Here is a 109,386-nt window from a genome sequence, read left to right as displayed (position 1 = left end):
ACGCACTGTTGCGGTTTGGGGCGCCGTGGATGCTGAAACAAGTTCAGCATGACGGTATTGATGGTGGCACCCGAATCCTCACCTCATGGGTGTCGGGGCAGAACGAGACGGCGTCAGCCCTTGGCGGTGGCGTCCACCGCGTCGAGGATAACGGCGGCGACGTCCTCGGGCTTGGACAGCAGCGAGAGGTGGCCGGCCGCCAGTTCGGTCGTCTTCGCCGCCATCCGCGCGGCGAACATCCGCTCCAGCTCGACGCTGACGACGCGGTCCTCGGCGGAGACGATGTACCAGTTCGGCCGCGTCCGCCACGCCGCCTGCGTCACCTTCTCGCCGAACGTGCTGCCCGGCAGCGGCGGCTGGACCACGGCGAGCACGCGCGCCTCGTCCTCCGGCAGATCATTGGCGACATCCTCGACCCACCCTTGCGCGCTCAGCGTCAGATTGCCGGCGCCATCGTCGCTGATCTTGCCGAGTGCCGGCGGGGCGGGATGCGCGTTGACCAGTTCGCCCAGCGTCTCGCCGGCATCGGGGGCAAAGGCGGCGACGAACACCAGCGCCTTGACCTTGTCGTCATTGCCCGCCTGCGTAATCACGGCGCCGCCCCAGCTATGGCCGACCAGCACGACCGGGCCGTTGACGGTGTTCAGGATGCGCTGCGTCACCGCCACGTCGTCGGTCAGCGAGGTGGTCGGGTTCTGCACCGCGATCACGGGCACGCCGCGCTTGAGCAGGATCGCGATCACGCGGCTCCAGCTCGAACCGTCGGCCCAGGCGCCGTGGACCAGAACGACCGTCGGCGCGGTCGGCGAAGAAGTTTCCATGTCCATACTCCCAAGTCTTTGCCCGCGCTGGGAAATGCGGGTCCGGCCGGGAGCGTCGCGCGCGGTGGTCCGCGCCTCAATCATGCACTTGGGCCAGCCGATAACCTAAAGGCCTGGCTTGACATCCTGCGCGGCGAGCGTGTCGCGGACGCGATCGAACAGCCAGTCCTTGTCCGCCGCGCTGGCGAAGCTGTGGCTGGCGCTGTCGAGCCTGTGCACTGCGGCGCGGGCGCGGGGGGCTGCGAAGGCGGCGCCTTGCCACGCATCGGCAAAGGCGATGGCGGTATTGTCGCCGCTGGCGAGCAGGATCGTGACAGGGGCTTGGGTTGCCGCCAATGCGCCCGCCATCCGCGCGGCGAGGCTGTCGGGCACTTCGCGCGGCGCCTCCGAAGCCTTGCGCAACCCCTTGACAAATTTGGCAATATTCACGCCGCCGCGCAACAGCCGCAGCCATTCGCGCGGGTCGCGCAGCTTGGCGGCATAGCGCGCGCGGATCGCGGCGGCGGGGGGCAGCGCGTCGCTCGCCTCGACTACCCAGGGGTTGGCGAGCACCAGCGCGTCGATGCCGGCGGAGGGGTGGAAGAACGCGAGCGCCGTCGCCGCATCGCAATTGCCGAACGCGACGATCCGGGCGACGCCCGCTTGCGCGCGCAGCGTCGCGGCGGCAGCGGCGATGTCCTCCGCCGCGCTTGCATAGCCGCCGTTTTCGCCGGTGGAATCCCCGATCCCGCGCCGGTCGAAGCGCAGCACCGGATACCCCGCCGCCGCGACACGCTGAGCCAGCAACGCCATGCCCCGATGCGCGCCGATGCGGATCTCGTTGCCGCCCGACACGATCAGCAGCCCGGTAGTGCCCGGCGCTTCGTCGAGCGTGCCGAACAGCGTCTCGCCGGCGCAGGGAAAGGCGATCAGCCTTCGCACGCGCGCACCCATGCGGCGATGTCGTCCGCCAGTCGCTCGGCAAGCGCGGAGTCGTTGTCCGGCTCGGCCCGTCGCCACAGCGGCGCGCCGGGGAGCTTCAGGTCGGCGGGCTTGGGGTCGGTGTCGAGGCGGACGGTGCGGGCCGGCTGCGGCGCACAATCGCCCAGCTCCGCCAGCAACTCGGGCGCGACGGCATTGCCGCCATACCCCGTCCCATCGCCTGCGTGGCGCTGCCGCTCCAGTTCGCGCAGCAGCTCGGCACCGGTCTGCGGCGCCAGATGCCAGCGGCCTGCTACGACCGCCTCCGCATCGAGCAGCGCGCCGCTGCGCACGCCGATGGCAAAGGCACGGCGACCGGCGCACGCGGCGGCAAAGGCGCGGCGAAGATCGGCGACCCGCGCGTCTTCGGTCGCCACCAGGCTCTCGCCCTGTCCCGGCAGGTTGGGCAGCGCCCCCGCGATCCCGCGCGCGGCGAGCGCCCGCAGGATCGTCACCACGAACGCGCGCGTGCGGTTCGCTTCCTCGAACAGCGGCAGGGCGGCGACCATGACCGGGCCGGTGTCGGGGCCGAAGCGCACCATCGCCTCGCGCCCGCCGGCCCAGTCATAATGGTCGATCACCCGCCCGCCCTCACGCCAGCGCCTTGTCCGCCGCGAATGCCGTCAGCGCGCCAAAGCTTTCCAGCATCTCGCCATCGACTTCGTCGTCCTCGATCAGGATGCCCAGCCGGTCCTCCAGCTCGGTCAGCACGCCGGCGACTGCCAGCGAATCGAGTTCGGGAAGCGCGCCGAACAGCGGCGTTTCCTCGCGGAACGCGGCGACGCGCTCCTCGCTCAGACCCAGAATGTCGCGGAGAACGCCCCGGACGGTGTTTTCGACTTCGGCGAACCCTTCGCGCTGCAATGCCTGTCCCCTGCGAGCGATTTTTCGCTGCCCTAAGGGTTGGCGACGCCGCTGCCAAGGGTAAGGGTGTCGCGATGATCGCGCTCGATCCCACGCCATACCCGATCGACACGCTGCCGTTGCGCGGCGCGCGCCACGCCGTCGCGCTGGAGGACAAGGGCGGCACGCTCACCTACGCGGCGCTGGAGGCGGCGGTGGGCGGCATGGCGCATGCGCTGGCGCGGCTGGGCCTGCCCCCCGGCGCGCGCGTGGCGAGCTGGCTCCCCAAGACGCGCACCGCCTGCCTGATGCCGCTCGCCGCGCCGCGTGCGGGGCTGGTCCATGTCCCCGTCAATCCGGTCCTCAAGCGCGCGCAGGTCGCGCACATCCTGGCGGACAGCGGCGCGCAGGCGCTGGTGACGCAGGCCGCGCGGCTCGCCGCGCTGGCGCCGGGCGACGTTCCCGACGAGTGCCGCATCCTGACCGAGGAGGATCTGACCGTCACCGACACGCTGCCTCCATCCTCGGCGGCGCCCGATACGCTCGCGGCGATCCTCTATACCTCGGGCTCGACCGGGCGGCCCAAGGGCGTGATGCTGTCGCACGCGAATCTGTGGCTCGGCGCGATCAGCGTGGCGCATTACCTGAACATCGCCCCCGACGACCGCGTGCTCGCCGTGCTCCCGCTCAGCTTCGACTATGGCCAGAACCAGTTGCTTTCCACCTGGGCAGCGGGCGGACGGGTGGTGCCGCTCGATTACCTGACCGCGCGCGACGTGGTGAAGGCCGTGGCCCGATACGGCGCGACCACGCTCGCCGGCGTGCCGCCGCTCTGGGTGCAGCTGCTCGAGGCCGACTGGCCCGCCGAGACCGCTGCCACGCTGCGACGGCTGACCAATTCGGGCGGCGCGCTGACGCCCCGGCTGGTGCGCAGCCTGCGCGAACGCTTCCCCCAGGCCGCGCTCTATCCGATGTACGGGCTGACCGAGGCGTTCCGGTCGACCTATCTCGACCCCGCGCTGGTCGATGCCCACCCCGACGCGATCGGGCGCGCGATCCCGTTCGCCGAAATTATGGTGGTGCGCCCCGACGGCAGCCGCGCCGCCCCGGGGGAGCCGGGCGAGCTGGTCCATGCCGGGCCGCTGGTGGCGGCGGGCTACTGGCAGGATGCCGAGCGCACCGCCCAGCGTTTCCGCCCCGCGCCGGCCTTTGCCCAGAGCGGCGGCAGGGCGGTGTGGTCGGGCGACACGGTGGTCGAGGGGGCGGACGGGCTGCTCCGCTTCGTCGGGCGCGATGACGAGATGATAAAGTCCGCCGGCAACCGGATCAGCCCGACCGAGATCGAGGAAGCGGTGCTGGCCGGCGGCGAGACCGACGAGGCGGCGGCGTTCGGCATCCCCGACGCGCGGCTGGGGCAGGCGATCCTGGTGGTGGCGCGCGGCGACGGATCGCGCGAGGCCGAATTGCGCGAACGGCTGCGGCGCGAACTCCCCAGCTTCCAGCAGCCCGCCCGCTATGACTGGCGCGCCGCCTTGCCCCGCAACCCCAATGGCAAGCTGGACCGTAGCGCGCTGAAGGCAGGACTGACATGAACGCGAAGCCCGTTGGCCCCATTCCCCCCGAATTTGCCGGGCAGGCGGCGTTGCACCTTGGCGGACAGCCGGTGGCTGCGCTCGCGGCGGCGGGCACGCCCGCCTATCTGTATGACTTCACCGTCATCGCCGCCCGAGTGGCACGGCTGCGCGCGGCGATCCCAGCGCAGGTCGCGGTGCATTATGCGATCAAGGCCAATCCCTTCGCCCCGCTGCTCGCCGCCATCGGGCCTTTGGTCGACGGGCTCGACGTCGCTTCGGCGGGGGAACTGGACAAGGCGCTGGGGTACAAGCCCGCAGCGGCGATCAGCTTTGCCGGCCCCGGCAAGCGCGATTTCGAGCTGGAGGCGGCGATCCGCGCCGGCGCCACGATCAACCTCGAATCCGAAGGTGAAGCCGAGCGCGCACTGGCGATCGGCGCGCGACTGGGCAGCGCGCCCCGCCTCGCGGTGCGCGTGAACCCCGATTTCGAGCTGCGCGGCTCGGGAATGAAGATGGGCGGGCGCGCCTCGTCCTTCGGCGTCGATGCCGCGCGCGTGCCGGCGCTGGTGCGCCGGATCGTGGCGTCGGGGGCGGAGTGGCGTGGCTTCCACATCTTCGCCGGCTCGCAATCGCTCGATACCGCCGCTGTGATCGAGACGCAGGCGGCGACCATCGCGCTCGCCGCCCGGCTCGCGGACGAAGCGGGCGCGGTGCCGCCGCTGCTCAATCTGGGCGGGGGCTTCGGCATTCCCTATTTCCCCGGCGACACCCCGCTGGATGTCGAGGCGGTCGGCGCGGCGCTGGGCGAAGTGCTGGGCGGCTTGCCCGGCGCGGCGTTCGCGATCGAGCTGGGCCGCTGGCTGGTGGGCGAGGCGGGCGTCTATGTCACGCGCATCGTCGATCGCAAGCAGAGCCAGGGGGAGACGTTCCTCGTCGTCGATGGCGGGCTGAACCATCATCTCGCCGCCACCGGCAATTTCGGCACTGTCGTGCGCCGCAATTATCCGCTCGCGCTGGCAGAGCGGATGCAGTCCGCGCCAGAAGAAGTCGTGACGATCGTCGGCCCGCTATGCACACCGCTCGATCGGCTTGGCGATCGCGTGGCGCTGCCGACTGCCCGGATCGGCGATCTTGTCGCGATCTTCGCATCGGGTGCTTATGGCGCGACGGCGAGCCCTTCGGCTTTTCTGGGCCATGCCCCCGTACGCGAAGTCCTGATCGGTGCCCCGCACACCTAAGCCAATCTTTACCTTTTCCGCCGATAGCTGACCCGGACCCGAGCGGGGATGCGGCCGAGACGTCGGCTTGCGACCGCGCCGCTGGGGATGGGAGCTTTTGGATGCGTAGCAAGTCGTTTGGCAGGATTCTCACGGCGCCGATCGCGGCGGCGGTGCTGCTGTCGGGATGTGCGGGCGGGGGCGGGCGCCCCGAATTGCCGCCGGCGGGCGCCGCGGCGGGACGCGAGGCGCCGAGCGACGAATATATCATCGGCCCGCTCGATCAGCTCAACATCTTCGTCTGGCGGAACCCCGAGCTGTCGGCCAAGGTCCAGGTGCGCCCCGATGGCCGCATCACCACGCCGCTGATCAGCGACATGCCGGCGGTGGGCAAGACGCCCGCGATGCTGGCCGACGACCTGAAGCTCGCGCTGGGCGAGTATATCAAGGACCCGATCGTATCGGTGATCGTCGAGAATTTCTCCGGCACCTTCAGCCAGCAGATCCGCGTCGTCGGCGCGACCGAGAAACCGGCGTCGATCCCCTATCGCGCCAACATGACCGTGCTCGACGCGATGATCGCGGTGGGCGGGCTTTCCGAATTCGCAGCGGGCAACCGCGCGCGGCTGGTCCGCGTCGACAAGACCACCGGGCGCCAGCGCGAATACCGCATCCGGCTGGGGGATCTGCTGAAGAGCGGCGACATTTCCGCCAATGTCCGCCTCGAACCGGGCGATGTCATCATCATCCCGGAAAGCATGTTCTGAGCGGCTGATGGGCAGCCTGTATGAAGAGCTTCGCGCCGCCCTGCACGCGGTCTGGATGCGCCGGTGGATCGCCCTGGCGGTCGCCTGGGGCGTGTGCCTGGCCGGGTGGCTGGTCGTGTCGCAGATGCCGAACAAATATGAATCGCACGCGCGCATCTTCGTGCAACTGCGCCAGATCCTGCCCAGCGACGGCGGCTCGACGGCGGACCAGCAAAAGGATATCGACCGCGTCCGCCAGACGCTGACTTCGTCGGTCAATCTGGAAAAGGTGGTGCGCGGCACCGATCTGGCGCGCACCGTTGCCACCGATCGCGACGTGGCCGATCGCATCGCGTCGCTGCAACAGATGATCAAGCTGACGGCGCAGCAGGACAATCTGTTCGAAATCAGCGTCACGGCCTCCAGCGGCAAGCTCGCGAGCCAGGTGACGCAAAAGCTGATCGACATCTTCGTCGAAGGCAATCTGGCCGACAATCGCGACGAGACCAGCCAGTCGCTGCGCTTCCTCGACGAACAGCTCGCCACCCGGCAAAAGGCATTGCAGGATGCCGAGGCGAAGCGGGCCGATTTCCAGGCGCGCTTCCTCGGCGCGCTGCCGGGCACCGGGTCGCTCAACGACCGTATCGGCGCGGCGCGCACCCAGCTGGCGCAGGTCCAGTCGGACCTTGCCGCCGCCCAGAGCAGCCTGAGCGCGGTCAACGGCCAGATGGCCGGCACGCCCGCCAACGTCGCCGGCGGTGGCGGGGGCGGGGCCGTCGCCGGGCCCGCGCGCGCGCGCCTCCAGGCGATTCAGGGCCAGATCGCCGATGGTCGCGCCCGCGGCTGGACCGACAGCTATCCCGACATGGTCGCGCTGCGCAGCCAGCTTGCCGCAGCACAGGCGGCGGCGCGCGCCGAGCCCGTGGGTTCCGGGGGCGGGGGCTCTGCGTCCAACCCGCTCTACCTCAGCCTCAAGTCGATGCAGGCGGACAAGGCCGCCACCGTCGCCGCGCTGTCCGAGCGCAAGAACCAGATCGAGCGCGACCTCGCCCAGCTCCAGGCCAAGATCGCCGAGGAACCCGGCGTCGCCGCCGAACAGGGCCAGATCGACCGCGAATATCAGGTGCTGAAGGACCAGTATGACAAGCTGCTGGGTGACCGTGAGGCCGTGAAGCTGAAAGGGCAGGTCCAGACCCAGACCGACGCGATCAAGTTCAGCGTCATCGACCCGCCGACCCAGCCGCGCACGCCGACCGCGCCCAATCGCCCGTTGCTGCTCACCGCCGTGCTGATCGCCGGGCTGGGCGCGGGGGCGGCGGGGGCATTCGCGCTGTCGAAGCTGCGGACCACCTTCTCCACCGCCGGGCGGCTGGAACGCGCCAGCGGGATGCCCGTGATCGGGTCGATCGGCGAAGTGCTTACCTCGGCGCAGGTCGCGCTGCGCCGCAAGCAGCTGACCTTGTTTGCCGGCGGGCTGGGCGCGCTGGGGCTGGCCTATCTGGGGCTGGTCGGCGTGGAATTTGCGCAACGCGGCATGGGGGCATAGGGCGATGAACGACTACACGCCCCACCGGCGCCCCTCGCTGCTCGAACGTGCCGCCGCGCAGAACCAGTTCGGCCTCGCCAAACCGGCGCCTGCCTATCCGCCTGTCATCGAGCCGGAGCAGGCCGCCCCGCCACCCGCGCCCGAGCCGCTTCCCGCCACGCCGGTTGATGCCGCGCCGGTACAGCCTGCGCCGCAGCCCGAGGCGCTGCCCGAGCCCGCGCCGCTGCCGCACTGGGACCCCGTGCCCGATCCGGTCGTGGAACTGGCCCGCACGTCCGCCGACACGCGCCCTCTCGCGCCGATCGACCGCGCGACGCTGGCCGCCGGGGGCATGCTGGTGCCCGACGGCCCGATCACGCCGCTGGCCGAGGAATTTCGCATGGTGAAGCGGCAATTGCTCCTCACCGCCCGCGCCGTCGCGGCGGCGGACACGGTCAAGGCGGCGGACCGCGCGCGGATGATCCTCGTCTGCTCGGCCCAGCCGAACGAGGGCAAGACCTATTGCGCGATCAACCTCGCGCTCTCGATGTCGGCGGAGAAGGACGTCGAGATCCTGCTGGTCGACGCCGATTTCCCGAAACCCGACGTGCTCGACCGGCTGGGCCTGCCGCAGGGGCCGGGGCTGCTCGATGCGCTGGCCGGCGCCGTTGCGGTCGAGGACTGCATCATCCCCACCGACGTGCCGCAGCTTTCGGTGCTGCCGGCGGGGACCAAGACGACCAGCGATACCGAATTGCTGGCCAGCGACCGCGCCCGCGCCGTGCTCGACGGGCTGGCCCAGGCCAATCCGCGCCGCATCGTGATCTTCGATTCGCCGCCTGCGCTCGCCGCCTCGCCCGCATCGGTGCTCGCGCTGCATGTCGGCCAGGCGCTGCTGGTGGTGCGTGCCGACCAGACCAGCGAGAGCGATCTGCGCGAAGCCGTCGCCACGCTCGACGGGTGTGAGCATATCCAGCTTGTCCTGAACGCCGTCTCGTTCCAGCCGGGCGGCCGCCGCTTCGGCAGCTATTATGGGGAGGCCGCCCAATGAGGCGCCTGATCGTCGCCGCCGGTGCCGTCGCCACGCTTGCGGCGCTGCCCGCACAGGCCCAGCGCACCCGCATCTCGCCCTATATCGAGGCGAGCCAGGTGCTCAGCGCCGACCTGTCGGGCGGGGGGGATGTGCTCACCTATTCCACGGTCGCCGCCGGCGTCGATGCCACGGTGCACAGCCGCCGCGTCGAAGTGCAGGTCAGCTACAAATACGAACGCCGCTTCGCCTATGACGAGAAGCTGGCGAACGACCAGACGCACAGCGGGCTTGCGCGGGCAAAGGCAGTCGTCGCGCCCGGCCTGACGATCGAGGGCGGGGCGATCGCCACGCGCGTCCGCGCCGATATTCGCGGCGACGCGCCGGGCACGACCCAGGGGCGGATTCGCAACAGCAGCCAGATCTATTCGGGCTATGTCGGCCCGAACCTGCAAACCCATATCGGCCCGGCCTTTGCCAACGCCGCCTATCGCTTCGGCTATACCAAGGTGGAATCGACGGTCGACACCGGCGTCGCCGCCGGCCAGCCCCGGCTCGACCAGTATGACGATTCGAAGGTCCATGTCGCGACCGCCAGCGTCGGCGTGAAATCGGGCACGGTGCTGCCGGTCGGCGTCACGGTGAGCGGATCGTTCACCCGCGAGGATGCGGGCCAGCTCGACCAGCGGTTCGAGGGCAAGTTCGCGCGCGGCGACGTGGTGCTGCCGGTGGGGGCGGGCGTCGCGCTCGCCGCCGGGGCGGGCTATGAGAAAATCCAGATCAGCCAGCGCGACGCGCTGCGCACCCCCGCCGGCCAGCCGGTGGTGGACGGCAATGGCCGGTTCGTGACCGATCCTGCCTCGCCGCGCCGCATCGCCTATGATCTCGACGGGATGTTCTGGGACGCGGGGGTCATCTGGCGCCCGGGCCGCCGCACCTTTGTCGAGGCGCGGGTGGGGCGCCGTTACGGCTCGATGAGCTATACCGGATCGGCCAGCTACCAGATCGGGCCGGGCAGCGGGGTGCAGTTCGGCGTGTATGACAGCGTCCAGACCTTTGGCCAGCAGCTGGGCGGCGCGCTGTCCACGCTGCCCACGGCGTTCGTCAGCACAACCGATCCGTTCGGCAACCAGTTCAGCGGCTGCATCTATGGCACCGTCGGCGCGGCGGCGGGCGGGTGCCTCAACAATGTGTTCGCCTCTGCCGCGACCTCGGCCTATCGCGCGCGCGGGGTGACCGGCGTGGCGGTGCTCAATCGCGGCAGCACGCGGCTGGGGCTGGGCGGCGGCTATTCGCGGCGGACCTTCATCGCGCCGACCGCCGGCGCGGGCGTCGCGATCAACGGCACGTCGGACGAAAGCTATTATCTCCAGGGATTCGGGTCGACCGATATCGGTCGCAACGGATCGCTGAGCAGCAGCGTGTTCGCCAGCTATTACAACAGCGATCTCCCCGGCGCCGACGGCATCTTTGGCTGGGGCGCCAACACCGCCTATACGCACCGTTTCGGCCCGCTGGGCGCGACGGCATCGCTGGGCATTTTCGGGTTCGAGCGCGACGGCGATTCCAGTGCTGCGGCACAGGCGCTGGTCGGGCTTCGCTACGGTTTTTAAGGGTCAGGAAAAGACCATGTACGACGATCATTATGGACTGAGCGGGCGCCCGTTCCAGCTGACGCCAGACCCGCGCTTCTGGTTCGAGACCGCCACGCACCGCAAGGCGATGGCCTATCTCGGCTATGGGCTCAGCCAGGGCGAGGGCTTTGTCGTCATCACCGGCGATCCCGGCACCGGCAAGACCACGCTGGTCGGCCACCTGCTCGCGCAGATCGATGCCGAGCGGCTGAACGTCATCAAGCTGGTGTCGAGCCAGATCGCCCCCGACGACCTGTTGCGGCTGGTCTGCGCGGGGCTGGACCTCGACGCGACCGGCGCGACCAAGGCGACGATGCTCGCCGCGATCGAGCGCGGGCTGCACAATGTCGCGCGCGGCGGGCGCCGCACGCTGCTGATCGTCGACGAGGCGCAGGCGCTGCCGCTGGAAAGCCTGGAGGAGCTGCGCATGCTCTCCAATTTCCAGGCGGGCGGCTATCCGCTGCTCCAGATCTTCCTGCTCGGCCAGCCCGAGTTCCGCGAGATGCTGGCCACGCCCCGGCTGGAGCAGCTGCGCCAGCGCGTGATCGCGATGCACCATCTGGAGGCGATGCAGCCCGACGAAGTCGAGCCCTATCTGATCCACCGCCTGTCGTGCGTCGGCTGGCGGGGCAAGCCGCGCTTCACCAACGATGCGGTCGCGGCGATGTATCGCTGGTCGGGCGGCACCCCGCGCCGGCTGAACCAGCTCGCCAGCCGCGTGCTGCTGTTCGGCGCGATCGAGCGGCTGGAGACTTTTGGCCAGCACGAACTGGCAACGGTGATCGCCGACCTCAACGAAGACACCGGCCTGGCCGCCGATCCGGCGCCGGCGCCCGCCTTTGTGGCCGAGCCGCGCCGCGTGGCGGCGTCCAATCCGTTCGTCGATCTGCCCGAACTGGGCGAGATCGCGCCGCTGCGCATGGGCACGCCGGTGCCCCCGCCCACGCCGACGCCCGCCGCGGTCAACGACATCCGCCCCCCCGCCGCCTCGGGTGAGGAAGCGCGGCTGGAGGCGCGCATCGCGCAGGTCGAACGCCAGCTGCAACAGCAGGACGAGGCGTTGCGCCGCGTACTCGGACTGCTCGTCGACTGGGTCGAATCGGGCGACGGCGCGCAGCGCCCGGACCTGTCCGCCACGCCGGGCGCGGCCGCCTGAACCGTGCTGGTCAACGCCCTTTCCGTCGATGTCGAGGACTGGTTCCAGGTCGGCGCCTTTGAAACGGCGATCCGCCGCGCCGACTGGGACGGGCTCGAACACCGGGTCGAGGCGAATACCGATCGCGTGCTCGCGCTGTTCGACGCGCGCGGGGTAAAGGGGACGTTCTTCACGCTGGGCTGGGTGGCGCAGCGCTATCCCGCGCTGATCCGCCGCATCGCCGAGGGCGGGCACGAAGTTGCCAGCCATGGCTGGGGCCATCAGCGCGTGTTCACGCTCACGCCCGACCAGTTCCGCGCCGATCTGGCGGCGGCGCGCGCGGCGCTGGAGGATGCGGGCGGGACTGCGGTGACGGGCTATCGCGCGCCCAATTTCTCGTTCGATCGCCGCACCCCCTGGGCGCACACGATCCTGGCGGAAGAGGGCTATCGTTATTCCTCCAGCGTCGCGCCGCTGCGGCACGATCACTATGGCGTGCCCGATGCCCCGCGCACGGCCTATCGCCCGGTGGCGGGCGCCGATCTGGTCGAGCTGCCGATCACGCTGGCGCGCGTGCTGGGGCGCGAAGTCACGACCGGCGGCGGCTTTTTCCGGTTGCTGCCGGGGGCGGTGACGGCGCGTGCGGTGCGCGCGGCCAATGCCGGGCATGCGCCGGCGGTATTCTATTTCCACCCCTGGGAAATCGATCCCGGCCAGCCGCGCGTGCGCACCGCGCCGCTCAAGTCGCGGCTGCGCCATTATGCCCGGCTGGGCGCGATGGCGGGCAAGCTCGACCGGCTGATCGGCGCCCATGCCTGGGGCCGGATGGACCAGGTTGCCGCCCGCGCCGCCGAGCGGCTGGCGTGAACGCCCCCCATTTGCGCAAAGCCATGGCCCTGCGCGTCGCCGATCTGGGCGACGCGATCGAGCGCGCGCGCATCGGCGCCTATGTCCACGACCATGCCGGGGGCACGCCGTTCCACTTGCCCGCCTGGAGCATCGCCGTCGCGCGGGGATGCCGCCAGCGCAGCCATTATCTGGTGGTCGAGCGCGGCAATGGCGAGATTGCCGGGCTGCTCCCGCTCACCGAAACCCATTCGGCGCTGTTCGGGCGGGCGCTGGTATCCGCCGGGTTCGGCGTCGGCGGCGGCATCCTTGCCGATACGCCGGCGGTCGCAGCGCAACTGGGCACGGCGGCAATGGCGCTCGCCGAACGGCTGAGCTGTGCCACGGTCGAGCTGCGCGGCGGCGCGCGCCCCGACGATGCGTGGCACGCCAATACCACCAGCTATCTCGGCTTCGTCCGCGATCTCGCCGCCGATGACGAGGCCGAGCTGCTCGCCATCCCGCGCAAGCAGCGCGCCGAGGTCCGCCGCGCACTGGCCAACGATCTCGACGTGGCGATCGGCTGTAACGCGGACGACCTGCGCGCGCACTATGCCGTCTATGCGGAATCGGTCCGCAACCTCGGCACGCCGGTGTTCCCGCGCAGCCTGTTCGCGCAGGTGCTGCGCGAGTTCGGCGCGTCGGCGGACATATTGACGGTGCGCAGCGGCGGAGACGCGGTGGCGAGCGTGTTGAGCCTGTACTGGAAGGGCACGGTGTTTCCGTACTGGGGCGGCGGCACGGCGGCGGCGCGTGCGCTGCGCGCCAATGACCGGATGTATTTCGCGCTGATGGCCCATGCCCGCACGCGCGGCTGCGCCCGCTTCGATTTCGGGCGGTCCAAGACCGGGACCGGCGCCGCCGCGTTCAAGAAGAACTGGGGGTTCGACGGCCGGCCGCTCACCTATTTCACGCGCACCACCGACGGCACGCCCCCGCGCTCGATCAACCCGCTCGACCCCAAATACAGCCTCCAGGTGCGTGCGTGGAAGCGGATGCCGCTATGGCTCGCCAACCGGGTGGGGCCGTTCATTTCGCGCGGGCTGGGCTGATGGGCGACATATTGTTCCTCGCGCACCGCGTGCCCTATCCGCCCGATCGCGGCGACAAGATCCGCGGCTTCCACATCCTGCGGCATCTGGCGGCGAAAAAGCGGGTCCACCTGATCGCCTTTGCCGACGATCCCGCCGACCTGAAGCACAAGGGCGGGCTGGCCCGGCTCACCGGCAACCGCTCGATCATCTGGCGCTCCAAGTCGCAGGCGCGGGCAGGGGTGGAGGCGTTGCTGTCGCACCGTCCGGTGTCGCTGACCGCGTTCGACAATGACGCGCTGCGCCAGTCGGTCACCAGCATCCTCGCCCGGCACAATATCGACACGATCTTCGTCTTTTCCAGCCAGATGGCACAATATGTGCCGTCGCGCCCGCGCCAGCGCGTCGTGATGGACTTTGTCGACATGGATTCGGCCAAGTTCGCCGCCTATGCCCGCACCTCGCGCTGGCCGAAGAGCTGGCTGCTCGCCCGCGAAGGCCGGATGCTGATGCACTATGAGCGCGCCGTCGCTGCGCGTGCCGACGCCAGCCTGTTCGTCAGCGCGGCGGAGGCGGAGCTGTTCCGCACCAGCACCGGCGCCGACAACGTCCATGTCGTGGAAAACGGCATCGACACCGCCTTTTTCGATCCCGCCGCCACCTATCGCCGCGTCGATGCGCTGGGCGCGCTGATCGTCTTTACCGGCCAGATGGACTATCGCCCCAATATCGAGGGCGTCACTTGGTTTGCCGAGTCGATCCTGCCGCACATTCGCGTGGCACACCCCGATGCCCGGTTCATGATCGTCGGACGCAACCCGACCGAGGCCGTCCGCGCCCTGACGCGCCATCCCGGCGTGATGGTGACCGGCCAGGTGCCCGATGTGCGCGGCTGGCTGGCGGCGGCATCGGTCGTCGTCGCGCCGCTCAAGCTCGCGCGCGGCGTGCAGAACAAGGTGCTGGAGGGGATGGCAATGGCGCGCCCCGTCGTCGCCTCTGCCGAAGCGGCGGAGGGGATCGACCATGGCGGCACGATCCGCGTCGGCGCGAGCGTGGGGGAGATGGCCGACGCGATCAACGCGCTGCTGGCCGACCGCGCGAGCGCGGCGGCGCTGGGCGCGGCGGCGCGGCAACAGGTGATCGATCGCTATAGCTGGGACGCGCGGCTCGCGGCGCTCGACGCCGTGCTGGCCGCCCCCCTGCGCCCCGAAAAGGACGCCCGCGTCGCCCGCGCGCGCAAGACCGTCGCATGACGATCGCGGCCCCAGCCACGCCCGCGCCGGCTGCCGGCGCGCGCCTGTTCGACGCCCGCTGGCGGCGGCACGCGCTGCTGCTCGCCGCCACCTGGGCCGCGCTGCTGCTGCTGTTTCGCCGCGACACCGCCGATCTGGCGACGATCTATTGGACCAACACCACCTTCGGCCACTGCCTGTTCATCGCGCCGGTGATCGCATGGCTGGTGTGGCAGCGCCGCGCCGGGCTGGCGCAGGTGCCGCCACAGGGCTGGTGGCCGGGGCTGGCGCTGGTCGCAGGTGGCGGCTTTGGCTGGCTGCTGGGCGATGCCGCCAGCGTCGCGCTGTTCCGCCATGCCGGGCTGGTGCTGATGCTCCAGGGCGCGGTCGTCACCGTGCTGGGGCCCAATGTCGCGCGCGCGCTGCTGTTTCCGCTGGCCTATATGGCGTTCCTCGTGCCCTTCGGCGACTTTCTGGAGGGGCCGCTTCAGGACATCACGATCCGCATGGTGATGCCGCTGCTCCATCTGTTCGGCGTGCCGGCGCAGGTGGACGGCGTGCTCATCACCACGCCCAACGGCTATTTCGAGATTGCGGAGGCGTGTTCGGGGGCGAAATTCGTGATCGCCATGGTCGCCTTCGGCGTGCTGGTCGCCAATGTCTGCTACGTGTCGTGGGGGCGCCGCGCGGCGTTCCTGCTGGCCGCGCTGGTGGTGCCGGTGATCGCCAACGGATTGCGCGCGTTCGGGACGATCTATGCCGCGTGGTGGACTTCGGTCGAACGTGCCACCGGGCTCGACCATATCGTCTATGGCTGGTTCTTCTTCGCGCTGGTGATGGCGGCGGTGCTGGCGATCGGGTGGCGCTGGTTCGATCGCGATCCCGACGCGCCATGGTTCGATCCTGCCGCGCTGCAAACGCCGGCATGGGGCCGCACCGACCCGACGCTCGCGGCGCTGCTCGCGCTGACGCTCGCAAGCGCATTCCTCGGCTGGGGCAGCCTCGTCGCGGCCCGCGCCGCCCCGCTGCCGCCGCGCATCGAATTGCCCTCGGTGCCGGGGTGGCAGCGCGTGAACCTCAGCACCACGGCGCCGTGGACGCCCAACTTCCCCGGCGCCGATCATTTCCTGATCGGGCGCTATGCCGATGCACAGGGGCGCGCGGTCGACCTGGCGGTGGCGGTCTATGCCAACCAGCATGAGGGCAAGGAACTGGTCGGCTTCGGCATCGGCGCGATCCGCGAGAATGATCGCTGGGTCCGTATCGAGGATATGCCCCCGGTCGCGGGCGGGCACGCTTTGCGCATGGTTGGTCCCGCACGGGTGGAACGCGAGACCGTCAGCTGGTACCGGGTCGGCGACACGCTGACCGGGAGCGACAATCGAGTGAAGCTGGCGACGCTGAAGGCCAAGATGCTGGGCGGCAACCAGGCGGGAGTGGCCGTGCTGCTCTCCGCCGAGCGCGATGGGGAGGGGGATGCCGATGCGGCGATCCGCGCGTTCCTCGCGGGCGTAGGGCCGCTCGACGCGCTGGCCGATCGCATGGCGGGCGTGCGCTGAATGTGCGGTATCGCGGGGCTCTATTACCCCGCCCTTGCCAAGCCGGTCGATCCGAACCGCATCGTCCAGATGTGCGACGCGCTCGCGCATCGCGGGCCGGACGGGTCGGGCGTGTGGACCGCGCCGGGCGTGGGCCTCGGCCATCGGCGGCTGGCGATCATCGACCTGGAAGGCGGCGTCCAGCCGATGGCGCTGCCGGACGAGAGCGTCGTCACGATCTTCAACGGCGAAATCTATAATTTCCGCGAAGTGCGCGACGAGTTGGAGGGGCGGGGCGCGCGCTTCCTGACCGACAGCGATACCGAAGTGCTGCTCCACGGCTGGCGCGCCTGGGGGCCGGGGCTGCTGGAGCGGCTGAACGGCATGTTCGCCTTCGCGCTCTACGATGCCGAGGCAAAGAGCCTGTTCCTCGCGCGCGACCGCTTCGGGGTAAAGCCGCTGCATTATGCCGAATTGTCGGACGGTGCGGTCGCCTTCGCCTCCGAGCTGAAGGGGCTGCTCGCCCATCCGCTGTTCCGCCGCACCCCCGATTTCCGCGCGGTCGAGGATTATCTGGGGCTCGGCTATGTCCCCGACGACGCCTCGCTGCTCGCCGGCGTGCGCAAGCTGCCTGCCGGCCATTTCCTGCTGCTCCAGCGCGACCGCCCGGTGCCCCAGCCGGTGCAGTGGTGGGACATCGACTTCACCCGGCGCGCCACGGGCAAGACCCGCGACCTCGAGGCCGAGCTGGTCGATCGGATGCGCACGGCGGTGCGCTCGCGGATGATCGCCGATGTGCCGCTGGGCGCGTTCCTGTCGGGCGGCGTGGACAGCAGCGCCGTGGTCGCGCTGATGGCCGAGGCGAGCCGAACGGCGGTAAAGACCTGCACGATCGGCTTCGACGAATCGGGATATGACGAAAGCGCCTATGCCCGCCAGGTCGCCGGCCGCTTCGCCACCGCGCATCGCGAGCGCACCGTGGCGGCGGACGATTTCGCGCTGATCGACACGCTGGTCGCCGCCTTTGACGAACCCTTTGCCGATGCCTCCGCGCTGCCCACCTATCGCGTGTGCCAGCTCGCGCGCGAAAGCGTGACGGTGGCGCTGTCGGGCGATGGCGCGGACGAGGCGTTCGCCGGCTATCGCCGCTACAAATTCTTCGCGGCGGAGGAGCGGTTCCGTGCCGCGCTGCCCACCGCGTTCCGCCAATCGGTGTTCGGCACGCTGGGCCGCGCCTATCCCAAGGCCGACTGGGCACCGCGCCCGTTCCGCGCCAAGACGACGCTGCTCGCGCTCGCCGACGAAGGCGACGTGGCCTATGCCAAGGCGGTCGGCGTCACCGGCCCCGAGCTGCGCCACCGGCTGTACCGCGACGCCGCGCGGCAGGCGCTGGGCGGCCACACCGCCGAACAGCGCTATATCGACACGATGCGCGCCGCCCCAGCGCGCGATGCGCTCGACCGCGCCCAATATGCCGACATCAAGCACTGGCTGCCCGGCGACATCCTGACCAAGGTGGATCGCACCAGCATGGCCGTAAGCCTGGAGACGCGCGAGCCGCTGCTCGACCACCGGCTGGTCGAATTCGCCGCCACCTTGCCCCCGGCGCTCCGCATCCGCGCAGGCCAGGGCAAGTGGCTGCTCAAAAAGGCGATGGAGCCTTGGCTGCCCAGGGAAGTCCTGTATCGCCCGAAAATGGGCTTCGTCACCCCGGTCAGCGCGTGGTTCCGCAAGGCGCTGGCCGAGGAGGCGGCTGCGCTGGCCCGGTCGAAGCTGCTCGCCGGCACCGGCTGGTTCGACCTGTCGGTGGTGGAGACGCTGGCGGCGGACCACAAGGCGGGCCGCGCCGACCATGGCCGCACGCTCTGGCAGCTGCTGATGCTCGAACGCAGCCTCGCGCGGCTGTTCGGCTGAGCTACAGCCGTTCGGCGGCGACCGGCGCGGGCTGATGGATCACCGCGATCCCCGCGTGCAGCGTCAGCGCGACCAGCGCCAGCGACGAAAGCGCGAACAGCATGAAGCGCACCAGCACGCGGTTATAGGTCGCCTGCACGATGCTGTGGACGATGCGCAGCCCCACATAGATCCAGGCGATCGCCGCGTTGATCCCGTTGCCGTCGCCCAGCAACGCCAGCGTCAGCGCGATCGCGTAGAAGATCGTCGGCTGCTCCAGCAGATGCATGTAATTATGCGCCGGCCACTGCGCGCGTTCGGGTAACAGCTTGTCGAGGAAATGCGGTCGCCCGCCCACGACGGTACGGATGTCGATCCCCGCCTTGGGCAGCGCGGGAATCCGCACGACCAGCATCCAGAACATCATCACCTGCGTCCACGCGACCAGCGCGACGATCGGCGCGAGTATTTCACTGTACATGGACCATGCCCCTCCGCGATTTGCGCGAGGCTGCTTGATTCAGGCGCGCATTGCAAACATCATTGCGAAAAGGCGTGGCGTACGATGAAGTCGATTACGTCGCGGCCCTGCGGCGTCGTGGGGGTGATGATGTTGAAATGGTCCGCCCCGCCCGACGCCAGCACCGCCACCGGATCGCCGGATTCGCGCGCGGCGGCGACATAGGGTGCCATCCATTCGGTGAGCGCCCCCAGCACGAAATATTGCGGCACCCCCAGCGGCAAATGGTCCTGCGGCGAGGCAAAGCGATAGGCGTCGGGCAGCGCCGCCGGGGTCCCGCCCATGAAGGGCGCGATCACCGGCTGCCCCCGGCACACTTCGGCATCCGGGCCGACCAGCGGCGCCAGCGCGCCCGGCCCGTCGATCGCGACCACGGCGGCGATCGGCAGCGGGGCCGCACCTGCAATCTCGCCGCCCAGCCGTGCGCGCGATGCCGCCCACAGCGCCAGATGCGCGCCCGACGAATGCCCCACCACTGCGACTCTTGTCAGATCCAGCTTCTGGGTGCGCGCCAGCGTACGCAGATAATCCACGCCCGCCGCAATATCCGCGAACGTCCCCGGATAGCCCCCGCCCGGATTGCCCAGCCGGCGATATTCCAGGTTCCACGTCGCGATCCCGCGCGCGGTGAGCGCGTCCGCGAGCGGCGCGGTGCCGCTGGCATCCTCCATCGCCGCGCTCCAGCACCCGCCATGGAGCACCACCGCGACGGGGAAGGGGCCCTTGCCCGCCGGCAGGCGCAGCTCGCCATGCTGGATCGGGTCGGGGCCATAGCGCTCGACCAGCGCGGGCCGGGTCACGGTTTTCCGCGCCTCGCCCAGCACCTGGTACGACGATCCCTGCGCCAGCGCGGGCGACGCGGCGAGCAGGGGCAAGAGGCATAACAGTGCCTTCACCATCACGCCTCTCGACCTGCGGTCCACCGCGCAAAGATATCGATCCAGTCGCGATCGGGCGACTCCGCCGAAAGGTTGGCGCCGAACCCATGCCCGCCATGCTCGATCAGGTGCGCGGCCACCGGCACCTTGTGGGTCAGGCATGCGCCGAACATCGCCACGCTCTGCGTCACCGGCACGGTCCCGTCGTCGGTCGCATGGATCAGGAACACCGGCGGCGTCCGGGGCGATACGCGCGCCAGCGGCGTGTGGCGCGCGACGATCGCCGGATCGCGGTCCTTGCCCATCAGCCCGAAGGCGGAGCGGCTGTTCGGCCCGGCGCTCGCGAAATCGACCACCGGATAGGCCAGCCCCGCATAGGCCGGGCGCGCCGACTGGCGGTCGGCGGCATCGACGGGCGCATACACCGTGTCGCCATGCGCGACGGCAAGGTCCGCCGCCAGATGCCCGCCGGCGGAAAAGCCCATGATCCCCAGCCGCGCCGGATCGATGCCCCATGTCCCCGCCCGCGCGCGGATCAGCCGCATCGCCCGCTGCGCATCCTGCAACGGCACGTCCCAGCGCTGCCCCCATCCCTGGCCGGGAATGCGATAGGCGAGCACGAACACCGTGATGCCCTGCCGGTTCAGCGGCGTGGCGAAACTGGCCCCCTCATTGCCCAGCGACACGAACAGATACGCACCCCCCGGCATCACCAGCACCGCGCGTCCATCGGGCCGGGCAGGGCGATAGACGCCGACGATCGGCGCGCGCGCGTCCGCGCTGGCCGTGGCGGCGCCCGGCGGCGCATCGGGCCATAGCGCGAAATGCTCGGCGGGCGGCCACGCCTCCTCGACGCGCGCGCGTGCGGCGGGGGCGGCCATCGCGACGGCCATCGCCCCGCCCAGCATCGTCCGGCGGTCTATCGGCATCGGTCCACTCCAGCTATGCGATCGCATATTCCGAAGGTTAGCGATCCTCCCCCCTCTCCCGCAAGCGGGACGGGCCAGGGGAGTAGCCCATTCCTCCCCGGAACGGGGAGGGGGACCGCCGCCAAAGGCGGTGGTGGAGGGGGCTCGCGCCCAATCCCGGCGGTATCCCGACACGCCCTCTCCCGCGTGCGGGAGAGGGCGCGCCCGCCAACGAACATCATCGCCAGCGGAAGCCCCCTCACCCAACCCTCTCCCGCACGCGGGAGAGGGCTAAAGAAGCGCCGCCCCAATCCCGTCACCGCATGCGGCAGAGGGCCAAAACCCGCCGCTCCCCCATCCCCTCTCCCGCAAGCGGGAGAGGGAGGGGCCCGCCGCGCAGCGGTGGGAGGGTGAGGGCCCTTCACCAGCCCAATAAGAAAACGGCCGGGGATCGCTCCCCGGCCGCTTCGCTTTTCCGGATAGGCCGTCGCGGGCGTAAATCCCGCGCCGTCGGACGCGGCGTTGCCGCGCCGGCCGGCCTTCGCCGTCTCAGGGCGAGCACGGCTCGCCCCGTGCGGCTCAGGCGAACAGCTTCGCCCAGGCGCGCTTGGCGCGATCCTTCCAGTGGCCGCGGTGATAGGCGTCCGATGCCAGCAGCGGCATGACCGAGCCGGCCTCCGCGAACACCATCTGCTCGATGCCCGTGTTCACCTTGCCCCAGCTGGCGGCTTCCTGCAGCGTCGAGGACGAGCAGGCGCCGTCGCGCACGTCGGCGACGGTGATCTGCACGGCGTACTTGTGCACTTCCACATCGTCATGGCCCAGGATTTCGGCGCAGACGACCGTGTCCTGGATGAAGTTCTTGGGCACGCCGCCGCCGATCATCAGCAGGCCGGTGGTGCCCGCCTTGATCTTGATGTCGGTCAGTTCGCGGAAGTCCGCGACCGCGTCGATCATCAGGTACGGCTTGCCGGCCTTGGCCGCATCGACCTGGTGCTTGACGAGGCCGAAGCCCGCCGAGCTGTCGACGAATGCCGGGCAGAAGATCGGCACGTCATGCTCATAGGCCAGCTTGACGAGGCTGTTGTCCTTCTTGCCATGCTCGACCAGATACTTGCCCATCTCGCGGATGAACGCGCGGCTCGAATAGGCCTTGGGCTCCAGCGTCTCGGCGATCTCGAAGATCGTGTGGTCGACGTGCTGAAGCTCTTCCTCGTCGATGTACGTGTCATAGATGCGGTCGATGTAGAGCGAGCGCAGCGTGTCGTCGTCGGGGATTTCCAGCGCCTGATAGTGCTTGTGGCCCAGGCCCTCGAAGAAATCCATGTCGACGATGGTCGCGCCGGTGGCGACGATCACGTCGACCATGTTGTTGCGCACCAGCTCGGCATACAGGTCCATGCAGCCGCCGGCCGAGGTCGAACCGGCGATGACCAGCACGACCGTGCAGTCCTTGTCGGCCAGCATCTCGTTATAGATCTTGGTCGCGCGGCCCAGGTCGCGGCTGGTGAAGCTCATATCGGCCATCGCATCGACGATCGGACGCGCGTCGAAGCTGGTGATGTCGATGTGCTTGACCTGCTTGGACAGCAGTTCCGCCTTGCGGTTGTCGTTCACTACGGTGTCGGTCATCTTTTCTTCCTTATTCCCCTCCCGCTTGCGGGAGGGGTTAGGGGAGGGCCTGTGCGGCACGCCTCCCGTTACAGGCCCTCCCCCGACCCCTCCCGCAAGCGGGAGGGGGGAAAGAAGAGCAGCAATCGGCCTCTAGCGTTACAGCTTGACGACGTTCGACGGCAGCGCCTGTTCCTCGTCGCTCGCGACATACAGCGTGACCATCGGCTCGTCGTCGACGATCACCGTGCGGTCCGAGCCGAAGCCGTTGAACGCGGTACGCATCGCCGCGCCATAGGCGCCGAGCATCCCGATCTCGATATAGTCCCCCGCGCGGATGTCCGCCGGCAGCAGGAACGGGCCTGCCATATGGTCCATATCGTCGCAGGTCGGGCCATAGAAGCTGAACTCCATGTCCTTCGCGTTCGAATCGGGCTCGCGCAGCAGCGTGACGGGGAAGCGCCAGCCGAGATGCGCCGCATCGAACAACGCGCCATAGGCGCCGTCGTTGATGTACAGCTCGTTGCCGCGACGCCGTTCGACGCGCGCCACGATCGAGCTGTATTCGGCGCACAGCGCGCGGCCCGGCTCGCACCACAGTTCCGACGAATAGCTGACGGGCAGGCTTTCGAAGGCGCGGTGGATCGTCGCGAAATAGCGCTCCAGCGGCGGGGGCTCCATGCCGGGATAGCTCGACGGAAAGCCGCCGCCGACGTCGATCACGTCCACGGTGACGCCCGCATCGACGATCGCCGCGCGCACGCGCTCCATCGCGTTGGAATAGGCTTCGGGCGACATCGCCTGGCTGCCGACATGGAAGCAGATGCCCAGGGCATCCGCGACCTGGCGGGCGGCCATCAGCAGCGGCTTGGATTCGCCGGGGCCGACGCCGAACTTCGACGCGAGGCTCAGCTTCGAGTGATCGGACGACACGCGCAGCCGGACGCACAGCGTCAGATCGGTCGCGCTTTTGGTGGCGCTGACGATCTTTTCCAGCTCTTCCAGGCTGTCGAGGCTGAACACCCGCACGCCATGCTCGAAATAGGCTTCCGCGATGGCTTCCTCAGCCTTCACCGGATGCATGAAGCACAGCGTGGCTTCCGGCGCGACACCGGCGACCAGCCGCACCTCGGCGATCGAGGCGACGTCGAAATGGGTGATGCCGCTTTCCCACAGGACCCGGATCAGGTCCGGCGAGGGATTCGCCTTCACCGCATACATCGACCGACCCGGAAACTTCTCTGCGAAGAATCGGGCGGCACGCGATGCGGCGTGCGGACGAACGAGCGTTACCGGCTGAACCGGACGCTGCGTGGCGATGTCGATGCCGCGAACGGCGGTCGAACGGGGACCTGCTAACCCCAGCGCGCGATGATGCTTGTGCAACTCAAGGGACCTCCAAGTGCCTGACGGCGATCGTTGACAAAAGCTGCCTTGCGGTTGGAAGTCCCATGGGGCAGCGGAAGGCGGCACATAAGGGCGGTGGTCCCCCGTGTAAAGCGATTCGAGACCCGGAAAACTACGGCGAGGATGAATAGTGACGATTGTGCGACAGCCTACCCGTGCCGGGGTCCGCGATGCGGCGGCCAAGGTGGCGGCGATCCTCCCGCAAACTCCTCTTTTCATTGTGGAAATCCAGGGGGTGCCGGTCGCGTTCAAGGCGGAGGCTTTGCAGCCCATCGGCGCGTTCAAGATCCGCGGCGCGTGGCACCGGCTGACCGCGCTCGATGGCCGCGCGCGCGAAAAGGGCGTCGTGGCCTTCTCCTCGGGCAACCACGCGCAGGGAGTCGCCTGGGCGGCGCGGCGGCTGGGGATTCCGGCGGTGATCGTGATGCCCGCCGACGCCCCGCGCGTGAAGCTGGAAGCGACGCTGGCGCTCGGCGCCGAAGTCGTCCGCTACGACCGCGCGACCGAGAGCCGGGAAAAGATCGCCGCGCACCTTGCCCATGCGCGCGGCGCCGCGCTGGTGCCCAGCTTCGACGATCCGTGGATCATCGAGGGGCAGGGGACAGCGGGTATCGAATCGATGACCCAGCTGGTCGAGGCGCGGCTGCCCGACCCCAGCCGCGTCGTCGTGCCGTGCGGCGGCGGCGGTCTGGCGGCGGGGCTGGCGCTCGCGCTGCCCGAGGCGGAGATGACCGTGGTCGAGCCCGAGGGATGGGACGACATGCGCCGCAGCCTGGAGGCCGGGTGGATCGAGCCGGTGGGCGACAATCCGCCGCCGACCGCCTGCGACGCGCTCCAGACGACGCGCGTGTCGCCGCTCACCTTCGACGTGCTGTCGCGGCGCGGCGCCACCGGGGTCGCCGTGACCGAGTCCGAAATCCGTAACGCCCAGCGCTGGGCAGCGGTGAAACTCCGCATCGTGGTGGAGCCGGGCGGCGCCGTCGCGCTCGCGGCGCTGCTCGCGGGGAAGGTTGCGGTCCAGCCGGGGTTGCTCGTGATCCTCTCCGGCGGCAATGCCGACCCCGAAGACTATGCCCGCGTGCTGGCGTCGAAGGATTGAGAATGGAAAACCGCATGCAGGGAAGCCGCTTCGGCGCTGTCATCGCCAATATCCTCAGCGTGGCGACGCGAGGGCTGGGGCTGTTCCTGTGGTATTTCCTCCGCCTGATCTATCGCGGCGAGCCCAAGGTGATCGCCGGCTTCGTCGCGGTCGGCGCGGCGATCGGGCTGCTGGTCTGGGCCCTGCTGCGATGATGGACCCCAGCCTCGCGCCGTGGCTCGCCAGCCTGGTGGTGGTCGCGATCGGCCTGCTCGTCTGGGGCGGTGCCCGCACCTGGCGCGCCGGCGACCGGCAAAAGGGCGTGCTGATGCTGGCGTGCGCGGTGGTGATCCTGGGGAATCTGCTGATCTGGACGGTTTGACGGCGTCGTCCCGCCAACCCTCTGTCACCCCGGGGCCCCGCTTCTTCATTTCCGGCGGGCGCACCGAATACATCGTCACCCCGGGCTTGACCCGGGGCCTAGCTTCTTCTCGCGCGGGCGCTTGAAAGGTTCAGCTGGGCCCCGGGTCAAGCCCGGGGTGACGGCGCTGAGGACGTGGCCGCAAACACCAGACATTCCGTTTTCCCGCACAACCCCCTACATGGGCGCGATGCTAGATCCTTCGACGCCCGCCCAGCTTCTCTACCTCGCCTCGGATTTCGAGGTCGTCCGGCCCGGCCGCTATGTGCTGTGCGCGGTCACGGGCGCGCGGATTTCGATCGATGCGCTGGTCTATTGGAGCGCCGAGCATCAGGAGGCCTATGCCACCGCACAGGCCGCCACCGCCGCGATCCTCGCCGGCGGGGCAAAGAACATCGCAGAGTAACGGCCCGCCCCCAGCGGGAAGCGGGCCGCCAAGAACCTCAGCGGATCGGCGAGTTCGGGTCGAGCCGCATGTCCAGATAGCTGTCCACGCTGCCCATCAGCTGTTCCATCTCGTGCTCGAAGAAATGGTTCGCGCCCGGGATCGTATCGTGATGGATCGTGATGTGCTTCTGCGTGCGCAGCTTGTCTACCAGCTTCTGCACGGCGCCCGGCGTGACGACTTCGTCATTCTCGCCCTGGATGATGATGCCCGACGAAGGGCAGGGCGCCAGGAAGGTGAAGTCGAACATGTTCGCCGGCGGCGCGACCGAGATGAAGCCCCGGATTTCCGGGCGCCGCATCAGCAGCTGCATGCCGATCCACGCGCCGAAGCCAAAGCCCGCGACCCAGGTGGTCGAAGCCTCCGGGTGGAAGCTCTGCACCCAGTCGAGCGCGCTCGCCGCGTCGGACAGTTCGCCGATGCCGTTGTCGAACACGCCCTGGCTCTTGCCCACGCCGCGGAAATTGAAGCGCAGCGTGGCGAAACCGCGCCGCTGGAACGTCTTGTAGAGTTCCATGGTGATGCGGTTGTTCATCGTGCCGCCCGCATTGGGATGCGGGTGCAGGATCATCGCCACGGGTGCGCGCGGGCGGGGTGCCGGGTTGAAACGGCCTTCGAGACGCCCCTCGGGGCCGGGGAAAATGACTTCGGGCAATGCGGTCTGCCTTGATTTTTGGCGCGCCAGTGGAGCGCGCGGAGTTGGCCGCTATATAGGCGCGGCACGCCCTGACGCAATTGGAACCAGATTTGAGCGACAGACTCTATCTCGATCACGCCGCGACCACGCCGATTTTGCCGCAAGCGATGGCGGCGGTGGCGCAGGGGATGGCGGCGTGGGCCAACCCGTCCTCTCCCCATGCGGCGGGGCGCGCGGCGCGCGCGGCGCTGGAGGATGCGCGCACCCGCATCGCCGCCGCCTATGGCTGGGCGCATGAGGTGGTGCTGACCGGCGGAGCAAGCGAATCGATCCAGCTCGCGCTCACCCGTTCGATGGCGGAGCGGCGTATCATCACGGCGGTCGAGCATGATTCGGTCCTCCGCCATGCCGAGGGCGCGGCAGTGCTGCCGGTCGATGCGGGCGGCATTCTGGACCTCGACGCCCTGCGCGACACGCTGGCCCGGCCCGGCCGCGCGCTGCTCTGCGTCCAATGGGCGAACAGCGAGACCGGGGTGCGCCAGCCGATCGCCGCGATTGCCGAAATCGTCCACGCCGCCAACGGCATCCTGATGGTCGACGCGGCCCAGATGCCCGCCCGCGCCGACGATGCCGTGCTGCGCCACGCCGATCTCGTCGTCGTCTCGGGGCACAAGCGCGGCGGCCCGCCAGGTATCGGCGCGCTGCTGGTGCGGGATTTCGGCGTGCTGCTGCCGATGGGCGGGCAGGAAAAGGGCTATCGCGCAGGCACCGAGAACCTGCCCGGCGCACTCGGCTTCGCCGCCGCGCTGGCGGTGCCCGAGGACATGGCGCGCATGGCCGCCCTTCGCGCCACGCTGGAGGCCGCACTCGTCGCCGATGGCGGCGAAGTCGTCGGCGCGCACAGCCCGCGCTCGCCGCTGATCGGCGCCTATCGCATGCCCGGCGTCTCGTCCGCCGCGCAGCTCATCCGCTTCGACATGGGCGGGATCGCGGTGTCGGCGGGCAGCGCCTGTTCCTCGGGCAGCATGCGCCCCAGCCATGTCCTGTCGGCAATGGGCTGGACCGAACCCGCACTGCGCGAAGTCGTCCGCGTCAGTTTCGGACGCGACACGGGGGAGGACGATGTCGCCCGCTTCGTCGATGCGTGGCGTGCCATCGCCGCCGATGCGCGGGCGCGCGCGGCATGATCTATCTCGATTATCAGGCAACCACGCCGCTCGCCCCCGAAGCGTTGGAGGCGATGCTTCCCTGGCTCGACGGCGGCTTTGCCAACCCGCATTCGCCCCATGCCCCCGGTCGCGCGGCAAAGGCGGCGGTCGAAGTCGCGCGGGCTCAGGTGGCGGCGCTGCTCCCGCCCGGCGGACAGCTCAGCTTCACCAGCGGCGCGACCGAGGCGCTGAACTGGGCGATCCGGGGCAGCACCGGCCCCATCGTCACGCTCGCGACCGAACATGCCGCCGTGCTCGATACCGTCGCGGCAGAGGCGCGCCGGGGCCGCGCCGTCACGATCCTGCCGGTCGAAGCCGACGGGCTGGTCGATCTCGCCGCCGCCCGTGCGGCGATCCAGCCGGGCACCGGGCTGGTCGCGGCGATGCTGGTCAATAACGAGATCGGCGTGATCCAGCCGATCGAGCAGCTTGCCGCGCTCGCCCATGCCGCCGGCGCGCGCTTCCTGTGCGACGCGGTGCAGGGCTATGGCCGGGTGCGCATTCCCGATGGCTGCGATATGGTCGCGGTGTCCGCGCACAAGATCCACGGGCCCAAGGGCGTTGGCGCGCTGTGGATTCGCGACGGCGTGGCGGTCGAGCCGTTATTGTACGGCGGCGGGCAGGAGCCCGGCCGCTCGGGCACGCTCTCGCCCGCTTTGTGCGCCGGGTTCGGCGCGGCGGCGCGGCTCGCCAAGCAGCGCTTCGGCGCCGATCATGCCAATGCCGAGCAGTTGTTCCGCGCCGCGCTGGAACGGATCGGCTCCGAATGGACACTCAACGGGTCGCAGGGCGAGCGCTATCATGGCAATCTCAACCTGCGGTGCGATGGGGTCGATGTCGCGCGGCTGATGTCGGGCCTGCGCGACATTGCCTTTTCGGCGGGATCGGCCTGCGCCAGCGGATCGGGCCGGCCCAGCCATGTGTTGCGCGCGCTGGGCCTCACCGATGCTCTGGCGCGTTCGAGTATCCGTATCGGCTTCGGCCGCTCGACCAGCGAGGAAGAACTGATGGACGCGATCGACCGTATCACTGCCGCTGCCCGTGCCCAGCGGGTGGCCCCATGATCCGCAGGGCAATCGCATGTCAAAAAACCCGTCGTCATCCTGACGAAAGTCAGGATCCATTCGGTGCTGCGCCTGCGGCTTTTGCTGCAACGGAGCGGCAATGGATCCCGGCCTGCGCCGGGATGACGGAATTTGGGTTTGACCAACTATCCTGCGCGAGGGACCTCCCATGATCCGGGTCCGCTTTATCAGCGCCGACGGCCACACCACGCAGGATGTGGATGCGCCGGAGGGCGCGCGCCTTCTCGAAGTCGCCCAGAATGCCGGTCAGCCGCTGGAGGGTACGTGCGAGGGGCAGATGTCGTGCTCGACCTGCCACGTCATCGTCGCCGCCGACGATTTCGATCGCCTGCCGCGCGCGAGCGAGGAGGAAGAGGACATGCTTGACCTCGCCATGGGCGCGACGCGGACCAGCCGGCTCGCCTGCCAGATCCTGCTGACGCCCGCGCTGGACGGGCTGACCGTCACCATGCCCAGCGGCCACCGCGACATGCAGGGGCGGTGATCGCCGGCGGGGGCGCAAAGCGCATTTCTGGAAACAAAAAGTCACACGCTCACGGCGCGGTACGGAACCTAAGCCGCTGCCCGACTCTTTCGGCTCCCGCAGGGCAAGCCCCTGCAACTGGGAGAATTTCATGAAGAGCTTTATGATCCTCGCCGCGGCTGCTGCCGCAGTGTTTTCGGTTCCGGCCGCCTCCGCCAGCGCAGCACCCGCCGCCGCGCCGCTCGTGACCGCCGCCGCCATCGCCGAAGCGGGCCAGAGCCGCGTCATCGTCCGCGAGGAGCGCCGTACGGTGCGTCGTGGTCCGCGCCATCATCAGATGCGCCGTCACCATCGCCGCAGCTATGTCCGCACGGTCTGCACCAACCGCTATCGCGACCATCGCCGCGTCCGCGTGTGCCGCAAGGTCCGCACCTACCGGTAAACGATTGGCGGGGGCGCGCTTCGGTGCGCTCCCGCTCTTGCCAGCCGCGAAAGCTTCCCCCATATGCGCCGCGGGAGTCGGGCGGACGATGCCGTCGCCAACCCGGTCAGGTCCGGAAGGAAGCAGCCGTAACGATTTCGTGTCGGGTCGTCCCGGCTCCCACCCGCGCCCCGCTGCGGCGCGAGCACCCCTCACATAAAACCCTGTCCTACAGGCCCTTGTTTCTGGCAGGGTCGCGACATGATCGCTTCGCTGTCCCGATGCCCCCGCGCCCCCGAATCGCCCGCCCCGGCGATGCGCAACCTTCGGCGTCCACAATGTCGCGAAAACGGGCGGTTTCCGGCCGGCTTCACAGAGGGGAAGGCGCCCTTCGCCAGCCTCCCGCGCCCTCGCGATCCACTGCATTTTCGCAACCTTCCGCGACCGGATCGTCCAGATTCTTCGACTTGGGCCCCATGCGGCGCTAGGGTGCGCTGACATGTCCGATTCCTTCCTCAGCCTCGACGAACCGCCCCAGCCCAAGGCCGAGGCCTATCGCGTCCTCGCCCGCAAATACCGGCCCCAGACGTTCAGCGAACTGATCGGCCAGGACGCCATGGTGACGACGCTGGGCAACGCGATTCGTCGCGACCGGCTGGCCCATGCGTTCCTGCTCACCGGCGTGCGCGGGGTGGGCAAGACCTCGACCGCGCGCCTGATCGCCAAGGCGCTGAACTGCGTCGGTCCCGACGGCCATGGCGGCCCGACGATCGACCCCTGCGGCGTGTGCGAGCCCTGCCGTGCGATTGCCGAGGGGCGCCATATCGACGTGATCGAAATGGACGCCGCCAGCCATACCGGCATCGACGACATCCGCGAGATTATCGAGGCGTCACGCTATTCGGCGGTGTCGGCGCGCTACAAGATCTACATCATCGACGAAGTCCACATGCTGTCCAAGGCCGCGTTCAACGGCCTGCTCAAGACGCTGGAGGAACCCCCGGCGCATGTGAAATTCCTCTTCGCCACGACCGAAGTGAACAAGGTGCCGGTGACCGTGCTCTCCCGCTGCCAGCGCTTCGACCTGCGCCGCATCCCGGCGGAATTGCTTGCCGAGCATTTCGCCCGCGTCTCCGCCGCCGAGGGGGTGGAGGCCGAGCATGACGCGCTGGTGATGATCGCGCGCGCCGCCGAAGGGTCTGCGCGCGACGGACTGTCGATCCTGGATCAGGCCATCGCCCATGCCGGGATGGAGGGTGGCGGAGTGCGCGCCGATGCGGTGCGCACGATGCTGGGCCTGTCCGATCGCGGCGCGATCCGCAGCCTGTTCGGGCTGTTGCTGGAGGGCGACGCGCTGGGCGCGCTGGCGGCGCTGCGCGGGCAATATGACCTCGGCGTCGATCCGCAGGCGGTGCTGCGCACGCTGCTGGAGACGGTGCACGGAGTCACGCTGGTCAAGCTGGGTACGGTGGCGAGCGCCGGCCAGTCGATCGAGGAACTGCGCGCGCTGGAACGCTGGGCGGCGGCGCTGTCGTTCCCGGCGCTGCACCGGCTGTGGCAGCTGATCCTGCGCGGCCATGACGAAGTGGCCAGGGCGGCGCTGCCGATCGAGGCGTGCGAGATGGCGTTGCTGCGCGTGATCCACGCCTCGCAGCTGCCCGATCCGGGCGAGCTGGCGCGGCAGATCGCCAATGGCGGCGCGCCCGCCGGCATGGGTGCGGCTGCCGCGGCGCCCGCCAAGCCCGCCGAACCGGGCCTGCCCGCCTCGATGGCCGAGCTGGCGGAGCATCTGGAAACCAACCGCCGGCTCCAGCTGGCACAGCAGGTGCGCGATTACCTGCGCCCGGTGCAGTTCGACGGACCCGAAGTGCAGTTCGGCGAGGCGCGTCCGCTGCCGCATGATTTCGTGCGTGATCTTGCCGCCGCGATGCGCGATACCACGGGGGTGAACTGGCGGTTTCAGGCCGTCGAGGGCGCAACCGCGATGACGCTGCGCGAGGAACAGGCTGCCAATGAGGCTGCCGAGCGCGACGCGGTGCTGCGGTCGCCGATGGTGGCCGCCGCGATGGAAGCTTTCCCCGAAGCCGAACTGATCGGCTGGACGAACCTACGGAGTATGCAGGCATGAAGAGCCTCGAAGACATCATGGCCATGGCGCAGAATGTGCAGGCCGAACTGACCAAGGCGCAGGCCAATCTCGACACGATCGAAGTCGAAGGCGCTTCGGGCGGCGGGCTGGTCAAGGTCCGCGCCTCGGCCAAGGGCCGGATTATCGGCGTGACGATCGACGAGTCGCTGCTGTCCCCGTCGGAAAAGGGCATGGTCGAGGATCTGGTCGCCGCCGCGCTGAACGACGCCCGCGCCAAGGCCGACGCCGCCTCGAACGAAGCGATGAGCAAGATGACCAGCGGCATCCCGCTCCCGCCGGGGTTCAAGCTGCCGTTCTGAGAGGCGGAACTTCCTTCTGTGCCTGTCGGTTCTGCGGTCAGGAACAGGAGGAGAGTTCAAATGGTCGAACGTGTAGTCGAGCGTACCGATGGCGTGACCGCCGAGCGCGTCACCGAAACCGGCGGCACCACGACGGTGATCGAGCGGCGCGGCGGCGGCGGCGGCATCCTGATCGGGCTCGTGCTGCTGATCGCGGTCGTGATCGGTGCGGTCTATCTGATCAACCAGAATAACCGCGAGAACATCAAGACCAACGCCGTGACCAGCGCGGCCGAAAGCGTCGGCGATGCTGCCAAGGACGTGGGCGGCGCGGCCAAGGACGCCGCGAAGAAAGTCGACTGATCAGCGCAGGCAGGCGTCGAGGCCGCCCCCCGCCACGACGCCGATCCGCTTGCTGATGGTATTGCCATAGCGCCGCGTGAAGCCCCGAGGGTCGATCGCGGCGCGCTTCTTGGGGAGGGGGAGGACCGCCGCGATCTGCGCCGCTTCGCGCGGGCTCAGCCGCGAGGCATCATGCTTGAAATAGCGCATCGCCCCCGCGTTCACGCCATAGGTGCCGATGCCGGTCTCGGCGACGTTCAGATACACTTCCATGATCCGCCGCTTGCCCCAGATATTCTCGATCAGGACGGTGAAATAGGCCTCCAGCCCTTTGCGGAAATAGCCGCCGCCCTGCCACAGGAACACGTTCTTCGCGGTCTGCTGGCTGATGGTCGAGCCGCCCCGGATGCGGCCGCCCTTCTGGTTGCGGCGATACGCATCCTCCAGCGCCTGGATGTCGAAGCCGTGGTGCTGGCAGAAGCGCGAATCCTCCGCCGCGATCACTGCGCGGGCCATGCTCGGGTCGATCCGCGACAGTGGCATCCAGCGCTTGGTCACCCCGTGCCCGCTCACCACGTCGCCCACCATCGTCAGCGTGAAGGGCGGGGGGACGAAGCGGTAGAGCGTCACGAAGAAAAGCGACGCCAGAATAAACACCAGCACCGCCTTCAGCACCAGCATCAGCAGGCGGCGCCATAGCGGCTTGGGAGTGCCCGTGCGGCGTTTCTTGTTCTTCATCGCAGCCGGGGCGGGCGTGCCGGTATCGTCAGCCATGCCAGCACGAATGCCCTGCGCGGCAGGCGGCGGCAATGCCCTTTCGCATCGCCGCCGGGCCTATCAATAGGCGGCGATCAGCCGCTTTTCGCCGGCGAGGCGCATCATCGCCTTTTGCAGCTTTTCGAACGCGCGGACCTCGATCTGGCGGACTCGCTCGCGCGAGACGCCATAGACCTGGCTGAGTTCTTCCAGCGTCTTGGGATCGTCGGTCAGGCGGCGCTCGGTCAGGATGTGCTTTTCGCGCTCGTTCAGGTCTTCCATCGCCGACACGAGCATCTCGTGGCGGACATCGGCTTCCTGTGCGTCGGCGACGACCGTGTCCTGGAGCGGGCTGTCGTCCTGCAGCCAGTCCTGCCACTGGCTCTCGCCATCCTCGCGCATCGGCACGTTGAGCGACGTATCGCCGCCCATCGACATGCGGCGGTTCATCGAGGTGACTTCATCCTCGGTGACGCCCAGGTCGGTCGCGATCTTGGCGAGGTGCTCGGGGCTCAGGTCGCCGTCCTCGAACGCATCGAGCTTGGCCTTCATCCGGCGCAGGTTGAAGAACAGCTTCTTCTGCGCGGCAGTGGTGCCCATCTTCACGAGCGACCAGCTGCGCAGGATGAATTCCTGGATCGAGGCGCGAATCCACCACATCGCATAGGTCGCGAGGCGGAAGCCGCGTTCGGGCTCGAACTTCTTAACGCCTTGCATCAGGCCGATATTCCCTTCGGAAATCAGCTCGGACACGGGCAGGCCATAGCCGCGATAGCCCATGGCGATCTTGGCCACGAGCCGCAGGTGCGAGGTCACCAGCTGCGCCGCAGCGTCGGTGTCGCCATGCTCCTGAAAGCGCTTGGCGAGCATATATTCCTGCTCCGGGCTCAAGATCGGAAACTTCTTGATCTCGGCCAGATAGCGGTTGAGGCTGGCCTCTCCGCCCAATGCGGGGATCGTCGCCGGGACGTTGCTGCCGCTAGCCATGATCACATTCTCCCTTCAACTGGGCGCCACATTCCCACAGGACGGCGCCACGAAACATCATACGAGAAGATTATCGAACAGTTCCTGTATATCCGCAGGTATTTCGCTTTCGAACGCCAAAGCGCTACTTTCCACCGGGTGAATGAACCCCAGATGAGCCGCGTGCAACGCCTGGCGCCGGAAACCCAGCGTTGCCAGAAGTTCGCGGTGGCTCGGGCGGGTGCTGCCATAGACCGGGTCGCCCACCAGCGGGTGGCCGAGCGACGCCATGTGCACGCGCACCTGGTGCGTTCGCCCCGTTTCCAGCCGGCATTCGACCAATGTTGCATCCGAAAGTTGGCGCAGTTTGCGCCAATGCGTGATCGCATGCTTGCCCTGATCGGCGCGAACGACCGCTATCTTCTTGCGATTCACGGGGGAGCGCGCGAGATTCGCGTTCACTGTACCCTCGGAAGTTTGCAGACGACCCGACACAATTGCCTTATAGCGGCGATCGATCGAGTGCGCCTTGAACTGGCGTGCAAGTCCTTCATGCGCGCGATCGGTTTTTGCCGCGACCATCAGGCCGGAGGTGTCCTTGTCGATCCGGTGGACGATCCCCGGCCGCGCCACGCCGCCGATGCCCGACAATTGCCCGGCGCAGTGATGGAGCAGCGCGTTGACCAGCGTGCCGTCGAGATTGCCCGCCGCCGGGTGGACGACCAGCCCGGCCTGCTTGTCGATCACGATCAGATGCTCGTCCTCGAACACCACGTTGAGCGCGATGTCCTGTGCGATGTTGTGTGCAGGCTCAGGCTCCGGCACCGCCACGCTGAACAAGGTGCCGGCGGGCGCCTTGCGCGCGGGATCGCGGGCGAGACCGTCCGGCCCGGTGACCTGGCCCGACGATATCAGCACTTTCAGCCGTTCGCGGGACAGGGTGGGTACCGCATCGGCGAGCGCACGATCGAGCCGCCAGCCATCGGCTGCCTGCGCGATACGCGCTTCTATGATGGAAACCCCCCGGTTCATTGTCCTAGGGTAAATGGGCATGGCGGTTAGCATTTCAATATCTGTACTGATCGGTATTAAAGCCTTTTCGAGCGCAGCGCAACCCCGCGAGGCTTGCGGACTGCTGTTTGGAGACGCCGAAAAGCGTGCAATCTTCGGATTCCAAACCGTCGAGAATGTGGCAGCGATCCCCGAGACACATTTTGAAATCGATCCCGCCGCGCTGTTCGCGGCGCTGCGGGCGGAGCGGGCAGGGGGCCCGGCGCTTGCCGGATACTGGCATTCGCACCCCAGCGGCCTTGCCTTTCCGTCGGAAACGGATGCTGCGATGGCGGCACCGGACGGCAAGCTGTGGCTGATCGTTGCGGGCGAGGACGTGACCGCGTGGCGCGCGGTCGAGAATGGTAGCGTGCTGGGCCGGTTCCTCTCTGTGCCCATAGTCCCGCAATGATAATGCGCGGCCTTTCGGTTCATTCGAAGCGGAACATCATTTGAAAACTCGGCGAGTGCCGATTTTTCCATCAGACGTTGGGTCGAAGTTTATCGGAAATGGACCTTGTATTCGGACCATATCCCGGAATCTTTATATATAAACCGCGCTCTTGCATCGGTTTCAATAAAGAGGGGATGACGATGAGTTCGCCACTTTTGTCCGCAACATTCACCGTTGGCGATTATAACGTTGGAGGGGCGCAGTCGCTCACCGCCTCGGTAGCTCCGGGTTGGAATATCACCGGCAATCTTCTGTATTTTCCGAATGTGAGCGGCGGAGACGCAACGGTGACGATACAGTACTGGCAGAACGGTACTGCCGCCGGCCAGCCGGTGACCTGGACGATCACGAGCCAACTGCCAGCAAGCGACAGTTTGACGGTGCCCGCCGATGTTGACCAAATGGTGCTGACGTTTGGGAAAGTGGCGTTTCCCGCAGGGAATGTGACGATCGGGGTGTCTAAGTGACACATTATACCACGTCTCGGTGAGCGCGGCTCATACCATCCGACCGCCATCGCCTGGTGATACCTTGGCTGTCAGGTGGCGAGGCGGGGTACTCGATGCCGTTGCGCTGCTCGCGCAGCGTCCGATCATACCCCCTTTTACCCAGCGGTTTTGATCCGCCGGGTGAAAGGGGGCGACGTTTCGTTTGGTAAGGTCGGTACGAATATAATCGGCAACGTAGCCTTGTTCGGCAAGCACGCCGTCCGTCGTCCGCCCGGGCAACCCGATCAGGGCTTCACGACCCAAGCGTGGTTTCGTTCTGGTCGGCTGACCGGACAGTGCGCGGATGCATGGCTATGAAGGTCGCCGCTCAGCACCACCGCACGTCGCAGGCGAGGCTGTAGCCGCGCCCGCGGATCGTGCGGATCAGGTTGCGATGCTCGGGGCCGAGCGCGGCGCGCAGGCGGCTGACCAGCACGTCGGCGCCGCGTTCGTTGCGCGCCTGGTCCGAGGCCTCGGCATCGCCGACCAGTTCCTCGCGGGGAAAGGCGCGGCGAGGATTGTGCAGGAACAGTATGAGCAGATCCGCCTCGGCCGTACGCAATTTGCGCGGGGGCGTATCGACGTCGTGCAGCATCCGGCCGAGCGGTTCGAAGCGCAGAGACGCGAAGCACGCCGTGCGCCCCCGCGCCTGTACGTCGGCGCTTTCGCCCGCCATCGGGGCGCGGCGGGCGAGCAGCGCGCGCACCACCGCGAGCATTTCGTCGCCGCTGCAATTGCGATCGAGGCAATAATCCGCCCCCAGTTCGAGCGCGACGATGCGATCGATCTCGGTCATCGCCGCGCCGATCACGACGATCGCCGGTGGATCGGCGCGCTGGCCGATGTCGCGCAACAGCCCCAGGCCGTCCGCGCCGCCGACGCGCAGGTCGATGATGAGGATATCCCAGAATGCCTGATCGAGCCGACCGTGCAGCCGGGGCACATCGGTGCAGCGTGCGACCTGCATACCCTGTAGCTCGAGCGGGCGGGCGATCACTTCGATGCTGGCGGCGTCGCGGTCGGCGATCAGCACGCGTCGGCCGCCGAGGACCGCCGCAACGTCCGCAGAGTCGGTGCGCGGCGCCCGGCGGGGCGCCCAACTGAAGTCGTTCACTGGTGTTCGCTCGTGTTGGTAACGTAGGGAGACGTAAGGGGCGGCTCCCTTGCGCCGCAGTTTCACAAGATTGCAAGCCTTCGCAGACCTGCGGCTGTAATCCGTCGGGACGCCTGTCAGGTGTCGTTGCCATGCGCAGCCGCGCCACGCGTCCATTATAGCGCGATGGCCCCCCCGGCGTACGGGCGGCGGGCGTGTACGGAACGTTTCCGCGCGGTGCCACGTTTGCAGGACATCCTATTCGAACAAGGGGACTGCACATGCTCTGGACCATCGCCGCCATCCTGCTGATCCTGTGGCTGCTCGGCTTCACGTTCCACATCGCGGGCGGGATCATCCATATCCTGTTGGTCGTCGCGATCGTGGTGGGGTTGATCCAGCTCTTTTCGGGCCGTCGCGCGCTATAGCAGCCTGTGCCCCCGGTTCCCGCCGTGGCGGGGCCGGGGCGACCGTCGCGCCGCTTGCAGCTTGGGCGCGGCTAGGCCAAAGAGGCTGAAAGGAAGCTGGAGCCATATTCCTTGAACATCAGCCCTACCGATTTCGCCAGTCTTTTGTGTTCGCGGCTGTGCCACGACCTGTTGAGCCCCGTGGGGGCGCTGAACAACGGGCTCGAACTGCTGGCCGACGAACATGACCCGGAAATGCGTGCGCGCTGCCTGGAGCTGCTGAGCGAAAGCGCCAAGGCGAGCGCCAACAAGCTGAAATTCTTTCGCCTGTCGTTCGGCGCGGCCGGCGGCTTTGGCGAGACCGTCGACACCCGCGAGGCGCAGGGCGCGATCGAGGGGCTGTTCGGCGACAACCACCGCGTCAAGATCGGCTGGATGGTCGAGGACCCGGTGCTGCCGAAACAGGCGATCAAGGTGCTGCTGAACCTCGCCCTCATCGGCGGCGACGCGCTGGTGCGCGGCGGGCAGCTGGATATCGGCGCCGAGATCGTGGACGACGTGATCGAAATCGTCGTGCGCGCCGACGGCCCCCGCATCATCCTGGACCCCGAATTGCGCAGCGCGCTGGCCGGCGGGCGCGAGGACATGCCGATCACGCCGCGCGCGGCGGCGGCGTTCCTGGCCTATGCGCTGGTGACGCAGGGCGGCGGCGCGTTGCAGGTGAGTCCGCCCGATTCCGACGTGCTGCTGTTCGGGGCGAGCTTCCGCATCGGCTGAATCGGGCCAGAGCTAACGCCCTCTTAACCAGCCAGCGTGCAGAACGGCCCCGCGAATTTGCTTCGGGGCCCCATGGACGACCTGCTTCAGGAATTCATCGCCGAGACGCGCGAGACGCTGGAGGCGCTCTCGGGCGAGATCGTCGCGTGGGAAATGCACCCGCAGGACAGCGCGCGGCTGGATGCGATCTTTCGGTTCGTCCACACGGTCAAGGGCAGCTGCGGATTCCTGGACCTGCCCCGGCTGGGGCGGCTGAGCCACGCCGCCGAGGGTGCGCTGGCGCAGGTGCGGGGCGGCGAGCGGCCCGCCGATCGCGCGCTGGTGAACGCGGTGCTGGCAGTGGTGGACCGGATCGGCGAGCTGGTGGAGGCGATCGATTCGGGAACCAGCCTCGACGACAGCGGCGACGAACTGCTGATCGCTGCACTGGCGATCGGGGCGGAGGAAGTGGCGCAGACCGCGCTGCCCGGACTTCAGCGGGCGCCGGCGCGCAGCGTGCGGTTGAACGTCGACTTGCTCGACCGGATGATGAGCGGCATGTCGGACATGGTGCTGGCGCGCAACGAACTGGCGCGCAGGCTGCGCGAGTGCGATGTCGATCCCTCGGTCGAGGCGGCGCTGGAGCGGCTGTCGCTGACGGTGGGCGAAATGCGCGACACGGTGACGCGCACGCGGATGCAGCGGGTGGACGCGCTGTTTTCCGCGCTGCCCCGGATGGTCCGCGACACAGCGGCGGGGCTGGGCAAGTCGGTCACGCTGGTGATCGAGGGCGCCGATGTCGAGCTGGACCGCGAGATGATCGAAGTGATGCGCGACCCGCTGGTCCACATCATCCGCAACGCGATCGACCACGGCATCGAAACCCCACAGGCGCGCCGCGCGGCGGGCAAGCGCGAGAATGGCCGGCTGTGCGTGTCGGCGCGGCAATCGGGCAACCAGATCATCCTTGAAGTCGCCGACGACGGGTGCGGCATCGACACCGACGCGCTGATCCGCAAGCTGGTGGCGCAGGGCCGGGACGAGGGCGCGCTGCGTGCGCTGTCGGACCGGGCGAAGCTCAACCTGGTGTTCGAGCCGGGGCTGTCGAGCAAGGACGAAGTGACCGAGGTTTCGGGGCGCGGCGTGGGCATGGACGTGGTGCGCGCGGCGATCGAGCAGATCGGCGGGCGGGTGGAGCTGGACAATGCGCCGGGCCGGGGGCTGCGGCTGGCGATCCATGTGCCGCTGACGCTGTCGATCATTTCGGCGATCGTCGTGGGCGTGGGGCGCCAGCGCTTCGCCATTCCGCGCCAGGCGATCGAGGAAATCGTCACTGACCGCAGCGATGCGATCCGGATCGACACGCTGGGCGGCGCGCAGATCGCGACGGTGCGCGAACGGCGGATGCCGCTGATCGACCTGGCCGGGTTGCTCGGCATCGCGCGGCAGGATGTGTCGGATACGCAGATGCTGGTGATCGTGAGCGTCAGCGACGGCAGCTATGCACTGGCGGTGGACACGGTGCTGGATAACGAGGAACTGGTCATCAAGCCCGCGTCGCCGGCGGTGATGGGCACGGGGCTGTATGCCGGGCAGACGCTGCCCGATTCCGGCCTGCCGATGCTGATGCTGGACTGTGCCGGGATGGCGAGCGTCGCCGGGCTGGTGTTCGGGCTGAAGGGGATGGCGGATGCCGATGCCGAGCCTGAAGCGGCGGAGGCGCCCGGCGTGCCGGCGCTGTTGTTCCGCGACCTCGACGGCGTGCGCCGCGCGGTGGCGCTGGCGGCGGTGGACCGGGTGGAGCATGTCGATGCCGCGTCGGTGCGGCTTGCCGCCGGGCAGCTGCGCGTGCCGATCGATGGGCGCATCCTGCCGCTGGCGGCGCAGGGCGCGGTCGAGCGGCAGGGCCGGCTCAACCTGTTGCGGATGAAGGATGGCCCGAGCGAAGTCTGCTACGCCATCGCCGAGGCGATCGACATCGTCGTGCTGCCCGACACCATGGTGCCGGCGCGGACGCCGGGCCCGATCGCGGGCGTCGTTTTGGTGGACGACGAGCAGATCGAGATGCTGGACGTGCTGTGGGTGTTCGCCGAACATGCCGATCGCGAGGATGTGGACGATGCCCCGCTGTGCCTGATCGCGGGCGACAGCGACGGGTGGATGGCTTCGTTCATCCGGCCGATGCTGGAGGCATCGGGATACCGCGTCGCGGCGCAGCTTGCGCCGGGAGAGACGGCGGCGGTGGTGCTGATGGCGGAGGAGGCCGAGGACGCGCCGGGCGCCGCAGCACCCGTCGTCCGGTTGCGCCGCCAGCGCAGCGCGACCGGGGCGGGGGACGACAGCGTCTATCGCTATGACCGCGCGGGATTGCTCTCCGCGCTGGAAGCCCGGACGGGCGGGAAGGCCCGCTGATGGCGCATCTGTACCTTATCGCGCAGGTTGCCGGGCGCATGGTGGCGATCGATTCCGACCAGGTCGAATCGGTGGTGGACATCGGCGAGGTGACCGAAGTGCCGCGCGCGTCGCAGCATGTGCGCGGGCTGGCGGCGTTGCGCAGCCGGGTCGTGACGGTGGTGGACACGCAATCGGCGCTGGGCATGGCGCCGGCGGACCATGCGCGGCGCGCCGTCATAACCCATGTCGACGGGCATCATTACGCGCTGCTGGTCGATGCGCTCGACGATGTCGCGCCGTTCGACCTGCTCCCGCTGGGGGGCGGGGTGACGCTGGAGGGTGCGTGGCGCAGCGCCGGGCGCGGCATCGTTGAGCGCGACGGCGAGCCGATGCTGGTGATCGACCTGCAAAGCCTGGTGCCCGGCCACGCCGTGGCAGCAAATTGATTTCTCTCAATTAACGCGCTGCTTACACCTTTGTTGGCATGCAGGAGATGCAGGCAAAGCCTCGCAGCGGGGGGAGTATGAGTATGAAGACGTGTCTGGTCGTCGATGATTCGAAGGTGATCCGGAAAGTGGCGCGCCATATTCTAGAGACGCTGGATTTCGAAGTGCGCGAGGCGGGGGATGGCCGCGAGGCGCTGGATTCGTGTCTGGCAACGCCGCCCGACGTGATCCTGCTCGACTGGAACATGCCGGTGATGAGTGGGATGGATTTCTTGCGCGCGCTGAAGGACTCCGGGCTGGCGCAGCGGCCCAAGGTGGTGTTCTGCACGACCGAGAACGGGCTGGCCTATATCCGCGCGGCGATCGACGCCGGTGCCGACGAATATGTGATGAAGCCGTTCGACCGCGAAACGCTGGAAAGCAAGCTCCAGATCGTCGGCGTGGCCTGAACCCCCCGAACATGTCCAAAAGCACGAAGCGGGCGCCGCTGCGTTCCCCGGCGGGCGTCGCGCAGGTGCTGATCGTCGATGATTCGATCGTCGCGCGGTCGATCCTGACGCGCATGGCGGAGGCGAGCGGGCGTTTCCACGTGGCGGGCGCGCTGAGCGACGTGCGCGCAGCGCTGGCGTTCCTCAAGGAAACCAGCGTCGATATCATCCTGCTCGATATCAACATGCCGGGCGTGGACGGCATCACCGCGCTTCCCCAGATTCTGGCGGCGGGCAGGGGGGCGAAGGTACTGATCGTTTCCTGCTCCGCCGACGAGGGCGCAGCGGCGAGTGTGGATGCGCTGGCGCTCGGCGCCGCCGATACGCTGGTCAAGCCCGGTGCCGGCACCTTCGGCGGCCGCTTTGCCGAGGTGCTGGAAGAGCGGCTATCCCGTCTGATCGAAGCGCCCGAAACGTCGGCGGAGTCGGACGGTCCCCCGACTCCTGTACAGATGCCGGCCGGGATCGAGCTGGTCGCGATCGGCGCCTCGACCGGCGGCATCCACGCGCTCAGCCAGTTCCTGCGCGCGATTCCGCCGCAGTTCCAGGTGCCGATGCTGGTGACCCAGCATCTGCCGGCATCGTTCATGCCCTATTTCGCGGCGCAGCTGGCCGTGCTCGGCGGGCGCCCCTGCGACGTGGCGACCAATTGCATGCGCGTGCGGCCGGGGCGGATCGTCGTCGCACCCGGCGATGCCCATATGCGCGTCGTTCGCACATCCGACGGCGCGGCGATCCGGCTGAGCGACGAGCGCGCCACGACCGGCTGCATGCCCTCGGTCGACCCGATGTTCGAATCGGTCGCGGACGTGTTCGGCCCGCGCGCCATCGGCGTGGTGCTCAGCGGCATGGGGCGCGACGGTGCCGAGGGGGCCCGGCACATGGTCCAGGCGGGGGCACGGGTTTTCGTGCAGGACCGCGAAAGCTCGGTAGTATGGGGCATGCCGGGCGCAGTCGCCAATGCGGGGCGCGCGACGGCGGTGCTGCCGCCGGATGAACTGGGCCGGCTTATCGCGACGCAAGGGCGGCGCGCATGAGCGCGTTGCAGGCACCGGAGCCCGGCGGGATGGCATCCTCGGCAGCGATGACCCTGATCGCGGCGCTGCTGGAGCAGCGCACCGGCCAGCAGATCGCGGCGAATCGCGCGTGGCGCATCGAAACCGCGCTGAAGCCCGTGCTGCGCGAACGCGGGCTGGCGACGCTGGACGAACTGGCCGGGCAATTGGTCACCGCACGCATGGGGGCGCTGGCCGACCATGTCGTCGATGCGCTGCTCAACCAGGAAACGAGTTTCTTCCGCGACGCCGCCGTGCTGGACATGATTGCCGACGCCGCGCAGGCTGCGCACGCGGCGAACCCGGATCGGCGCATCCGCATCTGGTCCGCCGGCTGCTCGACGGGGCAGGAGCCGCTGTCGCTGGCAATGCTGTTTTCTGAGCGCGGGATGCTGGACGTGCCGGCCCGGACGCCCGAAATCGTCGCGACCGACATTTCGCCCAGCGCGATCGCCCGCGCCCGCAGCGCCCGTTTCTCGCCGTTCGAGATCCAGCGCGGCCTGGCAGTGCGGCGGATGGTGCAGTGGTTCGACAGCGTCGGCGGGGAGTGGGTCGCCCATCCCGAACTGGTGCGACGGTTGCAGTTCCGCCAGCATAACCTGACCGGCGATCCGGTTCCGGCGGGCAAGTTCGACATCATCCTGTGCCGCAACGTGTTGCTGTACTTCTCGCTGGAGATGCGGCGGCGGGTGTTCGAGACGCTGGCGTCTGCGGTGCGGCCGGGCGGGTTGCTGGTGCTGGGCGCGGGAGAGACCGTGATCGGGCTGACCGACCGGTTCCGGCCGAGCGATATGTATCGTGGCTGCTATGTCGCGACCGAGCGCGTGGACGCCATTGCCTGATCCCGCTTGCGGGAGGGGCCGTGCCGCTTCTACCGTCGGGGGATGAACAGCGGGCTTCCCATCCTCGACGCGCCGTCGCCCAATTGGGACGAACGCGCGCTGCCGGTCACGATGATCGTGCTCCATTATACCGGCATGGAGACGGCGCAGGCCGCGATCGACCGGCTGCGCGATCCGGCGGCCAAGGTGTCTGCGCATTATGTCGTGGACGAGGACGGCACGATCCTGCGCCTGGTCGACGAGGAAAAGCGCGCGTGGCACGCGGGACAATCGCACTGGCGGGGGATCACCGACGTCAACAGCGCCTCGATCGGGATCGAGATCGTCAATCCGGGCCACGAATTCGGCTATCGCCCGTTTCCCGCCGAGCAGATGAGTGCGCTGATACCGCTGGTTGCGGAAATCAAGGAGCGCCACGCGATCACGCGCGGCAATGTGGTGGGGCATTCCGATGTGGCGCCCGCGCGCAAGCAGGACCCGGGCGAGTTGTTCAACTGGCACGCGCTGGCGCGGCTGCGGCTGGCGCTGCCGCGTCCGACGCGCAACCTGGTCGATCCCGGCTGGCCCGATGCGGGGTTCATGCTGGCGCTCGAGCGGTTTGGCTATGACGTGCGCGACCGCGAGGCGGCGGTGACGGCGTTCCAGCGGCGGTTTCGACCCGAGATGATCGACGGCGAGATCGACATGGAATGCCGCTGCCTGCTGCTCGCGCTGCTGCTCCCCAAGCCTCAGGGAGATATCTGAGGGCCGGGCGGCATGGTTGCCGCGCGGTTCAGCATGTTTCTTCAGATTGGCGCAAGTAAAGGATCATTATAGGATAAGCCGGAGGTTCCGCCTGTGAATAACGGAATACGGCCTTACATGCCCATGCCCTCCCTGGTCCGCGTGCGCCTTACCGGGGTGGTCCCGGGAGACGATAACGGTCGGGTGAGCGCGTCTGTGAATGCCCCCAATGCCGCCGATGCGATTGCGGCGCTGCACCGCGTCGCCCAGATCCGCGGCGCCGACCGACTGGTGAACGTGTCCTCCGACTATCGCCGCGCGGCGCTGGCGTCCGGGCCGCTGCAGACGCGGTGGCAGATCGAGGTGCAGGCATCGGGCACTGCCATGCCCAGGAACCCGGAGGCCGCGCCCGTAGAGGCGTATCGCAACGCCGCCAAGGATGCGAACGCCACCAAGGATGCCAAGACCGGGCAGGACGAGGCACCGCCCGAGGCGCAGCCCCCCTCGGCCGATTGAACGCTTGCGCTCCGCGCGCGGCACGCTAGACCACGCGCTTGCCAGAGGGTCGGGCGGCCGCGGGTGCGCAAGCACGCGAGGAAAGTCCGGGCTCCACGGAAATACGGTGCCGGGTAACGCCCGGCGGGGGTGACCCCAGGGAAAGTGCCACAGAGAGCAGACCGCCCACTGGTCCTTCGGGACTAAGGGCAAGGGTGAAAGGGTGCGGCAAGAGCGCACCGCGCGACCGGTAACGGAAGCGGCATGGTAAACCCCACCGGGAGCAAGACCGAATAGGGACGGCACATGGGGTGTTCCGCCTCGTCGTCCGGGTTGGTTGCTTGAGGGGCGGAGCAATCCGTCTCCTAGAGGAATGGCCGCACATCGCCGCAAGGCGAGGACAGAACCCGGCTTATAGACCCTCTGGCGTTTTGGTTTTGTAGGCGGCACCGGCCCGCTCCCCCACCCGGCCACCCATAGGATACTGGCGTCGGGTGGCCGGGTGGGGGAGCGGGCCGGTGCCGCGCGCTCTACGCACTCACGCAAAATCGCCGCTGCGGCTGGCCTTTACGGGCGGGCGCACCTATCTGGACCGGCTATGGCACGACAGACACGTTCGACCGACTGGGGCTTTCCACGCTGGCGCGCTTATGGCGCCGAGCGCGAGGCCGTGAAGGTGCGGCTGTGCGACCGCCATGGCTGCGAGGAACCGGGCGACCGCCCCGCGCCCAAATCGCCCAACAGCCCCGAGCGCTGGTATTTCTGCGAGACGCATGCTGGCGAGTACAACCGCAACTGGAATTACTTCGAGGGGCTGACCGCCGAGGAAGCGGCGCAGCGCGAGGCCGAAGAGCGGCGCGATGCGTCGGGCTATTCGGAATCCAAGCATAACAGCTGGGCCGGGCCGGGCGACGGCAGCCGATCACGCGACGAGATGCGCGCGCTGGAAGTGCTCGACCTCGAGGCCGATGCCGATTTCGAGATGGTGCGGGTCGCGTGGCGGCGGCTGGCGAAGTCGAACCATCCCGATGTGCGCCCCGGCGATGCCGACGCCGCCAAGCGGTTTCAGGCGATCCAGGCGGCGTATGAAGTGCTCAAGGCGGCCGAGGATCGCCGGACCTGGAAGCCGGTTTGACGCGCCATATCCGCTCCAACTGGGCGAACGCCGTGCTGGTGTGCGCCAAATGCTCGAAGAAACTCGACGGCGGCTTCGGTCCGAAGGGGCGGACGTCGCTGGGCAAGGCGCTGCGCAAGGAACTGGGGCTTAAGAAGGGACGCAAGGCGGCCGCCGGGGTTGTCGAGGTCAAATGTCTGGGCGTGTGCCCGCGCGGCGCGGTGACCGTGGTGAACGGGGCGCAGGCGCGCGAATGGCTGATCGTGCCGGAGGGCGCGGACGTGGCGGCGCTGGCGGACGAACTGGGGCTCGAGGCGATCAGCCCCGGCGCGTCGCGATCTGCCGCGCCATAGCCTCGACCTCCTCGCGCCCCATATTCCCGCCGGTCAGTCGTGCCTTGCCCCCCAGGATCGGTTCGTAGAGCACGGGGCGTGAAATGACGCGCCGGTCGATGCTGATTTCGATCGGCTTGCCGACACCGCACTGCTGCGCGCGGATGAACTTGGCATTGCCCGCTGGCGTGAAGACCAGGTCGACCGCCCAGGCATCGGATATCGGCTCCTTCACCACCGTCGCGGATTCGACGTCGTCGGCGGTGAACGCCAGGCCGCCGATCCACAGTCCGTCGCCGGCCTCTTGAACCGGCATCGCGGCGTCGCGCGGTAGATCGGCCGCAAGGGGGCAGGGAAGGTTCTGCGCGGCGAAGACCAGCGTGAGGGCCAGAGTCAGCATGTTCTCCCCCGTCGCCTCAGGCGTAGCGCGCGGCGGTTTCGCGGATCAGCGCGATCATGTTGGGGATGCCCTGGGTCCGGTTGGAGCTGAGCTGGTTCTTGAGATCGAACGGGGCGAGCGCGGCGGCAATGTCGGTCGCCATGATGTCGGCGGGGCTGCGGTCCTGCACGGTCAGCAGCACCAGCGCGATGATCCCCTTGGTAATCGCCGCGTTCGAATCGGCGAGGAAGTGGAGCGATCCGTCGTCGCGGCGCGTGGGATAGACCCACACCGATGCCGAACAGCCCCGTACCAGCGTTGCGTCGGTCTTGAGCGCGTCGGGCATCGGCTCCAGCGCGCGGCCCAGGTCGATCAGCAGGCGGTAGCGGTCATCGGCTTCGAGGAAGCTGTATTCGTCCTGGAGATCGGCAAGGCTGGTCATGCCGGTGGCTATAGCGCGGTGGCGGCGGATGCCAACCGGGGAGGAAATTCGCGAGGGTGTGGCGGTCGAGGGGCCGTTCCCCCGCGAAAGCGGGGGTCCAGAGCCCAGGGCGTGCCGCATGTGACCCTGGGCTCCTGCGTGCGCAGGAGAACCCGTTCCCGTTAGAGGTCCACCCCGGCGGCGATCGCTTCCAGCTTGCGGATGCGTTCCTTGAGGTCGGCCACTTCGATGCGCGAGGCGGCGGAGGGGATGCCGGCGGGGGTCTGGTCCGCGCTGGGGCCGGCGGCGGTACGCCCCGCCAGTTCCTGATGCTTGAGGGCCAGCCAGCCGCGCCAGCCCGAAAGCCCGGCGGCGGTTACCATGGCGAGCCCGGCAAGGCCCGATACGGCGAGAGTAACATACAGGTTGGGATCGTAGGTCACGTTCAGTCCTCCCTGATCGGGCGCTTATTTCGAGTCGCGGAGTGCTTCGATCTCGCGATCGAGGCGGACGCTGCTGGTTTCGCTGTCGGTCACGACGCGTTCGAGCACCTGGATGCGTTCGCGCAACATGCGGAGTTCCTCTCGGAGCCGGGCATTCTCGGCCAGGTCAGCCGGTGCGCTCTGCTGGGTCTCGGCGTCCCCTTTGTTCCTGCGGCCGCCGGGGCGGCCATAGCGTGCCTTGAGGACACTGCCGATCGTCACTGCAATGACGATCATGACAACCATTTCCCTCGGGTCCATTTCCCTTACTCCCTTTGCCTCCCCTTGCCGGGAAGATCAGTTATTCGCGTCGGCCTGGGCCAGTCGTGCCGCGCGGCGGCGGGGGCGGTCCCGGGATTCGGATAGGGCAATAGCGCCCCCGCACAGTGCCGTCAGCACTGCGAAAAAGATAATCATGATGTTTTCCTTGTTCAGTTGAGCGGCGCGTCGCGCAGCTTGTCGATTTCGTCGGCAACCGCGATGCCGCGGTCGGTCACTATTCTTTCGAGTACGCGGACCCGCTGTTCCAGCCGCTCGGTCTGGGCCGCATATTGGGCGGCCTTTTCGGCGGTCTGGTCGTTCAGCGCGCGGGCCATCGCTTCCTTGTGCTTCAGCCAGCGCTTGAACATGTCGGCTGCGATCCCGCCGATGACCGGAATGCCAACCACGATGGCGAAGAAGGCGATTGCAGTCGTGTTCATCGTCGTTCCCCTCAGCGTAGCGCGTCGATTTCGCGGGCGGTGCGTTCGGCGGGGTCGGTGGCGATCCGTTCGAGCACTGCGATCCGTTCCTCGAGGCGCGAAATCTGTCCGGTCAGCCGCTCGTTCTCGGCGGAGAGCAACTCGATCTTGCGATCGGTGTCCGGGTTGCCCTTGGGCGTCATGCCCTTCCATTCATTCTCCAGCGCATAGCCATGCTTGGCGCGGATCCAGTTGTTGATCAGCCAGCCGGCCGTCGACATCCCCACGATCAGGAGAATGAAGATCATCGTGCCTTCGTTCATCGCCCAATCCTCCCTTCCGGAGAGCCCGCGCCTTAGCGCAGGCTCTCGATTTCGTCGGCGAGGCGCGTATTGCGGCTCGTATAGTACATCTCGATGTCGGCCAGGCGGCGGTCGATGTCGCGGAAGGTCGAGCGGACTTCATAGGCCGAGCGCTTCGGGTTCGATCGCACGCCCTGCCAGAACTTCTCGTCCTCGGCGGTCTCGTACAGGCCCGCCGGCTTCTTGTTCGCCATCCAGGCGACCAGGAAATACGCGACCAGCGTCCAGGGGAAGCCCCCGATCAGCGTGAGCAGGATGGCGCCGACGCGGACCCAAGTGACATCGATCCCCGTATAGTCGGCGATCCCGGCGCACACGCCCGACCATTTGCCGTTCTGCTTGTCGAGGTAGAATTTGGTGCGGCTGGCGGACATTTCAGTTCCTCCTGCTGATATCGTAGGGCGAGGGGTTCAGCGGCTGGCTCGGACGGAAGTCCGGATTGTCGGCCGCGATGATCCGCTCGATGGTCATGAGCCGTTCTTCCAAACGGCGGGCGGTGTAGTGCAGCTCGTCGAGCAGCTTCTCGTCTTCGCCGGTGATCGACGCGGCCTGCTTCCACTTGGTGATGTAGTGGAAGACCAGCCAGGGGAGCCCCAGAAAGAGAAGACCGATCGCGAGAACCGGGATGATGATTTCATCCATGGATCACACTCCCTTGTTCATGCGCGCCTTGAGCGCTTCGAGCTCGGCATCGACCTTTTCTGCGGAACGCAGTTCGGCGATTTCCTCCTCGAGCGTCTTGGGCGCTGCGCCCAGGCCCGCCGCATCGGCGCGGCCTTCGGCGAAATCGACCCGGCGTTCGAGCACATCGAAGCGCGAAAAGGCATCCTGCATCTTGCTGCCGTTCGTGATCTCGCGCAGGCGGACGCGGTTGTTCGCGCTTTCCAGCCGGGCGACGATCGAGTTCTGGCGGGTACGCGCCTCGCGCAGCTTGTTCTGCAGCTTGTTGATGTCCTCTTCCGAAGCCTTGAGCGCTTCGTCGAGCACGCCGATCTCCTGGCTCAGCTGGTCGCACATGTCGGCGGCCTTCTGGCGCTCGACCAGCGCGGCCTTGGCCAGATCCTCACGACCCTTGGACAGCGCCAGCTCGGCCTTTTCGGTCCAGCTCTCCTGGAGCTTTTCCAGCTTGGCGATGTGGCGGCGCATTTCCTTCTGGTCGGCGATCGTGCGAGCGGCCGACGCCCGGACCTCTACCAGCGTCTCCTCCATCTCGAGGATGATCATGCGGATCATCTTGGCCGGGTCTTCGGCCTTGTCGAGCAGATCGGTGACGTTGGCGGCGATGATGTCGCGGGTTCGTGAGAAAATACCCATGTTCAACACTCCTTCGAATTGGGGACCGGCGGGAGGAGCTAGGGAAAGACCCTCCCGCCGGGTTCCCGCTCGCCGAGGGTTTGGCGAGCGGGGAGACCTCGTCAGGCGATCGCGGGGCCCACTGCGCCGGCCATGAAGACGGCACCAGCGACGAGCGTGAGAGCGATTGCGACAAAGGCGTTGCGGAAATTTGCGGCTTGGTAGGTCATGGTCGTTGTCCTGAACCTTGGTGTTGTGGCGCCCGTTGGCGGGCTTGCCAAGAGTATAGCAGGATGCGTGCCAACTCTTGAAAGTGGCGGATTTGCGTGGGTTTCAGCCATTTTGGCCCCGCCCCCGTGCAATTAGCTCTTGCCAAGAGTTGGGAAAATTCGCCAAAGTTTCGGTGTGGAACGCGCTACCCAGGTCATCGGCCAGTCTTCGGCCTTTCTCGACACGCTCGAACGCGCCAGCCGCGCGGCGGCGCTGGACCGGCCCGTGCTGGTCATCGGCGAGCGCGGCACCGGCAAGGAGCTGGTGGCCGAGCGCCTGCACCGGCTGAGCCCGCGCTGGGACCAGCCGCTGGTAGTGATGAACTGCGCCGCGCTGCCCGAGACGCTGATCGAGGCCGAACTGTTCGGGCACGAGTCCGGCGCCTTCACCGGCGCGACCAAGGCGCGGGTGGGGCGGTTCGAAGAGGCGCATGGCGGCACGCTGTTCCTCGACGAACTCGGCACGCTGTCGATGGCGGCGCAGGACCGGCTGCTGCGCGCGGTCGAATATGGCGAGATCACCCGGATCGGATCGTCGCGCCCGCTGCGTGTGGACGTGCGGATCGTGGCTGCCACCAACGAGCATCTGCCCGACCGCGTGGAAAAGGGCACGTTCCGCGCCGACTTGCTCGATCGGCTCTCGTTCGAAGTCGTGACGCTGCCGCCGCTGCGCCACCGCGAAGGCGATGTCGAGGTGCTGGCGGAGTTTTACGGGCGGCGCATGGCATCGGAGATCGGCTGGGAGGACTGGCCCGGCTGGGGGCCGAACGCGCTGGACGCGATGCTGCACTATGACTGGCCGGGCAATGTCCGCGAATTGCGCAACGTCGTGGAACGCGCGGTCTATCGCTGGGAACGCGAGGGGCCGATCGACCGGATCGAGATCGACCCGTTCCAGTCGCCCTATCGCCCGCGCACGATCGCCGGCGGGCAGCAGGTGAAGCAGGAGGCCGAGGCAAAGCCGGCGGAAAAGCCCGACGCGGCGCCCGAGGCGATCTTTGCCGGCGCGGGGGATTTCAAGACGCGCGTGGCGCGGTTCGAGCGCGAATTGCTGTCGCGCGCGCTGGCCGAGCATCGCTACAACCAGCGATCGACCGCCGAGGCGCTGGGGCTGACCTATGACCAGCTGCGCCACGCGCTCAAGCGGCACGAACTGCTGGGGGCGGCGGGCTGAATATCCCGTGATCGGTTCGTTCGATCGCTACCCGTCAAAAATTGTTGCGGCTTCGGCGCGTCCCATGCGTTAGGCGGGCGGCAGAGTTTAAAACCCCCAACAGGAGGATGGCATGGCTTTCGAACTTCCCGAGCTTCCCTACGCCAAGGACGCGCTGGCGCCGCACATGTCGGCGGAGACGCTGGAATTCCATCACGGCAAGCACCACAAGGCGTATGTCGACAACTGCAACAAGCTGGTTGCCGACATTCCCGAACTGGCCGGCGCCAAGCTGACCGACGTGATCAAGTATGCCAAGGAAAAGGGCAACAAGGGGCTGTTCAACAACAGCTCGCAGATCTGGAACCACAGCTTTTTCTGGCAGTGCCTGAGCCCCGAGAAGCAGGCACCCACGGGCAAGCTCGCCGAAATGATCGACCGCGATTTCGGCAGCGTCGAAACGCTGATCGAGAAGCTGAAGGCAGAGTCCGTCGGCCATTTCGCCAGCGGCTGGGGCTGGCTGGTGCTGGAAGGCGACACGCTGAAGGTCACGTCGCTGCACGACGGCGATTCGCCCGTCGCGCACGGCATCGTGCCGCTGCTCACGCTCGATGTGTGGGAGCACGCCTATTACATCGATTACCGCAACGCCCGCCCGGCGTTTGCGGACGCAGTGCTCAATAATCTGGTCAACTGGGAGTTCGTTGCCCAGAACCTGGACGGCGAAGGCGCCAGCCGGGCCGATCAGGGCTGATCCTGCGCGATCGCGCACGAAAAAGGGCGTCGGACATTGGTCCGGCGCCCTTTTGCTTGTCCGCCGCCGGGGTAGGGTGAGGGCCTTCCTCTTCTTGCTGTCCGCGGTGCGGTAGAGGAAGAAGGACCTCACCCAGCCGCCGGCTTCGGCGGGCACACCCTCCGCACGGGGCGAAGGGCGATAGGGTATCAACCCTCGGGAGGCAGAGGTGTATCCGTGGGTTTTTCGAGCTGGAGCCCGTGCTTGAGCAGCATAGGGATGTTGAGCATCGCGAACACCAGCGTCATCGGGATCACCCCCCAGGTCTTGAACGTCACCCATTGATCCCATGTCAGGACGTGGCGCATCGCTTCGTTCAGTATCGCCATGGCGACAAAAAAACCGGTCCAGTTGATCGTCAGCAGCCGCCAGCCGCGCGCCGACAGCCCCGGATAGGCGGTCTCCAGCAGCGACTGGAGCAGCGGCTTGTCCGCGATCAGGCCATAGCCAAGGATGACCGCGAACATCGTGTAGACGATGGTGGGCTTCATCTGGATGAAGCTCTGGTCGTGGAAATAGATGGTCAGCGCGCCGAACGGCAGCACCAGCGCGGCGGTGATCCACAGCATCGGCGACACGTGCTTCGCCTTCCACCACGACAGCAGCATCGCCGCGACCATCGCGACCATGAAGGCGGCGGTGGCGGCAATGATCCGCTGGATCTGGAGGCCTGGCGCATAGCTGTTGACCAGGAAGAACACGCCGAGCGGACCGAAATCGATCAGCATCCGCATGCCCGGCGAGAGGGGCGTCCGTGCCTTAGCCATTCGACATTGCTTCCACGCCGGCGATGATCCGCGCGACTTCGTTGGCGTCGAACGGGCGCAGGTCGTCGACCTTTTCGCCCAGCCCGATCGCATGGATGGGGAGACCGTATTTCTCGGCCGCGGCGACCAGCACGCCGCCGCGGGCCGTGCCGTCCAGCTTGGTCATCACCAGCCCGGTGACGCCGGCGACTTCCTTGAAAACCTCGATCTGGCTCAGCGCATTCTGGCCGGTGGTGGCGTCGAGCACGAGTACCACGTCGTGCGGCGCGGCGGGGTTCAGCCGGCCCAGCACGCGGCGGATCTTGGCCAGCTCGTCCATCAGCTCGCGCTTGTTCTGGAGGCGGCCGGCGGTGTCGACGATGAGGACGTCGATGCCGGTCGCCGTCGCCTGCTTCACTGCTTCGAACACGATGCCCGCCGGATCGGCACCCTCGGCGCCCGAGACGATCGGCACGCCGATCCGCTCGGCCCAGGTGCGCAGCTGGCCGATCGCGGCGGCGCGGAACGTGTCCCCGGCGGCGACCATCACGCTGTAATCCTGTTCCTTGAGCAGGTTCGCCAGCTTGGCGATGGTGGTGGTCTTGCCCGAACCGTTGACGCCGATGACCAGGATCACCTGCGGCCGGGGAAATGCTTCGATCTCCAGCGGCTTGGCCACCGGCTCCAGCACCTTGGCGATTTCGTCGGCGACGATCAGGCGGATGCCGAGTTCCTCAAGGTTGCGCTCGAACTGCCCCTCGGCCAGCCGGGCGCGGATGCGCGCGGCAGTGGCGGGGCCGAGGTCCGACGCGATCAGCGCCTCCTCGATCTCGTCCAGCGTCGCCGCGTCGAGCCGCGCGCCGGACAGGCCCGCGAGATTGCCGAGCAGGCGATCCGAGGTCTTGCGGAAACCGCCCAGCAGGCGGTCGTGCCAGCTACCGGGGGGGCTCATGCGATCAGCTTTCCGTCCTGGACGGCGGCGATGGTCACGGTCACGATCTCTCCGACTTGGGTAGGGGCGAGGCGAACCTCGGCAAAGTTACCGGCATGGCCCCGGTCGCCGGGGCGCTCTACCAGTATCGACTGGCGCGTGCCTACCAGGCTTTGCAGCCAGGCGGCGCGTTGATCGGCGGCGGCGGCGCGCAGCCGGGCCGCACGGGCCTTGATGACGGGCGCTGCGACCTGCGGCATCCGCGCGGCGGGGGTGCCGCTGCGCGGGCTGTAGGGGAAGATATGGGCGTGGACGATCGCGCAATCGGCGATCAGCGCCAGCGTGTTGGCGAACATCGCGTCATCCTCGGTCGGGAAGCCGGCGATCAGGTCGGCGCCGATCGCGATGTCGGGCCGCGCCGCCTTGAGCCGCGCGACCAGCGCGACCGAGTCGGCGCGGGTGTGGCGGCGCTTCATCCGCTTGAGGATCATGTCGTCGCCCGCCTGGAGCGACAGATGGACGTGCGGCATCATCCGCGGTTCCTGCGTCAGCAGCGCGAACAACCGGTCGTCGACTTCGATCCCGTCGAGCGAGGACAGGCGCAGGCGGCGCAGATGCGGCACATGGGTTAGGATACGCTCGACCAGCTGGCCCAGGCTCGGCGCGCCGGGCAGGTCGGGGCCATAGCTGGTCAGGTCCACGCCGGTCAGCACGACTTCGCCATGATGCTCGGCCAGCGCGGCGATGCGATCGATCACCGCGCCGGCGGGCACCGAGCGGCTGTTGCCGCGCCCGAACGGGATCGCGCAGAAGGTGCAGCGATGGTCGCACCCGTTCTGTACCTCCACGAACGCGCGGGCGTGGGTGGAGAAGCTGGCGGCCAGATGCGGCGCGGTGTCGCGCACGGCCATGATGTCCTGCACCTGCACCGCCGCCTCGCTTGCCCAGGCGGCGGGCAGCAGCTTTTCGGCATTGCCGATCACGCGATCGACTTCGGGCATTGCGGCGAAACCCTGCGGGTCGATCTGGGCGGCGCATCCCGTCACGACGAGTTCGGCATCGGGGCGCTCGCGGCGGGCGCGGCGGATCGCCTGGCGGGTCTGCTTGACCGCTTCGTTCGTCACTGCGCAGCTGTTTACCACCACTGTGTCGCGTTCGGACAACAATGCACGGATCGACTCGCCCTCGGCAAGGTTGAGACGGCAGCCCAGATTGATGACATGCGGAGAGGAGAACGCCATTGGCGAGCGATCTAGGGGGCGAGAGCCCGGAAGTCCACGCAAGGGCCCGGGAAGTGCTGGGCTTCTGGTTCGAGATGCTGATGCCCGAACAGCATTTCGCGCGATCCGACGCGGTCGATACGGCCATTGCCGACCGCTTTGCCGATCTGCGCGAGGCCGTGCTGGCGAGCAGCGCGCAGGGGTGGCGCGACGATCCGGAGACGCTGCTGGCGGCGGTGATCGTGCTCGACCAGTTCTCGCGCAACCTGTTCCGCGATGATCCCCGCGCCTATGCCGCAGATCCGCTCGCGCAGGAACTGACGCAGGAGGCGATCGCCAAGGGATGGGACGTGGTGCTGGCCCCCGAGCGGCGCGCGTTCCTCTATATGCCGTTGATGCATGCGGAGGACGCGGGCCTGCAGGCGGAGAGCGTGCGGCGCTTCACCGCGCTGGGCCTGTCGCAGGACTATGCGGAGGATCACGCCGCGGTGATCGCCCAATTCGGCCGCTTTCCGACGCGCAACGCCGCGCTCGGGCGCGACTCGACGCCCGAGGAGCGCGACTATCTCAGCCGGCCAGACGCTGGTTGGTAGCGGCATCAGGCTCGGCAGCGGGGCCGGGCTGGGGCCGCGATTGCTGGAGCAGGCGGCGCTCGGCGAGCAGGCGTCGCGCCGCCGTGACCGACATCGGTCGGCCATAGAGCCAGCCCTGCGCCTTGGCACAGCCGATCGCGCGCAGCCGTTCTTCGATCGCCGCGTCCTCGACGCCCTCGGCCGTGATCGGCAGGTTCAGGCTGGCGCCCAGGCTGACGATCGCGTGGACGATGGCGGCGGAGTCGGCGCTGTCGTTGAGCGAGAGGACGAAGCTCTTGTCGATCTTGATCCGGTCGAAGGGCAGGGCGCGCAGGTGCGCCAGCGACGAATAGCCGGTGCCGAAATCGTCGAGCGCCAGCCGGACGCCCTGGTTCTTGAGGCTGCCGACGATCGACTGGGCCAGCGCGAGATTGTCGAACAGCGCGCTTTCGGTGATTTCCACTTCCAGGCGGTTTGCCGGGAAGCCGGTTTCGGTCAGCACCTTGATGATCTTTTGCGCGAGCCATGCGTCGCGCAGCTGCCACGGCGAAATGTTGATCGACAGCGTCAGCCCCGAGTCCCAGTCGCGCGCGGCGAGGAAGGCCTGGCGCATGATCGACAGTGACAGGTCGGCGATCATGCCGGTTTCCTCGGCGATCGGGATGAATGCTTCGGGGCCGATCAGCCCGCGCGTCGGATGCTCCCAGCGCGCGAGAACCTCGAACCCGTGGAGGCGGCCGGTCGACAAGTCGATCTGCTGCTCGAAATAGGGGACGATCTCCTGACGCGGGATCGCGAGGCGCAGGCCGTTTTCGAGTTCGTTGCGGACCTGAAGCTCGCGCTCCATCGACTGGTCGAACCAGGCGAAGCGATTGCGGCCCGATTTCTTGGCCGCGTACATCGCGATGTCGGCAGAGCGGATCAGCGCGTCGATGCTGGCGCAGTCGAAATCCGAACGGGCAATGCCAAGCGAGCACGAGATGTGCAGCCGCAGCCCCTCCGCCTCGAAGGGCTGGGCCATGCGGCTGACCAGCTTTTCGGCGATCCGCTCGACCGTGCCGGGTTCGCTCGAATCGAACAGGAAGCCGCACGAGAATTCGTCGCCGCCCAGTCGCGCGGTGAGCGCGATCGGCGGCATCGCTGCCTGTATCTCCAGCGCGACGGCGCGGAGCAGCGCGTCGCCCACGGCATGGCCGTGCATGTCGTTGATCGTCTTAAAGTGATCGAGGTCGAGCATCACCAGCGCCATCGCCTTGTGCCGACGCTGGGCGCGGGTGAACATCGCCGCGCCTTCCTCGGCCAGGCTGCGGCGATTGAGGAAGCCGGTCAGCGGATCGCGCGAGGCCAGCTGGTGCGCGCGCTCCTCCGCCGCCGCGCGGATTTCGACTTCGCGGCTGAGCGCGGCGTGGCGGCGCCAGCCGAACAGGATCAGCGCGACGTTGAGCAGCAGCGCGATGACCAGCGTGCGGTCCGCCGGCTCGCCGCCCCCGAAATAATAGGCAAGCGTCTGCGACAGCACCGAGCTGCCCGTGCCGACGAACAGCAGGATCGCCGCGACGCTGATTGCTCCGGTGAGCAGGTTCGATCCCTGTGGGCTGGCCACCGTGCCGATGTCGTCTTCAAATTCCCGCGCCATTGCCGGGTGCCACTCCCCAAAATACTGGACGGGCTCATGTCATGCCGAGAGTGTAGATCGGGTTAAGCTGCCGTCGGTTACGGCGTGGGCGCACGGGTTTCGGCGTCAGCTTGCATCCGGGGCCGGTTGGCGCTATGTGCCGCCCCGAACGTTCCCTGGCGAACGCGAAAACATGCCACCCCATGGGGTGACGCCGGCCGACGAGGTTTCGTCCGCCGGCGTGTTTTGCGTTTCGGGGTGCGGTTCGTGGATTTGGAGTGTTTGGTCTCATGTTCGAAAGTTTGAGCGATCGGCTGGGCGGCGTATTCGAGCGCCTGCGCGGGCGCGGCGCGCTCAACGAAGCCGATGTCCGCACCGCCATGCGCGAAGTGCGGATCGCCCTGCTGGAAGCCGATGTCGCGCTTCCGGTAGCGCGCGACTTCGTCGACAAGGTGACCGAGCAGGCCGTGGGCCAGCAGGTGCTGCGTTCGGTGACCCCGGGGCAGCAGGTCGTCAAGATCGTCAACGACGCGCTGATCGACATGCTGGGTTCGGACACCGCCGAACTCGAACTGGGCGTCACCCCGCCCGCCGTCATCATGCTGGTGGGTCTGCAGGGCTCGGGCAAGACGACGACCACCGCCAAGCTCGCTAAGCTGCTGAAGAAGCAGGGCAAGAAGGTGATGATGGCGTCGCTGGACGTCAATCGCCCCGCCGCGCAGGAACAGCTGGCGGTGCTCGGCACGCAGACCGAAGTGACGACGCTGCCGATCGTCGCGGGGCAGCAGCCGGTCGACATCGCCAAGCGGGCGATGCAGTCGGCAAAGCTCCAGGGCTATGACGTGCTGATGCTCGATACTGCGGGCCGCCTGCACGTCGACCAGGCGCTGATGGACGAGATGAAGGCAGTGGCGGACATCGCCAATCCTGCCGAAATCCTGCTGGTGGTCGACTCGCTGACCGGCCAGGACGCCGTGAACGTCGCGTCGAACTTCTCCGAACAGGTGCCGCTGACCGGCGTGATCCTGACCCGGATGGACGGCGATGCGCGCGGTGGCGCCGCGCTGTCGATGCGTGCGGTCACCGGCAAGCCGATCAAGTTCGCGGGCATGGGCGAAAAGCTCGACCAGATCGAGGCGTTTCACCCGAAGCGCGTCGCGGGCCGCATCCTGGGCATGGGCGACGTCGTCAGCCTGGTCGAGCGCGCCGCCGAGGCGATCCAGGAGGAAGACGCCGAGCGCATGGCGAACCGGCTCGCCAAGGGCCAGTTCGACATGAACGACCTGCGCAGCCAGTTGCAGCAGATGCGCCGCATGGGCGGGCTGGGTGCGCTGGCGGGGATGATCCCCGGCATGAAGAAGGCGCAGGCGGCGATGGCCGGCGGCGGGATGGACGAAAAGATCCTGCTGCGCATGGACGCGATGATCACGTCGATGACTCCCAAGGAACGCGCCAAGCCCGAACTCATCAACGCCAAGCGCAAGATCCGCGTCGCCAAGGGCAGCGGAACGACCGTGCAGGACGTCAACAAGCTGCTCAAGATGCACCAGGAAATGCAGACCGCGATGAAGCGTCTGAAGAAGATGGGCGGATTGAAGGGCATGATGGCGATGTTGGGCAAGGGCGGTCCCGGCGGCGGCATGGCGGGCCTGGGCAACGCGCTGGGCGGCGCCGACATCGGCGACATGATGGGCAAGGTGGGCGGCGGCCTGCCGGGGCTTCCCGGCGGTGCGAAACTGCCCCCTGGCTTCGAGAATCTTCTGAAAAAGAAGTGATTTAGACCGAAACTTTGAAACTGATACTCTAGAAGGAAGAATAATGGCTCTCTCTATGCGTCTTTCGCGCGGCGGCTCCAAGAAGCGCCCGTACTACCGGATCGTGATCGCCGATGCGCGCAGCCCGCGCGACGGCAAGTTCATCGAGAAGATCGGCACGTACAACCCGCTGCTGGGCAAGGAAGACGAGAAGCGCGTTGTCCTGGACGGCGAGCGCGCGAAGCACTGGCTGAGCGTTGGCGCACAGCCGACCGACCGCGTCGCCCGCTTCCTGGACGTTGCCGGCATTAAGGAGCGCGCCGCGCGCACCAACCCGAACAAGGGCAAGCCGGGCGAGAAGGCCGTCGAGCGCGCTGAAGAGCGTGCCGAGAAGCTGAAGGCCGCCGAGGAAGCCGCTGCCGCCGCAGCAGCCGCACCTGCGCCGGCCGCTGAAGAAGCACCGGCTGCGGAAGAAACCGCGGAAGGTTGAGGCCTTTGCCGGTCATCGCGCGTTTCCCCCGGCCACCCAGTCGAGAGGAGCGCGTGATGGCCAGCAAACCCGAAACCGGCCCGGACACCGAGGATCGTGAAAATCCCGGAAGCACCAGCACCAACCCCAACGGGGTCAGCGCCGAAGACCCCGCCGAAGGGCCCGACGACAATCCCGGCGAACAGCCCGGATCGCCCGAAGGCTGATCGCCCGGTCACGCTTGCGGCGGTAATCGGCGCGCACGGGATCGCCGGCGAAGTCCGCCTGAAGGTCTTTGCCGACGATCTGGCGCGCTATGCGTCGTTCAATGACGGCGCGCTGACGCTGAAGTCGGTGCGCGGCGGATCGAACGGCACCATCGCGCGCTTCGCCGAAGTCGCCGATCGCAACGCCGCCGAGGCGCTGCGGGGCACGGCGCTGACTGTCCCGCGCAGCGCGCTGCCGCCGCTGGGCGAGGGCGAATATTATCATGTCGACCTGCTGGGCCTGCCTGCGGTCTCGTCCGAGGGCGAGGCGCTGGGGGCCGTGATCGCGATCGACAATTACGGCGCGGGCGACGTGCTGGAGATCGAGCGCCCGGCGGGCGACGATGGCAAGCCCGGCAAGCGCTTCATGGTGCCGATGCGCCCCGAAGCGGTGCCCGAATGGGATGCCGAGCGGCTGGTGATCGACGCGGCGTTCGTCGAGGACTGAACGCGGATCAGCGCAGCGGCGGCCAGTCGCTGCGCATCGCCACATTTTCTCCCTGCGCATCCGAAATGACGGTCGAGACCGTATCGCGCAGCCCTGCCTCCGCGCCCTTTTCGACGGGACGGGGCACGTACCACAGCATCCGGGTCATCGCTGGCGTGCGCAGGACATCGTCGGGCGTCCCGAAGCGGCGGGCCAGCGCGTCCGCGAATGCCTGTGCCGCGCGGCGGTTGGTCGCGCCGTCGGCAAGCGGGCTTCCCGGATCGTTGAAGTCGAGATGCGTGAGGCGCGTCTGCCCGTCCGCCGTGCGATAGCCCAGCAACAGCCGGCGCGTAGTGCCGCGCGCATAGCAATGCAGCGTCGCCGTGTCCGATCCGGCGCGGGGGCAGGGGGCGTAGCCTTGCCGCGTAAGCACCTGTTCCACTGCCGCACGCTCCATCATCGGGGCGATGCCGTCGATCGCATAGGCGCGCCACTCGGCCTCGGTCGCGCGGCGGGGCGCGTCGCTGGCGGGGCCGCTGCACTGGCAGGCAAGCAGCAGCGGCAGGCAGGCGAGCGCGCGCATCTCAGCGATGCTCCACCGGCGCGCGCAGCAGGGGGCGCTGTGCCGCCAGCATGTTGCGGATCGTCGTCGCCGCGACGCCGGCCTCGCCCATTGCGTGGCTGATCTGGTCGAGGCCCTTGGCGACGTCGCCGGCCGCGAACAGGCCGGGGATCGAGGTGCGCTGGTGGTCGTCCACTTCCAGGCACCCGTCCTCGCTCGCCCGCGCGCCCGCCTGCACCGCCAGATGCGAGCGGATGCGCGAACCGAGCGCGGGATAGACGCTGTCGAACGCCATGCGACCCTGGGCGGTGTCGAGCGCGAGCGTGTCGCCTTCGATTGCATAGCTGCCGCACGGCCCGTCGACGCGCGCGATGCCCGCCGCGTCGAGCGCGGCGGCGCAGGACTCGTCCAGATCGTGCTCGGCATCGGGCGCGATCAGTGTCACGTCGGCGGTGTAGCCCCGCAGGAACAGCGCCTCGCGCATCCCATGCTCGCCGGTGCCGATCACGCCGACGCGCTTGTCGGTAACCTCATAGCCGTCGCAGATCGGGCAATAGCGCAGCAGCCCGCGCTGGAGCGCCTCCGCATGGAGGGCGTCGGGCATGTCGGGGCGATGATTGACCACGCCGGTGGCGAGCAGCACCGATCGCGCGGTGACTTCACGCGGGCCGATCGACACGCCGAACCCTTCGTCCAGCGCGCGCAGCCCCGTGACTTCGGCCTGTTCACGCACCGCGCCATATTTCTCGGCCTGGGCGAGCATCAGGCCCAGCAGGTCCTTGCCCGAGATGCCCTCCGGATAGCCGGCGTGATTATGGGTGCACGGGATCAGCGCGGCCCGGCTCGACCCGCAATCGAACAGCCGGATCGAGAGGTGAAAGCGCGCGAGATAGATGGCGGCGGTGAGGCCGGCGGGGCCGGCGCCGATGATGATGCAATCGTCCATCGCAGCGGGACGCGCGGACGGTGGGGAGGTTCCTTGACGGCGAATGGGGCTGTATATACATCGCGTATATACGGAGGTCGCGATGACCAAGGAATATCGGGCAAAGACATTCAAATCGGGGAATTCCGTCGCGCTGCGCCTGCCCAAGGGGATGGGTATCGAGCCCGGCCGCGAAATGCGCGTGCGCGAGGAAGCCGGTAAGTTCACGATCGAGCCGGCAGAGACAAAGCGCCGGATCGATGTCAGCAAATTCTGGGGCAAGGCGCCGGAGCTTGCGCTTCCTCCCCGGGAGGATTTCGACGATCCACCCCGTGCGTGGAATGGTGATGCGCGACATGCGGGCGGTGATTCCGGCCTGTGACGCTTGCGCTGCTGGACACAGATAGCTGCATTTATGCGCTGACAGGCACGCGCCCCCGGTTGCGCGCGTTGCTGGAACAGCGGCCTGCGGGTTCGGTCGCTATTTCTGCCGTCACCTTTGCGGAGATCGCGTTGGGCTCGGCGAATGGCAAGCTGCCCGTACAGGCGGTGCTCGACGCATTTGTGGAAGAGATCGGCTTGCTCGATTTCGATGCGGCCGCCGCGCGCGCCTATGCGACATTGCCGTTCAAACGCGGCAGGTTCGATCGCCTGCTGGCCGCGCACGCGCTAAGCCTGGACGCGATTGTAGTTACCAACAACGAACGCGATTTCGCCTACATCCCCGGCCTTCGCGTAGAGAACTGGACCTGATGACCTTCGCTGCAACTGTCGTGACTTTGTACCCCGAGATGTTTCCCGGGCCGCTTGGCATATCGCTGGCGGGCCGGGCGTTGCGCGAGGGGAGGTGGAGTCTGGATACCGTGCAGATCCGCGACTTCGCGATCGACAAGCACCGCACCGTGGACGACACGCCCGCAGGCGGCGGCGCAGGGATGGTGCTGCGCGCCGACGTGCTGGCGGCAGCGCTGGACAGCGTGGAGCCCGGTCGCCCGGTGCTGGCGATGACGCCGCGCGGGCGCCCGCTCACCCAGGCGCGGGTGCGCGAGCTGGCGGCGGGGCCGGGGGCGGTAATCCTGTGCGGCCGGTTCGAGGGATTTGACGAGCGGATTTTCGAGGGGCGCGACATCGAACAGGTCTCGATCGGCGACTATATCCTGTCGGGCGGCGAGATGGGCGCGCTGGTGCTGCTCGACGCTTGCATTCGGCTCGTTCCCGGAGTAATGGGCGCGCCTTCCAGCGGCATGGACGAGAGCTTCGAAACGGGGCTGCTCGAATATCCGCAATATACCCGACCTGTCGAATGGGAAGGGCGCACGATCCCCGAAGTGCTGCGATCGGGGGATCATGCGAGGATCGAAGCCTGGCGACGCGCACAGGCGGAGACCGATACACGGCTAAGGAGGCCGGATCTGTGGGAGCGCCACGAGGGCGCTCGGGTCCAGTCTCCCTCTGGTGCGCAGCGACGAAACAAGGACGAATGACATGAACGTCATCCAGACGCTCGAAGCCGAGCAGATCGCCAAGTACAACGAAGCGAAGAAGATTCCCGAATTCCGCGCAGGCGACACGCTGAAGGTCGGCGTGAAGGTCGTCGAAGGCGAGCGCACCCGCGTGCAGAACTTCGAAGGCGTGTGCATCGCGCGCTCGAACAAGGGCATGGGTTCGAACTTCACGGTCCGCAAGATCTCGTTCGGCGAAGGCGTCGAGCGCGTGTTCCCGCTCTATTCGCCGAACATCGATTCGGTCGAAGTCGTCCGCCGCGGCGTCGTGCGTCGCGCGAAGCTCTATTACCTGCGTGGCCGCACCGGCAAGTCGGCGCGTATCGCCGAGCGCCGCGACAACCGTCCGGCCAAGGCCGAAGCCGCCGAATAACGGCAGCGATCCGGTACGCTATTCACGGGCGCGGAAGTCGGATACGACTTCCGCGCCCGTTTGCTTTGGGGGATGGTGTGAGCGGTCGGATCGGCAGGGGTGAGTTCTGGGCATTCGCAGCGGGCTTTGCCGTGATCGGCGCGCTGTTGCTCTGGCTCGTCGATATCGAACCGGCGGGGTTTGCGGGCGCGGCGGTGGTTAGCGCCGTCGTGCCACGACTGCATGATCTGGGCCGGACGGGATGGTGGGCGGCGCTTCCGTTGGGGTGTGCCGCGATCGTGCTGATCCTGGGGAGTCTGTGGATCGTCCCGCGCCCGGTGGTGCTGGCGGCGTTCGTGGTGCTGGGCAGCGCCTTTTTGGCCTGGCTCGTCGTGCTGGGCATCCTGCCGGGGCAGCCGGGGCGGAACCGTTTCGGGCCGCCGCCGCGATCGGGGTATTGATGGCCGGCTGGTAGAAGAAGAAGGCCCTCACCCAACCCTCTCCCGCCCGCGGGAGAGGGCTTAGAAGGGGAGAGGGCTTAAGGGCGTGTCAGTCCGCTGTCTGGAGCAGATCGCGCAGGGCCTTGGACTGGTCGTGCCCGGTCTGGACCGAGCGGAAACAGGTTTCCATCACGCCGCGCGTGCCGTCGGAGATATGGCCGTCGCCGATGGCGCGTTCATATTCCTCCTTCAGATAATCCTCGCCGCGCTCGATCTCGGCAAAGATCGCCGCGTCGCCGCCGCCCAGCACGCGGCGCAGGTCTTCCCAGCGGCGGTGGAGCGTCGCGGCGGCGGAGCCATAGTCGGCCGGCGTGCCGCCCAGCTCGCGGCTCTTTTCCGACAGCGCCGCGACAACGCGGCGGCGCTCGGCGGCCATGTCGGCGAAGAACTGGCGAAAGCGTCCCGCCTCGGCATGCTCGGCGGCCTGCTCATAGCCGCGCACGCTGTCGATCGTGGTGACGATCAGGTCGTCGAGTTTCGAGATGTCGGTATTGGTGGACATGGCGCACTCCCTCTGGTGGACAAGGGACTAACCGCGCAGCGCCACTCTGGTTGCGCAGGAATGAAGGTTAGCGCCGGTTAACCCCGCCGCTCCCGCGCCCCCTTTACCCGCGCCGCGCACGCCGCGATAACGCAGCCCCCGGCAGCGGCCGGGCTGTCGGAGGGTTGGAATGCAAAAATGGCTGGTGGGGTTGGCTTTGGCGGGGACGCCGCTGATGGGCGGTAATGCGTTGGCGCAGGGACAGAAGCTGACGCTCGAGCGCGTATTCGCCAGCCCTGACCTGAACGGGCAACAGCCGCGCGCGGCGCGCCTGTCCCCCGATGGCAAATACCTCACGCTGCTGCGCAACCGCCCGGACGAGAAGGAGCGGTTCGATCTGTGGGCGATGGATACCACCAGCGGCCAGTGGCGGATGCTGGTCGATTCCAAGAAGCTGGGCACCGGCGCCGAATTGTCCGAAGCCGAGAAGATGCAGCGCGAGCGCGCGCGGATCGGCGGGAGCAAGGGCATCGTCGCCTATGACTGGGCGCCCGATGGCAAGGCTATCCTGGTGCCGCTGGAAGGCGAATTGTACCTGGCCGGGCTGGACGGCACGATCCGCAAGCTGCCCGCCGGGGCAGGGCCGAAGCTGAACGCCACCGTCAGCCCCGCCGGGCGCTATGCCAGCTATGTGCAGGACCAGAACCTCGTGGTGATGGACCTGGCGGGCGGGACGCCCAAGCGGATCACCGATGACGGCAAGGGCACCGTCCACTGGGGCGAGGCCGAGTTCGTCGCGCAGGAGGAAATGGATCGCTTCACCGGCTATTGGTGGTCGCCGGGCGACCGCTATGTCGCGGTCGAGCGCTTCGACGAGGCGCCGGTGGGCATCGTCACCCGCGCCGCGATCGGCGCCGAGGGGACCAACATCTACCAGCAGCGCTATCCCAAGGCGGGCACGCCCAACGTGCTGGTCGACCTGTATGTCATGGACGCCGCCGGGCAGGGGCGGGTGAAGGTCGATCTGGGCAAGGAGACCGACATCTATCTGGCGCGGGTCGATTGGTCGCAGGACGGCAAGACGCTGTATGTCCAGCGCCAGAACCGCGACCAGACCGTGCTGGACCTGCTCGCCGTCGATCCCGCCACGGGCGCGTCGAAACTGGTGTTCAGCGAGAAATCGGGGCCGAAAAGCTGGGTCAACCTGTCGCACGCGCTGACGCCACTGAAGGACGGCAGCCTGATCTGGTGGTCCGAGCGCGACGGCCATGGTCATCTCTATCACTTCAAAGCGGGCAAATGGACCCAGCTGACCCAAGGACCGTGGGAAGTGATGCCCGACGTCGCGGGCGTGGACGAGGCGACGGGCCGCGTCTTCTTTGCCGCGAACAAGGACGATCCGCTCGAACGGCACCTCTATACGGTCGACCTGAACAAACCCGGCGCCGTCACGCGGCTGACCGAGCGGGGATGGTGGAACGGCGCGTCGATGGATGCGTCGGCGCGGCGGATGATCGTCACGCGATCGAACACCAATCAGCCGAGCCAGACCTATCTGGCCGACGCCAGCGGCAAGCGGCTCGCCTGGGTGAACGAGAACGCCGTCACCAGCGCCGAGCATCCCTATAACCCCTATCTCGCCAGCCACCGCGAGCGGACGTTCGGCACGGTTAAGGCCGAGGACGGCACCGTGCTGCATTGGGAAATGATTACGCCCAAACTGGAGCCGGGCAAGCGCTACCCCGTGTTCTTCCAGCATTATGGCGGCCCGCACGTCCAGACGGTCAGCCGCGCCTGGGGCGGTTCGCTCCAGCAATATCTGGTCGAGCGCGGCTATATCTGGTTCCAGATCGACAATCGCGGATCGGCCAATCGCGGCAAGGTGTTCGAGGATGCGATCTGGCACGCGATGGGCAGCGTGGAAGTGCAGGACCAGCTGGCCGGCGCGAACTATCTGAAGACGCTGGACTATGTCGATCCGAAGCGGATCGTCACCTATGGCTGGTCCTATGGCGGCTATATGACGTTGAAGATGCTGGAAAAGCTTCCCGGCGTGTTCGCGGCGGGCGTTTCGGGCGCGCCGGTGACCAAGTGGGAACTGTACGACACCCATTATACCGAACGCTATATGGGCGATCCCAACAAGGTGCCGGAGGCGTACAAGGCGTCGGACAATATCGCCGACGCGGCGAAGATCGCCGATCCGCTGCTGCTGATCCACGGCATGGCCGACGACAATGTCGTGCTGGAGCACAGCACCGCGATGGCGGCGACGCTGCAGCAGAAGGACGTGCCGTTCGAGATGATGTTCTATCCGGGCCAGACGCATGGCGTGAAGGGGCCGGGCATCAGCCTGCATCTGTGGAACACGATCCTCAACTTCCTGTCGCGCAACGGCGGGGCGAAATAAGGATGGGCGCCGCGCCTGCCACATGGGCGGGTGCGGCGCACTTTCCGATTTTTTCGCGAAAAGGGCTCGCCACGCAGCTTTCGGTCTGTTACCGGCGCGCCATGTTTCGAAAACGTTCTTCGACCATTCGAATTACGCCGCGCCCGTAACGGGCGCATCCGGCGCGGTCGCGCGCGAAGCACAGGAATGCACTCGCATTCCGCAACTCTCTCACACTAAAGGGCATCCATGCCGCCGCTGTCGGCCGCGTGGGATGAAAGAGGAAACTTATGGGCTACCGTGTCGTGGTCGCTGGCGCCACCGGCAATGTCGGTCGGGAAATGCTGAACATCCTGGCCGAGCGTGAATTTCCGATCGACGAACTGGCGGTGCTGGCCTCGGGCCGCAGCCAGGGCGACATGGTCGATTTCGGCGAGACCGGGAAACAGTTCAAGGTCCAGAACATCGAGCATTTCGATCCCACCGGCTGGGACATGGCGCTGTTCGCGATCGGATCGGAAGGCTCGGAGAAATACGCGCCCAAGTTCGCCGCCGCCGGATGCGTCGTGATCGACAATGCGTCGCTGTACCGCATGGACCCGGACGTGCCGCTGATCGTGCCCGAAGTGAACCCCGAGGCGATCGACGGCTATACCAAGCGCAACATCATCGCGAACCCCAACTGCTCCACCGCGCAGATGGTCGTGGCGCTGAAGCCGCTGCACGACATGGCGAAGATCAAGCGCGTGGTCGTCGCGACCTACCAGTCGGTTTCCGGCGCGGGCAAGGCGGGGATGGACGAGCTGTTCGAGCAGAGCCGCAACATCTTCGTCGGCGATCCGGCGGTGCCGACCAAGTTCACCAAGCAGATCGCGTTCAACGTGATCCCGCACATCGACAGCTTCCTGGACGACGGCTCGACCAAGGAAGAATGGAAGATGGTGGTCGAGACCAAGAAGATCCTCGATCCCAAGATCAAGGTGACCGCCACCTGCGTGCGCGTGCCGGTGTTCGTCGGCCATTCGGAAGCGATCAACATCGAGTTCGAGAACGAAATTTCGGCCGAGGATGCCCAGAACGTGCTGCGCGAGGCGCCGGGCATCATGCTGATCGATAAGCGCGAGGACGGCGGCTATATCACGCCGATCGAATGCGTCGGCGAATATGCCACCTTCATCAGCCGCGTCCGCGAGGATTCGACGGTGGAGAACGGCCTGTCGCTGTGGTGCGTCAGCGACAATCTGCGCAAGGGCGCGGCGCTGAACGCCGTGCAGATCGCCGAACTGCTGGGCCGCCGGCACCTGAAAAAGGCATAAGCACGGCGCCCCCTCCCAATGAAGCGGGGGACCCTAAATCCCGTCATCCCAGCGCAGGCTGGGATGTGGACTCACGGTTGAAGTGCACCGGTTGAGATTTTGGAGAATGCCTCTGCGGGTGTGAGGAAGCCAAGGCATTTTCTTGGGATATTGTTGAGCCGGTCGGCACAGGCACGGAGTTGTCTGTGGCTGACGGTGTCGAGGTCAGTTTTGCGAGGCAGGCTTCGGCGCAGTCGGCCGATGGTGTTTTCGACACCGCCCTTTTGCCATGGGGCTCGGACATCGCAGAAGAAGGTCTGGATGCCGAGGCTGTCGTGAAGGCGGTGATGTTCGGCGAACTCGGTGCCGTTGTCGAAGCTGATGGTCCTGCGCAGATCCTGGGGGATATGGCGCAGTCTGCGGGTGATCCGGCGTGCGGTCAGCTCGGCTCTGCGGTGGGGAGGCTTGTCGAGGATGGTGTAGCGTGTGTGGCGCTCGTGCAAGACGAGGACATTGTGCCCATATCGGGCGAACAGCATATAGTCTGCTTCCCAATGGCCCGGCTGTGCGCGATCCCGGGCTTCGAGGGGGCGTTCGCCGATCGGCCTGCGCTGTTTGATGAAGCTGGCCGGGCTTCCGCCCTGGCGGCCATAGCGGCCGCGCCTTGCCTTGCAGCGGGGCAGAAGGCGGTGCCAGTAGTCCTTCTGGGCCGAGCGATGATAGACGTATCGATAGATTGACTCGTGGCTGACCATGGTGCGACCGTGCTCAAGCGCCAGTCGGCCGGCGATCTGTTCGGGAGAGCATCCCATCGCAAGGCCGTTCTTCACGATATCTCGCAGGTCCGGCTGGCGCGCCAGCTTGAAACGGCCGTCCCATCGTCGTCGTCTGATCGCGAGCCTATGGGCACGCCCGGGCGCATAGCCGCCGGGCCAGACCTTGGTCGGCTTGCTATTGCGCCTGAGTTCCCGACCGACCGTCGTGTGATCACGCCCGATCGCGGTGGCAATCTGTCGGCAAGATATACCGCCCTCATGAAGGCGGCATATCTCGATCCGCTCGTCGAGGCTGAGCTGCCTGTAATGTCGTCCCATCGCGCAATCACCTTAGCAGGTGGTGCACTTGTTCCGTGAGTCCGGGGGATCCATTGCCACTGCGCTACGTACAAAAAGCGCCGGCGGAGCACCGAATGGATCCTGACTTTCGTCAGGATGACGGCGATTTTTTTTGTGCGATTGCCTCGGTGTGGAGCGGCGGGATAGAGTGCGGCGGCCATTTCGGGAGCGCGCCATGGCCGAACCAATGACGGGCGGATGCCAGTGCGGGCGGATACGCTACACGGTGCAGATCGCCGATGACGATGCCTATCTGTGCCATTGCCGCATGTGCCAGCGCGCCACCGGCGGGGTCTCGATCGCGTTCAAGGGCGTGCGCAAGGCCGATGTGGCGTGGGAGCGCGAGCCGGATCGCTACGCCTCGTCGCCCATCGCCATGCGCGGGTTCTGTTCGGCGTGCGGCACGCCGCTGACCTTCGAATTTCCCGACAGCGAGACGATGGACCTGACCGTCGGCAGCTTCGACCAGCCAGGGCGTTTCCAGCCACGCCACCATTATGCGGTGGAAAGCATTCACGAACAGTGGGTCGACACGCACACGCTGCCCCGATACCGGACCGAAGACAACCCGAACGTCGTCAAACGCTGGATGGATACAATTGGCCGACTTCCCGACTGAAACGCACCGCTTTGCCAGCGTCGATGGCACGCATATCGCCTGGACCGAAATGGGCGAGGGGCGGCCGCTGGTGCTGATCCATGGCTATTTCTCCAGCGCGGAGGTCAACTGGATCAAGTTCGGCCACGCTGCGAAGATCGCGGCGCAGGGCTACCGCGTCATCATGCCCGATCTGCGCGCGCACGGGCATAGCGACAAGCCGCACGATCCCGCCGCCTATCCGCCCGACATCCTGATGCGCGACAACATGGCGCTGGTCGCGCATCTGGGGCTGACCGATTACGACCTGGGCGGTTATTCGCTGGGCGCGCGCACCACGGTGCGGATGCTGGCGAACGGGGCCGCGCCGAAGCGGGTGATCCTGTCGGGCATGGGCCTGACCGGCCTGCTGCACACCGAGGGGCGGGGGACCTATTTCCATCGCGTCCTGACCAACCTGGGCAGCTTCGAGCGCGGCAGTTCGGAATGGCTGACCGAGGCGTTCCTGAAGACGACCAAGGGCGATCCGCAGGCGCTGCTGCTGATCCTGAACACCTTTGTCGACACGCCGCATGACGTGATCGCGGGGATCGCGCAGCCGACGGTGGTGATCGCGGGCGACGAGGATTACGACAATGGTTCGGCGCAGGACGTGGCCGAACTGCTTCCGCACGGCGTTTTCCGCGAGATTCCGGGCAATCACATGAGCGCAGTGACCAAGCCGCAGCTGGGCGACGCCATCGTGGACTTTCTGACCGCTTGACCGGGACGGGGCGGCGGGCGAGAGTCCGCCATCCCCAAATTTGGTCGAGGTTTCAGAATGATCCGTTATGGCATTTCGCTGATCGCGCTCGCGGCGCTGCTGCCGGCGTCCGCAGGCGCACAGACGGCACCCGCAGCACCCGCCGCCCCCGCCGAAGCCGCGCCCACCGCCGCCGAGGCACAGGCGTTTATCCAGCGCGTGCAGGATGAGCTGACCGCGTTCAACCTCACTGCGTCGCGTGTGGCGTGGATCAACGCCACCTATATCACCGACGACACCGATGCGCTGGCGTCCGAATATGGCGCGCGCGGCACCGAAATGGCGGTGCGCTGGGCGATCGAGGCGGCGCGCTTCCAGAAGGCGCCGGGCCTGACGGGCGAGCAGCAGCGCCAGCTGACGATGCTGCGCAGCGCGATCACCCTGCCCGCGCCGACCACGCCGGGCGCCGCCGCCACCCTGTCCGAGATTTCGACCAAGCTTGGTTCGGAATATGCCAAGGGCAAGGGCACGCTGCACGGCAAGCCGATCAACGGCAGCGACATCGAGGCCGAAATGGGCGAGAGCCGCGATCCCGCCGCGCTGAAGGAAATGTGGGTCAGCTGGCACGACAATGTCGGCGCGCCGATGCGCGGCGACTATGCCAAGATGACGGCCATCGCCAACCAGGGCGCGAGCGAGCTGGGCTTCAGCGATGTCGGCGCGATGTGGCGTTCGGCGTATGACATGCCGCCGGCGGAATTCGCCAAGCTGACCGATAAATTGTGGAATGACGTAAAGCCGCTCTATGTCGCGCTGCACACCTATGTCCGCCGCAAGCTGAACGAGAAATATGGCGATGCGGTGCAGGCCAAGACCGGCCCGATCCGCGCCGACCTGCTCGGCAATATGTGGGCGCAGGAATGGGGCAACATCTATGACGTGGTGGCGCCGCCGGGCGCGGGCGATGTCGGTTATGACGTGACCGAGCTGCTCAAGGCCAAGTCGTATGACTGGAAGAAGATGGTCCAGACCGGCGAGGGCTTCTATTCCTCGCTCGGCTTCACGCCGCTGCCGCAGACCTTCTGGGAACGCTCGCTGTTCGTGAAGCCTGCCGACCGCGAAGTGCTGTGCCACGCCTCGGCATGGGACCTGGACGAAAAGAACGATGTGCGCATCAAGATGTGCATCAAGGTGAACGCCGACGATTTCGTCACGATCCACCACGAGCTGGGGCATAATTACTACCAGCGCGCCTATCAGGCGAAGCCCGCGCTGTACCGCAACGGCGCCAATGATGGTTTCCACGAGGCGATCGGCGATTTCGTCGCCCTGTCGATCACGCCCGAGTATCTGACCCAGATCGGCCTGCTCGATCCCGCCAAGGTGCCGAGCGCCGACAAGGACACCGGCCTGCTGCTGCGTCAGGCGATGGACAAGGTGGCGTTCCTGCCCTTTGGCCTGCTGATCGACAAATGGCGCTGGCAGGTGTTCGACGGCACGATCCAGCCAAGCGGCTATCAGGCCGGCTGGGACAAGCTTCGGCTGCAATATCAGGGCATCGTCGCCCCAGTGGCACGCGACGAGACGCGGTTCGACGCTGGTGCAAAATACCATGTCGCGGGCAGCGTGCCCTATACCCGCTATTTCCTGGCGCGGCTGCTCCAGTTCCAGTTCTTCAAGGCGGCGTGCGACCAGTCGGGGTGGAAGGGGCCGCTGCATCGCTGCTCGTTCTACGGCAACAAGGAAGTCGGCGCGCGGCTGAACAAGATGCTCGAAATGGGCGCGTCCAAGCCGTGGCCCGATGCGCTGGAAGCGTTCACCGGCAGCCGCGAAATCTCCGGCAAGGCGATGATGGAATATTTCGCCCCGCTGAAGAAGTGGCTGGACGCCCAGAACAAGGGCCAGCCGCAGGGGTGGTGATCCTCGCGCTTGCCCTTGCGACCGCCGCGCTTCCCGGTTCGGACGGGATCACGGCGGTAGCGGGCGGGCGCGTGCGCTCGCCCGACAAGGTCTGGACCCTGTGGGCCTCGGCCGTCGATCCCGACGCAGAGGACTCCACCACGATGCTGCGCCTGCGCGGGCCGGACGTGCGCGATCGCGGGCTGATGCCGTTCGACCGCGAGGTGCGAGTGGTGTGGCCGGGCGAGCCGGGCATGGTGCTGGTGGTCGATCAGGGCGTCCACCTGGCGACGCTGCACGCCTTCACGGTGGCGAAGGGCGAGACGGTGGCCGACCGGCTGGAAAGCGACATGGCGCGCGGGCTGGCGCTGCGCCGACCGGCGATCGGCCAGGTGGAGAACCGCAGGATCGCCTTCGGGCGCGTTCGCGGCACGATGTGTGTGCTGGTCGAAGAATCGGGACTGCCGCCGGGGCGCAGCGAGGGAAGCTACGTCACCCGGCGCATGGCGTTCCGGCTCAACCTCGCGGCCAGGCGCGCCGCCCTGGTGCGGGCCTGCCCGGGGGCCGTGCTGGCGGAATAACGAAGCGGGCGGTCAGGCCGCGCTTTTGTCGTCCGGGATCATGTTCTCGTCGGCGATCTGGGCATCCCATTCGGCGGAGCTGTCGGTGCCGTCGGGCTGGTGCGCGTGGCCGGTGGTCTCGTCCTCGGGGGCGGGCGTCGGTTCGGGGTTGGACATGGCTCTCTCCTCTGACCGTGCAAACGCGGGGCGGGGCCGGAATATCCCGGCCCCGAACGCCATTACCGGAACGGCGGCTCGTTGAACGCGCGCAGCTTGCGGCTGTGGAGGCGCGCGCCTTCGCGGCGGAGTTCTTCGCAGGTCTCGATGCCGATCTTGAGGTGCTCGGCAATCGCGCGCTCGTAGAAGCGGTTGGCCTGGCCCGGCAGCTTCAGCTCGCCGTGCAGCGGCTTGTCCGAGACGCAGAGCAGCGTTCCATAGGGCACGCGGAAGCGATAGCCCTGTGCCGCCAGCGTCGCCGACTCCATGTCGATGCCCACCGCGCGGCTGAGCGAGAAGCGCAGCGCCGAGCGCGAATATTGCAGCTCCCAGTTGCGATCGTCCGTAGTCACGATCGTGCCGGTGCGCAGCCGCTGCTTCAGCTCGTCGCCCGACTGGCCCGACACCGTCTCCGCCGCGCGGGCCAGCGCCAGCTGGACTTCGGCGATGGCGGGGATGGGGATTTCGGGGGGGAGGACTTCGTCCATGATGTGGTCGTCGCGCAGATAGGCATGGGCGAGCACATAGTCGCCGATCCGCTGGCTGGGGCGCAGCCCGCCGCAATGGCCGATCATCAGCCACGCCTCGGGCCGCAGCACCGCGAGGTGATCGGTGATCGTCTTCGCGTTGGACGGGCCGACGCCGATATTGACCAGCGTGATCCCGCTGCCGCCCGGTGCCATCAGGTGATAGGCGGGCATCTGGTGCCGCCGCCACGCGCTGTCCGACACCAGCCGGTCGACATCCTCGGGCCGCTCGATCACGATCCCGCCCGCGCCGGACACGCCCGTAAAGCGCGTGTCCTCGCTCAGCTGGCTCGCCGCCCAGCGCACGAATTCATCGACATAGCGATGATAGTTGGTGAACAGGATATAGCGCTGGAAATGCTCGGTCGCAGTGCCGGTATAGTGTCGCAGCCGGGCGAGCGAGAAATCGGTGCGCAGCCCGTCGAACAGCGCCAGCGGGCGCGTGCCGTCGTGCGAAATCCAAAGCCCGTCGGCGATCTCGTCGCCGATATGGGCCAGCTCGGTCGCGGGGAAATGCCGCGCCAGCTCGACGGCGGACACCTGATCCAGCTGCATCGCGTGGCCGGGATCGAGGACATAGGCGAAGGGGATTTCCTGCCGGCCGGGACAGGCTTCGACCTCGACGTCGTAATCCTCGATCAGGAAGGTCAGCTGTTCGACCAGATATTCGGCGAACATCGCCGGCTTGGTCACGCTGATGCGGTATTCGCCGGGCTCGACGAGGCGCCCGAACGAGCGCCGGGGAACCGGACCGCCGGTGCCGCCGGCATAGCGCACCCGGATTTCGGGATAGGCGAACGAGCCGTCGTGGCGGCTTTCGGGCGGGGGCGGGGTGCCATCGGCGAGATAGCGAGTGAGCGCGGCCTGGAGGAGCTCGACGGAGCTGCGATACAGGCTGTCCAGCTCGGCGACGATGTCGGATGCTTGAGTCATCTTCCACGGCTAAAGCGCAAAGATGACTCTGGCAAGACCGGGGGCAAGACCGGGCCCCTCGACGACTATGTCGCGAGGGGCCGGGCCGGCATTATTTCTTGGCGGCGGGCTTGGTCGCCGGCTTTTCCTTTTCGCCGCCCAGCTGGGTGGCGGCATAGGCAGCGCCGCCGATCGCGGCAGCGGCGCCGGCGGCGATCGCTGCGGCGGTGACCGGATGCTCCTTCACGGCCTCGACCGTGGCATCGATCGCGCCGCCGATCGCTTGTTGCGCGGTTTCGAGGAACGACTTGGCCGTCTCCGTAGCCTCGGTCGTGGCTTCGCTGGTAGTTTCGGTGGTAGCCATGGCGTTTTCCCTTCGATGAAAGAAGATGCGCCGGATTCAACTCCGGCGCACGACGCCAGTTCCGTTACGCGCCCGAAGTTACAGCTGGCCGAGCATATAATCGGCCGAGCTGACCTCGAACTGGCCCGGGGCCTCGACGTTCAGCTGTTCGACGACACCGTCGTTGACGACCATCGAGAAGCGCTGGCCGCGCGTGCCCATGCCGAATTTGGAGCCGTCCATTTCCAGCCCCAGTGCCTTGGGGAAATCGCCATTGCCGTCGGCGAGCATCGAAACCTTGCCCTCGACGCCCGAAGCCTTGCCCCATGCGGCCATCACAAAGGCATCGTTCACGGCGGTGCAGGCGATCTCGTCCACGCCCTTTGCCTTCAGCGCGTCGGCCTTTTCCACGAAGCCGGGCAGGTGCTTGGCCGAGCAGGTGGGGGTGAAGGCGCCGGGGACCGAGAACAGCGCGACGCGGCGGCCGGCGAAGAAATCGTCCGAGCTGATCTGCTCGGGACCGGCTTCGGTCACTTTGACGAAGCTGGTGGTGGGGACGCGATCGCCAAGCTGAATGGTCATGGTACTCTCCTTTTGGGGTGGGGGCCTTCATCGGCGCGGCGCGCCGCATTTTCAAGCGTGGCGGAGCCGGATGCCACGCGGTAGGTTATGCGGTGATGGATTCGACTCCTTTCCTTTCCGGCCAGTTCCTGCTGGCAATGCCCGGTATCGGCGATCCGCGCTTCGAACGCGCGGTGATCGCGATCTGCGCGCACGATCACGACGGTGCGCTGGGCATCGGCATCGGTGAGACGATCGACGGGCTGCGGCTGCACGGCCTGCTGGAGCAACTCGGCATCGAACCGGGCGAGGCGCCCGACGCGCCGGTGCATTTCGGCGGCCCGGTCGAGCCCCGGCGCGGCTTCGTGCTGCACACCCCCGATTGGGGCGGGCAGGACACGATCGACGTGGGCGGGCGCTGGGCGCTGTCGGGCACGGTCGACGTGCTGCGCGCGATCGCCGAGGGGCAGGGGCCGAGGCAATGGCTCGTCGCGCTGGGCTATGCCGGCTGGGGCGAGGGACAGCTGGACGCGGAGATGACGCGGCACGGCTGGTTCAGCACCGATGGCGATGCCGCGCTGCTATACGCAGTCGAGGCCGAAGACCGGTGGAGCCGGTGCTTCGCCACCGCAGGGGTGGACCCCCGTTTGCTGGCGAACTGCACCGGGCGGGCGTAGATCCGACGCGGGCGGGGCTTCAGCGCTGCCGCTGCCCGGCCTGTGCCGCCGTCGCGATGCTAGAAGGATCGGTGGCGGCATCGACCGGCACGCCTGCCTGACGGCGCTCGGAATAGCGATCCACGAGCTGCGCGGCGTGGGGCCGCAGGAGCACGGTAAAGCGCACCAGTTCCTCCATCACATCGACGATCCGGTCATAATAGCTGGAGGGCCGCATCCGCCCGGCCTCGTCGAACTCCTTGTACGCCATGGCGATCGACGACTGGTTGGGGATGGTGAACATCCGCATCCAGCGGCCGAGCAGGCGCAGCGTGTTCACCGCATTGAACGATTGCGAGCCGCCCGATACCTGCATCACGGCGAGCGTTCGGCCCTGGGTGGGGCGCATCCCCTGCATCTCCAGAGGGAGATGGTCGATCTGCGCCTTCATGATGCCGGTGATCTGGCCGTGACGCTCGGGGCTGCACCACACCTGCCCCTCGGACCACAGCGCCAGTTCGCGCAGTCTGTGGACTGCGGGATGATCGTCGCCCGCCACCTGGTCCGGCAGCGGGAGGGTGGACGGATCGAAGATCCGCGTCTCCGCGCCGAACAACCGCAACAGGCGTGCCGCTTCTTCCACCGCAAGGCGCGAGAAGGATCGCTCGCGCAGACTGCCGTATAATAAAAGTATGCGCGGCGCCGGGTCGGCAGGACCGAGCCCCGCAGCGGGGCGCGCATGGACGAAGGCGGGGTCGAGCGCCGGCAGATGGTTCGGGTCGGGCAGGTCGCGCAACAGCATCAGGATACTCCAATCCACAACGCCAGCGCCATCAGCGTGACGAGCAGCACCGGCACGGTAAGGGTGACCCCCACCCGGAAATAATAGCCCCAGCCGATCCGCACGCCCTTCTGCCCCAGAACATGCAGCCACAGCAGCGTGGCCAGCGATCCGATCGGCGTCAGCTTGGGGCCGAGGTCGCATCCGATGACGTTGGCATAGATCATCGCATCGCGCACGGCGCCGGTGGCGTGCGCGGCATCGATCGAGAGCGCGCCGACCAGCACGGTCGGCATGTTGTTCATCACCGACGAAAGCAGCGCGGCGAGCACCCCGGTGCCCAGTGTCGCGCCCCACACGCCGCCCGCAGCAGTGCGGTCGAGCAGCGCGGCGAGATGGTCGGTCAGCCCGGCGTTCCGCAGGCCATAGACGACGAGGTACATGCCAAGCGAGAAAAGCACGACCTGCCACGGCGCGCCGCCCAGCACCCGTCGCGGCTGGATCACGCCGCCGCGCCCGGCGACGGCTAGCAACACGACCGCGCCGGCTGCCGCGACCGCGCTGACCGGCACGCCGATCGGGTCGAGCAGGAAGAATCCGGCGAGCAGCAGCGCGAGGACGACCCAGCCGGCGCGAAAAGTGGCGACGTCGCGGATCGCCGCGTCAGGCGTGCGGAGCTGCGCCACGTCGTAGCGCGCGGGAATGTCGCGGCCATAGAACAGCAGCAGCGCCCCCAGCGTCGCGGCGACCGATCCCAGGTTTACCGGCACCATCACCCGCGCATAGGCATCGAATTCGAGGTGGAAATAGTCTGCCGAGACGATGTTCACCAGGTTCGACACGACCAGCGGCAGGCTGGCGGTATCGGCGATGAACCCGGCGGCCATGACGAAGGCGAGCGTCGCCCGGTCGCCATAGCCCAGCGCGCGCAGCATCGCGATGACGATCGGGGTGAGGATCAGCGCCGCGCCATCATTGGCGAACAGCGACGATACCCCCGCGCCCAGCAGCACCACCAGCGCGAACAGCCGCCGGCCATGCCCCTTGCCCCAGCGCGCGACGTGCAGCGCCGCCCATTCGAAGAACCCGGCTTCGTCCAGGACCAGGCTGATGACGATGATCGCGACGAACGTGGCGGTCGCGTTCCACACGATGCCCCACACCACCGGCACGTCCGCCAGCGTTACCACGCCCGCAAGCAGCGCCACCGCCGCGCCGCCCAGCGCGCTCCAGCCGATGCCGAGCCCGCGTGGCTGCCAGATGACGAGCGTTATCGTGGCGACGAAGATCAGGATCGCGGCCAGCATCAGCCGATGCGCCGGCCGGAGTCGTCCACCACAGGCGCGCCATCCTCCTTGGCAAAGGCGCCGCGCTGGGGCGTCGGGAGCAGGTCGAGCACTGCCTCCGACGGGCGGCAGAGGCGCACGCCGAGCGGCGACACCACCAGCGGACGGTTGATGAGGATCGGATGCGCGAGCATCGCGTCGAGCAATGCGGCGTCGGAAAGCGCGGGGTCGTCCAGCCCGAGCGCGGCATAGGGCGTGCCCTTTTCGCGCAGCAGGTCGCGCGGCGTCATCCCGGCGCGATCGATCAGCTCTGCGAGCAGCGCGCGGGCGGGCGGGGTCTTGAGGTACTCGATCACATGCGGCTCGATCCCGGCGTTGCGGATCAGCCCCAGCACGTTGCGCGACGTGCCGCATTCCGGATTGTGGTATACCACGATGTCGATCGCCATGTGCTTCCCTTTCAGCAGCAGGGGGTCAGTTCGGCGAGCAGCGGCCCGCACAATTCGGGCGATCCTGCACAGCAATCCTTCACCAGGAACAGCGTGAGCGCGCGCAGCCCGTCCAGGTCCGCGCGATAGCGGATCGAGCGGCTGTTGCGTTCGGATCGCACCAGCCCCGCGCGGGCGAGAATGGCGAGGTGCGCCGACATCGTGTTTTGCGGCACGTCGAGCCGGCGCGCTACGTCGCCTGCCGCAAGCCCGTCCGGTTCGTGGCGCACCAGCAGGCGGAACGCATCGAGGCGCGTCCCCTGTGCGAGGGCGGCGAGTGCGGAAATGGCCGAATCCGTATCCATATATCCGGAATAGCGGATGCAGCTATTTTTGCCACCCGTGTTTTGAACCTTCTCGATTTCTCGGGCGCTTTCGGGCGAGAGGACAAACGCGAAGAGTTCCGGGTGTGCTCCCGGGAAACTCCTGAGTGTTCGCGTAGCGCCCACGGCGTACCCTGCCGACAGCGAGGGACAGTCACTGCGGTCCACGCGATAATGCATCGGAATCGGTTGGAATTCCGTACGGCTCTCCGGTGGCGTGACGAGCTTGGAGACCGCATATGTATGAGTCTCTGACGACGATCCGGCACGCTGCTGACGCGCTTCGAAACCCTCGCCGGGATATAGGAACCGCTTTGGACGTTGTGCCTCGGCTCAGCCGTATCGGGGGCATTATATATTCGGACGGGAGGCGGGTATTCCGCGATCCGTGACGGTTAATGCGCCGCTAACGATACCAGTATGGCGACGAGTAATGGAGTATAAGCGTATGAAATATATAACTAATGTCAGTTACACTATAGCCAAAAGTGTAACTACAGGCAATAGGGCCGGTTAACGCCGGCACTTACAGCGGGACGCTGATCGCTATCGCGGATTCTTTCAATCGCACTCGTGGTTTACGCGCATTTGCGGTGCGCGGGCCGCCCACGGAAAGCCCGCTCCAGGTCCGCGACGCGATGTCGCGTTCCTCCGGCCCGACCGCGCTGGTGTAGATCGCCGTCGTCTTGATGTCGGCATGCCCCAGCCAACGCTGCACCAAAGTTAATGGAACATTAGCCTGAATGGCGCGAACGCCGAAGCCGTGGCGAAGGCCTTTCGGGCTGGCATGCCCGCCGCGTACGTCGGCCGCCTGCATTGCCGCACAAATTCTGCGATATCCCGTCATGCGGGACCATGGCCATAACCGTTCCTCGTCCAGTATTCCGGCGTTCAGCTGGCTTCTGATCTGCGCAAGCAAGTTCGCGGGAAGCGGAATCGCTCGATAAACGCGTTTGCTGCGCTTTTTCAAACTCCGGATTACGGCGTGCTTCGTTTCGAAGTCTACGTTTTTCGCGGAAAGTGACAGTGCCTCGGATATGCGGCATCCCGTTACCGCGATGAACCAGCAAAAGCTGTGCGTTGCGGGATCCATCGCCTTCGCAGCAGCCAGAAATGCCGTGACCTCCGTCTTGGTCAGGTACTTTCGTTCGCCGTTCACATTGTACATCGTCCACGGCATTGTCTCACATATCCCCTCTACGTTCGTGGATTCAGGGGTTAAATTGTATTCCTTGACGAAGCGTTGCGAATCCGGCGCTGTTACACTTTTGGCTATTGCGTCTCACGGAGGCTTCGCTTTTCCGAAGCGGTGTGGGGGCAGGTATGGGGCAGCCTTTCCAAGGCTTGATGGCGCAGGTTCAGGATTTCGAATCCGAAGCGCGGCGCATCGGCAGCGCCTGCCATATCCTGGTTAAAATTTCGTTCGCGAATACCGAAGCCGTCGGCGAAGCCTATGGCCGCGAAGCCGCACGCCTTTTCGTATCGATGCTGGTCGAGCGTGCGGAGCAGTTCGTGCAGGGGGCGGGCATGGTCGAATGGAGCGGGATCTCGCTCGACGTGCTCGTGTTTGATCCCGAGCATCTTTCGGCGCTTCGTGGCTTGGGCGGCTCTTCCGACACGGCGATTGTGTCGGCGCTGGTCTTTGCGCTTGCCCGTAGCCCGCTCGTCGTGGCCCCGGGGGTCGAGGTGCTGCCCCTCATCGTTGCGGCGGGCGGGCAGGTGGAGCCGTTCGCTGCGCCTGCGCTCGCGGAGGTGGGGGTTGAACTCACCCGCAGGTTGTATGCCGCGACGCCGCTGTTCGGCGCGTTGGCCGGCAGCGAGGAGATGCGCGCGCTGTACGTACGCGACATGGCCGTCGCCGTGATGGTCGCCGAGGCGCTGGAAGACGAACGGCTCTTGATGCTGTGGGAACCGGTCGCCGGCGTGGACGAGGATGCCGCGCTGCTCTATCAGGTTGGCGCAGAGCGGATTGTCGTCCCCGGGGGCAAGCTCCGCGAACCCGACAGCTTCATACCCGCGCTTGAGCGGACCGGCATGATCCGGGCGCTCGACGTGCATGTCATGCGAATGACCATCGAGCGGCTGCGCGCCAATCCGACGCACCGCCTGGGCTGCCGAATGTCCGCGCAGAGCGCTGTCATCGACGGTTGGTGGACTGATGTTCTGGAGGAACTGGAAAGGGATCCGGATGTCGCAGCGCGCCTGATCGTGGAATTCGCCTCAGGCCCGGCTGCGCACGCGATCGGGCTGATGGTGGCGTTCGCCGATAGGCTGCGCTGGCTGGGCTGCGCGATCGCGGTGGACGCGCTGGGGTCGTGCCTGACCAGCCTCGATCGTGCGTTCCGCGCCGATATCATCAAGATCGACGGCGCCCATCTGGAGCGCGCGGTGGAGCGGGCGTCCGAACAGGATATCGACCGGCTCCGCCACCTGATCGGACTCGCCAAGACGCTGGCGACGGACGTGGTGATCGGGGGAGTCGAGGACGATGTTCGATTGAAGGCCGCGCAACATGCTGGCGCGCGCTGGTTTCGCGGGGCGCGGCTGGGCAGCCCTAGCTTCACGTTGCGCAGCGTGCGGTCCGGCATCGTGCCGCCGCTGGTTGCGGGCGTTTTCAGCAAAGCCCTCCCGCTGGGTGTGTCCGAAGCGATCCCGCAATGACGATGGACGCGCCCAGGGAGGTTGATCGCATGCGCCCGGATGGCGCGGTGCGGGTGTCATCTTTCGACGCTGCATCGGATTTCGCGGCATTTCCCGGCCTTTACACCGCAAAGGGCGGGGAGCCGCCCCACTTGAAGATCCGCCGTACGGTCAGCGCGATCATCGCGTGGCGCAAGCGCCGGGCCCGCTTCTTCCCGGGGGACCTTTTCGCCGATCCGGTGTGGGACATGCTGCTCGATCTGGCCGTCGCGCGGATCGACGGCAGACCGCTCCAGATATCCTATGTGGGTATCGAGGCCGGCGTCGCATCCAGCACGTCGCTGCGCTGGATGAAGTATCTGGTTGCGCGCGGGCTGGTGCGTCGCTGGCGCGATCCGTTGGATAAGCGCCGGGAGCTGGTCGAACTGTCCGACGAAGGGCTCACCGCATTCCTCGGATATGTCGATGATGTTCTCGAGCATGCGCCGATTGAGCGGTGACTTGCCGACATGCCGCAAGAATACAGAACTGCCGGAAAAGAACGAAGTCATGAAATGGTATGTCGTAAACACGCGCGTTAATTCCGAGAGGATGGCGCGCCGAAATCTGGATCAGCAGGGGTATAGTTGCTTTTTGCCGGTCTATCGCAAGACCGTTCGCCATGCCCGAAAAGTGACCGAAGTATTGGCGCCGCTATTTCCATCCTATCTTTTCGTTGAGTTCGATCCCGAATGGACTCGCTGGCGGCCCATCAACGGAACTGCGGGCGTTCGCGGAATCGTCAGTGGAAGCGATGGTCGGCCATCTGCGGTGCCGATGTCGGTGATGCGCATGCTGCAAAGCCAGTGCCGTGGCGAACTGGTCGAGTGGCGCAGCAGCGGATTGGAGGTGGGTCAGAAAATCGTGATGACCTCCGGCCCGTTCACCGATTTCTTGGGCGAAGTGCAGCGGCTGGACGGGCCGGGCCGGGTGCGGCTCCTGCTCGAGGCGATGGGCAATGTGCCGATCACGGCGCCCCTTAGCGCGGTACAGCCACTGGAGATGACGCCTTCTATGACCGGCCTGACGCGCGCGCCTTCTGGCAGTACGCAGCGGCTGGGTTTGGGCCGGTAGCCGATGCGAATATCGCGTACGAAGCTCGCGTTTTTCTGCCAAATGTGCCGGTTGGCGGGCAGTAAATTAACATCGTCGCCAAATTGGCGCATTCAATATCCTGAACTTATGAACGGGATGTTGACTGAGCGTACGCCCGTATGTCAGTGAATTTTCAGGGTTGAGAGAGGGAGGGTGCTTTGAGAATACTGCAACTATCTCTTTCCATTTTGGCAATAATCGTGCCTAATTCGGTTTCTGCTCAGAATGAGGCGGCGGCTTCGCTGTCGCCTCGCGTGGCGCCGGCAATGGCATGTCCCCGTGCAGGCAATGCCACGCTTTTGTCCTGCCCGACCCGGGGCAAGCTGCTCTGGCCCCGTCCGATACCGGCGGACCAGGCCGCGATAGGCGCGGCGGGGGCAACTGCGCCGAGTTCCTTGGGTACGGTCGCCATCGGGTTCCTATCGCTCGCGGCTGCCGCAGGCGTGGTCACATCCGTCGGCGGGTCTAACTCGGACAGCCCGTAACCCTCCCTTACCGCGCGCCGCCCCGGCTTTTCGGGCGAGTCATCGTTATCCCGGCGTGTCGATCGGCTCCGGTCGGTTCTGACGTCGTCTTTTTCCCGCGCACGCGTGCGCGGTTGCACAATCATGTCTCGCCTTTCGCTCCGGTGGTTCTTCACCCGGAGTGCGGTAGCTTGCGGATATCATCATGGATTTGACTTTTGCGTCCCGGCGCGTCTCCAGCGACGCCCAGACCATGCGCAAAGCGTGGCTGCGGGGACCGGATGTCGCGTTGTACGGCATAGTCATCGCCGCCGTGCTGCTGGGCGGAAGCGCCAGGCCGGACGTATTACCGCTGCTGGCGCTTCGCCCCTTGGGCGTGCTGGCGCTCGGCTATGCGGTGTGGACGACGCGGTGGGATCACCTGCGGCCCTATCGCTGGGCGGTGGCGGCATCGGGCGCGGCGCTCCTATGGCTTGCGCTACAGCTCGTGCCGCTTCCCCCGTTCCTGTGGCAGGCGCTGCCCGGCAGGGACATCGTCGTCGATATCGATCGAACCATGGAGATGGGAGCGCGCTGGCGTCCGTTCAGCCTTGCTCCGCTCGCGACGTGGAACAGCCTTTGGGCATCGACCATCCCGCTTGCGGTGCTGCTGCTCGGCGCAAGTGCGTCGCACGAAGCGCGGGCGCGGTTGCTTCCGCTTTGGCTCGCGCTGGGCGCCGCGAGCGCCCTGCTGGGCGTGATCCAGCTGATCGGCCCCGAATGGGAAAGTCCCCTGTACCTGTACCATGTCACCAATCGCGGTTCCGGGGTCGGGCTGTTCGCCAACCGCAATCATCAGGCGGCGTTGCTGGCGTGCATGCTGCCGATGCTGGCGGTCGCGGTATCCGGACGGAAGCTGGGGACAAGGGCGCGCAAGGCCAGGCAGTATCTGGCGACCGTCGCCGGCCTTTTGCTGGTGCTGCTGTTGCTGGTGACCGGATCGCGCGCGGGGCTTGTACTTGGGATGGCGGGGCTCGCCGCGATCCCCGTCCTCCATTCCGGAATGCGAACATCGCCCGACCGGCGCGTGCAGACGCGGACGTCGATGCAGGCACGGTTGCTCGTCCTCTCGGGGGCGCTCGCGGTGCTGGTAATGGGAGTGCTCGCACTGGTCTTCGCCAGGGCGCAAGCGCTCGACCGATGGTTCGACCCCGGGGTGGAGCGGGGCCGCGCCTCGGTGTGGAGGGCATTGGGCGACATTGTCGGCCAGTATTTTCCGGTCGGCTCCGGCAGTGGTTCGTTCGCGCAGGTGTTCCTGATGCACGAGCCGGATGCGATGCTCTCGTTCACTTATCGCAATCAGGCCCATAGCGACGCGCTGGACCTGCTGCTGACTGCCGGACTCCCCGGCCTTGCGATGCTGGCCACGGCATGCGGCATGTATCTGGTGGCGGCGCGCAGGGCATTCCTGCCGCTCGCACGCCGAAGCCTGCGGTCGGAAGATCGTCGCCTTCGGCTGGGGGTGGTCATCATCGGCCTGCTGCTGCTCGCGAGCAGCGTCGATTATCCTCTGCGGGTTCCATCGCTGGCGTGTCTGTTCGTCACTGCCGTGCTCTGGGTCCCCTTCGAGCCGAAGCCTCCGGCGACCCTCACGGTCGCGGACGCCACGGCCAAACGAGAAGTCTGATTCATGCGTGTTTTCCTTCTTTGCTGCCTGCTGGCCACCGCCGGCTGCGCGCGACCGTCCCTGCCGGAGCCTGGGACCGGCGCCGTTACCCTGGTCCGCGGCGGGGTGTTGCCTTCGCCGGACCTGGCGAATTCCACCGCCGGGGAGCGCCCCTTCTTCATCGGTCCGTTTGACCGGCTCCAGGTCAGCGTAGTGGCGATCCCGGAGATCGGCACGATGGATTTTCAGGTGGACGCCAGTGGGCGTATCTCCGTGCCGTTTGTCGGCATCCTGCGGGTGGGTGGGCTGACGCCGCTGCAGATCGAGGCGGAGATCAAGGACAGCCTGAAGGCTAGCGGTTACCTGAAAGACCCCCAGGTTGCCGTCAATCTGAAGGAAATGGTCAGCCAGACCGTGACCGTGGCGGGTGAAGTGAAAAGCCCGGGCGTGTTTCCCGTGATCGGGCGGCTGACGTTGTTGCGCGCGATCACGATCGCGAAGGGGACGACCGAGTTCAGCAAGATGAACGATGTCGTCGTCTTCCGCGAGGTCGGCGGCGAGCGCTATGCTGCGCTCTACGACTTCAAGGCGATCCAGGACGGGCGCTATCCCGACCCGGAAATCTTCGCGAATGACGTCATTCGCGTCGGCGATTCCCGCGCCCGGCGTCTGTTCCGCGATTTCATCACTGCGTCGCCGCTCTGGTCCGGCCCGATAATCCTGCTCCTGCGCGGACTATAGAAGCATGTACGCACTTACACGAACGCCGCAGCCGCCCGCGCCGGGCGGCCCGGGCATCCTTGCGACGCACGCGCAGCTGGAGGGCGGGGACTTCGGACGCCCGCTGCTGCTGCAATATTGGCAGATCCTGCTGCGATGGCGCTGGATCGTCATCGGCATCGTGGCGACCAGCGTCGCGGTAGGCGTGGTGGTGACCTTGCTCACCGCCCCCGAATACGCGGCGCGTGTCCAGATCGAGATCAGCCGCGAGCAACAGCGTATTACGAATGTGCAGGGCGTCGAAAGCGGCGACGACGCCGAGGCGAACGAGTTCTACGCGACCCAATATTCGCTGCTGCGGGCGCGCCCGCTGGCCGAGCGCGTGGCGGAATCGCTGGACCTCGGTGGGAACGAGGCTTTCTTTGCGTCGCACGGCGTACCCATGCCCGGCGCCGGTGCGTCCGTGCAGATGGACGAGCGGCGAAAGAGCGCGGCGGCCGGATTGCTGCTTTCGCATGTCACGGTAGAGCCGGTGCGCGGATCGCGCCTGGTGGATGTGCGGTACACATCCCGCAATCCCGCGCTGGCGGCGCGCATCGCCAACGAATGGGCGCGCGCGTTCAGCGACTCCCGGCTTGAGCAGCAATTCGCATCGACCGCCGTCGCGCGGCGGTTTCTGGAGGAACGGCTCAAGCTGTTGCGCCAGCGGCTGGAGGAATCGGAACGTCGCGCGCTGACCTATGCCTCGGAAACCGGAATCGTGCGTCTGAACCAGACGGTGGGACCGGACGGCCGGACCCAGGCGAACCGAACGCTGGTGGAATCGGACCTGGACAGCCTCAACCTCGCGCTGAACCGCGCGACGGAAAACCGCATCGCGGCGGAGGCTCGGGCGAAGGGCGCGAGCGCGGATGCCAGCCTGGACGCATCGCTGGCGGCACTGCGGCAGCAGCGGACTGCGCTGACCGCGCAATATGCCCAGTTGATGGTGCAGCACGAGCGTCGCTATCCGCCCGCGATGGAAATCGCGGTGCAGATCGCGACCGTCGATGCCGCTCTGAAGCGCGAGACCCAGCGGATCGCCGAGAACCGCCAGTCGGAGTATCGGGAAGCGATGTCGCGCGAGCAGAGTCTGTTGGCGCAAGTCACGGGGTTGAAAGCGCGGCTCGACGAGCAACAGCGCCACACCGTCCAGTATAATATCTACCAACGCGAGGCCGACACCAATCGCCAGCTCTATGACGCGTTGCTCCAACGCTTCAAGGAAATCGGCGTGGCGGGGACGGTGGGCGCAAGCCAAGTTGTGGTGGTCGAGCCGGCACTGGTGCCGGGCTCGCCCAAATCGCCGAACCTGCCGTTCAACATCAGCGTGGCGCTTGCGATCGGGTTTGCCCTGTCTGCGGCCGCAGTCATCGGCCTCGAGCAGATCGACGAGGGGGTGCGCGAACCCGGTCAGGTCGAGCGCTTCCTGGGGCTGGCGACACTGGGCACGGTGCCGATGTTCGACAGGGGCGATGTGCTGGAAGGCCTGCGCGACAGCCGTTCGGACGTCTACGAGGCCTATCTGAGCGTTTGTTCTGCGCTGGCCTTTGCGACGACGACCGGATTTCCCCGGACGCTCAGCGTGGTGAGCACCCGTTCCGGCGAGGGCAAGAGCGTGACCGCCTGGGCGTTGTGCCTCGCTCTCAGCCGCACCGGACGGCGTGTCCTGTTCGTCGATGCGGACATGCGCTCGCCGTCCGCCCATCTGTTCGCGGGGGTCGGCAACGAGCGCGGGCTCTCCAACTATCTGGCCGGCGACCAGGAATGGACATCCGGCATCGTGGATATCGGGGTCGAGGGCATATGCGTTCTGCCCGCCGGGCCGATGCCGCCCAATCCTGCGGAATTGCTGTCCGGCACGCGCATGTCGGAGTTCCTGCTCGGCAGCGAACCGATCTTCGATCATGTGATCATCGATACGCCGCCTGTGCTGGGCCTGGCCGATGCGCCGCTGATCGGAAGCATCACCGATGCGAGCGTGCTCGTCGTGGAATCCAATGGTCCGACCGTGGGGAATGTCCGAGCAGCGCTGAAACGCATGTCGGCGCTTGACGCGCGCATCGCCGGCGCCGTGCTGACCAAGATGGCCTCCCGCGGGTTCGAATATCGTTACGGCTACGGCTATGGCTATGGCTATGGCCGGCGGAAGAACGGCGATGCCTGACTCCGGAGCGCTTGCCCCGATCGCTGAGGAGAACGGGCGCGTATACCGCCATCGGCGCGTGCTGGCCGGGCTGGGACTGCTGGCCGCTACGGGCGCGCTGGCGACGCTGGCGGCGCGCGATGCCTTCGCGGCGATATATCGCGTCGGTCGCCCTGCATGGGTACTGGCGGCGCGCCCCTGGGATCCGGTGGCGCTGGCGGTATCGACGGATCGCGGGTTAGCGAAGGACCCGACGGCGTTTCCCGCCGACGGGGCCTTGCGCGCGGCGTTGGCGGGTGATCCGCTGAATGCCGAAGTGTTGCGGCTTGCCGGACTGCGCGCGGAGACGGGTGGCGATCCGCAGCGGGCGCATGCGTTGATATCGCTGTCCGAAAGGCTGTCGCGCCGCGACCTGGCGGGCCAGATCTGGCTGATCGAGGATGCCGTGCGACGCGACGAGGTGGCGGCGGCGCTTGTTCATTACGACCGGGCATTGTCCGTGCATCGCGCGGCATGGGAGCCGCTTTTCCCCGTGCTTTCGTCCGCAATGCGACATCCGGGAATTCGCGAAGCGCTCATTCCCTATGTCCGCGACCGGCGCGCATGGGCGATCCCGTTGCTGTCGCATGCCGCGACCCAGGCCGAGCCGCCGGCACCGCGCAATGTGGCGTCGTTGCTTCGGCGGGCGGGCCTGCTGGGCGCGCCCCGGTCCGGCGACATCGATGCGCTGGCCGCTGCGCTGCTGCGCCGGCTGGTGAGCGACGGGGACTATCCTGGCGCATTCGCCCTGGCGGCGGAAATGGCGGGCACGGGTGCGGCAAGCCTGTCGGATGTGGCGGTGACCCCCGCGACCACGCAAAGCGCGCTGCAACCGCTGACCTGGCAACTGGGGACTGGCGATGGTGTGCTGGCGCGGCTCGACGAGCGGAACCGGGTTCGCATCCGGGCGTCGCGCGGCCGCCAGGCGATGGCGCTGAGCCGCGTGCTCGCCCTGCGACCTGGGCGCTACGAGCTGGGAATGGCGGCGCACTTCGCCGATTCGGAGCCGATCGCCGCAGCGGAATGGGCGTGGACCTGCGTGGACGGCGGGCGCGGTCATGATGCTGGCCGTGCGTCCGTGGAGACGGGGCATGGCGCCCGAACGCAGGTTTTCGGCTTCGACATATCGGAAGACTGCCCGGCCATACGCCTGGAACTGACCGTAACCGGTGACGACGACTTGCGCGCAGGCGAGATGGTTATCGATGCACTCGCCCTGCGCAGGGTTTCCCCACCGCCCCCTGTTCGATCCGCGCGCTGAGTCTGCCCGCGATGCCCCTGCAATCTTTGTTTCCTGTGAGAACTTCCCTGAAACCTCTATCTCCTGCCCGGCTGCTGGCTGTCGTTTCGCTGGCAATATCGGGAGTGCCGGGCGCCACCGGGACCGCGCTCGCCCAGCAAGCCGATGTCGTGGCCCGGATCGGCGACGACGTGATTACGCGCGCCGATGTGACGCGGCAGCTGGCAGACGGCGGGATCGATCCGCGCGCTGCTACGGCGCGGCAATTTGAAGGCGCGGCGCGCGCCGCTGCGGCCGAGCGCGTCGTCGAGCGCAGCTTCGATGCGAACGACGGGGCATTGCCCGAAGACCTGAGCCAGGCGCTCGCCCAAGCGCGGCGCCGGGTGATGCTCGAATATTATGTGCGACAGCGGCTCGATGCCTATCGCCCGACCGATCGCGAAATTGCGCGCTTCGTAGAGAGCAACCCCCGCATGTTCGCGGGGCGCGAGACGTTCCGCTATCAGAACCTGTTGATCCAGTGGAAGACCCCGGCCGCGCGCACCGCAGCGATTGCGCTGCTGGACGCTTTCGCGCGCATCCCCGCGCCGGACGTCGCAGCGGTGAACCAGCTCAAGGCGTCGCTCGTCGCCGCCGGCGCGGATTTTCGCGGGGGAAGCTTCGTGCGCTCGACCGAGCAGTTCGAGGGCGATGTTCTGCAGCGACTGCAACCGCTGGGCAGGGGGCATGCCACCACCTATGCGGTGCAGGGGCAGGGCATCGACCTGCTCGTGCTGCTCGATCGCATCCCCGATCCCGCCGATCCCGGCGTGATGCAGGCGCAGATCGCAGCGCTGCTTTCGCGGCAGCATGCCGAGCGCCAGCGCGAGGAGTTGATAACGCGCCTGTCCGAACCGGTGCTGGCGGACGGGGCGCTTCGTCCCCGCCGCACCGGCGCTGTCGCCGAGACGGCCGCTGACGATAGGGACGAAGCGAAATCGCGGCTGGGGATGGCCGTGCGTTCGATGATGCCGGCCTGGCTTGTGGGCAGCGGCGGCAAGTTCGCTCTCGTCCTCATCCTGGCGGCGATCATCGCCCCCTGTGCGATGATCGCGCGGCTGGCGCGCGAGGGCCGCAGCTATGGGTGGCGTTGGCATCGTATCGCCTGGCCTGTGCTGCACGCGCTTGTCACGCCATTTGGCCTGTGGGCCATATCCGCCTCCGCGCGATCGATCGAGCCGATGGTGCTGGCGGGGCTCTCCATCGGCGGGCTCGCACTCGGCGGACTGGTCGCCTGGATGCTGCGCGGGTCCCCGGAGGATCCGTTGCGCGCGGGCGCGACGGCGGGACCGTTCCTGATCGCCGCTGGCATCCAGCTCGTGCTGGGCGGGGTCATTCTGTTCGCATGAAGGAGCGGGCGGTCCGCAGCCGGCGGACGCCGGACGCGCGCGCGACCGCGATCACGCTGGCCGCGTTTGCCGGACTGCTGGCGTTGCTGATCGTTCCGTATTTCAGCAGCGCGGCCAATTTCCTGGTACGCGAAGGCACGCTCGCCCCGCTTCACGCGGCGGTGCAGGACGCGACGCTGTGGTTGGTGTCGGTACTGTTCGAGAGCCTGGGCGGGCAACGTCTGTGGGTGGTCCAGGGCACGGATGGGTATCCGACGATCGAAACCGCCGGTTTCGTGGTGCGCGTCGCGCCGTCCTGCGCGGGATATCTGGGCGTAGTGGCGAGCACCGGGTTTCTGGTCGCGCTGGTGTGGGCACATCGTGCCCGTCTCGATCCGCGGCGCTGCGCGCTGGTGGTCGCCGGCGCCGGGGTTCTGGTGTTCTTGCTGAACGCGGTGCGGATCGCGGCATTGCTGTACATCGGCAGCCACGGCGCCCCGGACATCGCGGTAGAGGGTTTTCATTCCAATTTCGGTGCGGTCGCGCTGCTCGCCGTGGTGGGAGGCGCCGCGGCGATGATGCGGTTGCCGTGGTTCGGCGCGCGCCGGCATCCGGTGTCGCCGGTCGCGGACGAGGAATCTGTGGGCGACGATCCGGATACCGCGCGGTTCGGGGCCTATCTGGCGCTCACCCGGCCCTTGGCGATCGTGTTGGCGGTGCTGTTTGTGCTCGGCCTCGGCGCGGGGGCGGTGAACTGGCTCTACCCGGTGCCGATGGCGTTGGGGCTGGTGCTGCTGGCGCCGCGCTGGCGGGAGTGGCGTACGCTGCTCGGTGCCGCAGGACGCGGGTTGCCGGTTGCCGTCGGTGTGGGATGTTATGGTTTGTGGATCGCGCTCGTCCCGCGCGACGCGGAGCGCGAGGCGGCGATGCGCGATGCGTTGCACGCGGCGCCGGTCGCGCTCTCCGCGCTCTGGTGTGCGGCGCGCATGCTCGGCTCCACGTTCGTTACGCCGCTGCTGGAGGAACTGGCGTTTCGCGGGGGCATCGCCCCGGCGATCCGCGACGCGCTGGCGGGGCGGCTGGGAGCCCGCCTGGCGCTGGCGGCTGCCATCGTTGGATCGGCGGCGCTGTTCGGCCTGATCCACCACGACATGCTCGCCGCCGCGCTGGTGGGCATCGCCTATGCCGGAGTGCGCTTTGCCCGGCCCGGACTGGGCGGCGCCATCGTGGCGCACGCCATCACTAACGGCCTTGTCGGCCTGCACGTACTGTTGGCCGGTTCCTGGTCCTACTGGTGACCGCGCCGTCGGTGCGCCCTCTTGAGAGAACGACCTGAAACCATGAAGATATTCGTCACCGGGACCGCAGGGTTCATCGGATACCATCTTGCCGAGCTGTTGCTCGAACAGGGTTTCGCCGTCTGTGGCTATGACGGTTTCACCGACTATTACGACGTCGGGCTGAAGCGATCGCGCGATGCGCGGCTGCGGCGGCATGCCCGGTTCCAGTCGGTGGAAGGCATGCTGGAGGACCAGGCGTTGCTGGACGCGACGGTCGACGGCTTCAAGCCCGATGTGATCGTCCACCTCGCCGCACAGGCAGGCGTCCGCTACAGTCTGGAAAATCCGCGCGCCTATCTGGACGCGAACGTGATCGGCACGTTCAACGTGATGGAGGCGGCCCGGCGCAACGCGGTGCGCCACCTGCTGATGGCATCGACGTCATCGGTATATGGCGCGAACGAGGCGATGCCGTTCACCGAGACCGAGAAGGCCGACACGCAGCTCACCATCTATGCCGCGACCAAGAAGGCAACCGAATCGATGGCGCATGCCTATGCCCATCTGTGGAAGCTGCCGACGACGATGTTCCGCTTCTTCACCGTGTACGGCCCATGGGGGCGGCCCGACCTGGCGTTGTTCAAGTTCGTCGATGCCATGCTCGATGGTCGCCCGATCGACATCTACAACCACGGCGAGATGTATCGCGACTTCACCTATGTCGACGATCTCGTTCGCGCGATCCGCCTGTTGATCGATGCCGTGCCGGTCGAACCGGCATCCCCGGCGGACATCGAGAGTGGGGACTCGCTGAGCCCCGCCGCGCCGTTTCGCGTCGTCAACATCGGCAATTCGGACAAGGTGCGGCTGCTCGATTTCGTCGACGCGATCGAGGCAGAGCTCGGGATGCCCGCCATCCGCAACTACATGCCGATGCAGAAGGGCGACGTCCCGGCGACCTGGGCGGATGCGACGCTGCTCCAGCGGCTGACCGGCTATCGCCCCCAAACGGACTTCCGTGTCGGCGTCGCGCGCTTCGTGGCGTGGTTCCGCGATCACTACGGCAAATAGAACCGAAGGTTTTCATTGTGCAGAAACGTTCAACCACCGCGCGCATCGCGGTGATCGGGCTCGGCTATGTCGGGCTCCCGCTGGCGGTCGCGTTCGGCAAGCGGCGATCGGTGACAGGGTTCGACATCGACCAACGGCGGATCAATGCGCTCAAGGGCGGGCTGGATTCGACGCTGGAGGTGACGCCGGAACAACTGGCTGCGGCACGGCACCTGCGCTTCACCACCAGTCCGGCGGATATCGCCGATTGCAGCATCTATATCGTCACGGTTCCGACGCCGATCGACGCGCATCGCCAACCGGACCTGACCGCCCTGCGCCGGGCATCGGAGGTCGTGGGCGGTGTGCTGAAGCGCGGCGATATCGTGATCTACGAGTCGACGGTCTATCCCGGCTGCACCGAAGAAATATGCGTCCCCGTGCTCGAACGCACGTCGGGCCTCTGCTACAATTTCGACTTCTTCGCGGGGTACAGCCCCGAGCGGATCAATCCGGGCGACAAGACCCACACGCTGGAGACGATCCGCAAGGTCACCGCCGGCTCGACCCCCGAGACCGCCGACCGCGTTGACGCGCTGTACCGCGAGATCATCACCGCAGGCACCCACAAGGCGGAATCGATCCGTGTCGCCGAAGCAGCGAAGGTGATCGAGAACACCCAGCGCGACATCAACATCGCGCTGATCAACGAACTCGCCATCATCTTCAATCGGATGGGCATCGATACGCAGGCGGTGCTGGACGCGGCGGGGACCAAATGGAACTTCCTGCCATTTCGTCCCGGCCTGGTGGGCGGCCACTGCATCGGCGTCGATCCCTATTACCTGACGCACAAGGCGGAGGCGATCGGCTATCATCCCGAAATGATCCTGGCCGGGCGGCGGCTGAACGACGGCATGGGCCGGTATGTGGTCACCCAGCTGGTAAAGGCGATGATCGCGCGGCACATCCAGGTCGCGGGCGCCCGCGTTCTGGTGATGGGACTGACCTTCAAGGAAAACTGCCCGGATCTGCGCAACAGCCGGGTCATCGATATCATCGAGGAATTGCGCGGCTTTGGCTGCGAGGTGGATGTTCACGATCCTTGGGCGGACCCGGGGCAGGCCGCGCACGAATATGGCGTGAACCTGATCGCGGAGCCGGCGCCGGGCACCTATGACGCTACGATCGTGGCGGTGGCGCACGAGCAGTTCCGCGCGCTGGGCGGTGACGGCGTTCGGGCGTTCGGGCGGGACGCGCACATCGTGTACGACCTGAAATACGCGCTGGCGCGCGACGCCGCGGACCTCCGGCTGTGAAGGCATTGATGCCGCCGCCGGCTCGGGCGCCCGGGGACGATGGCTCGCTGTGGCGCAGCATCGCCCGGCTGATCGCGATCCTTTCGCCCCATCGCCGGCGCCAGCTCGGCATGATGGTGGTGCTGATGTTCGTCGGCGCGGCCGCAGAGATGGCGACGCTGGGCGCGGTGATCCCGTTCCTCGCGCTGCTCGCGGGGACGGGGGGGCAGGACTTCACGGTGCCTGTGCTGGGCATCCGGATGGGTATCCTGGGCGCATCGATCCTGTTCGCCGCGATCGCGCTGGGCGCTGCAGGCGTGCGCATCTTCGTGCTGTGGGCGGGGTATCGCTTCAGCTACGGGCTGGGCGCCGACCTTGGCGGCGAAGTCTATCGGCGCACGCTCTACCAGCCCTATTCCTGGCATGTCGCGCGCAACAGCAGCGAGATCATCGCGGGCATCTCCAAGGTGAACAACGTCGTCAGCGGAGTCATCAACCCGCTGATCCAGGGCGGGGTGGCCGCAGTCATCTCGATTGCGATCGGCGCGACCCTGGTCGCGATCGATCCGCGCACCGCGCTGACCGCCATGGTAGTGATCGGCACGCTCTATGTTGCCGTGACGCTTGCCTTTCGCCGGCGCATCGCCGTGCAGGGGCGGATCGTCGCGCAGAACGAGACCCAGCGCGTCAAGGCGGTGCAGGAGGGGCTGGGCGGCATCCGCGACGTGCTGCTCGACGGCGTCCAGCCGATCTATCATCGCCGGTTCGACCAGTTCAACACGCGCATCCGCGAGGCACAGGCGACGATCAACCTGTGCGGTAACGCGCCGCGCTATGTGATCGAGGCGGCGGGGATGGTGTGCATCGTCGGGCTCGCCTTCTGGCTCAGCGCGCGCCAGGGTGGGTTGATGGGCGCCATCCCGATCCTGGGCGCGCTCGCGATCGGTGCGCAACGGTTGTTGCCGCAGGCCCAGCTTCTCTATTTTTCCTGGTCGCAGATCAACAGCAGCCGAGCGCAGCTCGACGACATGCTGGCGCTCGCGACCCTGCCGATCCCGCAAGGGGCCGCCACGCCGCCATCCCATTTGCCCCATCCTGCGGCGGCGGCGGGCGTGCCGCTGATCGACCTGCGCGAGATCGTGTTCCGCTATGGTGACGAGACGCCGCCGATCCTGGATCGCTTCAGCGTGACGATCGCGCGTGGCAGCAAGGTCGGCATCGTCGGCCGCACCGGCAGCGGCAAGAGCACGCTGATTGACCTCGTCATGGGACTGCTCGATCCGAGCGAGGGCGAAATCTGTGTCGATGGCGTGCCGCTGAACGCCGACAACCGGCGCGACTGGCAACGCCGCATCGCGCATGTCCCGCAAAGCATCTTCCTGTCCGACAGCAGCATCGCAGAGAACATCGCGTTCGGCGTGCCCGAAGGCGATGTCGACATGGGCCGCGTGCGCAAGGCGGCGGCGATGGCACAGATCGCCGACACGATCGACGCGCTTCCCCAGGGCTATCGTACCCCGGTGGGCGAGCGCGGGGTTCGCCTGTCGGGCGGGCAGCGCCAGCGGCTCGGGCTCGCGCGGGCGCTGTACAAGGATGCCGACATCCTCGTGCTCGACGAGGCGACGAGTGCGCTCGACGACAAGACCGAAGCGGCGGTGACCCACGCGATCGAGACGCTCGGTCCAGACGTGACGGTCCTGATGATCGCCCACCGTCTCTCCACGCTGCGCAGTTGCACGCAAATCATCGATCTCTCCGCGCCAGCAGACCCTGCTCCCGCGGCGCTTCCTGAAACCGCCTCGCAAAGGCTCCAGTTCGTGAGGAAACACTGATGCTCAATGGCCGTTCCATCGTCATAACCGGGGGCACGGGCTCCTTTGGCCACGCCTTTGTCGAGACTGTGCTCCGGCGCTATCCCGACGTCCGCCGCCTGGTCGTGTTCAGCCGCGACGAGCTGAAACAATTCGAAATGGCGCAGCGCTTTCCCACGAGCGCCTATCCCATGCTGCGCTATTTCATCGGCGACGTGCGCGACGGCGAGCGGCTGCGCCGCGCGCTGGAGGGCGCGGACACCGTGGTCCACGCGGCCGCGCTGAAACAGGTGCCCGCTGCGGAGTATAATCCGTTCGAGTGCATCAAGACCAACATCATGGGTGCGCAGAACCTGATCGAGGCATGCCTGGACAGCCAGGTGCGCAACGTCGTGGCGCTTTCCACCGACAAGGCGGCGGCGCCGATCAATCTGTACGGTGCGACCAAGCTGTGTTCGGACAAGCTGTTCACCGCAGCGCAGAACATCAAGGGATCGCGCGACCTGCGTTTCAGCGTGGTGCGCTATGGCAACGTGATGGGCAGCCGGGGTTCGGTGATCCCGTTCTTCCTCGATCGCCGTGCGACCGGAACGCTGCCGATCACCGATCCGGCGATGACCCGGTTCAACATCAGCCTCGCCGACGGCGTCGAGATGGTGCTGTGGGCGCTGGAAAATGCGCGGGGCGGCGAGATATTCGTCCCCAAAATCCCCAGCTATCGCATCACCGACGTGGCGGAGGCCGTCGCGCCCGAATGCCGGCAGGACGTGGTAGGCATTCGGCCCGGCGAAAAGCTCCACGAGGAGATGATCACCGCAAGCGACAGCCCCTATACGGTGGACCTGGGCCGCTATTACGCGATCCTGCCTGCTGCGGGCGAGCTGTCGGTCGAGCGATACTGCGAGGCGATGGACGCGCGGCGCGTGCCCGCCGGCTTTGCGTATGAGAGCGGATCGAACCCCGATTTTCTGACCGTGGGTGCGTTGCGTGCCCTGATCCGCGCGCATGTCGGCGGCGCCGATCCGGTTGCCGAACAGCAAGCGGCGGCTGCGGAATGATCCCCTATGGCCGCCAGTCGATCAGCGAGGCCGATATCGCGGCGGTCGTAGACGTGCTGCGATCCGACTGGCTGACCCAGGGCCCGATGGTGCCGCGCTTCGAACAGGCGGTGGCGGATCGATGTGGCGCCCACCATGCCGTGGCGATGAGCAGTGCGACGGCGGCGTTGCACGTCGCGTGCCTTGCGCTGGGGCTGGGGCGGGGAGACTGGCTCTGGACGACGCCCATCACGTTCGTGGCTTCGGCGAACTGTGCCCTGTATTGCGGCGCGCGCGTCGATTTCGTCGACATCGATCCGCGAACCTACAACCTGTGCCCCACTGCGCTGGCGCGCAAGCTGGCCCAGGCGCGGATCGACGGCCGCCTGCCAAAGGTGGTGGTGCCCGTCGCGCTGTGCGGACAATCGTGCGACATGGCTGCCATCCGTGCGCTTGCGGACGAATATGGCTTCGCGATCCTCGAGGATGCCTCGCATGCTATCGGGGGGCGCTATGGTCGCGAGCGCGTGGGCGGTTGCCGCTATTCCGACATCACCGTGTTCAGCTTCCATCCGGTCAAGATCATCACCACCGGCGAAGGCGGCATGGCGCTCACCAACTACCCTGCGCTGGCCGAGCGCATGGCGTTGCTGCGCAGCCACGGCATCACGCGCGATCCGGTGCAGATGCAGAAGGCGCCTGACGGCCCGTGGTATTACGAGCAGGTCGATCTGGGCTTCAACTACCGCATGACCGACATGCAGGCGGCACTGGGGCTCAGCCAGCTCGACCGGCTGGACGAATGGGTAGCGCTGCGTACGGGTATCGCCAATCGCTACGATCGATTGCTTGCGGACCTGCCGGTGATGACGCCGTGGCGCGCGCCTGACGTGGACTCTGCGTTCCACCTCTATGTCGTGCGGGTGGGTGCCGACGTGCATGGTGCGGTTTTCCGCCACCTGCGCCAGGTGGGGGTGGGCGCGAACCTGCACTATATTCCGGTCCACACACAGCCCTATTACCGCGCAATGGGCTTCGCGCCCGGGGACTTCCCCGAGGCCGAGGCTTATTATCGCGAAGCGATCAGCCTGCCAATGTTCCCGACGCTGCGCGAGCAGCAGCAGGACGTGGTGGTCGCCGCGCTGCGGATGGCGGTTCGCTCGGCGGTGGCCGCGTGACACTGGCGGTGATCCCCGCGCGCGGCGGCAGCAAGCGCATTCCGCGCAAGAATGTGCGGGCGTTCGCCGGCCAGCCGATGATCGCCCACGCCATTCGGGTCGCGCTGGCCTGTCCGGAGATCGCACGGGTGGTGGTCTCGACCGATGATGACGAGATCGCGGATATCGCCCGCAGCTGTGGCGCGCAGGTGCCGTTTCGCCGCCCGGACGCGCTGGCGGACGACCACAGCCCGACGGTGCCCGTGGTCGCCCATGCCATCACGGCGTGTCGCGCACTGGGCTGGGGGGCGGATGCCGTGTGCTGCATCTATCCCGCAGTTCCGCTGCTGCGTCCTGAAGACCTGTCGGCGGGGCATGCCCTGCTGCGGAGACGGACTGCACCCGGCTATGCCTTTCCGGTGGTGGCGTTTCCCTCGCCGGTGGAGCGGGCGCTGCGCCGGGCCGCAGACGGGCAGGCGGTGCCGGTGGACCCGCGGCATGCAGAGACGCGGACGCAGGATCTGGAACCCGCTTATTATGACGCCGGGCAATTCTATTGGGGCCATGCCGAGGCGTGGCTGGCCGAACTACCGGTTCACCCGAACGCGCACGTCATGCCGTTGCCAGAGGACTGTGCGATCGACATCGATACGCCGGAGGACTGGACGCGGGCAGAACGCCTCTATGCGGTGATGCGCGCATGATCGTTGCGATCCGGGCAGATTCCTCCCGGGCGATCGGCACGGGGCACCTCCACCGCATGCTGGCGCTCGCAACGGCGCTGCGCAGCCTTGGTGCCGAGGTCCGCTTTCTGTGCCGTGACCTCGTCGGCAATGCCTCGGCGCTGGTCGAACGGCGCGGCTTTGTCCTGCACCGTCTGCCCGAGCCGGAAGGCGACCGGCCCGCAAGCGGCGACTCCGCGACCTGGGCCGAAGTCTCGCAGGCGCGGGATGCGCGCGAGTGCATTGCCGCGCTCGCGGATTGCCCGCCTGACTGGGCCGTGGTCGATCACTATGCGCTCGACGCGGAATGGCATGCGCGCGTGCGCGCGGCATGGGGGTGCCGGATTGCCGCCGCCGACGATCTTGGCGATCGCCCGCTGGTAGCCGACCTGCTGCTCGACCAGAATCTGCATCCGGATCATCGCGCCAAATATGCAACCGTAGCTATGCCGGGTGTGCGCCTGCTGGCCGGGCCGCGTTTCGCGCTGCTGGGCGCCGACTACGCGCACGCGCCGCGCTACCGCTTCCGCGACACGGTGGGCAGCATCGGGGTGTTCCTGGGGGGCGTCGATCTGCGGGACGATAGCGCGCGGGCGCTTGCGGCGATCGACGCGGCGGGGTTTTCCGGGCCTGTGGAGGTCGTATCCACCAGCGCCAACCCGCACCTGCCGGCGCTGCGGGCACGCGTCGATGCGCGCCCGGCTACCCGCCTTTCGCTCGACCTGCCTTCGCTGCACGATTTCTTCGCGCGGCACGACCTGCATATCGGTGCCGGGGGCGGTGCCACCTGGGAACGATGCTGTATCGGCGCGCCCACTCTCGCGCTGGTGGTCGCGGACAATCAGCGCATCGGGCTCCAGATGCTCGAAGCGGCGGGCGCGGTGGCCGCCCACGATGTTTCCGATTCGCATGGCGGGGCGACCGGCCTCGCCGAAGCGCTGGCGGCGCTTCTCGCGCAGCCGGAGCGGCGGCGGGCGCTGCACGAGACATCGCTCTCGCTAGTCGACGGGCGTGGAGCGCAGCGCGTGGCGCTTGCGATGCTGGGTTCCCGCATGACGGTTCGTCCGGCTGCCGCGAGCGACAGCGCGTTGCTCCTCCGCTGGCGCAACGATCCGGCCACGCGCCGCGTGTCGCACGATCCCCGTGCGATCGGGGAGGCCGAACATGCGGCATGGCTCGACCATGTTCTCGGCGATCCCGCGCGGCTGTTGCTGATCGGGTCGGTCGCGGGGATGCCGGTTGGCGTCATCCGGTTCGATCCGACGCAGGAGGCGGGGCGCACGATCTCCCTCTATCTCGATCCCGGATTGCACGGGCTGGGCCTTGGCCGGTGGCTCCTCGCTGCCGGCGAGCGCCACTGTGCGGCCCCCCCGTTCCACGCCGCCGTGCTGGAGAACAACGCGGCGTCCGCCCGGCTGTTCGAACGCGCGGGCTATGTCCGCACGCGACCCGGCCATTTCGTCAAGTCTGCAACCAGGGCTTCCTTGCCATGACCATCACTATCGCGGGTCGCGAAATCGGCCCGCATACCCGACCATATCTGATTGCGGAGATGTCGGGGAACCACAACCAGTCGCTGGAACGCGCGCTGGAGATCGTGAGCGCGGCGGCAGAGGCCGGTGCGGATGCGATCAAGCTCCAGACCTATACTGCCGACACGATGACGCTCAACGTGCGTGCGCCGGGTTTCGTGATCGAGGACCCGGACAGCCTGTGGGCGGGCCGGCAACTCTACGAACTGTACGACGAAGCCCATACCCCATGGGCGTGGCACAGGCCCATCATGGAGCATGCCGCTGCGCTCGGGCTGCACTGTTTCTCCAGCCCGTTCGACGAGAGTGCGGTCGATTTTCTCGAGGATCTGGGCGTCCCGGCGTACAAGATCGCATCCTTCGAAGTCACCGATCTGCCGCTGGTCGAAAAGGTGGCGCGCACCGGCAAGCCGATGATCATTTCCACCGGGATGGCGACGATCGCGGAGATCGACGACGCCGTCCGCGCCGCGCGCGCGGCGGGCAACAGCCAGATCGTGCTGCTGAAATGCACCAGCACCTATCCCGCGACCCCGGCGAACACCAACATCGCGACGGTCCCGGCGATGCGCGCGTCCTTCGGTGTCGAAGTGGGGCTTTCGGACCATACGATGGGATGCGGCGTCGCGGTTGCGGCGGTGGCGTTGGGCGCGGTGCTGGTCGAGAAGCACTTCACGCTGCGCCGCGCCGATGGCGGCGTCGACTCCGCTTTCTCGCTGGAGCCGGCGGAGTTCCGTATCCTGCGCGACGAGACCGAGCGCGCCTGGCAGTCGATCGGGCGGGTCACCTATGGCGGGACGCGCGCCGAGGATGCGTCGCGCAGCTATCGGCGATCGCTGTATATCGCGCGCGACATGAAGGCGGGCGAGACGCTGACGCCGGACAATGTCCGCCGCGTACGTCCGGGCTTCGGGCTGCCGCCCCGCCACTATGATGCGGTGCTGGGCCGCAGGGTGGTGCGCGATGTGACGATCGGTACCCCCTTGTCTTTCGACCTGCTGGCATGATCGGCGCCGGAACCACGCTTATGCCGTCGCACGGGCTGTTGCGGTGCGTTCGCGCTGCGAGCCTGCGGCTGCGGCCCGCACTGGCGGCGGCGCGGGCGCGCCGGCCCGGGCGCGAGCGCTGGGTGCGTCCGCTGCGCCGGTTCGAGCCGCTCGCGCTGGTGCCGGGCACGCTGCCCGCGACCGCGCGCTATTACCTGCCCGCGCATCCACGCCCCAATTCAAAGGCGGCGGCGGTGGTCGCGGAACTGTGCGCGGCGGGCGTGCCCCGCGCCGCGATCTGGACTCGCGACGAGGACCGCGCGCGCCGGCCCTTGCGCGTGGCGGGCAGCTTGCCCTCGGGGCTGGCATTGTTGTGGCGCATCGCCCGCCGTGCGCCGCACCTGGACGATGTCCAGCAGCAGATCGTGCTGGGCCGCGAGGCCTATCGCCGGTTCCTTCGGCGCAATCCGCAGGTGACGCCGATCATCATCAGCGATGTCAGCCCCGAACTGCACATGCTGTGGAGCGCAGCGGCAGCCGAGGGCAATCGCGCGCTGTGGTGGCAGGATGATTTCCACCATCGCGGGCCGCTGGCCCAGCCGGTCCGCCATGCGGCGGTGCTGAACGAAGCGGGGGCGGCGGCGGTGCGCGCGGCCTCGCCCGATGCCTTTCTGGTCCGGCGCGACACGCCGCCGCCGCATGCGCCGCGCTGCATTCCGGCGCGGCCGGTGGTCGGAGTCGCGGTGAATGCCTCCTTCGCCGCCGACGCCGCGCAGCGCGGATCGCTGGAGCGGCTGCGCGAGGCCCTGGGTGCAGGCTCGATCGTGTTGCGGCTGCATCCCAACAGCATGCTTGCCGGCGCCGCGTCGCCGGCGCCATGGATCGAAGTCGCGCCCCGCGACGAGACCTTGGCCGCGTTTTCGGCGCGGATAGACCTTTGCGTGGTCGGCAATTCGGCGGTCCAGCTTCGCCTGTTGTGCGCGGGGGTGCCGGTGCTCCATGTCGCCGGGCTCGATGACGATGGCCATGACCTGTACGGCTATTGCGCCGCGGGGCTGGTGTTCGGCGCGGCCGCCGACATCGGGGCGCTCAACGGCTTCTATCAGGGCGCGGCAGCTAAGGGCATGCTGGCGGCGCATGTCGGCGTCGGATTGTCCGTCACTGCCGGGCTGGAAAGCCTGCCCCATGCCCGCAGGGGCGCGGCCCATGGCTAAGGCAGTGCTTCTGTGCCTGCGCGCGCCCGATGGGGCCGCGAAGGTCACGCACGCGGTGGCGGAGGCGTTCGGCGCGATCGACGAACGCTTGCGCGATCCGCGCGTGGCCCCGTCCTTGTGGATGGGCCGCGAGCGCGAGGCGTTTACCGCCTGTTTCCAGCACGGCGACGGCGTGCGGACCTGCGGTGCCAGCATCGCGCTGGGCTGGATCGAGGATAAGGGAGACGGCTGGGCCGTACCCGGCGCGCCGGTCGCCGATGGCACCCACGCGCTGTTCCGCGTTTCCGAGGGCGCGGTGGAGCTGGTCACCGATGACCTCGCGACCCGCACGATCTGGTATTATCTGGACGACACCCGATTGATCGCGTCGACGTCGCAACGTGCGATCGTGATGCTGCTCGGCAGTTTCGCGCCCAATCGCCGGCTGGTGCCGTGGATGCTCGCCAACGGCGTCGCCGGCCCGGAAGGGGGGTGGGACGCACGGCTGAGGCGGGTGCCCCCGGGCGGGCGTCTTATGCTGGACCGTGCCACATGGCGCGCGCGGACGATCGACGATGTCCAGCGCCCGGAATTGGGGCCGTTGCGCACCGCAGGCGAGATCGACGCCCATGGTCGCGCGGCGTTCGAACATGCCGTCCGCACCAGCATCGATCGGCTGGACCTCGATTTCGGACGATGGATGCTGCCGCTCTCCGGCGGGTATGACAGCCGGCTGCTGGCATGCCTGATCGCGCCGCGCGCTCATGCCCGCACGATCACCTGGAGCATGGAACCGGGGGGCCAGGAGAATGCCGAGACCAGGGTCGCCGCGCGATTGGCGGGGGCATTGGCGCTGCCGCATCGTTTCGTCCCGCTGGGGCACAGTGGCGAGGATATCGCGGCTACGCTCGATCGCTTCGTTGCCGCCAGCGAAGGTATGACGGACTCGGTCGGTGCGTATCTGGACGGGTTTCGGCTATGGGCGGATTTCGCGCGCGACGGCGTGTCGGGGATCGTGCGGGGGGACGAGCCCTTTGGTGGCTTCGGCTGGGCGCCGGTGCATGCGGAGTCCGACGTCCGCCTGGGGCTGGGGCTCGCATGTCTGGAGGACCGGCGTTCTACCGCGTGGCTGGCCCGGCTCGATGGCATGACGCAGCGCATCCCAACCGCGCTGCAGCGCAGGGAAGGGGAGCCGCTCGAAAGCTGGCGGCACCGGCTGTATTGCCGCTATCGGGTGCCCGTCGCGCTCGCGGCGCTGACCGAGACCAAGACCGGCTATGTCGAAGTCGTGAACCCGCTGCAGTCGCGGCGGATCGTCGATGTCGTGCGCGCGCTTTCCGATCGGTTGCGTACCGACAAGCGGTTGCTGATCGAACTCGTCGACCGGCTGACTCCGCCGGTTCCCTATGCGAGCGTCCGCGAGGGGGATGTTCAGACCGCGTTCCTGCGGCAGCCCGCAGTCACCGCGCTGCTGCGCGCCGGGCTGGCGAGTCCGCAAGCGCGCGATCTGTTGCCGGGCGAGGCGATCGAGGGGCTGCTGGCCAGGCTTCCCGGCGACACCGTGGGGCAGAGCGGAAAGCCCCGGCGTCTGCGCATGATCGATCGGGCAAAGGCTGTGCTTCCGCACGCGATCAAGCGGCGGATCAAGCGTTTTGCCCCCGATGGCTCCGTCGACCCGAGCCTGCTCGCATTTCGTGGCTGGATCGCAGTGCGCAGCCACGCGCTTTTTACCGAGGACGCCGCGTTCCTGCGCCGCGCCGGTGCGGCCCTTGCCGCGCGGGACGTCGCGTGAGCCGTCTCGTCGCGATCGTCCTTCCCCACGCGCTGGATCCCCAGCGCGGCGGAGTCCAGCGCGTGAGCTGGGACCTGGGGCACGCGCTGGCCGGGCGTGGGTGGCGCGTGGTGTATGTCTCGTTGAAGGCCGGGGGCCATTGCGAGCCGCGTGCCGGGACGTTGATCCGACCGGATCGGGATGTTGCGTTGTCCGCCCGCGCTGTCCGGACGTATCTGGAACAGGTGTTTGCGCGGTATCGGCCGGATGTGGTCGTCAACCAGATCGGCCTGGAGCCGGGCATCGCCGCGCCGCTGTGGCGGATCCGTCGGCGGATGGGGTTTGGGGTGATCGGGTGTTTCCACCTCAACCCCGCGATGTACCGCGACAATCATCGCCACATCGTCCGGCACCAGTTGCGGAGCCGTCCCGCGCTGCTCGCGGCGATCGATCGCCCGCTGGGATGGCGCGCGTTGCTGGCACTGCATCGGCTGCGCAGCGCCCGGAAATTCCGGGCGGCACTTGGGCAAAGCGATCGGTTCATGTTGTTGTCGCCGACCTTTTTCGACGAGCTGGCGTGGTATGTGCCCGGCATCGATACCCGCCGGCTGGTGGCGATCCCCAACGGCGTCCAGCTTCCGGTGGCCCCGATCGGCGAGGCAGGGCGCCGCAATCGCCTGTTGTTCGTCGGCCGGATGGACCAGGCGCAGAAGAATATTCTCCTGATCCCCGAGATCTGGGCACGGCTCCAGCAGCGGCTGCCCGAATGGGAATTGCACCTGGTCGGCGAAGGGCCGGATCGCGGTGCGCTGCAGGCGCGCGTTGCGGCGCTGGGGCTGGAGCGCGTGCATTTCCACGGACAATGCGATCCCGATCCGCATTATCGCGCGGCGCGCATCTTTCTGATGGTTTCCGCCTATGAGGGCTTCGGCAATACGCTGGTGGAGGCGCAGGCACGCGGCTGCGTTCCCGTGGCGTTTAGAAGCTATTCGACGATCGACTGGATATTGAACGACGGCGTCGATGCAGCGCTGGTGCGCGCGTTCGATGTCGATCGTCTGGCGGAAACGGTGGCGACGCTCGCCGCCGATCCGGCGCGGCTGGCGGCAATGCGGGCGCGTGCGATGGACAATGCCCGGCGCTTTTCCGCAGAGACCATGGCGGTGCTGTGGGATCGCGCGCTGCATGAGGTCGCGGACCAGGCGGCCGGGGCGCAACCGGCATGACCGTAGCCGTCATCCAGCGCAGCGCGGCGCGGCGCCGCATCTCGGCGAGCCGGACGCAGACCGTCGTGCTGGGCCTGCTATGGCCGTTCCTCGCGGCTATCGTCGATATCGCGCGATACCCACGATGGCGGACCCTGTCGGGGTTCGTGCTGTTCTGCGCCTTTGCCGGGTGGGCTTTCGTCCCGATCGGCGGGTCGGACGGTGCGGTCTATGTCGATCAGATTCTCGACGTGCGGCTCGGCATCCCGGTGAAGATCAGCGAGCCGCTGCCGGCCCTGCTGGCGACGCTCGTTGGGACGTTTCAGGTCGATCCCGCCTTCTACTTCGCGGCGATCGGGGCGTTGTACGGCATGATCGTCGCGGCGGCGGCGCGCATATTGTTCCGCCACGCCGCGCGCGACCGCCCGATGCGGCTGGCGATGATCGTGTTCGGGCTCGCCTTCTTCCTCAATCATCCGGTCTTCTCCGCCGTTGCCGCGCGCTATCACTTGGGGCTGTGGGCCATGGTGCTGGCCACGTTGTGCGCGATGGAAGAGCGCTGGATCGCGGCGGCGCTTCTTTCGGTGCTCGGGGTGGCGACGCATTTTGGCATGGCGCTGTTCGTGCTCGCGCTGGGCCTGCTGTTCGTGACGCGCCGGCTGGAGCATTGGCAGGTGTGGATTGCCTATGCCCTGGCGGCTGCGGCGTCGATCCTGCCGTCGAGTGGGTTCACCGCCGTCGGCGGCGCGATCGCCGGGCTGTTCGGCGGCAGTTTCGGGGCAAAGGTGGCCGGATCGGTCGCCTATGCCGAAATGACCGAATTCGGCAGCAATATCGCGCGCAACGAAGGAACCGCGTGGTTCCTGACCTGGGCCAGCGTCCCGCTGCTCTACGCGCTGCTCCTCTCGGGCCACGCCATCTGGTGGCGGATCCGCCGGCACACGCGGGATGCACAGTGCCAGCTCTGGATCCTCATCATCCTGATGTGGGCAGTGATGATGGCGGTATCCAGCGATCCCGAAGCGCATGGCCGGATCCAGCGCAATGTGATCGCCCTGCTGCTGCTGTTCCACGCGCGATGGTTTCTGTTTCGCACGGAACTCTCAAGGTTTTCTCTTCTGGTGAATGCGTTTCCGATGATGTTGTATTTCATCGTCCAGTATCGGCGATGGCTGGAACAGGCATCGCTGGTCGCATTCCTTCCTTCGATATGGGCCATTGGCAAGGATTACTATCCTCGCGCCCTCGAAGTGCTTTTTGGTTAGGATGGGATTGATGGGTTTGCCGAACGTGCCGGCGATGCTGGCCGATACGATACGTACGCGTGGGCGCGGCATCAAGAACCTGTTCGCCCGTTCGGCGGGCGAGCGGGTGGTGGTGCTGGAAAGCGACGACTGGGGCAGCCAGCGCGTGCCGTCGCTCTCCGCGTTGCGCCGACTGATCGCCGCCGAGGTGCTGACAGGCGAAAACCCGTACGACCGTGACACGTTGGAGACGGCGGCGGACCTGGAGGCGTTGCTCGACGTGCTCGACGGCGCGCGCGGCAGCGATGGGCGGCGGGCGGCGTTCAATTGCTACGTCAATCCGGCGAACCCCGATTTCGATGCCATTCGCGATGCGGAGTACAGCGCCTATTCCTGGGAGCCGCTGGGCGCGACGCTGGACCGCAGGGGCGACCGCGGCGCCGTGTTCGCTGCCTGGCGAACGGGCATGGCGGAGGGGATGCTGATCCCCGAATATCACGGGCGCGAGCATTTGAACGTGACGCTGTGGATGAAACATCTGCGCCGTGCGTCGCCGATGGTGCGCGCGGGATTCGATCATCGTTTCTACAGCGCGCCCGAGCCGTCGCTGCCCCCCGCCGCGAAGGGTTTTCGCGCGGCATATTTCTTTTCGGACCACAGCGAGATTCCCCTTCTGGAGGACATCCTGCATTCGGGCGCCGTCAGCTTCCGCGAGCAATTCGGCCGCAGCGCCGGTATATTCTGCCCGACCAACAACATCTTCCATCCCAAACTCTATGGTGCCGTGCGCCGGGCCGGGTGCCGGGGGATCATTCGCCACGTGCGCAATGTCGAGCCCGACGGGCGGGGCGGGGTGCGCCGGGTGTGGGGTGCGCCCGGGCTCTCGACGCACGCGCTGGGCAGCTTTGGGCGGAACACGATCTTCGAGCCGGCGCTCGGCTATGGCGTCGATCATGCATTGGCCGGCATCCGTTCGGCCTTCGCATGGGGAACGCCGGCGATCGTTTCGACGCATCGGCTGAACTATGTCGGCGGCATCGACCCAGCGGTGCGCGACAAGGGGCTCTTCGGGCTGCGTGCCTTGCTAGGGGCGATCCTGGCGCGGTGGCCCGATGTCCGCTTCGCGACGAGTGCGTCGCTTCTCTCCGCCGAGGCCGGGGCATGAGACGCGTGGGTTTCGTGCTCGCCACCACGGGGACGGGGGGCACAGAGCGCTATCTGCTGCGGCTGCTGGCGGCGCTGCCGCAGGACGTGGGCGCCGTGGTCTTCGTCCGCTCGGCAACCGCCGGGGACCTCCACCAGCGTTTCGTCGCGGCGGGAGCGGAACTGGTGTACCTGCCGCTGGGCTATGTCGATCCGCGGCGGATGGCGCAGTTCTGGCGCGCCATCGCCCGCCGCCGCCTGGATGCGCTGGTGGACCTGACGGGTATTTTCGGCGGCGTGCCCTTGCTGCTTGCCCGATTTAGCGGGGTACAGCGCCGTGTCGCCTTTCATCGCCGTTCGACGTTCGCCTTTCGCCAGACGCCGTGGCGGCGATTGTTCGCGTGGGTGTCTCGCCTGCTCGTCGAGCGATCGGCGACCGCCATCCTTTCCAACTCGCGCGCCGCACTGGCGCTGTTCCACCCCCGTCTGCTCGACGCCGATCCGCGGCTGGCCGTATTCGCCAATCCGATCGACCCGGCCGAACTGGCGCCCAGCCGGTCCCGGGAGGCGACGCGCGCCGCGCTGGGCCTCGATTCCGACGCATTTGCAGTGCTGCATGTCGGCCGCGTGGACCCGGCCAAGGATCATGCCACGCTGATCCATGCCCTGACGCTGGCCATGGCGGGGAACGAGCGCGTGCATGCCGTGCTGGCCGGGCCGGGAACGGCGGAACTGGTGGCATCGCTGCCGGCGCCATTTCGTGCGCGCTTTCGTCTGCTCGGCAACCGTGCCGACGTGGCGGACCTGTATCATGCTGCGGACCTGTTCGTGTTCCCGTCGATCACCGAAGGACAGCCCAATGCGCTGCTGGAAGCGATGCTTGCCGGGTTGCCCGTCGTCGCCAGCGATATTGCCCCGATCCGCGAAGTCGTGCCGATGCGCGGCTGGGATGGGCTGGTCCCTCCGCGCGACGCCGATGGCTTTGCCCGTGCGGTGTCGCAATGCGCGGCTGATGCGGGGGCATGCGCTTCCCGGCGATACGCCGCCGAAACCCGCGGCCTGACCGCGCCGGATGTCCATCTGCCGCGTCTCTTCTCGATCCTTCTGCCTGGGGCTGATGCGTGACCGATTTTGTTTCCGATGCCGCAGCCTCGGGCGTGCGCGTGCTGTATGTCGCGGTATCGACCGGGCACCTCGCGGTGTTTCACCGCCCCTATTTGCGCTGGCTGCGCGAGCGTGGGCACCGGGTCGACGTGGCGGCGGGGGAGTCGCCGGGGTTCGCGCTGCCGGAGGCGAGCGCGGTCCATCGCCTTGATTTCGCCCGCTCGCCGCTGAGTCCGCGCAACCTGCGCGCGTTCGCCCGGCTCGTCGCGCTGCTGCGCGCCGAGCGGTACGATCTCGTCCACTGCCACACACCCGTGGCCAGCGCGCTCAGCCGGCTCGCGTCGGTGTTCGCGCGCGGACGACCGGTGGTGATCTACACCGCGCACGGCTTTCACTTCTTTCCCGGCGCGCCCAGGGCCAATTGGCTGGTGTGGTTTCCCGCCGAGTGGCTGCTCGCGCGGCTGACGGACATTCTGGTCACGATCAACGCGTGGGATTTCGACGCAGCGCGGCGCCGGCTTGGCGCGCGCGATGTGCGCCGGGTCCCGGGGATGGGCGTCGATCTTGCGCGTTTCCGCCCATGGCCGGCGGCGGAGCGCGCCGCGAAGCGGGCCGAACTGGGCCTCGCGCAAGACGATTTCGTGCTGCTGTACATCGCCGAGTTCATCCCGCGAAAGAACCACGCGCTGCTGCTGGAAGCCTTTGCGCGCGTGTGCCGCGATGTCCCCCATGCGAAGTTGCTGCTGCCCGGCGACGGGCCGTTGCAGGAAGCGATGCGCGCCGCCTGTGTCGCGCGCGGG

General features: G+C 67.5%; 118 protein-coding genes and 2 other RNA genes (1 of these 120 running past the window's edge). 80 read left to right on the top strand and 40 right to left on the bottom strand.

Translation table 11 applies throughout. The annotated features are described in order from the left end of the window. Positions 1 to 113: 113 nt before the first annotated feature. From ACG3SL_RS10430 to ACG3SL_RS10415, 4 genes are all read right to left on the bottom strand, one after another. On the bottom strand, positions 114 to 821 hold the full coding sequence (locus ACG3SL_RS10430; protein WP_448661042.1) for an alpha/beta fold hydrolase: 708 nt from the start codon (positions 819 to 821) through the stop codon (positions 114 to 116). A 105-nt stretch (positions 822 to 926) separates the two neighbouring features. Beyond that, positions 927 to 1,742 carry a hydrolase 1, exosortase A system-associated gene (locus tag ACG3SL_RS10425; protein WP_448661040.1) on the bottom strand — a complete coding sequence of 272 codons (816 nt, stop codon included), beginning with the start codon at positions 1,740 to 1,742 and terminating at the stop codon, positions 927 to 929. After that, complete coding sequence (locus tag ACG3SL_RS10420; protein ID WP_448661038.1) at positions 1,730 to 2,362, bottom strand: hypothetical protein; 633 nt, start codon at positions 2,360 to 2,362, stop codon at positions 1,730 to 1,732. Before ACG3SL_RS10420 ends, ACG3SL_RS10425 begins: the two co-directional genes overlap by 13 nt. Before the next feature lie 10 nt (positions 2,363 to 2,372). Further along, positions 2,373 to 2,645, bottom strand: coding sequence for an acyl carrier protein (locus ACG3SL_RS10415; protein ID WP_448661037.1), 273 nt, complete (start codon positions 2,643 to 2,645; stop codon positions 2,373 to 2,375). Between the two features lie 74 nt (positions 2,646 to 2,719). On the opposite strand from ACG3SL_RS10415, the gene ACG3SL_RS10410 reads away from it, so the two are divergent. From ACG3SL_RS10410 to ACG3SL_RS10355, 12 genes are all read left to right on the top strand, one after another. Next, positions 2,720 to 4,216 (top strand): acyl-CoA ligase (AMP-forming), exosortase A system-associated, encoded by a 1,497-nt coding sequence (locus ACG3SL_RS10410; RefSeq protein ID WP_448661036.1) that lies wholly within the window; start codon positions 2,720 to 2,722, stop codon positions 4,214 to 4,216. Then, complete coding sequence (locus ACG3SL_RS10405) at positions 4,213 to 5,436, top strand: pyridoxal-dependent decarboxylase, exosortase A system-associated (protein ID WP_448661035.1); 1,224 nt, start codon at positions 4,213 to 4,215, stop codon at positions 5,434 to 5,436. Before ACG3SL_RS10410 ends, ACG3SL_RS10405 begins: the two co-directional genes overlap by 4 nt. A 101-nt stretch (positions 5,437 to 5,537) precedes the next feature. Beyond that, positions 5,538 to 6,182, top strand: a complete 645-nt coding sequence (locus tag ACG3SL_RS10400) for an XrtA/PEP-CTERM system exopolysaccharide export protein (RefSeq protein ID WP_448661034.1) — start codon at positions 5,538 to 5,540, stop codon at positions 6,180 to 6,182. A gap of 7 nt (positions 6,183 to 6,189) precedes the next feature. After that, positions 6,190 to 7,707, top strand: coding sequence for an XrtA system polysaccharide chain length determinant (locus ACG3SL_RS10395; RefSeq protein ID WP_448661033.1), 1,518 nt, complete (start codon positions 6,190 to 6,192; stop codon positions 7,705 to 7,707). Between the two features lie 4 nt (positions 7,708 to 7,711). Beyond that, entirely contained in the window at positions 7,712 to 8,737 is a 1,026-nt protein-coding gene (locus ACG3SL_RS10390) for an AAA family ATPase (protein ID WP_448661032.1), read from the top strand. After that, positions 8,734 to 10,329 (top strand): hypothetical protein, encoded by a 1,596-nt coding sequence (locus ACG3SL_RS10385; RefSeq protein WP_448661031.1) that lies wholly within the window; start codon positions 8,734 to 8,736, stop codon positions 10,327 to 10,329. Before ACG3SL_RS10390 ends, ACG3SL_RS10385 begins: the two co-directional genes overlap by 4 nt. Positions 10,330 to 10,345: 16 nt before the next feature. Further along, positions 10,346 to 11,506 (top strand): ExeA family protein, encoded by a 1,161-nt coding sequence (locus tag ACG3SL_RS10380; protein WP_448661029.1) that lies wholly within the window; start codon positions 10,346 to 10,348, stop codon positions 11,504 to 11,506. A 6-nt stretch (positions 11,507 to 11,512) separates the two neighbouring features. Further along, the gene (locus ACG3SL_RS10375) at positions 11,513 to 12,352 is read left to right on the top strand and encodes an XrtA system polysaccharide deacetylase (protein ID WP_448665113.1); all 840 of its coding nucleotides are present in this window, start codon (positions 11,513 to 11,515) and stop codon (positions 12,350 to 12,352) included. A gap of 23 nt (positions 12,353 to 12,375) precedes the next feature. After that, entirely contained in the window at positions 12,376 to 13,422 is a 1,047-nt protein-coding gene (locus ACG3SL_RS10370) for a FemAB family XrtA/PEP-CTERM system-associated protein (protein ID WP_448661028.1), read from the top strand. Further along, positions 13,422 to 14,654 carry a TIGR03087 family PEP-CTERM/XrtA system glycosyltransferase gene (locus ACG3SL_RS10365; RefSeq protein ID WP_448665112.1) on the top strand — a complete coding sequence of 411 codons (1,233 nt, stop codon included), beginning with the start codon at positions 13,422 to 13,424 and terminating at the stop codon, positions 14,652 to 14,654. Before ACG3SL_RS10370 ends, ACG3SL_RS10365 begins: the two co-directional genes overlap by 1 nt. Further along, on the top strand, positions 14,651 to 16,192 hold the full coding sequence (xrtA, locus tag ACG3SL_RS10360) for an exosortase A (RefSeq protein WP_448661027.1): 1,542 nt from the start codon (positions 14,651 to 14,653) through the stop codon (positions 16,190 to 16,192). The genes ACG3SL_RS10365 and xrtA overlap by 4 nt, the downstream gene beginning before the upstream one ends. Beyond that, on the top strand, positions 16,193 to 18,085 hold the full coding sequence (locus ACG3SL_RS10355; protein ID WP_448665052.1) for an XrtA/PEP-CTERM system amidotransferase: 1,893 nt from the start codon (positions 16,193 to 16,195) through the stop codon (positions 18,083 to 18,085). Position 18,086: 1 nt separating this feature from the next. Here ACG3SL_RS10355 and ACG3SL_RS10350 read toward each other — a convergent pair whose 3' ends face one another. The 5 genes from ACG3SL_RS10350 to ACG3SL_RS10330 all read right to left on the bottom strand — a co-directional run bounded on the left by ACG3SL_RS10350 (position 18,087) and on the right by ACG3SL_RS10330 (position 23,367). Next, positions 18,087 to 18,545, bottom strand: a complete 459-nt coding sequence (locus tag ACG3SL_RS10350) for an MAPEG family protein (protein WP_448665051.1) — start codon at positions 18,543 to 18,545, stop codon at positions 18,087 to 18,089. 59 nt (positions 18,546 to 18,604) lie between these two features. After that, positions 18,605 to 19,483, bottom strand: a complete 879-nt coding sequence (locus ACG3SL_RS10345) for an alpha/beta hydrolase family protein (RefSeq protein ID WP_448665050.1) — start codon at positions 19,481 to 19,483, stop codon at positions 18,605 to 18,607. After that, positions 19,483 to 20,391, bottom strand: coding sequence for an alpha/beta hydrolase (locus tag ACG3SL_RS10340; RefSeq protein WP_448665049.1), 909 nt, complete (start codon positions 20,389 to 20,391; stop codon positions 19,483 to 19,485). The genes ACG3SL_RS10345 and ACG3SL_RS10340 overlap by 1 nt, the downstream gene beginning before the upstream one ends. A gap of 558 nt (positions 20,392 to 20,949) precedes the next feature. Then, positions 20,950 to 22,002 carry a 1,9-bis(guanidino)-5-aza-nonane synthase gene (locus ACG3SL_RS10335; RefSeq protein WP_448665048.1) on the bottom strand — a complete coding sequence of 351 codons (1,053 nt, stop codon included), beginning with the start codon at positions 22,000 to 22,002 and terminating at the stop codon, positions 20,950 to 20,952. Positions 22,003 to 22,140: 138 nt separating this feature from the next. Next, entirely contained in the window at positions 22,141 to 23,367 is a 1,227-nt protein-coding gene (locus tag ACG3SL_RS10330; protein WP_448665047.1) for a type III PLP-dependent enzyme, read from the bottom strand. 151 nt (positions 23,368 to 23,518) lie between these two features. Here ACG3SL_RS10330 and ACG3SL_RS10325 point away from each other — a divergent pair, with 151 nt between their 5' ends. The 4 genes from ACG3SL_RS10325 to ACG3SL_RS10310 all read left to right on the top strand — a co-directional run bounded on the left by ACG3SL_RS10325 (position 23,519) and on the right by ACG3SL_RS10310 (position 25,293). Continuing rightward, positions 23,519 to 24,487 (top strand): threonine ammonia-lyase, encoded by a 969-nt coding sequence (locus ACG3SL_RS10325; RefSeq protein WP_448665046.1) that lies wholly within the window; start codon positions 23,519 to 23,521, stop codon positions 24,485 to 24,487. 2 nt (positions 24,488 to 24,489) lie between these two features. Continuing rightward, entirely contained in the window at positions 24,490 to 24,681 is a 192-nt protein-coding gene (locus ACG3SL_RS10320) for a hypothetical protein (protein WP_448665045.1), read from the top strand. Then, complete coding sequence (locus ACG3SL_RS10315) at positions 24,678 to 24,848, top strand: hypothetical protein (protein ID WP_448665044.1); 171 nt, start codon at positions 24,678 to 24,680, stop codon at positions 24,846 to 24,848. The genes ACG3SL_RS10320 and ACG3SL_RS10315 overlap by 4 nt, the downstream gene beginning before the upstream one ends. Before the next feature lie 229 nt (positions 24,849 to 25,077). After that, positions 25,078 to 25,293, top strand: a complete 216-nt coding sequence (locus tag ACG3SL_RS10310; protein ID WP_448665043.1) for a DUF2093 domain-containing protein — start codon at positions 25,078 to 25,080, stop codon at positions 25,291 to 25,293. Between the two features lie 37 nt (positions 25,294 to 25,330). On the opposite strand, the gene ACG3SL_RS10305 is transcribed toward ACG3SL_RS10310, so the two are convergent. Further along, positions 25,331 to 25,987 (bottom strand): alpha/beta hydrolase, encoded by a 657-nt coding sequence (locus ACG3SL_RS10305; protein ID WP_448665042.1) that lies wholly within the window; start codon positions 25,985 to 25,987, stop codon positions 25,331 to 25,333. 92 nt (positions 25,988 to 26,079) lie between these two features. Between ACG3SL_RS10305 and ACG3SL_RS10300 the strand changes: the two genes are divergently transcribed. The 8 genes from ACG3SL_RS10300 to ACG3SL_RS10265 all read left to right on the top strand — a co-directional run bounded on the left by ACG3SL_RS10300 (position 26,080) and on the right by ACG3SL_RS10265 (position 31,936). After that, positions 26,080 to 27,156, top strand: a complete 1,077-nt coding sequence (locus tag ACG3SL_RS10300) for a cysteine desulfurase family protein (protein WP_448665041.1) — start codon at positions 26,080 to 26,082, stop codon at positions 27,154 to 27,156. Next, positions 27,153 to 28,241, top strand: coding sequence for a cysteine desulfurase family protein (locus ACG3SL_RS10295; protein WP_448665040.1), 1,089 nt, complete (start codon positions 27,153 to 27,155; stop codon positions 28,239 to 28,241). The genes ACG3SL_RS10300 and ACG3SL_RS10295 overlap by 4 nt, the downstream gene beginning before the upstream one ends. Positions 28,242 to 28,410: 169 nt before the next feature. Further along, on the top strand, positions 28,411 to 28,746 hold the full coding sequence (locus tag ACG3SL_RS10290) for a 2Fe-2S iron-sulfur cluster-binding protein (protein WP_448665039.1): 336 nt from the start codon (positions 28,411 to 28,413) through the stop codon (positions 28,744 to 28,746). A gap of 130 nt (positions 28,747 to 28,876) precedes the next feature. Beyond that, entirely contained in the window at positions 28,877 to 29,167 is a 291-nt protein-coding gene (locus ACG3SL_RS10285) for a hypothetical protein (RefSeq protein WP_448665038.1), read from the top strand. A 70-nt stretch (positions 29,168 to 29,237) separates the two neighbouring features. After that, positions 29,238 to 29,333: signal recognition particle sRNA small type (gene ffs, locus ACG3SL_RS10280), an RNA gene on the top strand. Between the two features lie 312 nt (positions 29,334 to 29,645). Next, on the top strand, positions 29,646 to 31,274 hold the full coding sequence (locus ACG3SL_RS10275; protein ID WP_448665037.1) for a DNA polymerase III subunit gamma/tau: 1,629 nt from the start codon (positions 29,646 to 29,648) through the stop codon (positions 31,272 to 31,274). Then, complete coding sequence (locus ACG3SL_RS10270) at positions 31,271 to 31,594, top strand: YbaB/EbfC family nucleoid-associated protein (protein WP_448665036.1); 324 nt, start codon at positions 31,271 to 31,273, stop codon at positions 31,592 to 31,594. The genes ACG3SL_RS10275 and ACG3SL_RS10270 overlap by 4 nt, the downstream gene beginning before the upstream one ends. 60 nt (positions 31,595 to 31,654) lie before the next feature. Next, positions 31,655 to 31,936, top strand: coding sequence for a hypothetical protein (locus tag ACG3SL_RS10265; protein WP_448665035.1), 282 nt, complete (start codon positions 31,655 to 31,657; stop codon positions 31,934 to 31,936). On the opposite strand, the gene mtgA is transcribed toward ACG3SL_RS10265, so the two are convergent. From mtgA to ACG3SL_RS10250, 3 genes are all read right to left on the bottom strand, one after another. Continuing rightward, positions 31,937 to 32,596 carry a monofunctional biosynthetic peptidoglycan transglycosylase gene (mtgA, locus tag ACG3SL_RS10260; RefSeq protein WP_448665111.1) on the bottom strand — a complete coding sequence of 220 codons (660 nt, stop codon included), beginning with the start codon at positions 32,594 to 32,596 and terminating at the stop codon, positions 31,937 to 31,939. Between the two features lie 156 nt (positions 32,597 to 32,752). Then, on the bottom strand, positions 32,753 to 33,658 hold the full coding sequence (gene rpoH, locus ACG3SL_RS10255) for an RNA polymerase sigma factor RpoH (RefSeq protein ID WP_448665034.1): 906 nt from the start codon (positions 33,656 to 33,658) through the stop codon (positions 32,753 to 32,755). Positions 33,659 to 33,715: 57 nt separating this feature from the next. Next, positions 33,716 to 34,669, bottom strand: coding sequence for an RluA family pseudouridine synthase (locus ACG3SL_RS10250; RefSeq protein WP_448665110.1), 954 nt, complete (start codon positions 34,667 to 34,669; stop codon positions 33,716 to 33,718). Positions 34,670 to 34,682: 13 nt separating this feature from the next. On the opposite strand from ACG3SL_RS10250, the gene ACG3SL_RS10245 reads away from it, so the two are divergent. Beyond that, positions 34,683 to 35,099 (top strand): M67 family metallopeptidase, encoded by a 417-nt coding sequence (locus ACG3SL_RS10245; protein WP_448665033.1) that lies wholly within the window; start codon positions 34,683 to 34,685, stop codon positions 35,097 to 35,099. A 182-nt stretch (positions 35,100 to 35,281) separates the two neighbouring features. After that, the gene (locus ACG3SL_RS10240) at positions 35,282 to 35,608 is read left to right on the top strand and encodes a hypothetical protein (RefSeq protein WP_448665032.1); all 327 of its coding nucleotides are present in this window, start codon (positions 35,282 to 35,284) and stop codon (positions 35,606 to 35,608) included. Positions 35,609 to 35,957: 349 nt separating this feature from the next. On the opposite strand, the gene ACG3SL_RS10235 is transcribed toward ACG3SL_RS10240, so the two are convergent. After that, the gene (locus ACG3SL_RS10235) at positions 35,958 to 36,743 is read right to left on the bottom strand and encodes a response regulator (protein ID WP_448665031.1); all 786 of its coding nucleotides are present in this window, start codon (positions 36,741 to 36,743) and stop codon (positions 35,958 to 35,960) included. Positions 36,744 to 37,003: 260 nt separating this feature from the next. Here ACG3SL_RS10235 and ACG3SL_RS10230 point away from each other — a divergent pair, with 260 nt between their 5' ends. From ACG3SL_RS10230 to ACG3SL_RS10175, 12 genes are all read left to right on the top strand, one after another. Further along, positions 37,004 to 37,150 carry a lmo0937 family membrane protein gene (locus ACG3SL_RS10230; RefSeq protein WP_448665030.1) on the top strand — a complete coding sequence of 49 codons (147 nt, stop codon included), beginning with the start codon at positions 37,004 to 37,006 and terminating at the stop codon, positions 37,148 to 37,150. A 111-nt stretch (positions 37,151 to 37,261) separates the two neighbouring features. After that, on the top strand, positions 37,262 to 37,906 hold the full coding sequence (locus ACG3SL_RS10225; RefSeq protein ID WP_448665029.1) for a histidine phosphotransferase family protein: 645 nt from the start codon (positions 37,262 to 37,264) through the stop codon (positions 37,904 to 37,906). A gap of 72 nt (positions 37,907 to 37,978) precedes the next feature. After that, positions 37,979 to 40,297 (top strand): chemotaxis protein CheA, encoded by a 2,319-nt coding sequence (locus tag ACG3SL_RS10220; protein ID WP_448665028.1) that lies wholly within the window; start codon positions 37,979 to 37,981, stop codon positions 40,295 to 40,297. After that, entirely contained in the window at positions 40,297 to 40,725 is a 429-nt protein-coding gene (locus ACG3SL_RS10215; RefSeq protein ID WP_448665027.1) for a chemotaxis protein CheW, read from the top strand. Before ACG3SL_RS10220 ends, ACG3SL_RS10215 begins: the two co-directional genes overlap by 1 nt. Before the next feature lie 83 nt (positions 40,726 to 40,808). Next, positions 40,809 to 41,174: a response regulator gene (locus ACG3SL_RS10210; RefSeq protein WP_448665026.1), complete on the top strand. Its 366-nt coding sequence runs from the start codon at positions 40,809 to 40,811 to the stop codon at positions 41,172 to 41,174. Positions 41,175 to 41,185: 11 nt separating this feature from the next. Beyond that, positions 41,186 to 42,250 carry a chemotaxis-specific protein-glutamate methyltransferase CheB gene (gene cheB / locus ACG3SL_RS10205; protein WP_448665025.1) on the top strand — a complete coding sequence of 355 codons (1,065 nt, stop codon included), beginning with the start codon at positions 41,186 to 41,188 and terminating at the stop codon, positions 42,248 to 42,250. Beyond that, positions 42,247 to 43,110, top strand: a complete 864-nt coding sequence (locus ACG3SL_RS10200; RefSeq protein ID WP_448665024.1) for a CheR family methyltransferase — start codon at positions 42,247 to 42,249, stop codon at positions 43,108 to 43,110. Before cheB ends, ACG3SL_RS10200 begins: the two co-directional genes overlap by 4 nt. Before the next feature lie 42 nt (positions 43,111 to 43,152). Beyond that, a complete protein-coding gene (locus ACG3SL_RS10195) occupies positions 43,153 to 43,854 on the top strand; it encodes an N-acetylmuramoyl-L-alanine amidase (protein WP_448665023.1) in 702 nt (233 codons plus the stop codon). Between the two features lie 117 nt (positions 43,855 to 43,971). Then, positions 43,972 to 44,349, top strand: a complete 378-nt coding sequence (locus tag ACG3SL_RS10190; protein ID WP_448665022.1) for a hypothetical protein — start codon at positions 43,972 to 43,974, stop codon at positions 44,347 to 44,349. A gap of 41 nt (positions 44,350 to 44,390) precedes the next feature. Then, an RNA gene (gene rnpB, locus ACG3SL_RS10185) (RNase P RNA component class A) lies at positions 44,391 to 44,759 on the top strand. A 167-nt stretch (positions 44,760 to 44,926) separates the two neighbouring features. Beyond that, positions 44,927 to 45,463, top strand: coding sequence for a J domain-containing protein (locus tag ACG3SL_RS10180; RefSeq protein ID WP_448665021.1), 537 nt, complete (start codon positions 44,927 to 44,929; stop codon positions 45,461 to 45,463). After that, a complete protein-coding gene (locus ACG3SL_RS10175; protein WP_448665020.1) occupies positions 45,460 to 45,795 on the top strand; it encodes a (2Fe-2S) ferredoxin domain-containing protein in 336 nt (111 codons plus the stop codon). Before ACG3SL_RS10180 ends, ACG3SL_RS10175 begins: the two co-directional genes overlap by 4 nt. Here the strand turns inward: ACG3SL_RS10175 and ACG3SL_RS10170 are convergent. The 9 genes from ACG3SL_RS10170 to pspA all read right to left on the bottom strand — a co-directional run bounded on the left by ACG3SL_RS10170 (position 45,761) and on the right by pspA (position 49,412). Continuing rightward, entirely contained in the window at positions 45,761 to 46,174 is a 414-nt protein-coding gene (locus tag ACG3SL_RS10170) for a SecDF P1 head subdomain-containing protein (RefSeq protein WP_448665019.1), read from the bottom strand. The genes ACG3SL_RS10175 and ACG3SL_RS10170 overlap by 35 nt on opposite strands. A 16-nt stretch (positions 46,175 to 46,190) precedes the next feature. After that, positions 46,191 to 46,595 (bottom strand): SufE family protein, encoded by a 405-nt coding sequence (locus ACG3SL_RS10165; protein ID WP_448665018.1) that lies wholly within the window; start codon positions 46,593 to 46,595, stop codon positions 46,191 to 46,193. A 161-nt stretch (positions 46,596 to 46,756) separates the two neighbouring features. Next, positions 46,757 to 46,957: a hypothetical protein gene (locus ACG3SL_RS10160; protein WP_448665109.1), complete on the bottom strand. Its 201-nt coding sequence runs from the start codon at positions 46,955 to 46,957 to the stop codon at positions 46,757 to 46,759. An 84-nt stretch (positions 46,958 to 47,041) separates the two neighbouring features. After that, positions 47,042 to 47,293 (bottom strand): hypothetical protein, encoded by a 252-nt coding sequence (locus ACG3SL_RS10155; protein WP_448665017.1) that lies wholly within the window; start codon positions 47,291 to 47,293, stop codon positions 47,042 to 47,044. Positions 47,294 to 47,487: 194 nt separating this feature from the next. After that, positions 47,488 to 47,757, bottom strand: coding sequence for a hypothetical protein (locus tag ACG3SL_RS10150; RefSeq protein ID WP_448665016.1), 270 nt, complete (start codon positions 47,755 to 47,757; stop codon positions 47,488 to 47,490). An 11-nt stretch (positions 47,758 to 47,768) separates the two neighbouring features. Beyond that, entirely contained in the window at positions 47,769 to 48,059 is a 291-nt protein-coding gene (locus tag ACG3SL_RS10145; RefSeq protein WP_448665015.1) for a hypothetical protein, read from the bottom strand. Between the two features lie 32 nt (positions 48,060 to 48,091). Continuing rightward, on the bottom strand, positions 48,092 to 48,472 hold the full coding sequence (pspC, locus tag ACG3SL_RS10140) for an envelope stress response membrane protein PspC (RefSeq protein ID WP_448665014.1): 381 nt from the start codon (positions 48,470 to 48,472) through the stop codon (positions 48,092 to 48,094). A 1-nt stretch (position 48,473) separates the two neighbouring features. Beyond that, positions 48,474 to 48,740, bottom strand: coding sequence for an envelope stress response membrane protein PspB (gene pspB, locus ACG3SL_RS10135; protein ID WP_448665013.1), 267 nt, complete (start codon positions 48,738 to 48,740; stop codon positions 48,474 to 48,476). A gap of 3 nt (positions 48,741 to 48,743) precedes the next feature. Next, positions 48,744 to 49,412, bottom strand: coding sequence for a phage shock protein PspA (pspA, locus tag ACG3SL_RS10130; protein ID WP_448665012.1), 669 nt, complete (start codon positions 49,410 to 49,412; stop codon positions 48,744 to 48,746). A 384-nt stretch (positions 49,413 to 49,796) separates the two neighbouring features. Between pspA and pspF the strand changes: the two genes are divergently transcribed. Both pspF and ACG3SL_RS10120 read left to right on the top strand, forming a co-directional pair. Next, positions 49,797 to 50,834: a phage shock protein operon transcriptional activator gene (gene pspF / locus ACG3SL_RS10125; protein ID WP_448665011.1), complete on the top strand. Its 1,038-nt coding sequence runs from the start codon at positions 49,797 to 49,799 to the stop codon at positions 50,832 to 50,834. Between the two features lie 112 nt (positions 50,835 to 50,946). Continuing rightward, on the top strand, positions 50,947 to 51,567 hold the full coding sequence (locus ACG3SL_RS10120; RefSeq protein ID WP_448665010.1) for a superoxide dismutase: 621 nt from the start codon (positions 50,947 to 50,949) through the stop codon (positions 51,565 to 51,567). Between the two features lie 188 nt (positions 51,568 to 51,755). Here ACG3SL_RS10120 and ispZ read toward each other — a convergent pair whose 3' ends face one another. From ispZ to mtaB, 3 genes are read right to left on the bottom strand one after another with little or no spacing between them, the layout of a single operon-like run. Continuing rightward, a complete protein-coding gene (ispZ, locus tag ACG3SL_RS10115) occupies positions 51,756 to 52,373 on the bottom strand; it encodes a septation protein IspZ (RefSeq protein WP_448665009.1) in 618 nt (205 codons plus the stop codon). Continuing rightward, complete coding sequence (gene ftsY, locus ACG3SL_RS10110) at positions 52,366 to 53,304, bottom strand: signal recognition particle-docking protein FtsY (RefSeq protein WP_448665008.1); 939 nt, start codon at positions 53,302 to 53,304, stop codon at positions 52,366 to 52,368. The genes ispZ and ftsY overlap by 8 nt, the downstream gene beginning before the upstream one ends. Continuing rightward, positions 53,301 to 54,524 carry a tRNA (N(6)-L-threonylcarbamoyladenosine(37)-C(2))-methylthiotransferase MtaB gene (gene mtaB / locus ACG3SL_RS10105; protein ID WP_448665006.1) on the bottom strand — a complete coding sequence of 408 codons (1,224 nt, stop codon included), beginning with the start codon at positions 54,522 to 54,524 and terminating at the stop codon, positions 53,301 to 53,303. The genes ftsY and mtaB overlap by 4 nt, the downstream gene beginning before the upstream one ends. Between mtaB and ACG3SL_RS10100 the strand changes: the two genes are divergently transcribed. Then, positions 54,524 to 55,096 (top strand): DUF924 family protein, encoded by a 573-nt coding sequence (locus ACG3SL_RS10100; protein WP_448665005.1) that lies wholly within the window; start codon positions 54,524 to 54,526, stop codon positions 55,094 to 55,096. The two genes, mtaB and ACG3SL_RS10100, sit on opposite strands and share 1 nt — an antisense overlap. Here the strand turns inward: ACG3SL_RS10100 and ACG3SL_RS10095 are convergent. Beyond that, entirely contained in the window at positions 55,071 to 56,711 is a 1,641-nt protein-coding gene (locus tag ACG3SL_RS10095; RefSeq protein WP_448665004.1) for a putative bifunctional diguanylate cyclase/phosphodiesterase, read from the bottom strand. The genes ACG3SL_RS10100 and ACG3SL_RS10095 overlap by 26 nt on opposite strands. Positions 56,712 to 56,980: 269 nt before the next feature. Here ACG3SL_RS10095 and ffh point away from each other — a divergent pair, with 269 nt between their 5' ends. The 3 genes from ffh to rimM all read left to right on the top strand — a co-directional run bounded on the left by ffh (position 56,981) and on the right by rimM (position 59,627). Further along, positions 56,981 to 58,465 carry a signal recognition particle protein gene (gene ffh, locus ACG3SL_RS10090; RefSeq protein WP_448665003.1) on the top strand — a complete coding sequence of 495 codons (1,485 nt, stop codon included), beginning with the start codon at positions 56,981 to 56,983 and terminating at the stop codon, positions 58,463 to 58,465. Positions 58,466 to 58,508: 43 nt separating this feature from the next. Next, positions 58,509 to 58,934, top strand: coding sequence for a 30S ribosomal protein S16 (rpsP, locus tag ACG3SL_RS10085; protein ID WP_448665002.1), 426 nt, complete (start codon positions 58,509 to 58,511; stop codon positions 58,932 to 58,934). A gap of 171 nt (positions 58,935 to 59,105) precedes the next feature. After that, complete coding sequence (gene rimM / locus ACG3SL_RS10080; protein ID WP_448665108.1) at positions 59,106 to 59,627, top strand: ribosome maturation factor RimM; 522 nt, start codon at positions 59,106 to 59,108, stop codon at positions 59,625 to 59,627. Between the two features lie 7 nt (positions 59,628 to 59,634). Here rimM and ACG3SL_RS10075 read toward each other — a convergent pair whose 3' ends face one another. Both ACG3SL_RS10075 and ACG3SL_RS10070 read right to left on the bottom strand, forming a co-directional pair. Continuing rightward, complete coding sequence (locus tag ACG3SL_RS10075) at positions 59,635 to 60,189, bottom strand: hypothetical protein (RefSeq protein WP_448665001.1); 555 nt, start codon at positions 60,187 to 60,189, stop codon at positions 59,635 to 59,637. Between the two features lies 1 nt (position 60,190). Beyond that, positions 60,191 to 61,114, bottom strand: a complete 924-nt coding sequence (locus tag ACG3SL_RS10070; protein ID WP_448665000.1) for an NAD(P)/FAD-dependent oxidoreductase — start codon at positions 61,112 to 61,114, stop codon at positions 60,191 to 60,193. 82 nt (positions 61,115 to 61,196) lie between these two features. Here ACG3SL_RS10070 and ACG3SL_RS10065 point away from each other — a divergent pair, with 82 nt between their 5' ends. The 5 genes from ACG3SL_RS10065 (at position 61,197) to ACG3SL_RS10045 (ending at position 63,408) form a co-directional block, all read left to right on the top strand. After that, complete coding sequence (locus tag ACG3SL_RS10065) at positions 61,197 to 61,475, top strand: AbrB/MazE/SpoVT family DNA-binding domain-containing protein (protein WP_448664999.1); 279 nt, start codon at positions 61,197 to 61,199, stop codon at positions 61,473 to 61,475. Next, positions 61,472 to 61,846, top strand: coding sequence for a PIN domain-containing protein (locus tag ACG3SL_RS10060; RefSeq protein ID WP_448664998.1), 375 nt, complete (start codon positions 61,472 to 61,474; stop codon positions 61,844 to 61,846). The genes ACG3SL_RS10065 and ACG3SL_RS10060 overlap by 4 nt, the downstream gene beginning before the upstream one ends. Next, the gene (gene trmD, locus ACG3SL_RS10055; protein ID WP_448664997.1) at positions 61,846 to 62,577 is read left to right on the top strand and encodes a tRNA (guanosine(37)-N1)-methyltransferase TrmD; all 732 of its coding nucleotides are present in this window, start codon (positions 61,846 to 61,848) and stop codon (positions 62,575 to 62,577) included. The genes ACG3SL_RS10060 and trmD overlap by 1 nt, the downstream gene beginning before the upstream one ends. 1 nt (position 62,578) lies before the next feature. Continuing rightward, complete coding sequence (rplS, locus tag ACG3SL_RS10050; RefSeq protein ID WP_448664996.1) at positions 62,579 to 62,968, top strand: 50S ribosomal protein L19; 390 nt, start codon at positions 62,579 to 62,581, stop codon at positions 62,966 to 62,968. A gap of 77 nt (positions 62,969 to 63,045) precedes the next feature. After that, complete coding sequence (locus ACG3SL_RS10045) at positions 63,046 to 63,408, top strand: DUF805 domain-containing protein (RefSeq protein ID WP_448664995.1); 363 nt, start codon at positions 63,046 to 63,048, stop codon at positions 63,406 to 63,408. 88 nt (positions 63,409 to 63,496) lie between these two features. Here ACG3SL_RS10045 and ACG3SL_RS10040 read toward each other — a convergent pair whose 3' ends face one another. After that, a complete protein-coding gene (locus tag ACG3SL_RS10040; protein WP_448664994.1) occupies positions 63,497 to 63,949 on the bottom strand; it encodes a ferritin-like domain-containing protein in 453 nt (150 codons plus the stop codon). 169 nt (positions 63,950 to 64,118) lie between these two features. Here ACG3SL_RS10040 and ACG3SL_RS10035 point away from each other — a divergent pair, with 169 nt between their 5' ends. Both ACG3SL_RS10035 and ACG3SL_RS10030 read left to right on the top strand, forming a co-directional pair. Next, entirely contained in the window at positions 64,119 to 66,338 is a 2,220-nt protein-coding gene (locus ACG3SL_RS10035; protein ID WP_448664993.1) for a DPP IV N-terminal domain-containing protein, read from the top strand. Between the two features lie 269 nt (positions 66,339 to 66,607). After that, a complete protein-coding gene (locus ACG3SL_RS10030; protein ID WP_448664992.1) occupies positions 66,608 to 67,633 on the top strand; it encodes an aspartate-semialdehyde dehydrogenase in 1,026 nt (341 codons plus the stop codon). Positions 67,634 to 67,704: 71 nt separating this feature from the next. Here ACG3SL_RS10030 and ACG3SL_RS10025 read toward each other — a convergent pair whose 3' ends face one another. Next, on the bottom strand, positions 67,705 to 68,706 hold the full coding sequence (locus ACG3SL_RS10025; protein ID WP_448661285.1) for an IS30 family transposase: 1,002 nt from the start codon (positions 68,704 to 68,706) through the stop codon (positions 67,705 to 67,707). Positions 68,707 to 68,902: 196 nt separating this feature from the next. Between ACG3SL_RS10025 and ACG3SL_RS10020 the strand changes: the two genes are divergently transcribed. Genes ACG3SL_RS10020 through ACG3SL_RS10005 form a run of 4 tightly spaced genes read left to right on the top strand, consistent with a single transcriptional unit; the run spans position 68,903 to position 72,547 of the window. After that, positions 68,903 to 69,346: a GFA family protein gene (locus ACG3SL_RS10020; RefSeq protein WP_448664991.1), complete on the top strand. Its 444-nt coding sequence runs from the start codon at positions 68,903 to 68,905 to the stop codon at positions 69,344 to 69,346. Continuing rightward, complete coding sequence (locus ACG3SL_RS10015) at positions 69,327 to 70,088, top strand: alpha/beta fold hydrolase (RefSeq protein ID WP_448664990.1); 762 nt, start codon at positions 69,327 to 69,329, stop codon at positions 70,086 to 70,088. Before ACG3SL_RS10020 ends, ACG3SL_RS10015 begins: the two co-directional genes overlap by 20 nt. Before the next feature lie 57 nt (positions 70,089 to 70,145). After that, the gene (locus ACG3SL_RS10010; RefSeq protein WP_448664989.1) at positions 70,146 to 71,987 is read left to right on the top strand and encodes a M2 family metallopeptidase; all 1,842 of its coding nucleotides are present in this window, start codon (positions 70,146 to 70,148) and stop codon (positions 71,985 to 71,987) included. Then, a complete protein-coding gene (locus ACG3SL_RS10005) occupies positions 71,984 to 72,547 on the top strand; it encodes a hypothetical protein (RefSeq protein WP_448664988.1) in 564 nt (187 codons plus the stop codon). The genes ACG3SL_RS10010 and ACG3SL_RS10005 overlap by 4 nt, the downstream gene beginning before the upstream one ends. A 12-nt stretch (positions 72,548 to 72,559) precedes the next feature. Here ACG3SL_RS10005 and ACG3SL_RS10000 read toward each other — a convergent pair whose 3' ends face one another. From ACG3SL_RS10000 to ACG3SL_RS09985, 4 genes are all read right to left on the bottom strand, one after another. After that, positions 72,560 to 72,703: a hypothetical protein gene (locus ACG3SL_RS10000; protein WP_448664987.1), complete on the bottom strand. Its 144-nt coding sequence runs from the start codon at positions 72,701 to 72,703 to the stop codon at positions 72,560 to 72,562. Positions 72,704 to 72,765: 62 nt separating this feature from the next. Beyond that, positions 72,766 to 74,202, bottom strand: a complete 1,437-nt coding sequence (locus tag ACG3SL_RS09995) for an AMP nucleosidase (RefSeq protein WP_448664986.1) — start codon at positions 74,200 to 74,202, stop codon at positions 72,766 to 72,768. A gap of 91 nt (positions 74,203 to 74,293) precedes the next feature. Next, positions 74,294 to 74,545: a hypothetical protein gene (locus tag ACG3SL_RS09990; RefSeq protein WP_448664985.1), complete on the bottom strand. Its 252-nt coding sequence runs from the start codon at positions 74,543 to 74,545 to the stop codon at positions 74,294 to 74,296. A gap of 78 nt (positions 74,546 to 74,623) precedes the next feature. After that, positions 74,624 to 75,106, bottom strand: coding sequence for a redoxin family protein (locus ACG3SL_RS09985; protein ID WP_448664984.1), 483 nt, complete (start codon positions 75,104 to 75,106; stop codon positions 74,624 to 74,626). A 95-nt stretch (positions 75,107 to 75,201) separates the two neighbouring features. Here ACG3SL_RS09985 and ACG3SL_RS09980 point away from each other — a divergent pair, with 95 nt between their 5' ends. After that, positions 75,202 to 75,762 (top strand): YqgE/AlgH family protein, encoded by a 561-nt coding sequence (locus ACG3SL_RS09980; RefSeq protein ID WP_448664982.1) that lies wholly within the window; start codon positions 75,202 to 75,204, stop codon positions 75,760 to 75,762. A 19-nt stretch (positions 75,763 to 75,781) separates the two neighbouring features. On the opposite strand, the gene arsH is transcribed toward ACG3SL_RS09980, so the two are convergent. The 5 genes from arsH to ACG3SL_RS09955 all read right to left on the bottom strand — a co-directional run bounded on the left by arsH (position 75,782) and on the right by ACG3SL_RS09955 (position 79,787). Further along, positions 75,782 to 76,543, bottom strand: a complete 762-nt coding sequence (gene arsH / locus ACG3SL_RS09975) for an arsenical resistance protein ArsH (RefSeq protein ID WP_448664981.1) — start codon at positions 76,541 to 76,543, stop codon at positions 75,782 to 75,784. Beyond that, on the bottom strand, positions 76,543 to 77,829 hold the full coding sequence (locus ACG3SL_RS09970; protein ID WP_448664980.1) for an arsenic transporter: 1,287 nt from the start codon (positions 77,827 to 77,829) through the stop codon (positions 76,543 to 76,545). The genes arsH and ACG3SL_RS09970 overlap by 1 nt, the downstream gene beginning before the upstream one ends. After that, a complete protein-coding gene (gene arsC / locus ACG3SL_RS09965) occupies positions 77,829 to 78,257 on the bottom strand; it encodes an arsenate reductase (glutaredoxin) (RefSeq protein WP_448664979.1) in 429 nt (142 codons plus the stop codon). The genes ACG3SL_RS09970 and arsC overlap by 1 nt, the downstream gene beginning before the upstream one ends. A gap of 11 nt (positions 78,258 to 78,268) precedes the next feature. Beyond that, on the bottom strand, positions 78,269 to 78,601 hold the full coding sequence (locus ACG3SL_RS09960; protein ID WP_448664978.1) for an ArsR/SmtB family transcription factor: 333 nt from the start codon (positions 78,599 to 78,601) through the stop codon (positions 78,269 to 78,271). Between the two features lie 544 nt (positions 78,602 to 79,145). Further along, the gene (locus ACG3SL_RS09955) at positions 79,146 to 79,787 is read right to left on the bottom strand and encodes a tyrosine-type recombinase/integrase (protein WP_448664977.1); all 642 of its coding nucleotides are present in this window, start codon (positions 79,785 to 79,787) and stop codon (positions 79,146 to 79,148) included. A gap of 179 nt (positions 79,788 to 79,966) precedes the next feature. On the opposite strand from ACG3SL_RS09955, the gene ACG3SL_RS09950 reads away from it, so the two are divergent. The 24 genes from ACG3SL_RS09950 to ACG3SL_RS09835 all read left to right on the top strand — a co-directional run. Beyond that, entirely contained in the window at positions 79,967 to 81,280 is a 1,314-nt protein-coding gene (locus ACG3SL_RS09950) for an EAL domain-containing protein (RefSeq protein WP_448664976.1), read from the top strand. Beyond that, positions 81,277 to 81,759, top strand: coding sequence for a hypothetical protein (locus tag ACG3SL_RS09945; protein ID WP_448664975.1), 483 nt, complete (start codon positions 81,277 to 81,279; stop codon positions 81,757 to 81,759). The genes ACG3SL_RS09950 and ACG3SL_RS09945 overlap by 4 nt, the downstream gene beginning before the upstream one ends. Next, positions 81,725 to 82,372 (top strand): transcription termination/antitermination protein NusG, encoded by a 648-nt coding sequence (nusG, locus tag ACG3SL_RS09940; RefSeq protein WP_448664974.1) that lies wholly within the window; start codon positions 81,725 to 81,727, stop codon positions 82,370 to 82,372. The genes ACG3SL_RS09945 and nusG overlap by 35 nt, the downstream gene beginning before the upstream one ends. A 690-nt stretch (positions 82,373 to 83,062) precedes the next feature. Then, a complete protein-coding gene (locus ACG3SL_RS09935) occupies positions 83,063 to 84,523 on the top strand; it encodes an O-antigen ligase family protein (protein WP_448664973.1) in 1,461 nt (486 codons plus the stop codon). 3 nt (positions 84,524 to 84,526) lie between these two features. After that, a complete protein-coding gene (locus ACG3SL_RS09930; RefSeq protein ID WP_448664972.1) occupies positions 84,527 to 85,243 on the top strand; it encodes a polysaccharide biosynthesis/export family protein in 717 nt (238 codons plus the stop codon). A gap of 4 nt (positions 85,244 to 85,247) precedes the next feature. Beyond that, positions 85,248 to 87,428 (top strand): GumC family protein, encoded by a 2,181-nt coding sequence (locus tag ACG3SL_RS09925; RefSeq protein ID WP_448664971.1) that lies wholly within the window; start codon positions 85,248 to 85,250, stop codon positions 87,426 to 87,428. Beyond that, positions 87,421 to 88,707 carry a hypothetical protein gene (locus tag ACG3SL_RS09920; RefSeq protein WP_448664970.1) on the top strand — a complete coding sequence of 429 codons (1,287 nt, stop codon included), beginning with the start codon at positions 87,421 to 87,423 and terminating at the stop codon, positions 88,705 to 88,707. Before ACG3SL_RS09925 ends, ACG3SL_RS09920 begins: the two co-directional genes overlap by 8 nt. A gap of 104 nt (positions 88,708 to 88,811) precedes the next feature. After that, a complete protein-coding gene (locus ACG3SL_RS09915) occupies positions 88,812 to 90,074 on the top strand; it encodes a hypothetical protein (protein ID WP_448664969.1) in 1,263 nt (420 codons plus the stop codon). Continuing rightward, positions 90,071 to 91,351 carry a CAAX prenyl protease-related protein gene (locus ACG3SL_RS09910; RefSeq protein WP_448664968.1) on the top strand — a complete coding sequence of 427 codons (1,281 nt, stop codon included), beginning with the start codon at positions 90,071 to 90,073 and terminating at the stop codon, positions 91,349 to 91,351. The genes ACG3SL_RS09915 and ACG3SL_RS09910 overlap by 4 nt, the downstream gene beginning before the upstream one ends. Positions 91,352 to 91,393: 42 nt before the next feature. Then, positions 91,394 to 92,404, top strand: coding sequence for an NAD-dependent epimerase/dehydratase family protein (locus tag ACG3SL_RS09905; RefSeq protein WP_448664967.1), 1,011 nt, complete (start codon positions 91,394 to 91,396; stop codon positions 92,402 to 92,404). 17 nt (positions 92,405 to 92,421) lie between these two features. After that, on the top strand, positions 92,422 to 93,702 hold the full coding sequence (tviB, locus tag ACG3SL_RS09900) for a Vi polysaccharide biosynthesis UDP-N-acetylglucosamine C-6 dehydrogenase TviB (RefSeq protein WP_448664966.1): 1,281 nt from the start codon (positions 92,422 to 92,424) through the stop codon (positions 93,700 to 93,702). An 8-nt stretch (positions 93,703 to 93,710) separates the two neighbouring features. Further along, positions 93,711 to 95,513, top strand: a complete 1,803-nt coding sequence (locus ACG3SL_RS09895) for an ABC transporter ATP-binding protein (RefSeq protein ID WP_448664965.1) — start codon at positions 93,711 to 93,713, stop codon at positions 95,511 to 95,513. Continuing rightward, complete coding sequence (pseB, locus tag ACG3SL_RS09890; protein ID WP_448664964.1) at positions 95,513 to 96,550, top strand: UDP-N-acetylglucosamine 4,6-dehydratase (inverting); 1,038 nt, start codon at positions 95,513 to 95,515, stop codon at positions 96,548 to 96,550. The genes ACG3SL_RS09895 and pseB overlap by 1 nt, the downstream gene beginning before the upstream one ends. Next, the gene (gene pseC, locus ACG3SL_RS09885) at positions 96,547 to 97,707 is read left to right on the top strand and encodes a UDP-4-amino-4,6-dideoxy-N-acetyl-beta-L-altrosamine transaminase (protein ID WP_448664963.1); all 1,161 of its coding nucleotides are present in this window, start codon (positions 96,547 to 96,549) and stop codon (positions 97,705 to 97,707) included. Before pseB ends, pseC begins: the two co-directional genes overlap by 4 nt. Further along, positions 97,704 to 98,390 carry a pseudaminic acid cytidylyltransferase gene (pseF, locus tag ACG3SL_RS09880; protein WP_448664962.1) on the top strand — a complete coding sequence of 229 codons (687 nt, stop codon included), beginning with the start codon at positions 97,704 to 97,706 and terminating at the stop codon, positions 98,388 to 98,390. The genes pseC and pseF overlap by 4 nt, the downstream gene beginning before the upstream one ends. Then, positions 98,387 to 99,901, top strand: coding sequence for a UDP-2,4-diacetamido-2,4,6-trideoxy-beta-L-altropyranose hydrolase (gene pseG, locus ACG3SL_RS09875; protein ID WP_448664961.1), 1,515 nt, complete (start codon positions 98,387 to 98,389; stop codon positions 99,899 to 99,901). The genes pseF and pseG overlap by 4 nt, the downstream gene beginning before the upstream one ends. Next, complete coding sequence (pseI, locus tag ACG3SL_RS09870; RefSeq protein WP_448664960.1) at positions 99,898 to 100,947, top strand: pseudaminic acid synthase; 1,050 nt, start codon at positions 99,898 to 99,900, stop codon at positions 100,945 to 100,947. The genes pseG and pseI overlap by 4 nt, the downstream gene beginning before the upstream one ends. Then, positions 100,944 to 102,140, top strand: coding sequence for a hypothetical protein (locus ACG3SL_RS09865; RefSeq protein WP_448664959.1), 1,197 nt, complete (start codon positions 100,944 to 100,946; stop codon positions 102,138 to 102,140). The genes pseI and ACG3SL_RS09865 overlap by 4 nt, the downstream gene beginning before the upstream one ends. Beyond that, the gene (locus ACG3SL_RS09860; protein ID WP_448664958.1) at positions 102,133 to 103,911 is read left to right on the top strand and encodes an asparagine synthase-related protein; all 1,779 of its coding nucleotides are present in this window, start codon (positions 102,133 to 102,135) and stop codon (positions 103,909 to 103,911) included. The genes ACG3SL_RS09865 and ACG3SL_RS09860 overlap by 8 nt, the downstream gene beginning before the upstream one ends. Next, complete coding sequence (locus tag ACG3SL_RS09855) at positions 103,908 to 105,116, top strand: glycosyltransferase (RefSeq protein WP_448664957.1); 1,209 nt, start codon at positions 103,908 to 103,910, stop codon at positions 105,114 to 105,116. Before ACG3SL_RS09860 ends, ACG3SL_RS09855 begins: the two co-directional genes overlap by 4 nt. Further along, the gene (locus ACG3SL_RS09850; protein WP_448664956.1) at positions 105,113 to 106,360 is read left to right on the top strand and encodes a hypothetical protein; all 1,248 of its coding nucleotides are present in this window, start codon (positions 105,113 to 105,115) and stop codon (positions 106,358 to 106,360) included. The genes ACG3SL_RS09855 and ACG3SL_RS09850 overlap by 4 nt, the downstream gene beginning before the upstream one ends. Positions 106,361 to 106,370: 10 nt before the next feature. Next, complete coding sequence (locus ACG3SL_RS09845) at positions 106,371 to 107,504, top strand: hypothetical protein (RefSeq protein WP_448664955.1); 1,134 nt, start codon at positions 106,371 to 106,373, stop codon at positions 107,502 to 107,504. Continuing rightward, positions 107,501 to 108,607: a glycosyltransferase gene (locus ACG3SL_RS09840; RefSeq protein ID WP_448664954.1), complete on the top strand. Its 1,107-nt coding sequence runs from the start codon at positions 107,501 to 107,503 to the stop codon at positions 108,605 to 108,607. Before ACG3SL_RS09845 ends, ACG3SL_RS09840 begins: the two co-directional genes overlap by 4 nt. Continuing rightward, positions 108,604 to 109,386: the 5' portion of a glycosyltransferase family 4 protein gene (locus ACG3SL_RS09835; RefSeq protein ID WP_448664953.1), read on the top strand. The gene runs 402 nt beyond the window's last position; only the first 783 of its 1,185 coding nucleotides appear in the window; the start codon lies at positions 108,604 to 108,606; the stop codon falls past the right edge of the window. The genes ACG3SL_RS09840 and ACG3SL_RS09835 overlap by 4 nt, the downstream gene beginning before the upstream one ends.

This window comes from Sphingomonas degradans (assembly GCF_053502645.1).
This window is presented reverse-complemented; position numbering and strand designations above follow the sequence as displayed.

Excerpts from the sequence above, each read along its gene's own strand:
- ACG3SL_RS10430 (WP_448661042.1), bottom strand. The coding sequence starts at position 821 with ATGGAAACTTCTTCGCCGACCGCGCCGACGGTCGTTCTGGTCCACGGC.
- ACG3SL_RS10410 (WP_448661036.1), top strand. The coding sequence starts at position 2,720 with ATGATCGCGCTCGATCCCACGCCATACCCGATCGACACGCTGCCGTTG.
- ACG3SL_RS10405 (WP_448661035.1), top strand. The coding sequence starts at position 4,213 with ATGAACGCGAAGCCCGTTGGCCCCATTCCCCCCGAATTTGCCGGGCAG.
- ACG3SL_RS10400 (WP_448661034.1), top strand. The coding sequence starts at position 5,538 with ATGCGTAGCAAGTCGTTTGGCAGGATTCTCACGGCGCCGATCGCGGCG.
- ACG3SL_RS10395 (WP_448661033.1), top strand. The coding sequence starts at position 6,190 with ATGGGCAGCCTGTATGAAGAGCTTCGCGCCGCCCTGCACGCGGTCTGG.
- ACG3SL_RS10390 (WP_448661032.1), top strand. The coding sequence starts at position 7,712 with ATGAACGACTACACGCCCCACCGGCGCCCCTCGCTGCTCGAACGTGCC.
- ACG3SL_RS10385 (WP_448661031.1), top strand. The coding sequence starts at position 8,734 with ATGAGGCGCCTGATCGTCGCCGCCGGTGCCGTCGCCACGCTTGCGGCG.
- ACG3SL_RS10380 (WP_448661029.1), top strand. The coding sequence starts at position 10,346 with ATGTACGACGATCATTATGGACTGAGCGGGCGCCCGTTCCAGCTGACG.
- ACG3SL_RS10370 (WP_448661028.1), top strand. The coding sequence starts at position 12,376 with ATGGCCCTGCGCGTCGCCGATCTGGGCGACGCGATCGAGCGCGCGCGC.
- ACG3SL_RS10365 (WP_448665112.1), top strand. The coding sequence starts at position 13,422 with ATGGGCGACATATTGTTCCTCGCGCACCGCGTGCCCTATCCGCCCGAT.
- xrtA (WP_448661027.1), top strand. The coding sequence starts at position 14,651 with ATGACGATCGCGGCCCCAGCCACGCCCGCGCCGGCTGCCGGCGCGCGC.
- ACG3SL_RS10355 (WP_448665052.1), top strand. The coding sequence starts at position 16,193 with ATGTGCGGTATCGCGGGGCTCTATTACCCCGCCCTTGCCAAGCCGGTC.
- ACG3SL_RS10350 (WP_448665051.1), bottom strand. The coding sequence starts at position 18,545 with ATGTACAGTGAAATACTCGCGCCGATCGTCGCGCTGGTCGCGTGGACG.
- ACG3SL_RS10345 (WP_448665050.1), bottom strand. The coding sequence starts at position 19,483 with ATGGTGAAGGCACTGTTATGCCTCTTGCCCCTGCTCGCCGCGTCGCCC.
- ACG3SL_RS10340 (WP_448665049.1), bottom strand. The coding sequence starts at position 20,391 with ATGCCGATAGACCGCCGGACGATGCTGGGCGGGGCGATGGCCGTCGCG.
- ACG3SL_RS10335 (WP_448665048.1), bottom strand. The coding sequence starts at position 22,002 with ATGACCGACACCGTAGTGAACGACAACCGCAAGGCGGAACTGCTGTCC.
- ACG3SL_RS10320 (WP_448665045.1), top strand. The coding sequence starts at position 24,490 with ATGGAAAACCGCATGCAGGGAAGCCGCTTCGGCGCTGTCATCGCCAAT.
- ACG3SL_RS10315 (WP_448665044.1), top strand. The coding sequence starts at position 24,678 with ATGATGGACCCCAGCCTCGCGCCGTGGCTCGCCAGCCTGGTGGTGGTC.
- ACG3SL_RS10310 (WP_448665043.1), top strand. The coding sequence starts at position 25,078 with ATGCTAGATCCTTCGACGCCCGCCCAGCTTCTCTACCTCGCCTCGGAT.
- ACG3SL_RS10295 (WP_448665040.1), top strand. The coding sequence starts at position 27,153 with ATGATCTATCTCGATTATCAGGCAACCACGCCGCTCGCCCCCGAAGCG.
- ACG3SL_RS10290 (WP_448665039.1), top strand. The coding sequence starts at position 28,411 with ATGATCCGGGTCCGCTTTATCAGCGCCGACGGCCACACCACGCAGGAT.
- ACG3SL_RS10285 (WP_448665038.1), top strand. The coding sequence starts at position 28,877 with ATGAAGAGCTTTATGATCCTCGCCGCGGCTGCTGCCGCAGTGTTTTCG.
- ACG3SL_RS10275 (WP_448665037.1), top strand. The coding sequence starts at position 29,646 with ATGTCCGATTCCTTCCTCAGCCTCGACGAACCGCCCCAGCCCAAGGCC.
- ACG3SL_RS10270 (WP_448665036.1), top strand. The coding sequence starts at position 31,271 with ATGAAGAGCCTCGAAGACATCATGGCCATGGCGCAGAATGTGCAGGCC.
- ACG3SL_RS10265 (WP_448665035.1), top strand. The coding sequence starts at position 31,655 with ATGGTCGAACGTGTAGTCGAGCGTACCGATGGCGTGACCGCCGAGCGC.
- mtgA (WP_448665111.1), bottom strand. The coding sequence starts at position 32,596 with ATGCTGGTGCTGAAGGCGGTGCTGGTGTTTATTCTGGCGTCGCTTTTC.
- rpoH (WP_448665034.1), bottom strand. The coding sequence starts at position 33,658 with ATGGCTAGCGGCAGCAACGTCCCGGCGACGATCCCCGCATTGGGCGGA.
- ACG3SL_RS10250 (WP_448665110.1), bottom strand. The coding sequence starts at position 34,669 with ATGAACCGGGGGGTTTCCATCATAGAAGCGCGTATCGCGCAGGCAGCC.
- ACG3SL_RS10245 (WP_448665033.1), top strand. The coding sequence starts at position 34,683 with ATGGGCATGGCGGTTAGCATTTCAATATCTGTACTGATCGGTATTAAA.
- ACG3SL_RS10240 (WP_448665032.1), top strand. The coding sequence starts at position 35,282 with ATGAGTTCGCCACTTTTGTCCGCAACATTCACCGTTGGCGATTATAAC.
- ACG3SL_RS10230 (WP_448665030.1), top strand. The coding sequence starts at position 37,004 with ATGCTCTGGACCATCGCCGCCATCCTGCTGATCCTGTGGCTGCTCGGC.
- ACG3SL_RS10220 (WP_448665028.1), top strand. The coding sequence starts at position 37,979 with ATGGACGACCTGCTTCAGGAATTCATCGCCGAGACGCGCGAGACGCTG.
- ACG3SL_RS10215 (WP_448665027.1), top strand. The coding sequence starts at position 40,297 with ATGGCGCATCTGTACCTTATCGCGCAGGTTGCCGGGCGCATGGTGGCG.
- ACG3SL_RS10210 (WP_448665026.1), top strand. The coding sequence starts at position 40,809 with ATGAAGACGTGTCTGGTCGTCGATGATTCGAAGGTGATCCGGAAAGTG.
- cheB (WP_448665025.1), top strand. The coding sequence starts at position 41,186 with ATGTCCAAAAGCACGAAGCGGGCGCCGCTGCGTTCCCCGGCGGGCGTC.
- ACG3SL_RS10200 (WP_448665024.1), top strand. The coding sequence starts at position 42,247 with ATGAGCGCGTTGCAGGCACCGGAGCCCGGCGGGATGGCATCCTCGGCA.
- ACG3SL_RS10195 (WP_448665023.1), top strand. The coding sequence starts at position 43,153 with ATGAACAGCGGGCTTCCCATCCTCGACGCGCCGTCGCCCAATTGGGAC.
- ACG3SL_RS10190 (WP_448665022.1), top strand. The coding sequence starts at position 43,972 with ATGCCCATGCCCTCCCTGGTCCGCGTGCGCCTTACCGGGGTGGTCCCG.
- ACG3SL_RS10180 (WP_448665021.1), top strand. The coding sequence starts at position 44,927 with ATGGCACGACAGACACGTTCGACCGACTGGGGCTTTCCACGCTGGCGC.
- ACG3SL_RS10170 (WP_448665019.1), bottom strand. The coding sequence starts at position 46,174 with ATGCTGACTCTGGCCCTCACGCTGGTCTTCGCCGCGCAGAACCTTCCC.
- ACG3SL_RS10165 (WP_448665018.1), bottom strand. The coding sequence starts at position 46,595 with ATGACCAGCCTTGCCGATCTCCAGGACGAATACAGCTTCCTCGAAGCC.
- ACG3SL_RS10160 (WP_448665109.1), bottom strand. The coding sequence starts at position 46,957 with ATGGTAACCGCCGCCGGGCTTTCGGGCTGGCGCGGCTGGCTGGCCCTC.
- ACG3SL_RS10155 (WP_448665017.1), bottom strand. The coding sequence starts at position 47,293 with ATGATCGTCATTGCAGTGACGATCGGCAGTGTCCTCAAGGCACGCTAT.
- ACG3SL_RS10150 (WP_448665016.1), bottom strand. The coding sequence starts at position 47,757 with ATGAACACGACTGCAATCGCCTTCTTCGCCATCGTGGTTGGCATTCCG.
- ACG3SL_RS10145 (WP_448665015.1), bottom strand. The coding sequence starts at position 48,059 with ATGAACGAAGGCACGATGATCTTCATTCTCCTGATCGTGGGGATGTCG.
- pspC (WP_448665014.1), bottom strand. The coding sequence starts at position 48,472 with ATGTCCGCCAGCCGCACCAAATTCTACCTCGACAAGCAGAACGGCAAA.
- pspB (WP_448665013.1), bottom strand. The coding sequence starts at position 48,740 with ATGGATGAAATCATCATCCCGGTTCTCGCGATCGGTCTTCTCTTTCTG.
- pspA (WP_448665012.1), bottom strand. The coding sequence starts at position 49,412 with ATGGGTATTTTCTCACGAACCCGCGACATCATCGCCGCCAACGTCACC.
- ACG3SL_RS10120 (WP_448665010.1), top strand. The coding sequence starts at position 50,947 with ATGGCTTTCGAACTTCCCGAGCTTCCCTACGCCAAGGACGCGCTGGCG.
- ispZ (WP_448665009.1), bottom strand. The coding sequence starts at position 52,373 with ATGGCTAAGGCACGGACGCCCCTCTCGCCGGGCATGCGGATGCTGATC.
- ftsY (WP_448665008.1), bottom strand. The coding sequence starts at position 53,304 with ATGAGCCCCCCCGGTAGCTGGCACGACCGCCTGCTGGGCGGTTTCCGC.
- mtaB (WP_448665006.1), bottom strand. The coding sequence starts at position 54,524 with ATGGCGTTCTCCTCTCCGCATGTCATCAATCTGGGCTGCCGTCTCAAC.
- ACG3SL_RS10095 (WP_448665004.1), bottom strand. The coding sequence starts at position 56,711 with ATGGCGCGGGAATTTGAAGACGACATCGGCACGGTGGCCAGCCCACAG.
- ffh (WP_448665003.1), top strand. The coding sequence starts at position 56,981 with ATGTTCGAAAGTTTGAGCGATCGGCTGGGCGGCGTATTCGAGCGCCTG.
- rpsP (WP_448665002.1), top strand. The coding sequence starts at position 58,509 with ATGGCTCTCTCTATGCGTCTTTCGCGCGGCGGCTCCAAGAAGCGCCCG.
- ACG3SL_RS10075 (WP_448665001.1), bottom strand. The coding sequence starts at position 60,189 with ATGCGCGCGCTCGCCTGCCTGCCGCTGCTGCTTGCCTGCCAGTGCAGC.
- ACG3SL_RS10070 (WP_448665000.1), bottom strand. The coding sequence starts at position 61,114 with ATGGACGATTGCATCATCATCGGCGCCGGCCCCGCCGGCCTCACCGCC.
- ACG3SL_RS10065 (WP_448664999.1), top strand. The coding sequence starts at position 61,197 with ATGACCAAGGAATATCGGGCAAAGACATTCAAATCGGGGAATTCCGTC.
- trmD (WP_448664997.1), top strand. The coding sequence starts at position 61,846 with ATGACCTTCGCTGCAACTGTCGTGACTTTGTACCCCGAGATGTTTCCC.
- rplS (WP_448664996.1), top strand. The coding sequence starts at position 62,579 with ATGAACGTCATCCAGACGCTCGAAGCCGAGCAGATCGCCAAGTACAAC.
- ACG3SL_RS10040 (WP_448664994.1), bottom strand. The coding sequence starts at position 63,949 with ATGTCCACCAATACCGACATCTCGAAACTCGACGACCTGATCGTCACC.
- ACG3SL_RS10035 (WP_448664993.1), top strand. The coding sequence starts at position 64,119 with ATGCAAAAATGGCTGGTGGGGTTGGCTTTGGCGGGGACGCCGCTGATG.
- ACG3SL_RS10030 (WP_448664992.1), top strand. The coding sequence starts at position 66,608 with ATGGGCTACCGTGTCGTGGTCGCTGGCGCCACCGGCAATGTCGGTCGG.
- ACG3SL_RS10025 (WP_448661285.1), bottom strand. The coding sequence starts at position 68,706 with ATGGGACGACATTACAGGCAGCTCAGCCTCGACGAGCGGATCGAGATA.
- ACG3SL_RS10020 (WP_448664991.1), top strand. The coding sequence starts at position 68,903 with ATGGCCGAACCAATGACGGGCGGATGCCAGTGCGGGCGGATACGCTAC.
- ACG3SL_RS10010 (WP_448664989.1), top strand. The coding sequence starts at position 70,146 with ATGATCCGTTATGGCATTTCGCTGATCGCGCTCGCGGCGCTGCTGCCG.
- ACG3SL_RS10000 (WP_448664987.1), bottom strand. The coding sequence starts at position 72,703 with ATGTCCAACCCCGAACCGACGCCCGCCCCCGAGGACGAGACCACCGGC.
- ACG3SL_RS09995 (WP_448664986.1), bottom strand. The coding sequence starts at position 74,202 with ATGACTCAAGCATCCGACATCGTCGCCGAGCTGGACAGCCTGTATCGC.
- ACG3SL_RS09990 (WP_448664985.1), bottom strand. The coding sequence starts at position 74,545 with ATGGCTACCACCGAAACTACCAGCGAAGCCACGACCGAGGCTACGGAG.
- ACG3SL_RS09985 (WP_448664984.1), bottom strand. The coding sequence starts at position 75,106 with ATGACCATTCAGCTTGGCGATCGCGTCCCCACCACCAGCTTCGTCAAA.
- ACG3SL_RS09980 (WP_448664982.1), top strand. The coding sequence starts at position 75,202 with ATGGATTCGACTCCTTTCCTTTCCGGCCAGTTCCTGCTGGCAATGCCC.
- arsH (WP_448664981.1), bottom strand. The coding sequence starts at position 76,543 with ATGCTGTTGCGCGACCTGCCCGACCCGAACCATCTGCCGGCGCTCGAC.
- ACG3SL_RS09970 (WP_448664980.1), bottom strand. The coding sequence starts at position 77,829 with ATGCTGGCCGCGATCCTGATCTTCGTCGCCACGATAACGCTCGTCATC.
- arsC (WP_448664979.1), bottom strand. The coding sequence starts at position 78,257 with ATGGCGATCGACATCGTGGTATACCACAATCCGGAATGCGGCACGTCG.
- ACG3SL_RS09960 (WP_448664978.1), bottom strand. The coding sequence starts at position 78,601 with ATGGATACGGATTCGGCCATTTCCGCACTCGCCGCCCTCGCACAGGGG.
- ACG3SL_RS09955 (WP_448664977.1), bottom strand. The coding sequence starts at position 79,787 with ATGTACAATGTGAACGGCGAACGAAAGTACCTGACCAAGACGGAGGTC.
- ACG3SL_RS09950 (WP_448664976.1), top strand. The coding sequence starts at position 79,967 with ATGGCGCAGGTTCAGGATTTCGAATCCGAAGCGCGGCGCATCGGCAGC.
- ACG3SL_RS09945 (WP_448664975.1), top strand. The coding sequence starts at position 81,277 with ATGACGATGGACGCGCCCAGGGAGGTTGATCGCATGCGCCCGGATGGC.
- nusG (WP_448664974.1), top strand. The coding sequence starts at position 81,725 with ATGATGTTCTCGAGCATGCGCCGATTGAGCGGTGACTTGCCGACATGC.
- ACG3SL_RS09935 (WP_448664973.1), top strand. The coding sequence starts at position 83,063 with ATGGATTTGACTTTTGCGTCCCGGCGCGTCTCCAGCGACGCCCAGACC.
- ACG3SL_RS09930 (WP_448664972.1), top strand. The coding sequence starts at position 84,527 with ATGCGTGTTTTCCTTCTTTGCTGCCTGCTGGCCACCGCCGGCTGCGCG.
- ACG3SL_RS09925 (WP_448664971.1), top strand. The coding sequence starts at position 85,248 with ATGTACGCACTTACACGAACGCCGCAGCCGCCCGCGCCGGGCGGCCCG.
- ACG3SL_RS09920 (WP_448664970.1), top strand. The coding sequence starts at position 87,421 with ATGCCTGACTCCGGAGCGCTTGCCCCGATCGCTGAGGAGAACGGGCGC.
- ACG3SL_RS09910 (WP_448664968.1), top strand. The coding sequence starts at position 90,071 with ATGAAGGAGCGGGCGGTCCGCAGCCGGCGGACGCCGGACGCGCGCGCG.
- ACG3SL_RS09905 (WP_448664967.1), top strand. The coding sequence starts at position 91,394 with ATGAAGATATTCGTCACCGGGACCGCAGGGTTCATCGGATACCATCTT.
- ACG3SL_RS09895 (WP_448664965.1), top strand. The coding sequence starts at position 93,711 with ATGCCGCCGCCGGCTCGGGCGCCCGGGGACGATGGCTCGCTGTGGCGC.
- pseB (WP_448664964.1), top strand. The coding sequence starts at position 95,513 with ATGCTCAATGGCCGTTCCATCGTCATAACCGGGGGCACGGGCTCCTTT.
- pseC (WP_448664963.1), top strand. The coding sequence starts at position 96,547 with ATGATCCCCTATGGCCGCCAGTCGATCAGCGAGGCCGATATCGCGGCG.
- pseG (WP_448664961.1), top strand. The coding sequence starts at position 98,387 with ATGATCGTTGCGATCCGGGCAGATTCCTCCCGGGCGATCGGCACGGGG.
- pseI (WP_448664960.1), top strand. The coding sequence starts at position 99,898 with ATGACCATCACTATCGCGGGTCGCGAAATCGGCCCGCATACCCGACCA.
- ACG3SL_RS09865 (WP_448664959.1), top strand. The coding sequence starts at position 100,944 with ATGATCGGCGCCGGAACCACGCTTATGCCGTCGCACGGGCTGTTGCGG.
- ACG3SL_RS09860 (WP_448664958.1), top strand. The coding sequence starts at position 102,133 with ATGGCTAAGGCAGTGCTTCTGTGCCTGCGCGCGCCCGATGGGGCCGCG.
- ACG3SL_RS09850 (WP_448664956.1), top strand. The coding sequence starts at position 105,113 with ATGACCGTAGCCGTCATCCAGCGCAGCGCGGCGCGGCGCCGCATCTCG.
- ACG3SL_RS09845 (WP_448664955.1), top strand. The coding sequence starts at position 106,371 with ATGGGTTTGCCGAACGTGCCGGCGATGCTGGCCGATACGATACGTACG.
- ACG3SL_RS09840 (WP_448664954.1), top strand. The coding sequence starts at position 107,501 with ATGAGACGCGTGGGTTTCGTGCTCGCCACCACGGGGACGGGGGGCACA.